Below are 115343 nucleotides of genomic sequence, written 5' to 3'. Positions count from 1 at the left end.
GAAGAAAAAATATGCCACAAAAAATGAGAGTCAGTAACTGCCATGAATATAACAAATTTCTCCAAGAAAGAGGAAGCATTTTTTGTTATATCAATGACGCCATAGAAAATTGGTACGAGAATTGTCCAAAAATGCAGGGCGGCAACTATATTTATAGTGATAAAGTTGTGATTTTGGTGCATATAATCGTCAGTTTCTTTAGAATTGGTTTAAGACAAACAGTCGGGTTTATAAAAGGGTATTTGTAACAAATAGGAAGAGATTTGGCAGTTATCAGCTATTCACAAGCATCAAGAAGGTTTAAGAAACTTAATATTAAGATAAATGATTGCAGAAAATAATATGGAAGATATCGAAATTGCTATAGACAGTACAGGAATTAGTATATACAACAACATACAGCAAGGAAAATAGCACTGACAGAAAATATCGTGGCTATGAGCAAACGAGAAAATTGCACGTAATGTTGAATATAAACAACAAAAAAGCCATAGCTGTAAAATACAGTAACGGTGTCTACTCTGATCACTATGGAGCTTGTGATTTGCTAAAAGAAGTTGATTTTCAGCATGCCATAAAAGCACTATATGCAGATAGAGCATGTGATAGGCACAAGTTTTATAAGTTGTGTAACGAATATGATATAAAGACAAAAATTCCACCAATAAACAATGCGGCAGAACATCCAGAAATAGATTATATGTCTAACAGGAATGCTGCTATTAGGTTAATAAAATTATACGGTGAAGATGGCATGAAAGAATGGAAAAAAGAAGTAAATTATGGGAAAAGATCTTATATTGAAGGGTTTTTCTCAAGATTAAAGCAAATATTCGGATTTAGTTTTAGGAATAAATCTGAGATAAATCGAGAAAAAGAACTAAATGCTATTTGCTTAATAAATTCACTGATATTGGTATGGCTAAATTTGAGATAGTTACATGAATTTACCATAAATCACCATCTCATAAAGTGTGATGCAACAAAGCCATCCCAGTGTCTGGGCACTGGGATGACACCCTTTTGGATGGAAACCAGTGTCAGGTACTCGGATGACACCATTTACAACCACTCTCCTACCCTTTCTAGCTGTTTATAGCTGTTAAATCTCAGGAATTTATCAAAATATGGAGAGGCAATAAAGGGTGTGGAATTACTTAAATAGTTAGATAAAAAACCAGGCAGATCATTTTTTAATTCTTGCATTTTGTATCTATAATTTTGTATAGAAATAACTTTTATTTTATCATAATCAAGTTTCCAATAAGCAAGTTCTGAGACTTCTCTTTTTGTTATATGTTCTACCGCTAAGGCTTGTAAAATTAATTGCGGAAAAAATCCCGACATTACTTCTTCATTGGAAGGTGGTGTACCAAGCTTATAGTCTATAATTGCCACTTGCCCACTTGGTAGATACTCAACTCTATCACATCTTGCTATCAGTGAAATTTCTTGTGGCTTATTTGTCATCCAAGCAGTTTCATACTGATCACAAGAACCAGTGTCACGCGCTGGAATATGAAATATCGGACAGGAAAAGTTCTTTTCCAACTCAACATAATTGCTTCGAGTTTCATCAAATTCGACAAAAGATTGAATTATCTTTTGTAGTCTTACCCACCACATATTTGAAAAATTAAACTGACTAGTCGAGAATGCTTCTCGTGCAATGCTCATTGGAGATTTTTTGTTGCGTAAATATCTTGCAAGAATGTTGTGTACCATAGTGCCAAATTCCAATATCGATGGCTTAAAATTCAAGTCTCTTAATTGTTTAAGGCCCAGTATATATTCAACGTAAAATGAATAAGGATTACGAATTAGCTTTTCTATTGCACTGCAAGACATCACCTGCATTTTTTCTTTTCTAACTTCGGTTTGAGGTTTTGGCATAGGCTGAGTACATGGAACAGTACATTCAGGCGTATTTAATATCCTTAGCCAATCACGATACGGCTGCTTCCCCTCCTTGAGTAGAATTTCCAAACGCTGCAATAGAATTGGTTTTCTATGGCTTAGCGATCTTGTAATATAAACCTTACTTGCACAAAACAAATTGTGTAAAGTATAAAAAAAATACCCCTGCTCTTCTTGCACGGAAGGAAGATTAAATTTTTCTCTCGTAAATGCATTCAAAAGCGGATTTTGAAAGCTTGGCGCTTCATTAAATCCAGCAAGTATTACAACTTTGTTGTGATATAAGCTGAATTTATTCAAGTCACTTGCTACAGAGAAAAACTCTTTCTCTAAAAATAAGGTCAGAATTTGGCTATATAACTCTAAGGAGCATTTAATTCCTACACCCTCACATGCATTTGAGAAATTACAGGTAAAATTACCTATTTCACTATTTAGCTCTGAAAAATTTATACCAGATAATATATTAATACACTGCAAATGAGTTGCTACCACATCAAAAATAGAGCAATTTATAGAACGAAGTAAAGGATTAAATATAACCTCTAACTTACTGATAATAAGTAATATATCTTCTTTGTATTTTAGCTTTTTATGGGCATTGATAGCATTTATAATATCGCTCAGGCCATTTGTACTAAAGTTGCGTAATATCTCTATTTCAAATTCAGATAAAATCCGAGTGTACTCTTCTTGAGTGTAACCAAAAGTCACTAGCCTATGTTTAAGGAGCGAAAGTAATGATACACTGCTCCAATTTGAGGTCAAAACTTCGATACTATAAAGCAGAAGCGTTATATAAGGGTAATTTTCCGGTATGGCACTGTGTTGCCTTGATAAACATGCTATACGAGCTGCAAGTAATTTATCAAAGACGACCAAAGAAATGTTTTCATAACCTTCATTTTCTATAATTAATGATGTCACTTGTGCTTCTTCCTCTCTGGAATCACAAGTGATGACTTCAATATTGCCAACATGTCCACTACTAACTTTGCTTAGATCGGCAGTTGTATCAAAGACGTAATCTAGATATTCCTCAGGACTTCCTGTTATCCCAGCCCTTTCTTCTGTCATCCCAGTGCTTGACACTGGGATCCAGTTTTCATTATACAGCCACCTGGTGCGCTCATTTAAAGTTAAGTTTTCTGGATCCCAGTGTCTGGGCACTGGAGAACACGCTTCTGGCAGAAAACTTACATCCTCTCTGCCTATACTTAAATAACCTAGCAGATCTTTCAGACAATATTGATAGTGTTTTTTATCAAGCAATTTCCAGTCTTTCTCTTTAATTTTCAAATTCAGGTTAGGCAAAATTATTTTTCCAAATGGCAGATCATATATAGCCTTAATTAACGACTTATCCTTTCCAATTCCAACAAAGATTATATATTGGTCTTTTTGTAAAGAGGTTATCATACTGTTTATGTAATCACTCTTATGTTCTAATATATCTACTACTCCTAAATCTTTTAAAATTTTATTCCATGTTTCAATAAGTAAATTTATGAAACTTTCTATTTTTTTTGAATGTTCATCGAACTCTGCCATTTGGGTATACTGAATTTTATCAAGCAATGATGGCAGGCTATAAGCTAAATCAATTGGAAAATTATCATTATTTTTTCTATTCCACTCCAATATGAATTGAATGAGTAGCAGCGTCCTTTTTGTTGGCTTGATAACTTTGACTCTATCAAGATTTAATATTAAATCCTCCTCATCGATGTTCTCTAGCGAAACTATCTCTGGCAAAATTATGCATTTTTTAGCGTTATAATTCTTGAATGCACTCAGCAGCGCTATCACATCCCTCTTGCAAGGAAGTATGATCTTTACTTCAGGGATTTTTTCTCTTTCATATTCAGAAAATATATGCTGAACCAGCACATCAAAAAGAGATTCATCCACATTAACGGTAAAAGCTCTTCCCACTAACAGTAACAATTAATACAATACTTTTATTGTATAGAAATTATTCAAAATATAAACGTGCTTGTATGCTATTATATATTAAAATCTTTTATAACATTACATGACAAACATCAGAATAGAAATTTTAAATAAATGTGAGCAAGTTGGCCGCAGATGGTTAGTCAACGTTTACTCGATTTATATACACAAAGAATTACCACCAAAATTATATGAAGAAATTTGTGGGCTATTTTATAATAAAGTCATACAAGACTGCCGTTATTATTCCTACAACGAAAACCTTGAAGAAGTTCAATATGACTTCATAGAACCACAAGCTGAGTGGGGCTTGGAGATAAGCTTCTTACCTGGCATGACCGATAATGTAGGCAACACAGCAAAACAAATTGTTAGAGAGTATTTAATTAGCAAGGGCCACATTGATGAAGGCGTTCATATCAAAGCAAGAAGTTCAAAACTTATTTTGGGTAAAGGAAGCATGCCAACCGAAGATTATATAAAGCAAGAATTCAACCCTATCACTGAGTATTGCACGCTTGTTTATAAAAAAAACGGCAATTGCTATTGGAGGCATTACGGTAAATATAAAAAGTTTACTCAGTATCAGTCCGTGAAAAAGGATGCTAAGCCTGTTAACCTAAATGTAAGTGACCAAGAGCTTGAAAAGATCAGCAGAGATGGAATCAATGGTAACGGCACTTTAGGGCTCTCTCTGGCAGCAATGAAAGCTATAAAGGATTACTTTAAAAAACTTAATAGAAATCCATATGATATTGAACTTGAGTCCCTAGCACAAACTTGGTCTGAACATTGTAAGCACAATATCTTTTGCTCTCCTATTGATGAAATAAAAGATGGCCTATACGCACATTATATTAAGCGTGCAACGCGTGAGATAAATTCTGACATATGTGTGTCAGTTTTCTCCGACAATGCCGGAGGAATAATTTTTAATGACGATTACTTAATCGTAGATAAAGTTGAAACTCACAATAGCCCTTCGGCGCTTGATCCGTTTGGTGGAGCAATGACCGGAGTGCTTGGAGTTAATCGCGATATAGTGGGTTTCGGGAAAGGCGCGGAGCCTATAATGAATACCTATTACTTTTGCTTTGCCAAAGAAGCAAAAGGCAAGTTTTATAGGGACAAAGAGCGCACTGATGAGATCTTACCGCCAAAATATATAATGAAAGAAGTGATCCACGGTGTTAATGTTGCTGGTAATTGCTCTGGTATTCCAACGCAACTTGGATCGGTATATTTTGACGATAGATTTTGTGGCAAGCCGTTAGTTTTTGTTGGCAGTGTCGGAATTATTCCGCGCAACATAAATAACGCACCTTCACATATCAAAGGGCCTAAAAACAGCGATAAAATCGTAATTATTGGCGGAAGAGTTGGAAGAGACGGAATTCACGGTGCAACGTTTTCTTCAGAGGCTTTGTCGGGAAACAGCCCTTCAACGATTGTGCAAATTGGTGACCCTATAACACAAAAAAAACTATCCAATGCCGTCATAAAAGCAAGAGATCTTGGTCTTTATAATGCAATAACGGACAATGGAGCAGGTGGGCTGTCGTCGTCTATTGGTGAAATGGGAAAAGACGGATTTGAAGTTGATTTGAGCAAGGTTCTCCTTAAAAACGATGGTATGGCTCCGTGGGAAATATGGATATCAGAATCACAAGAGAGAATGACCTTAGCAGTGCCAGAAGAAAATCTCCCTATGTTTAAGCAAATCATGAAAAAACATGATGTGGAGGTTTGTGTGATTGGAGAGTTTAATGAGAGTGGTAAAGCCGTTGTTAAATGTCCTAAAGGGACAGTAATAATGGATATCGGAACTGAATTTCTGCATGATGGTAATCCTAAAATGCATTTACAGACAAAGCCGTGGTCTAAGGGGCTTCCAGCGCCACGCGCTGGAATGACAACAAGTTCGCCTTCTTTAGAAATTGAATTAAAAGAAATGTTAAGCAGACCAAACATTTGCAGTAAAGAGTTCATAGTGGTGCAATATGATCATGAGGTTCAAGGGTCGTCAGTGCTGAAACCACTGCAGGGCAAGGGAAGAGTGTGCAGTGAAGCTATTGTTTCAAGACCAATCCTTTCTTCAAATAAAGGTGTTGTAAAATCGCAAGGATTTGGCTCAAGTTATGGAGAAATTGACACCTACCACATGGCAGCATGTGCAATTGACACCGCGATACGCAACTATGTAGCCGCAGGAGGAAATATAAATCATCTAGCGTTGCTCGACAATTTTTGTTGGTGTGATGCTTATAATCCAGAAAGGTTGTGGCAACTAAAGAGAGCTGCAGAGGCTTGTTACGACTTTGCAACTGCATTTAAAACACCATTCATATCCGGAAAAGATAGTATGTTTAACGACTTTAAGGGATATGATGAAAATGGCGAGAAAGTGATGATATCTGCACCACCTTCATTACTCATCTCAGCAATTGGAATTATAGAAGATATTGAAAATGCGGTATCGCTTGATGTAAAAATGCCAGGAGACTTAATATACGTGCTTGGAGAAACACTTGATGAACTTGGTAGATCTGAATATCAGTTATATAGTGGAATAGGTAATAACAACGTACCAAAAGTTGATGCAAAGAGCCCTAGGAAGTTGTATGAGCGTTACAACCAGGCAATAAAAGATGGCATAATTGCCTCTGCAATTGCACCAAACTTAGGCGGATTAGTTATTGCTCTGGCAAAATCGCTAATTGCAGGAGATCTCGGTGCTGAAATCGATCTTTCACTAGTGCCAATAGGAAAAATACAAAATACAGACATAATAAACAAGATAATAATGTTTTCTGAATCGCAAAGTAGAATTTTGGTTACTATTGCACCACACAATCAGAAGAGGTTTGAAGAATTGTTTGAAGGTGCAGTTTATTCATGTATTGGCAAAGTAACAGAGAAAAAGGTGCTAAACATAAAGGATGTTTTAAAAGTAGATCTGAAAGATGTGGCATGCTAATATAAAATATTTTTCTTATTATGCTAAATAACTCTTTTACTATATGTAATGTTTATTTAGAATGAATGTATGTTATTAATTTTGGGTAGGTAATTATGTCTATTTTATCGATACTCCTGTTTATCAGTCTTTCTTTACTCAACACTTCAAATAAATTGATGATATGTGCTGCCTTATTTGTGGGAGCTGCTTTAGTTGTAAATTCAATGGTTGAATTTTATGGCAGAAGCAAAGCTACGTACAACTTAATAGTGTGTACAGCGCTATGTTGTGTTTTTAAATGGCAAAGTTTTAATTTGATGATATTGATTTCATATACTGCAATTTTAGTATCTCTTCTCTCAAGCATAATTATTTTTGAAAAATTGAAGTCCAAGTTGAATTTTCATATGGCAAATTTCATTACTTTAATTATAGCATCAGTGGTTGATAGTGCCGTTGTATGTGTTGGATTACTATACAAATTTTCTGCAGGTAAATGCTTATCAATATACATTAGAGATTTAATTTTTAAGTTTTCTTATGTGTCAGTATTGAGCATCTGCTTGTTTGTAGGAATGTATTTATTTTGCTTGGCGAACAAGAAGTATTTTAAGATTTCCACATAACCTGTTTTCTGATATAGCTAAACTGACTTTGGGTCCTGGGGGTGTATTTGGTGGTCCTAATACGTAACAACAGTTTAGAATTTATAGGTAGCCTAAACCCACAACTGTACAAACACTATGATTTGAGCCTATCAGGGGGGTGTCATTCCAGTGCCCAGACACTGGAATCCAGAAAAAAGAATGGTGTCATCCCAGTGCTTGACACATAGCTGTACGAACATTCATTTTTGAAGGTAAATTGCACAGCAAATGGTGTCATTCCAGTCTGGAATCCAGAAATTTTGCTTATAACTGAGCTGATGAGCTAAAGGTAGTTGTCTTACGCTAAAACAAACGTTTTTAATTAAGTTGCATAGAACCAGTGTCTGGGCACTGGCCCACTGGTGGGAATTGCTCCTAAACTACAACGTTCGTACAGCCATACGCGTCAAGTTAAGAGATTGTGAGCAAATTTAGAGAGGTTAAAGTGGATACTCTAGCCCTTCTACGTTTGTCTTTTAATGAAAATCGCGACCAAGTTATAGTGAGTTTTTTAAGAAATGCTTTTAAACTATTAATTTTGGTTAATACTAAAAATAACTCTCTAACCCGCCTTTTTAGCTCAATAAATGCCTTTGTTAAGCTAAGTTCTGTATTCTTTTTCACTTCTGTGCAACCAACTATGCCGTGAAATATAAGAATTGCGCACAATTTAGCATATAGTTCACATAATACTCTGCATGGCTTTCCTTTTAGCTTATCAAGCCTGATATGGCTTTTATACAATTTAAATAATAACTCAATTTGCCACCTTACTCTGTAAATCGTTAATACTTGCTCAGCACTAATTTTATTTTCTGGAACATTAGTTATAAATATTGACCAGTTCAACAATTTTTGATTTCTTTTAGAGGATCTGCGATCTTGCTAATCTATTAGCTTTCCTTCTTCTGCCCATAGACTGTTCTTCAGTTAGTTTCTGACATATAATTCTTACTCTAATTTTTGCTTCTTTTCCTAACAATACCTCGTTTTCTAAAAATAACTTATCCTCTCAACATTCTAATAACTCCATTTTTTGATTTGTTTCTACATCATATATGTTGGTATCGACGACTTATGAAATAAGCTCCTATTTCATTGATTTGTTTAAAAGAACTTGGCACAAAATAACCGAGATCAGATATTAGCAAATCATTGCTTAATATATTACTTAAATGTTTCCTATATCCCTGGTCTGATCTTACCCCCTCCGTTAAATTAAGTTGGTCTATTATCTGATTCATGTAGTCGAAAACTAATTGTAACTTTATTCCAGACTTAGTATTGCTTTCATAGCCACTGTAGCTAGTACCATAACCTTTATACATCTCTTCCATACTGTTAGGTAGAGTAATATAGCTACTGTCCAATAATTTAACACTATTAAATTGCTGTAAGATTTTGCAATCAACTTGCAAGATATTTTTAAAGAGAATCACAGATTCATTATACATCCTTTTCATAAATTCCACTGCTTCTTCAGTAAATCTAAAATCCAAACCTTGTTTTGTTATATCTATCGAGTCCTCGTTTAGTAATTGACACATTGTTTCTACGCTACAATTATCAACTCCTATATTACCCAAGACCATGGCTTTTACGAATGATGAACCTTTTAGCTTTCTCTTTCTTTTTATAAACCTTGTTGTAATTGAGATTTTCTCTGCTTTTTCATTAAAAAATTCTTTGAGCTTTTTTGATAAGCAAGTTATTTTATTCATTGGTTCTCTCACTAAAAGTATATCTGGGAGAACTTATACCTTATTATTCTATCTCTTTCATACCTTTATTTCCTTAACTTGACGCGTATGGTTCGTACAGCTATGTGCTTGACACTGGGATGACATCATAGGGGCACTGGCCTACTTAACCGTCATACCGTCGCGGTATCTCAGCCGCTAACAAGTAGCGGAATGACGATTTATCAAACGCTGCTTAATTTTCCGTAACAGTTGAAAAAATCAATAGAAAATCAATATATCACTATAAATTCACGTATTTTGAGGCTATAATGGTTAATACGCTATATGGTATAATATGGACGATTTTATCAGAGTTAAGGGCGCAAGGGAACATAATCTGCAAGGTGTAGACGTCAATATACCGAAAAATAAGCTAGTTGTTATAACTGGGCTAAGTGGTTCTGGCAAGTCTAGCCTTGCATTTGATACGATTTATGCAGAAGGCCAACGCCGGTACGTTGAAAGCCTGTCAGCTTACGCGCGTCAATTTCTCAACATTCAGGATAAACCAGATGTTGAGTCGATTACAGGTCTCTCTCCTGCAATATCTATCAACCAGAAATCGATCTCAAAAAATCCAAGGTCAACAGTTGGAACTGTTACCGAAATTTACGATTACTTGCGCTTAGTATATGCACGAATAGGAGTTCCTTATTCACCTGCAACTGGATTACCAATAACAAAACAAACGGTGTCTCAAATTGTAGATACTATAATTGCGTTACCTTTAGAAACTAAGATATATATACTTGCCCCTGTTGTGCGTGGTAGAAAGGGAGAACATCTTAAAGAGATATTGGAAATTAAAAGACAAGGTTACGTAAGGTTCAAAATAGATGGTGAAGTGTACAATGTAGATGACTTGCCTAAACTCGATAAGAACAAGAAACACGACATTTTTGTGGTTGCAGATAGAATATCAATATTGGGCGATATAGGAAATCGACTGCCAAGTAGTATAGAATCCGCACTAAAACTTGGTAATGGTCTAATGTATGTAGAAATAGTAAACCTACCTGACAACCATAATTCCGAGTATAAAAATGGTCAAATTCTGACTTTTTCAGAGAATTTTGCATGCCCCGAGTCTGGTTTCACTCTTGAGGAAATAGAACCAAGATTATTTTCTTTTAACAGCCCTTACGGTGCATGTGGTTCGTGTAATGGGCTTGGTAAAAAGCTGGCTATTGATGTGAAGCTGATAGTGCCAGATGAAACTCTTTCAATATCTGAAGGCGCTTTAAAGCCAGTGGGATCAATGTTCCGTCAAGTGCACACAGGTTATGGATTTTTAAAAAGTGCAATTCTATCACTGGCTGAAAATTGTAAATTTAGCCTTGATGTTCCGTGGAAGAACATAGATCAAGAAGTAAAAGATATGATACTCTTTGGCTTCGGTAAATTTCAAGGTTTGGTCAGTATCTTAGAAAACCAGATGGATTATGATGAAACGCTTGTTGAGCGATATTGCTCTGTTACTCACTGCAGAGAATGCACTGGCTATAGATTGAGAAAAGAAGCGCTTACAGTAAAAATTGATAGCAAACATATAGGTGAAATATCAGGGCTCAGCATCGATGAATCCCTTAAATGGTTTGAAAATTTGCCAGACAAGCTCACAGAACAACAGAAGCAAATCTCAAGTAAAATATTAAATGAAATAATCAAGAGGCTAGCATTTTTAAAGAATGTAGGGTTGAATTACCTAACGCTTGATCGAGAATCTAGCACTCTCTCTGGCGGTGAGAGTCAGAGGATCAGACTTGCTTCACAAATTGGCTCTGGTTTAACAGGAGTGCTGTACGTGCTTGATGAACCCTCGATAGGCCTTCATCAATGTGATAATGATCGGTTAATTGCCACACTAAAAAACTTAAGAGACATGGGTAACACTGTAATCGTTGTTGAGCATGATGAAGATACAATAATGGCTGCTGATTATGCGATTGATATTGGTCCTGGAGCTGGCGTAAATGGTGGAAAAGTTGTTGCAGAAGGAACACCAGACCAGGTGCAAAGAAATTCGGGGAGCATAACAGGGCAATATTTGAGTGGAGAGAAAAAAATTTTAATTCCAAGGAGAAGAAAGCAAGCAACTCAGTTCATAAAAGTAATAAATGCATGTGAAAATAACTTAAAAAATGTGAACGTTAAATTTCCTATAGGGAATCTTATTTGTGTTACTGGAATATCAGGAGGGGGAAAATCAAGTTTAGTCATAGAAACGTTATATAAATATTCAGCACATAAGATACATCATTCGTCTGCAAGGTATGGTCAGTGTGATAGAATAGAAGGCCTTGAATATATAGATAAAGTTATAGAAGTTGATCAGTCGCCAATTGGTAGAACTCCTGCGTCAAATCCAGCAACATATGTTGGTATGTTCACTCATATAAGAAATTGGTTTGCAGGTCTTTCGGAGTCAAAAGCAAGGGGATATAATATAGGCCGGTTTTCATTTAATACCAGAGGGGGAAGGTGTGAGGCTTGTAAAGGTGATGGGCACTTAAAGATAGAGATGCATTTTCTACCGGACGTTTATGTGAAGTGTGAGCAATGTAAAGGGCGAAGGTATAATCGGGAAACATTGGAAGTTACTTATAAAGAAAAATCAATCTCTGATGTCCTTGATATGACGATAGATCAAGCTTGTGATTTTTTTGAAAACCTTCCAATGGTAAAAGAAAAGTTGATTTCTTTGCAGGAAGTGGGGCTTGGCTATATAAAACTCGGACAGTCGTCAACAACGTTGTCTGGGGGTGAAGCACAACGAATAAAGCTGTCCAAGGAGCTATCAAAACGATTTACCGGAAGAACATTGTATATTCTTGATGAGCCAACAACTGGATTACACTTTGAAGATATAAATAACTTACTAAAAATACTCCATAGATTAGTCGATCTGGGAAACACTGTTATAGTTATCGAGCACAATTTGCACGTTATAAAAACTGCAGATTATATAATAGACATCGGACCAGAGGGCGGAATAAAAGGCGGAGAAGTGATTGCTACTGGAACTCCAGAAGAAGTGGTAAAAATTCCAGAAAGTGTTACAGGCAGGTATCTTAAAACGTATTTATTATAAACTATTTCTTAATTATATTAGGCTAGGTTGCATATTTATGATTTGGAGATAAGAATGTCAGTATATCGATACTTTAGAAGGTACGTTGAATATGGAGTTGTACCTGCTAAGAAAGCAGAAGATAACACACTAGTTCCAGAAAATAGTTTCTATAAATCTGTACGTTACGTTGATAATGTGCTAGGACCTGTGAAAGATGTAATTTGTGGAGTTGAGAGTAAAGACAATTATAACAAGTATTATCAAGATAATGATAAATGTGAATACGTGGGCCACAGAGCAGAGGGAGTGTATTCATTGTGTACACTGGGTGCTGTTTTAGCAGCCAACATAATATTGCAACCTTTATTTTTGATAGTGGCATGTTTGTCATACCATACGCGTCAAGTTAAGGAAATAAAGGTATGAAAGAGATAGAATAATAAGGTATAAGTTCTCCCAGATATACTTTTAGTGAGAGAACCAATGAATAAAATAACTTGCTTATCAAAAAAGCTCAAAGAATTTTTTAATGAAAAAGCAGAGAAAATCTCAATTACAACAAGGTTTATAAAAAGAAAGAGAAAGCTAAAAGGTTCATCATTCGTAAAAGCCATGGTCTTGGGTAATATAGGAGTTGATAATTGTAGCGTAGAAACAATGTGTCAATTACTAAACGAGGACTCGATAGATATAACAAAACAAGGTTTGGATTTTAGATTTACTGAAGAAGCAGTGGAATTTATGAAAAGGATGTATAATGAATCTGTGATTCTCTTTAAAAATATCTTGCAAGTTGATTGCAAAATCTTACAGCAATTTAATAGTGTTAAATTATTGGACAGTAGCTATATTACTCTACCTAACAGTATGGAAGAGATGTATAAAGGTTATGGTACTAGCTACAGTGGCTATGAAAGCAATACTAAGTCTGGAATAAAGTTACAATTAGTTTTCGACTACATGAATCAGATAATAGACCAACTTAATTTAACGGAGGGGGTAAGATCAGACCAGGGATATAGGAAACATTTAAGTAATATATTAAGCAATGATTTGCTAATATCTGATCTCGGTTATTTTGTGCCAAGTTCTTTTAAACAAATCAATGAAATAGGAGCTTATTTCATAAGTCGTCGATACCAACATATATGATGTAGAAACAAATCAAAAAATGGAGTTATTAGAATGTTGAGAGGATAAGTTATTTTTAGAAAACGAGGTATTGTTAGGAAAAGAAGCAAAAATTAGAGTAAGAATTATATGTCAGAAACTAACTGAAGAACAGTCTATGGGCAGAAGAAGGAAAGCTAATAGATTAGCAAGATCGCAGATCCTCTAAAAGAAATCAAAAATTGTTGAACTGGTCAATATTTATAACTAATGTTCCAGAAAATAAAATTAGTGCTGAGCAAGTATTAACGATTTACAGAGTAAGGTGGCAAATTGAGTTATTATTTAAATTGTATAAAAGCCATATCAGGCTTGATAAGCTAAAAGGAAAGCCATGCAGAGTATTATAGCTCTTTTTACAATAATCCGAACAGACCGTAATATGCTACTGGCCTGCTATAGCCATAAACACATATCTTATCGCATTCGGACTATTATAAGAAAGGCTATATGTGAACTATAGCTCTTTTTACAATAATCCGAACAGACCGTAATATGCTACTGGCCTGCTATAGCCATAAACACATATCTTATCGCATTCGGACTATTATAAGAAAGGCTATATATGCTAAATTGTGCGCAACTCTTATATTTCACGGCATAGTTGGTTGCACAGAAGTGAAAAAGAATACAGAACTTAGCTTAACAAAGGCATTTATTGAGCTAAAAAGGCGGGTTAGAGAGTTATTTTTAGTATTAACCAAAATTAATAGTTTAAAAGCATTTCTTAAAAAACTCACTATAACTTGGTCGCGATTTTCATTAAAAGACAAACGTAGAAGGGCTAGAGCATCCACTTTAACCTCTCTAAATTTGCTCACAATCTCTTAACTTGACGCGTATGGTTTGTCATACTTTCCAGTCAAGTTATTGTCAAAAATAACAGGGGACTATTGTTTTAAAACAGATACAAAATCATTCGTTAATTATTCAAACATATTTTTAGAAATGGGGCAAGATTGTGCTAATGCAGTAGCTAGAGTATTTAACAAGATTGTAAGTTATGCTTGCGCTGCTATCATTTGGGCTGCCGCGTCAATCATAACGCCACTTGTGTGGGCTTGTGACAAAGTGCAAAGTAAGTTGAGTGAAGTACAGAAGCCAGAAAAACATCAATTTTTATCTAAGGATAATTCAAAGACTACTTCAGTCAATGGTATACCACAAACTGAGTTATAAGTTCTGCTTTTCAGCAGCATGAACTATATTGAAATGGAATAAAAAGTGAAAGAGTGTAAGCTTAAGTTACTTTAGCTATACTATATAAATTATTTTATAATATATTTAATGAGTTGTGAACCTTCTCTTACTAAAAAAAGCTACAAATCTCATATTTCCAAGCGTATGCGTAAGTTGCGAATGTATCATTGATGAAAATCTTAATCTGTGTAGTGAATGCAACAAAAAAATCAATTTTCTAACTAAGCATTACTGCAATGTTTGTGGCGTAGTAATCTCAGACAATATTTATACGTGTGGTAAGTGCATCATCAATCCTCCACCGTTTAAAGTATTAAGATCAGTTTTTGCTTATGATCAACATAGTAGAAACATGATTATAAATTTCAAATTTTTTGATAATTTGAATTACGTAAAAATCTATGCAAAGTGGATACACCAAGCTAATCAGGATACATTTCAGAACGCAGAGATCATAATTCCTATACCGTTACATAAAATGCGCTTGTTTAAACGTAAATATAATCAAGCAGCACTGCTTGCAAAAGAATTGAGTAAGTTGTCCAATTTATCCTATACGCCATTTGCAATAAAACGCCTTCGCCATACTGCGCCTCAAGCTGGTCTTTCACTTAAACAGCGTGAAAAAAATTTAAAGAAGGCTTTTAAAACAAGCAACAAGAAAATTATCGAAAATAAAATCGTGATATTAGTTGATGATGTGGTAACAACCGGAGCAACTGTAAGATCTTGCTCTCAGGAAATTTTAAACTCCGGTGCAAAAGAAGTGAGAGTGCTATCACTTGCAAGAACGGTGAATGATTGGACCTCTTGCATAAAAAATTAGCAGTCAGTATCATCCAAGTAGCTTGACTACTTGGATCTATTTTTTTCTAGATTCCAGCGCCAGCGTCACGCACATAGCTGTACGAACATTGTTTGCCAAGGAGGGTGTCATCCCAGTGCTTGACACTGGGATGGCTTTGTTGCATCGCTCTTCGGATAGTAGGTAACGCACAATAAATTTATGAAGCTATCTCAAATTTAGCCATACCAATATCAGTGAACTTATTGAGCAAATAGCATTTAACAAGTAGTTCCTTCTCTCTATTTGTCTCAGATTTATTCCTAAAACTAAACCCGAATGTTTGTTTCAGTCGCGAGAAAAAACTTTCTATATAAGATCTTTTTCCATAATTCATCTCTTTTTTCCACTTCTTTATACCATCTTCATCATATGACTTTATGAGCTTGACTGCAGAATTTCTCTCAGCCATATAGTCTAACTTTGGATGCTCTGCTGCGTTGTTTTTCGGAGGAATTTTCGTTTTTATACCATATTGATTACACAGCTTATAGAGCTTTTCTCTGTCATATGCCCTATCTGCATATAGTACTTTTATGACATACTGAAAATCGACTTCTTTTAGCAAATCACAAGCTCCATAGTGATCAGCCGTTACTGTATTTTACAGCTATGGCTTTTTTGCTGTTTGTATTCAACATTACATGCAATTTTCTTGTCTGTTCATAGCTGCGATACTTTCTATCTTCGCTATTTTCTTTGCTATGACCAGGAGTGTTGTTGTATATACTAATTCCTGTACTGTCTATAGCAATTTCGATATCTTCCATATTATTTTCTGCAATCATTGATCTTAATATTGAGTTTCTTAAACCTTCTTGATGATTGTGAATAGCTGATAACTTGCAAATTTTTCCCAATTTGCTCAAGGTATCCTGCTATAAACCCAACTGTTTGCCTCAGGCCTATTCTAAATAAACAAGTTATTATGTGCACCAAAATTACAACTTTATCGCTATAAATATTGTTGCCACCTGGTATTTTTGGACCATTCTCGTACCACTTTTCTATGGCTTCGTTGATATAATGAAAAATATTTCCTCTTTTTTCTAGAAATTTGTTATATTCGCTATGGTTACTGACCCTCATTTTTTGTGGCATATTTTTTCTTTCAAGGTTAAATGGCTATTTTATAATGAATTTTGTCAGTAGCCACCAGATTTTTTCAGTTGCTATGCAACAAAGCCCACTGGGATCCAGGAAAAAGAATGATGTCATGAAAGTAGCTTTCCATCCAAGAGAGTGTCATCCCAGTGTCACGCACTGGGATGGCTTTGTTGCATCGCTACTTATGAAAGGCTAACTATAGTTAGGATTATAAGTAACCTATTGAAAATCTTGTTTTTTTGCAATCAATCTGATCAAATTTAAGAATAGTAATTTATTATTTACATTAATAAATTTAATTCTATTGAAAATAGCTAAAGCATTGAAATTCTTGAATTTTAGCCGGATTAGTGAGTGGTAGTGAAATTTCTTTTACTCAAATTTAGGTATTCACTGACCGTTCTTGTTATAAATACCAGAATAATAAGCTACTGATATTCTCCATCTTTTTTATCTTTAATCCATCATAGCTAGCGATGCAACAAAGCCATCCCAGTGTCAAGCACTGGGATGACAAAAAAAGGAGCACTGGAATGACATCATCCTTTTTTTGGGATTCCAGCGTCACGCGCTGGAATGACACCTCTCTTGGGCTCTCTTAGCTATAAATATTAAGGAATTTACCAAACGAAAAAAAAGGCAAAAGAAGCCCCGTGGTTGGCTAATTACTTACATTATACTTTCAAGTATGGCGTTTTTTTATTCTAAACGCTTAATAACCGCGATTTAGTTGCTTTTAAGCCGCAACTAATCTAAATTATAAACATTAAGAAATTTACTAAACAGAAAAAAAGGCAAAAGAAACCCTAGGGTAGCTAGTTATTCACTATCCATTTTTTAAATCGGCGTTTTTTAATGTTTTAAATAGCGCATTTCAGCTTATATTAGGTAAAAACCTAGAAATTTTATAAAGACATAAGGTGCACATAGTGCAAAAAATTAAGCATGATTTACGCCAAATACATTAAGTTTTTTGTCATTAATCCACTGCAGAGATTGCGAAGATAAATAAATAGCTTCAGTGTTATAATAAGGGGGCTGGCGAAGCTTGTCAAGGAAGTTTTTATGATTTATCTAACGAACTTTACACTTGCTAAAGTTGTACCATCTTGGTAACTTTAACTGAAAGAAGTTATTTTTTATCCAATATGAAAAAAGCCTTTATATTCACATCCTTAATAGCAATTATATTGATAGTTATTACTTATTTATACAGAAACGACGGAACTAATGACTCACAAGTGGTAAATGTTTATTCATCGCGCAAAGAAGAATTAGTACGTACTTTGTTTGATGAATTCACGAAAAATACAGGTATTAAAGTACGTTACATCATTGATGATTATTCTCAGCTACTTTCACGAATGGAAAACGGTGGTGAAGCTGACTTATTTTTGACTGCTGATGCAATCAACTTAATTCTAGCAAAAAAAAGAGGACTTTTATCTCAAGTAGATTCAGAGGTTTTAAAAAGTGTTATACCTGCAAGATTTAGAGACAGTGAAGATTATTGGTTTGGTCTTACAAAAAGAGCTAGGATATTGGTTTACAATAAAGAGTCAGTAGACCCTAAGGACTTAAGTACTTATGAAGATTTAGCAAATGAAAAATGGAAAGGAAAAATATTAGTGCGTTCTTCTACAAGTCCATATAACAGATCGTTAATTGCTTTTATGATTGCAAATAATGGTTTTGAAAAGACGAAAGAATGGGTAAGCGGAATTGTGAGCAATATGGCAAGAAAACCAAGTGGTGGTGATACTGATCAAATTTACGCCGTAGCAGCGGGTGAGGGAGATGTTGCAATAGTAAACAGCTACTACTTTGCGAGAATTCTTTCATCAGAAAATAAAAAGAATGTTGCAGACAAGCTAGGGGCTTTTTTTCCTAATCGCAACGATCACGGTGTAATGGTAAACATCAGTGGTGCAGCAGTAACAAAAAACGCAAAAAACAGGGAAAATGCTATAGTCTTATTGGAATTTTTAGTAAGCAAGCAGGCTCAAGAGTTATACGCTAAAAAAAACCAAGAATATCCTATTATTGAAGGCGTTGAAACTTCCGATATACTAAAATCTTGGGGAAATTATTCACAAAGTGATTTGCCTCTAAGTGAACTTGAGAAGCATCTTTTTGAGGCTGTTATGATAGCGGATGAGTGTAAGTGGAAGTAATCCCCAGCGCCACTAAACATTGGGATGAAAGATTTATGCTAATATACCTTACTCTTGACTCGCTGAACTTTTTCTTCCTTCTAACTTAATTTTGACTTTACTATCTTTTTCCGTTCTTTCACCAAAACAATTGCTGCACAAGAAGTCTATTGAAAAAAGGTAATAAGAAAGTAGAATAGGTTCAAGTAGTTGAAAAGGAAACTATGAACAAGAGAAGGAATTTGTTAAACATCTCAGACCTTACAGTCGATGATGTAGAAAATATAACTAAGTTGGCCAACCAGTACCTTAAAAAAGAAGTTGCAAATAGTCATATCTTGGAAAATAAGACAGTAATAAATTTATTCTTTGAAGATTCAACGCGTACACTTGCGTCTTTTGAAATAGCAGCAAAAAGCCTTGGAGCAAATGTTGTAACTTTGCCAATAAGATCTTCTTCTATTAACAAGGGAGAAGATCTAAAAGACATGATCAAAACATTAAATGCAATGAATCCTGATTACATAATAATCAGGCATAAAAGTAGTGGTATCATTAATACACTGGCAAAGTATGTTAACTGCTCGCTAATCAATGCAGGCGATGGAAGTAGTGAACATCCAACTCAAGCTCTTGCAGACTATCTTGTAATCAGCAATCACAAAAAGCAAATAAAGGACCTCAAAGTTGTGATATGTGGAGATATTCTGCACAGTAGAGTTGCAAGATCAAATATAAGATTGCTAAAAATGTTTGGAGCAGAGATAAACTTGGTCGCACCACCAACTTTGATTTGTAAGCATTTTCCTGAAGTAGATTCAGTCCATTATTCATTAATTGAAGGTATAAAGGATGCTGACGTAATTATGCTTTTGAGATTGCAGAAAGAGCGCATGAATAATAGTTCTTCAGAGAAAGAATATTTTTATTTGTATGGACTTGATTCACAAAAGCTATCATACGCAAAACCAGATGCGATTGTTATGCACCCAGGGCCAATAAACAGAGGGATTGAGATTAGCAGCGATGTAGCAGATTGTGTTATTTTACAGCAAGTAGAATTTGGATTGGCAATACGTAAGGCAGTGTTGCACTATTATAGGCCTTGCTAATATTAAAAGATGCTACACAACTAATGCAAAAAGGGGGGGCATGAAATGACAAGGCTTGTAAATGGTTTGAGAATGGCCATTAAGATGTTAAGGCCGAGGATATGGTGTGGAAGTTTTTACGAAAGCCTGAAGTCAATCAACAACCTTGCAGAACGGCAAATTAGACGGCTATCGTAAAAACAGCTTTTTCACCTGGTCGGAACATGGAGAAAGATTTGTGGAAAGAATGTTGTCGATATTTTTGACATCACGTCTCAATGGCCAAAATCCCTTCCAAAAGTTACGACTGCTTAGTTCTTTATTCATTCTCACAATCCGTGAACGGTTACAACCTGGATTCCAGTGGGCTTTGTTGCATCGCTAGCTATGATGGATTAAAGATAAAAAAGATAGGGAATATCAGTAGCTTATTATTCTGGTATTTATAACAAGAAAGCAACAAGGACAACATTGCAAATTTAGAGTTCAAAAGGGTTATTCCTCGAGAACTACTGCGTCAGAAAGCTGGCGTTGAATTTGTATATAATGTTGACCTTGGAGGTTTTTATGAATAATAGTGAGAGAAAAGAAAAATTGGAAACTCGCATTTTATCAAGTAGAGGCAGGTCTTTACTTGACCATGAGCTACTGGAACGTACTCTATCTGAATGTGAAGAAGGAAGAGAAGTGGCCAAAAAGCTAATAGAGCTCTTTAGTAGTTTAGGAAGGGTAATTAACGCTGACTTTCATGAGCTAAAAAATGTTACAGGAATGAATGATGGAGCAATAGCAAGTATCTTTTGTCTGAAAGAGATTTTCGATAGGATACTGAAAGGTAAGTTAAAAAAGCTGTCGATTCTTGATAACAGAGAAGAGCTACTAAAATACTTTAAAACAGCAATAGGGCAGTCACGAAAGGAAAGCTTGCGAGTAATATACTTAGATAGGGGTGGTCACTTGATATATGAGTATATTCAAGACTGTGGAACTATAGACAGAGTACCTCTGTATGTGAGGGAAATAATAAAACATGGATTACTGATTGATGCAGCATCTGTTGCAATTTCACATAATCATCCAAGCGGAGATATAGAGCCATCAAAGGAGGATGAGGATAACACACTTACATTAGCTGCAACTTGTGAAAATGTAGGAATGAAATTAATAGATCATATAATCGTAACACAGAAGAGCCATTTTAGTTTTTATGACAGTGGTTTATTGTAATCTGTAGACTGGAAGGAAAGTTCTCTAGCTTTCCTTCTTTTTTTCCACTTCATAAATTAAAAAATTCAATATAAGCTTGAACAGCTAAAATTAGTAATAAAAAGTGGAATTAGGCAAAAAAATAAAGGAACTTAGGTTATACTGTGGTTTGACACAAACTGAGTTAGGAAAAAGAATAGGTGTTTCATACAGACAGATACAAAGATACGAAAATGGTTCAAATCACATTTTGGCCAGTAGACTACATGACTTAGCAAAAGCTCTATCGATTAATGTGGCTGATTTTTTTACTGATGTGCATGTCGACTCACATGAAACTTATGATGAAGAAATACTAAAATTAGTCAAAGGATATAATGAAATTAAAAGCAAAAGGTTACGTAGCGTAGTTTATATATTGGTAAAATCTTTTTCTCAAAGTTACAATGAGAGTTAGTATTGCTTTAATGTATGAATCAAGACGTTGATAAATGACTGTGAAGGAACATCCTATTGATAAACAAATAGGTGAAAGAATAAGGAAGAGAAGGTTAATATGCGGTTTTAGCCAAAGAGACTTAGGAAGAAAGCTTGGAATTTCATTTCAGCATATACAAGGATATGAAACTGGAGAGGTAAGGCTTGTAGTTGATAGATTGTATAATTTGGCAGAAGCTTTGTCCGTTGATATGTCATATTTTTTTACCAAAGCTTCTGAAGACTTACACGATAAGGCCTTTCGTAGCAATGTGGGCAGTGAAGAAATCTCAAGGCTAGTAAGAGAATACAGGAAAATTAAGGATGGAACGTTGCGTGATATTGTGCATTCAGTGATAAAAGCACTTGCCAATAAGTGATTCAGTTATAGATGCCTAACAACCCACTTTTACAAATAATGGTAGTTATCGGCTTAAGTGAATTATTTATGATAAAATTGATTGAGAGTAGCTGCCTGCTTTATATAAATTTTTTTAATACACAAGCAGCTAGATTAATTGCCTCCAATTAAGAACGTTGGAAACTCTCTACAGATGTTGTTTTGTTGTCTTTTAATTTATTCACCCAAGAAAAAGTCTCACTGCTTTTAGAGCTTTGGTCGTTCCACCTTCCACATCTAGTAAAGCTGCCTTTTTCTACTGCTTCTTTAACAGACATTCCACCAAATAAACAACCTTGTCCTACGATTTCTCCTATTTTTTGCAACTCATTCCACATTTCTTCATCTTCTACCTCAATTTGTACTTGATGATAGTCTTCTGTGTCATGATATACCATTAAATTTAGCTCTCCTAGGCTAGTGCAAAGTGTTACTGTAAAAGCGCTGTTATCGGATATATCTACGTAATTTCTTTTACCGTCTTTCCCAGTTTTGACCTCAACTTCACCATCACCTATTTTTATGATACTACCGCCAAGGTTTAAGTCTCCTTTACTTAAGCCCAAATTTTTTGCACCTTCTACAACTTTGGCAACATCAACTATGCAGCTATGTGAAAATTCAATATAGAAGGTCTTATTATCGATTTCTACATCTTCAACAGTTCCTTCTATAGTAGCGTCTTCTCCAACTTCCCTAAGTTTCTTGAGCCTACTATATATTTGTGGCTCAATTTCTTTTTGCACTTTTTGATACATTTCAGCTATTTTCTTATCAACTTGTACATTAAAATCTGCTCCATGTAAGGCTAACTTTCTGATTATATCTTCTTGTTTATTTTCTTTGAATTCATCACGATACATCTTAAACATTGTAACGTTAGTGAAGCTAAAGCCATCTTCGTTGCGAGCGTTTACTCTTATTCCTAAATCCAAAGCTTCATCGACGATTTTACTTAATTTGTCTAGATTTTCAGCTGCAATAGCTTTTTCCAAGAATTCATTTAATTTCACATTTTCATATTCACTTAGCCTTATCTTGCATAAAGCTGATCGAAATGGATTGAGCTCCTCAGGATATGTTAAGACAGGTAATTTACTAATCTTTTTATTTGCTGTTGGAGCAGCTTTTATAAAATTAGGTAATAACCCTTCTTTTGCTATTCGCTCTACCGCTTTTAACATTTTACTAGACAATTTTTTACCATTTATTTTTTTCATTGTAACCCTCACTTAATTTCATTACTATTCGATCATATCGTGATAAATATTATTTAATTGTTAATATTATACGACTTATTGATTTACTGTATATTATAATAACAAGTTTTGCGAGCATCTACACTAGAAAAACACATCCTATAAAAATTATTTCAGTTTCAACAAAAATGGGGTATCGTAATCGTAAAATTGAAAAAAATGGATATCCTATCTTACTCTACTGAAAAGCTGAAAAAGCATTGTCAGCTACTTGATGATGAAGAAAAAATAGTTCTATATGAGCAGCTGCTAGACAAGGCTAAAGATATACTTGAAAACTCAAGAGATGATATTGCAAAGTTGAAAGAGGTAAGCAAAGCAGTTGTAGCAATAGAGGAAACTACCGATAAGCAGTTACTAGAAAAGTTTAATGATGATCACCCGCTAAGAGAAGTGGACATTTTAATCTACTCTCCTCAAGGAAATACTGAATATCTATTCAGCATAGATAACTCATCAGAGCTTTATGATTTAAAAGAAGATAAAGAAAAAGCTCTTTATAATGCAGTAAAGTTAAATGATGTTGAGCTTGTAAAAAAGCTGCTAATGATCCTTTCACCTACAGAAGTAAGTAATTTTGACACGAAATACTTGGAAGAATTGAAAATATTGCTGTCAGGAATTCACAAAGAATTGCAATTATCACAAGATATGAAAAATTATCTTGAGAAGACGATAAAGTTCTATAGTTTTTTATGTAGTAATTTTAACTTACTAGTTACAAATCCTACTGACGTAAAAGCCATAATTGATCTATTTGCTGCTCAACCAAATATTGATTACCAAATAGATAAGCTTCTACTTTCTTTTATTGTAAGAGATGTTGAGGAAAAAAAGCTAAACTCTGAAATTAGTCATATGATAGAACTTCTTGAGCAACACGAAAGATTTGCTGAGCTCGAATACAAGGTTAGAAGATTAAGATCAGAGTTTGCAAGTGGCAAAAGCAGATACTCGGCTGAAGTAATACGAAATAGCATTGCAGAACGAGAAAAAGAGATGAGGGAAATTGAGAAAAAATACGTAAGGCCAAACGATTTAATTAGCGAGAGGCAGAAATTATTAAAGCAATTACTTTGCTAGCTTTTTTTCCACTTCATAAAATTTGTTGTAAATTTGAATAAGAGGTGAAAAGTGCAATTAGGTAAAAAAATAAAACAACTTAGGTTAGATCGTGCTTTGACACAGACCGAATTGGGAAAGAGAATAGGTGTTTCGTATAGACAGATACAAAAGTACGAAAATGGTTCAAATTGTGTTTTGGCCAGTAGATTATATGATTTAGCAAAAGCACTATCGATAGATGTTGCTAACTTTTTTACTGATATGCACACTGACTCACATGAAGCTTATGATGAAGAAATACTAAAGTTAGTCAAAGGATATAACGAAATTAAGAGCAAAAGGTTACGTAGTGCAGTTTATATATTGGTAAAATCTTTTTCTCAAAGTGATAATACATAGTTAATATTACCTGATACGTAAAATGACTATACAACATCCTATCGATAAACAAATAGGTGAAAGAATAAGGAAAAGAAGGCTAATGTGTGGTTTTAGTCAAAGAGACTTAGGAAAAAAGCTTGAAATTTCATTTCAGCATGTACAAGGATATGAAAGCGGAGAGATTAGGCTTGTAGTTGATAGGTTATATAAATTAGCAGAAGTACTATCGGTTGATATGTCGTATTTTTTTACCAAAGCCTCTGAAGAATTACATGATAAGGCCTTCCATAGCGATGTAGGCAGCGAAGAAATATCAAGGCTAGTGAGGGAATATAGAAAAATTGAGGATGAAACTCTGCGTGACATTGTTCATTTAGTGATTAAGGCTCTTGCTAATACCATACGCGTCAAGTTAAGGGAAAATGAGCAAATTTAGGGAGGTTAAAGTGGATACTCTAGCCCTTCTACGTTTGTCTTTTAATGAAAATCGCGACCAAGTTATAGTGAGTTTTTTAAGAAATGCTTTTAAACTATTAATTTTGGTTAATACTAAAAATAACTCTCTAACCCGCCTTTTTAGCTCAATAAATGCCTTTGTTAAGCTAAGTTCTGTATTCTTTTTCACTTCTGTGCAACCAACTATGCCGTGAAATATAAGAATTGCGCACAATTTAGCATATAGTTCACATAATACTCTGCATGGCTTTCCTTTTAGCTTATCAAGCCTGATATGGCTTTTATACAATTTAAATAATAACTCAATTTGCCACCTTACTCTGTAAATCGTTAATACTTGCTCAGCACTAATTTTATTTTCTGGAACATTAGTTATAAATATTGACCAGTTCAACAATTTTTGATTTCTTTTAGAGGATCTGCGATCTTGCTAATCTATTAGCTTTCCTTCTTCTGCCCATAGACTGTTCTTCAGTTAGTTTCTGACATATAATTCTTACTCTAATTTTTGCTTCTTTTCCTAACAATACCTCGTTTTCTAAAAATAACTTATCCTCTCAACATTCTAATAACTCCATTTTTTGATTTGTTTCTACATCATATATGTTGGTATCGACGACTTATGAAATAAGCTCCTATTTCATTGATTTGTTTAAAAGAACTTGGCACAAAATAACCGAGATCAGATATTAGCAAATCATTGCTTAATATATTACTTAAATGTTTCCTATATCCCTGGTCTGATCTTACCCCCTCCGTTAAATTAAGTTGGTCTATTATCTGATTCATGTAGTCGAAAACTAATTGTAACTTTATTCCAGACTTAGTATTGCTTTCATAGCCACTGTAGCTAGTACCATAACCTTTATACATCTCTTCCATACTGTTAGGTAGAGTAATATAGCTACTGTCCAATAATTTAACACTATTAAATTGCTGTAAGATTTTGCAATCAACTTGCAAGATATTTTTAAAGAGAATCACAGATTCATTATACATCCTTTTCATAAATTCCACTGCTTCTTCAGTAAATCTAAAATCCAAACCTTGTTTTGTTATATCTATCGAGTCCTCGTTTAGTAATTGACACATTGTTTCTACGCTACAATTATCAACTCCTATATTACCCAAGACCATGGCTTTTACGAATGATGAACCTTTTAGCTTTCTCTTTCTTTTTATAAACCTTGTTGTAATTGAGATTTTCTCTGCTTTTTCATTAAAAAATTCTTTGAGCTTTTTTGATAAGCAAGTTATTTTATTCATTGGTTCTCTCACTAAAAGTATATCTGGGAGAACTTATACCTTATTATTCTATCTCTTTCATACCTTTATTTCCTTAACTTGACGCGTATGGTCAAGAATGACAGTCTGTCCAGGTTCCAAGATCGGTGTCAAAAATTGCTCAAACCATCCATTAAAAACATCCATATTACAGTGGCCTTCAAAGGTTAACGGAACAACTATCTTTCTTCCACTTAAGGCTGCAACCATACTGATTCGTTGAGTTTTCTTTCCAGATTTTAAGGCATAAAACCGCTGTCCTTTCTGGCAATATCCGTAGGGGTAGTCTTCGGTGTTATCAATGCCAGACTCATCTATATACACTAAGTTTTTAGGTTCTTTTGTCGCTATAATTTTCAAAAATTCAGCACGTTTTTCTTCGTTTCTTTCCTTGTATCCATATGTCTTTTTTTGCGCGTAAATCCAATTTTTTTAAGGGCTCGATAGATCGTTTGGATACTAACGTTGTTCCAAAGTTTAGCCATTTCCGATAGAGTCTTTCCTCCGTGTTCTCTGGCAAATTTGGCAAAGGTATCCCAGTCGGTAATTTTGTGATTGTAACCCCCATTTCCAAGTTTTTTTGATTGAAAGTCTCCTGTTTCTTTTCTTCTTTGCTGCCACTCCCATAAAGTAGTTCGTCCAATCTTAAATCTTGCTGCCACTGTTTCTCTGCTTTCTCCTTCGTCTAGCGCTTCCATTGCTTTTTTTCTTAAATCATAACTATATGCTGCTGGCATTCAACCTCCTTATCATCATCTACCCTTATCCTATCACATCCGGACTTTTATGGAAAGAGCTATAATATACGCGATGAACCAGAAAGTAAACTTTTTATAGAAAGGATTTTGCAACCGTTCATTGAACTTTTTAGTGAGCTTAAGCAACATAATTAAAGTACACTAAGCTTTAAGCATAGAAACCACTTTATCGTAACTTGGCAATGATTCAATTTCTCCAATTGCAGCTAGAGTGGTTTTTTCATGCTGAGATAACAATTCTTCTGCTGCTTTTTTTACGTTAGCAGTGGTAACTGCACTAATTTTTTCTATTAATTCATTTTTACTGATGTACCTATTATAGTTACCGTAGTAGTGTCCCAATGTTTCAGCACGTGAGCTAACACTTTCGCGTGACATTAAAATTTGGGATTTTACTCGCTCTTTCACTCTATTTACTTCTTCTTCCTTCAGATCATCTGTAGACAACTTCTTCAACTCTGTCGTTATAGATTTTAAAAGCTTATCTAAGTTACTACTGTCTGTACCAGCAAAAATGGAAAACATTCCTGTATTAGTATAGCTGGAATTAAATGAATAAACAGAGTAAGCTAATCCCTGCTTTTCCCTTACTTCCTGGAATAAACGTGATGACATTCCGCTCCCTAATATAGAATCAAGCACTTGAAACGTGTGATATTTATCGTCATGGCGAGAAACACTAGGTAGACCAATTAGCAAGTGTACCTGATCTAATTTACGATGTTCTAAATACTCACCACCAGTACAGCTTGCATTTTGGCTTTTTTTCAGCTTTTTAGAATGAATCTTTGAGAGAAAATCTTTGGTTAATGCAACAACTTCTTCATGTTCAACATTTCCTGCAACGGCAAATAGCATATTCTCACCAAAGTAATGCTCATTTATGTAATTATCTAGATCTCCTCGAGTAAAAGATTTTACAGTATTTTGCGTGCCTAAGATTGACCTACCAAATGGTTGGTCTTTATAAGCTGCCTCAAAATATTTGTCGAAAATAATGTCACTTGGTGAATCATTAGTTTGAAAAATCTCTTGTATTACAACACCCTTCTCACGTTCCAATTCATCTTCTGGAAACGTGGAATTCATCAATATATCTATTAATATATCAATACCAGTTTTTATGTCTTTCTTGAGGACTTTTGCATAATAGGTGGTGCTTTCCCTACCGGTGCTAGCGTTGAAAACTCCACCTATGTCATCAAAAGCTTTTGCAATTTCAAAGGCAGTTCTTGTCTTCGTCCCTTTGAAAGCCATGTGTTCTAAAAAATGGGATATTCCATTTTGCTTTGCACTTTCTGCTCTACTGCCAACACCAACTCGTATGCTTAAAGCTACGGAATCAATATCACGCACCTGCTCAGTTATTATGCGCAGACCATTATCTAATTTTGTTACCCGGGGTATATTCATCTCATATATTCTTCTAAGTTCTCTTCTGCAAAATCCCAATTAATCAAATGATCAAGGAAAACTTTTATGTAGTCAATTCTACGGTTTTGACAATCTAAATAATAGGCGTGCTCCCACACATCCATAGTGAGTAGTGGCACTTGGCCATAAATTATTGGCAAATCTGCATTTGGAGTCTTGGTGATTTTGAGCTTTCCTAACCTACCTTTTTCGAGCACTAACCATACCCATCCACTGCCAAACTGGCTTACTCCATGACTCGAAAATTCTTCATAAAATTTATCAAAGCCACCGATATCGTCTTGAATTTTTTTTGCTAGAAGACTACCATCTTTAGGCTTACCACCACCATTTTTTTTCATTGAATTCCAATAAAAAGTATGGTTCCAAACTTGTGCTGCATTATTAAATATAGGCAAGTTGCCGCTATTACCATGCACTTTTGTTATTAATTCCTCAATTTTTACATGTTGATAATCTGTATTTTCAACTAGCTCGTTGAGTTTATTTAAATATCCTTTATGGTGCTTATCATAATGAAAATCTAAGGTTTTTGCAGATATATAAGGCTCCAAAGCTGTTTTATCGTATGGTAATTCAGGTAAAGTAAAACTCATAAAAACCTCTTTATTTCTAACCTACTTGGATGGTAGGGCAATATATGCTTTTGTGCAACATATAATTAATAGCTAAAACATTTAGGTATCTATTGCATTATTCTAAATTATACTACAATAACGATTATTATATAAGCCATAGAAATGGATTAAATGCAAAAGTTACTTGACACCCTTCGCCAACCCCCTTATCATGAAACTGAAGCTATTTATTTATCTTCTCTGTACAGATTAAATGACAAAAAAACTCACGTATCTGGCGTCTCATGCTTAATTTTTTGCACTATGTGCACCTTATGTCTTATAAAATTTCTACCTACATAAGCTGAAACGCGCTTATAAAGCGTTTAAAACATAAAAAAACGCCAACTTAAAAAATGGATAGTGAATAACTAGCTACCCTAGGGTTTCTTTTGCCTTTTTTTCTGTTTAGTAAATTTCTTAACGTTTATAATTTAGATTAGTTGCGGTTTAAAAGTAGCTGAATCGCGGTTATTAAACGTTTAGAATAAAAAAACGCCATACTTGAAAGTATAATGTAAGTAATTAGCCAACCACGGGGCTTCTTTTGCCTTTTTCTCCGCTTGGTAAATTTCTTAATGTTTATACGGAAGGTGTCATTCCAGCGCGTGACGCTGGAATCCCAAAAAAAGGATGAGGAGAGTAGACCGGCGGAACTTCCCCACCAGTCTCTCGCAGAACTGCACGGAAACCTCTCGGTTTATGCAGCTCCCATTATTTAGCCTTTTGATCCTAACCCAAGTGTCCAGTGATAGAAAATATTTGGAGACCTCTTTCTCACTTTTCCTAGAAATTGCTTTGCTAGTCTTCCGTGATCACGAAGTTTCTTATATTTTGTCCTGACCCATCTTATGAGGTATCTCTCTATATTTCTGAGAGATGGATACATCTCTGATTTATAAAACCTGCCATAGTACTGAAACCAGCCTCTGACTATTGGATCTATTTTCTTCGATATTTCCTCTAGTGTGGTCCATGTAATCCGATGTATTCTCCATGACTTTATGGTTTTCTTGATCTTCTTCTTGGCTTTGTTACTAATTGCTGGTAGAAATGAGACGAAATAATTCCTCATCTTATTCTTTGCTACTCTAGGTCTAAAAGTATAACCTAGAAAATCAAAGTTCTGTGTAGGAAATTCCTCTCTTCTATCATCATCCTTACAGTACACTATCTGTGTCTTTTCAGGATGTAATTTCAACTTATACTCAGCCAATCTTTCTTCGATCATTACTTTCATAAATTCTGCCTGTTTCTTAGTTCTGCAGTGCACTATCGCATCATCCACATACCTCTCAAATAGTACTGTCGGGTAGTTCTTTTTCATCCATATATCAAACACATGATGCATGAATATATTAGAGATGATTGGGCTAACTGAACCTCCTTGTGGAACTCCTTTATCCCTAACTACCTTACTGCCATCTGCAAGTTGTATAGGGGATTTCATCCACCTTTCAACGTATAGTATGACCCATTTGCAGTCTGTGTGTTTCTTGATAGCCTGCAGTGCTAAATCGTGGTCCAGATTGTCGAAAAATCCAGATATATCAAGATCTACCGTCCAATCATTTTTCCAACATCTCTTCCGTGCTGTGTATACCGCATCCAATGCAGACTTATTTGCTCTATAACCATATGAATCTTCATGAAATTTCGGTTCTACTAACGGTTCAAGATACATTGTAGCGGCTGTTTGCGCTATCCTATCTGATACTGAGGGAACGCATAAAATTCTTTGCCCTCCTCCAGTATTTTTTGGTATTGCTACAGCTTTTACAGGCTCTGGAAAATAACTTCCGGATGACATCCGATTCCATAGTTTGTATAGATTGTCTTTTAGATTTTCCTCAAACTTTGTTATCGAGACCTCATCTACACCTGCTGCACCTTTATTTTTCGATACTTGTTTATAAGCTCTCCAAATAAGTTGCTTCGGTATATCAAAAGACTTTGTTTTATTCATTAACTCCTCCCTTTCGGTTGATAAATAATTAAAACTAAATAACTCAGCCCCTTCGCTCCATTTCCATTACAGAAACTTCTTCGCTACTACGAGCTAATCCGCCCCTGTTTTTCGCATCGGTACTCTCATCCTCAGAGATCAGCTCTTTGGACTTCTCCCTTTTCATCAAAACGACAGGTTCCCGTAGTTCCATGCAATAGCCTAAAATAGATTCACGCCACTTTTATGCCGGACGCCACCCACCCAGTAAACAAGCTCCCGGTAGATTTATCCCAGATTAACGACTACCCCCTGGTTTTGACGTCGTCTCTACGCTTTCGACACTTCATCAGTGGTTCACTTGCGTTCGTCTCTCTATTTCACACATGACACATAATTGTGCCTTTTCCATAACGCTCACTACCTTAGCTCTTTACCAAAGCAGCTTATGGCTGTTTGAAGTCTGCTCTTGCAAACCGGCTCCGAGGGGCCCACCCTCATCTATTGCACAGCTTCAACACTTCCCGTGTTTCTACGGCGCACTGTCATCCGAGTAGCTGACACTGGGATGACAAAAAAAGGAGCACTGGGATGACATCATAGGGGCGCTGGCCTGACAATCGTCATTCCGCTACGTGTTAGCGGGATCTAGAGATACCGTGACGGTATGACAAGGAAGAACAGTTGTATTCCTGCACAATTTATTCTCATGACAAAAACGTCTTAACTTTCTCTCTACTTTTTCTGGGTAAGGTCAATTTTGTGAAAAAATGGATTGAATTATAGGCAGATTTGGCTATTATTTGTAATACATGGGTATTAGGTAAAATGTTTAAATTTGATCCTTTATTATTAGCTCGAATTCAGTTTGCCTTCACAATAGGCTTTCACATTATATTTCCTGCTTTCACGATCGGGCTTGCAAGTTTTCTAGCCTTTTTGGAATGGTGTTGGCTTAAGACTGGTGATACACGTTTCCGTGATGTTTATAAATTCTGGATCAAGATTTTTGCCGTTGCTTTTGGCATGGGAGTGGTATCTGGAGTTGTAATGTCATATCAACTTGGTACCAATTGGTCGATTTTTTCTGACCGCATAGCCAATGTTCTCGGCCCTCTATTTTCCTTTGAGGTTTTAACAGCCTTTTTTCTGGAGGCATCTTTTTTGAGTATTATGCTATTTGGATGGAATAGAGTAAGTTCTCGTATGCACTTTGCTTCTACTTGTATTGTTGCAGTGGGAACGCTTATTTCAGCTTTTTGGATTATTGCGGCCAACAGTTGGATGCAAACACCCGCTGGATTCACGATTGGTGAGAATGGTCTCCTATATCCAACCAATTGGTTAGAGATTATTTTTAATCCTTCTTTCCCTTATCGCTTTATTCATATGGTAACAGCAGCCTATCTTACAACAGCTTTTGTGGTTGGTGGTGTAGGAGCATTTTATCTTTGGAGAAAACGACATGCTCCTCAAGCAAGAATTATGCTTGGTATGGCAACCATTATGGTAGCTTTAGCTGCACCATTTCAGCTGTTCATGGGAGATAGGCATGGATTAAATACACTAAAGCATCAACCTGCTAAGATTGCTGCAATGGAAGGTATATGGGAAACCGAAAAAGGGGCTGGCTTACTTTTATTTGCTTATCCGGATCAGCAAAATGAAATTAATCACTACGAGATAAAAATTCCTAATCTTGCCAGCTTGATCTTAACACATGATTTTTTAGGAGAAGTAAAAGGATTAAAGGAATGGAAAAAAGAAGATAGACCACCTGTAGTATGGGTATTCTGGTCCTTCCGTATAATGGTTGGAGTTGGAATTTTAATGATCATAATTGGGTCAGTAAGTGTTATACAGTATCTTCGTGGCAAATTATTCCAAAGTTGTTTCTTACATGGATGGTGGATATCAATGATGCCGTCTGGGTTCATAGCGTTACTTGCAGGTTGGTTTACTACTGAAATTGGCCGTCAACCTTACACTGTATATGGAATTATGCGCACAATTGAATCATTTTCATCTGCGATTACCGGTCCTCAGGTTGCATGGTCTTTGATTGCATTTATCGTTATGTATACCCTTATATTTGGAGCAGGTAGTTACTATATTCTGAAACTTATATACAAAGGAATTCCTGTCATTAAAGAAGAAGAGCAATTTTATAAACACGGTATTGGAGCTTCAGTGATTGATGCTGGTACATCTGGAAAGGACAACAATCATGTTTGATTTTTCTTCCTTAATTAATTTACCCCTAATCTGGGGATTACTAATTGCCATAGCTGTTTTACTGTATATTTTAATGGATGGGTTTGATTTAGGTATTGGTATTTTACTTCCTTTTGCACCGTCAGATAAATGCCGTGATCACATGATAAGCTCAATTGCACCATTTTGGGATGGAAACGAAACATGGTTGGTATTGGGTGGTGGAGGGTTGTTTGCTGCTTTTCCTCTTGCATATTCAATATTAATGCCTGCTTTTTATATTCCAATCATTATTATGCTGCTTGGCCTTATAGTGCGCGGAGTATCCTTTGAGTTTCGTTTTAAGGCAGAAGGAAAATACAGGCGATTATGGGATTATGCCTTTCATTTTGGGTCACTTGGTGCTGCATTTTGCCAAGGCATGATTTTAGGTGCATTTATACATGGTGTAGAAGTAAACGGACGCAACTTTTCTGGTGGCCAATTTGATTGGGCAAGTGCTTTTAGTGTAATGACAGGCATTGCTGTGATATTTGGATATGCACTTTTAGGTTCTACATGGCTCATAATGAAGACAGAAAATATAACACAAGAATGGGCACGCAAGGTTGCTTCTTATACGCTTGGTTTTGTAGGTATTTTCATGGGACTAGTGAGTGTAGTGACACCATTTTTAAATGAACGTATTAAAAACTTTTGGTTTAGCATGCCAAATTTTTATTATTTATTTTCTATTCCATTACTCACATCTTGGCTATTTTTCATGCTGTGGTTTGATCTTCAGAATACTAAACAGGAGTACCGTCCATTCTTTCTCAGTATTGCTATTTTTTTTATGGGATATTTAGGTTTAGGAATTAGTATCTACCCATGGATTATACCTTTTCAATATACCATTCTGGATGCAGCCGCTTCTGGGCCAAGTTTATCTTTAATGCTCATTGTTATAATACCGCTTTTACCAATCATTTTAACTTACACTGGTTATTGCTATTATGTCTTTCGTGGAAAATCAAATTATGAACACACATATTAAGGAGTTAGTGACCTTATGGTTAAAACGTTACCCTTAAATCAAGCAGTCGTTCAGGCAATGGCGTCAACTCAAGAACCTTCATTAGCAAACCCTCCTATGGATTTTCTGAAAAGTTTTTGAGTATATTGTATTTTTAATTTGTAGAATAAGTTTTTTTCCTTTTTGCATGCTAACCAAAAAGGGTTCTGTCATCCTTCTTGTCATATAAGTAGCTTGACGCGGGCATTCAGTTTTCTTTATAATTTTCTTTGTGAAAGAACAAAAATGCTTATTTGTAACCATAGCTGGCTTACCAAATGCTGGGAAGTCTACATTAATTAACAGCATCATAGGCAAGAAAATTGCAATTGTCACCCCTAAAGTGCAAACAACAAGGACGCAAATAAGGGGTGTTGCAACATGCAACAACACACAAATTGTCTTTACTGACTCCCCAGGAATTTTCTCAGCAGAAACAAAACTTGAAAAAGCTTTAGTCAAATCTGCATGGTCGGCAGTTAAGGATAGTGACATCACTTTGTTGCTTGTTGATGTAAGCAATTATTTGAAAAATATAGAAAGAATTAAGACTATATTTATGCGGCTGCAGCGCACAAAAGGCAGATGCATTTTGGTTATCAATAAAACTGATTTGGTAAAAAGGCCTGAATTAAAGATGGCGCATGAGCATCTGAATTTGCTTTATAAATTTGAAAAGGTTTTTATGATATCAGCATTAAAGAATGATGGACTTTCTGATTTGATGAATTACTTGTCTGAAGTTGCATCGGTGAGCCCCTGGTTTTATGAAGAAGATCAAATAACCGATTCCTCGACAAATTTTTTATCAGCAGAAATTACGAGAGAAAAATTATTCTTGAACTTGCGTGAAGAATTGCCATACTCTACAGCTGTTATAACTGAACAATTTGAGGAAAAAAAAGATAAGAGTTTAGTCATCAAACAGATCATATTTGTGTTGAAAGATAGTCATAAAAAAATAGTACTAGGAAAAGATGGCAGTAATATTAAAAAAATTAATATCGAAGCGCGTGCTGAACTAGAAAAATTATTTGAGTGCAAGGTACACCTCTTTTTATTTGTGAAAGTGCGACCTTGGATCGACCGTCCGGAGGAGTATATAGGCAATGCTTAATTCTTTATTGGTATTTGATATTGAAACTATACCAGATGTACATTCCTGCAAAAATTTACTCAATATTAGTGATGATAGTAGTGTAGAAGAGAAGAGGGATGCATTAACAAAATATCATCTTGAAATAACAAACGGGCAAAACTCTTTTCTGCGTCAGCCTTTTCACCTTGTTGTAGTTATTAGTTTTTTACTTTGCAATATAAGCTACCAGAGTGGTTATGAGGTGTTCACACTGCAAGAAATAAGATCTGGAGGCACACTAAATTCCAGTGAAAAGGAGCTAGTGAAAGGATTTTTTAACTACATATCAGAGAAAAAGCCAAGATTAGTTTCGTTCAACGGACGCACTTTTGATATACCAGTGCTGAAGTATCGTGCTATGGTCCATGGCATTCAAGCAGAATATTTTCATAAAGCTGGCGATAAGTGGAATAGTTACAATCAGAGATATAGCAGTGATTGGCATTGTGATTTGCTTGAATCCCTCTCTGATTTTGGAGCTTCTGCGAGAGTAAAAATGAACGAAGTTTGTGCAGCATTTAATCTTCCTGGTAAGATTGGAGTTGATGGGTCACAAGTTATGGACTTATACGATAGCGGCAAGATACAAGAGATTCGAGATTATTGTGAAACAGATGTAATTAACACTTATTTGATTTACTTAAGGTTCATGCATCATCAGGGAAGGATTACTACTGAAAGCTACAACAAAAGTGTGGAAGAGCTGCTTTTAGAGTGCGAAAAAAAAGAATACCTAAAGAAATTTAAAGAAGAATGGCAAATAACTTGTGGTGGAAAAATTTTACTTCCATAGAATAAATAGTCGAGTTATAATGCACTAACAAGCGAACCTCTGTACTAAATTTTGGTTAATATACACGTTGAGCATATTAAGAAAGTTGCTTTTAAGGTATTGCATTTTACTTTTATTTTCGTTATAAGGTTGCTTTAAGTTGAATTTTCAACATTTTTATACTATTTACATTTAAGATATGATTTCGAAATTTTTTGGGGGCACTTCATGAAAAAGTCTATGTATACTAGAACTGCTCTAGTTTCTTTATTAACTTTATGTTCTTTCAGCAGTTTTGCAGCTGACTTTCCTGATGAGAGTATGAAGGAAATAAAAAAGCAAGAGAGCACAAAAACTTCTGGAAAAGTGGAAGTTATGAAAACATCAAATAAAAAACTGAAAGAAAAGATGGACAGAATATGTAATGCTGATCCAAGAAAAAAAGCTGAAGAGCTTAAGAAAAAAGAGGAGCTAAGATTAGCAGCCGAGCAGAAGAAAAAAGAGGAGATCAGGCTAGCAAATGAGAAAAAAGCAAAGCTTATAGAGGATTCAAAAGCGAAAGCTCTAAACGCTAAGAATTCTAATATAGAAAAAGGTAAAGTTTCAAAAACTAAGCGTTCTAAAACTAAGAATGCTAAAGTTGAAGCTAAAGATGTAAAGAAGGATATAAAAGTTGTTAACAAAAATACAGAGGAAAAAGGTAAGGCAAGTCCTGTTGTTTCAGTTGGTGGAGTTGATATTATCGATACCAATCAAGGGCAAAGTAATTTAAGAATAACTTTTGGTGGTGTTGTTGATGCTCAAGGTTATGGCAAAGCTGGACCAAGTGGCGCAGATTATAAACGTTATAACGTTATGCCAAACAGATCTACAGAGTATTATAATGCCACTCCAGATATAACAAGAGGAGCAAATCCAATATTCTATGAAGGAATAGGAAATATTGGTGATTACAGCAACGATATGGGTATGATTGCTGACGCGATATTGCACCTCAGAGCAGAAAATAAGAATGAAGATTTAGGTCTTCTTTATGGTGCTGACGTGCAGTTTCATGTTCCAGTGACCGAAGGTAAGGGAGCTTCACAGGGTGTTTATGCTGCAAAAGGCAGAAGTGCGCATGTGTTTGTTAACTCAAAATATGGTGACGTGAAGCTTGGTTACCAATTTGGTCCTGAGGCTCTGATGAGGCTTGATGCAACAAGAATTGCGACTGTTGACGGAGCTGCAGATAGTGACTGGTTCAGAAAAGTGAACTTAGAAGGAAGCGCTGCTAGCTTTCCATTTTATGTAACACCACGTCTTTACACTGAAAGTTTTTCGAGTGAAAGTGAAAAATTCTCTTTCCGCATGGCAGGGAAATATAACAAAGGCGTTATGACTACACTGCCATTTAGAGTTGCCTACTACTCACCAAATTATATGGGCGCAAGGTTTGGCATCAGTTATGCACCTCGTTATGATAGTAGCTTGTTTATTGTGAAAGAAAAAGAAGAGAAAAACGGTAAGGTAAAAGATAAGATAAGGCATGTCGGTCCAGACTATGAGCACATAGTAAGTGCTGGTGCATCATATGAATATGACTTTGATAAATATAATGTAAAAGTTAAAACTTCTGCAGTTGGTGAGTATGGCTTTCCAAAGCAACCAAGTAAAGATAAGCATCTTTATAAGGAATTTGTAGAGTATAATGACCTGATGGGTGTTAATTTTGGTGTAAGCGCTGATTATAAGATTAATGAAGATCAAGGCGTAAAGTTTGCTGCCTCTTTTGCATACTTGGGCAAATCTGGTCAACCGAAGGGTATTAAAAAATTAATTGGTGATACCTATACGGAAATTGATAGTAAAGATGCTACTGATGGCAAAAGAGTGGAAGGGCTGAAAGCTCAATTTGGTAAAGATAGTATAGATACCATGTATTGGACTGTAGGAGCTGGGTATCAACATGAGAATATCTACACAAGTTTGACGTATTTTGGCAGCAGAATGAATGACAAAGATATGCTTCATGATGGTGCACTTGGCGTTCAATATGATCTGTCTCCTGCATGCAGTAAGAACAAATTTGTTCCTTACGCAGCTCTCCATTATTTTATGACTAACGAAACAGGTAAGCTGAAAGATGAGTCTGATGCTGATGTACCTTCTAACCAAGGAATTCTCCTTCTTACTGGTGTGAAGTTTTCTTTCTAACCAGCCAGTACACACCACAGTTAACTGTGGTGTATTCTTGTCTGTTAGTGTTTATTTGTCGATCAAATAAACATATGGTGTCCTCTCTCCTGTCATCCCAGTGCGTGACACACAACTGTACGAACATTGTGATTTGAGGACACTCCACCAAGAAGGATGTCATCCCAGTGCCCAGACACTGGGATCCAGATTTCCATGCAACTTCATCAAAAGCGTTTATTCAGCATAAGATCAGCCACTTTTTATGCTCACCAAATCAGTTTGCTTACTTACAAGCAAAATTTCCTGGATTCCAGTGTCAAGCACTGGAATGACACCCTATGGTCACCGGAATGACGCTTTATGGCTACTTAGATGATGAGAAAAGAACACACTGCCCTTATTCTACTGGCCGTATAGCTACTTTCAAATTTAATCAATTAAGCAGGAGGCCCCTATGCAAACCACACTAAAAAATCATTTAGCTGGAGAATTATAGCTCTTTTTACAATAATCCGAACAGATCATAATATGCTACTGCTCTACCATAGCCATAAGCACATATCTTATCCTATTCGGACTATTGCGAGAAGTGCTATACTTACCACCGCTACGTGCTGGAAATTAAAGCTCGCAGGTGGAGAAGTAATGGGATTCACTGACTATGATGAAGATTTAAATATTGATAATATACTCTATAAATCTTCAAGTGGATTTACAGCCAGTAGTATAATATTAAACAGCGATTTAAAAACTGATAATCTAGAAATTGAAGGGATATTAAATAGTGCTGATATTAAAGAAGAAGATGTTTTATCAGGAAAGTACGACTTTGCAAATATTGAAATATTTCTTGTGAATTATAAAGACTTGACCCAGGGAACAATGAATCTACATTCAGGAATTTTTGGTAAAGTGACATTAAGTAGTGGAAGATTTATTGTTGAAATTAGAGGGCTTTCAGCAAAGCTTGAGAGAAGCATAGCAGAATTATACTCTCCTGCATGCAGAGCACAATTTTGCGATGATAAATGTAAAGCCGATACTAAAAAATTTAGTAAAATAAGTACAATCACTAAAGTAATAGACGAAAGAAGATTTGAAGACACGAATTTAACTGAGAGTGATGAATATTATAAGCACGGAGTAGTAAAATTCTTTGGCTCAATAGCGTTTGAAGGTGTAGTAAAAGAATATAAAAATAAAGTAGTTACGTTGTTTACTTCGCCTCCATACCAAATTTTTGCTGGAGATAAATATTCAATACTCGCAGGTTGCGATAAAACATTTCCAACTTGCAGAAGCAAGTTTAACAATACTGTGAATTTTCGTGGTGAACCCTATATACCAGGTTTTTATATTGTTTAGCAGTACAATTTTCAATATTATGAATAAGCATGGAAAGGTGGCTGAGTGGTCTAAAGCACACGCTTGGAAAGCGTGCACATATGAAAATATGTCGGGGGTTCGAATCCCCCCTTTTCCGTATGTTACTTCTAGAATAGTATAAAACCCCCGGTCGCGCACACAACTGTACGAACCATACGCGTCAAGTTAAGAGATTGTGAGCAAATTTAGAGAGGTTAAAGTGGATACTCTAGCCCTTCTACGTTTGTCTTTTAATGAAAATCGCGACCAAGTTATAGTGAGTTTTTTAAGAAATGCTTTTAAACTATTAATTTTGGTTAATACTAAAAATAACTCTCTAACCCGCCTTTTTAGCTCAATAAATGCCTTTGTTAAGCTAAGTTCTGTATTCTTTTTCACTTCTGTGCAACCAACTATGCCGTGAAATATAAGAATTGCGCACAATTTAGCATATAGTTCACATAATACTCTGCATGGCTTTCCTTTTAGCTTATCAAGCCTGATATGGCTTTTATACAATTTAAATAATAACTCAATTTGCCACCTTACTCTGTAAATCGTTAATACTTGCTCAGCACTAATTTTATTTTCTGGAACATTAGTTATAAATATTGACCAGTTCAACAATTTTTGATTTCTTTTAGAGGATCTGCGATCTTGCTAATCTATTAGCTTTCCTTCTTCTGCCCATAGACTGTTCTTCAGTTAGTTTCTGACATATAATTCTTACTCTAATTTTTGCTTCTTTTCCTAACAATACCTCGTTTTCTAAAAATAACTTATCCTCTCAACATTCTAATAACTCCATTTTTTGATTTGTTTCTACATCATATATGTTGGTATCGACGACTTATGAAATAAGCTCCTATTTCATTGATTTGTTTAAAAGAACTTGGCACAAAATAACCGAGATCAGATATTAGCAAATCATTGCTTAATATATTACTTAAATGTTTCCTATATCCCTGGTCTGATCTTACCCCCTCCGTTAAATTAAGTTGGTCTATTATCTGATTCATGTAGTCGAAAACTAATTGTAACTTTATTCCAGACTTAGTATTGCTTTCATAGCCACTGTAGCTAGTACCATAACCTTTATACATCTCTTCCATACTGTTAGGTAGAGTAATATAGCTACTGTCCAATAATTTAACACTATTAAATTGCTGTAAGATTTTGCAATCAACTTGCAAGATATTTTTAAAGAGAATCACAGATTCATTATACATCCTTTTCATAAATTCCACTGCTTCTTCAGTAAATCTAAAATCCAAACCTTGTTTTGTTATATCTATCGAGTCCTCGTTTAGTAATTGACACATTGTTTCTACGCTACAATTATCAACTCCTATATTACCCAAGACCATGGCTTTTACGAATGATGAACCTTTTAGCTTTCTCTTTCTTTTTATAAACCTTGTTGTAATTGAGATTTTCTCTGCTTTTTCATTAAAAAATTCTTTGAGCTTTTTTGATAAGCAAGTTATTTTATTCATTGGTTCTCTCACTAAAAGTATATCTGGGAGAACTTATACCTTATTATTCTATCTCTTTCATACCTTTATTTCCTTAACTTGACGCGTATGATATAGCTATATAGGGTCACAACAATAGCTTTTTAAGATCGTTTACGGCCTTCTTAATATCTTCAGCCTTGAATATCGCCGATCCCGCAACTAAAATATCAGCACCTGCTTTTATTATATCAGCTGCGTTAGAAAAGTTAATTCCACCATCTACTGAAATTTGTGTTTTAAGATTACGCTCCTGTATCATTTTTTTTATAGTAGATATCTTGTTCAACTGTGAATGAATAAATTCCTGCCCTCCAAAGCCAGGGTTGACTGTCATAATCAGCACAATATCTAGCTCATGTATTATATATTCAAGCACACTTGGGGAAGTTGAAGGAACAATTGAAACTCCAACTTGAATCGGTTTTTTTTCGTCGTTTACATTTTTGTATGACTTTATCTTTCTTATCAACCTCTCAAGGTGTATCTCTGCTTCTGCATGTACAGTGATAATATCAGCACCAGCATTTATAAAGCTTTCAATGTGGTTACCAGGAGATTTGACCATTAAATGCACATCAAAAGGAAGATTGCTATATTTACGTATTGCAGAAACAACGCTAGGACCAATTGTAATATTTGGAACGAAATTCCCATCCATAACGTCTATGTGTATGTAATCTACACCTAAATCGCTAATTTTTCTTACTTCTTCCCCTAATTTTGCAAAATCTGCTGAAAGTATAGAAGGTGCAATTTTAATACTCATGAGCTGCCTTTTTTGCTAAAAAATAACTTATTTTTAAAACTCTGTCACCCTAAGCACCATCTGAGTAGCTAGAGACCGATATCGGTATGCCTATTTAACTAGATCTTAAATTAGATAAAAAAAGGTAGTCTTGATAAAACTTATTTACAGCAAGTTTTTTTACATTTGGACTTTCTGTTTGTTCTTTTTTGTACCCTAATTTATAGCTTATTGAATCCTTGTATAAACTGATCGTTTTGTATGCTTTGTTCATCTCTCTAGGAAAGATGCCGTTAGCAATTATGACGCATAACCCTGTAGCTGTTGCAAAAGCTAGAGTGGTAAATGCTAGATTTTGTAAAAAATTCCTTCCACTAACTTTTTTTTCCTGTATATTAGCAGAGTGCGATTTGTTTGACACTTCTTCTAGATATTCATGCCATATGTGATTGCAGTTCGTACATTTTACCTTTCTTCCAGATGCACCTATTTGCTTAGGAGATACTAAGTAAGTTTTAGTACAACTATTACATTGTATTTTCATAGCACTTACATATAAGTAGTAACAAGCCCAAATGATACGAGCTACAAATTTAATATCAATATATATATAACAAATGGAAGGTTTGCAACTAAAAAAAACACAGAGTGAGATAAAAGATATTTGGAAAAATAGAGAAAAATTTAATGACTGTAATCTAAAGAAAACAGCAAGAATAGCAATTAAAGAGGTAATTGAGCTCCTTGATAGTGGCAAAATTAGAGTAGCAGAAAAGCTATCAAGTGGAGAATGGGTAGTACATAAGTGGATAAAGCAAGCAATATTATTACATTTTCTCACTGAAGAAAGCAAAATAATAGACAATACCAATTGCTGGTTTGATAAGATCGGTAACAAGTTTAGTGAATGGAATGAGGAGAAATTTCGCCGGTTAAAAATTAGAGCAGTTCCTGGGTGTTTTGTTCGCCGATCTGCTTATATAGGTACAAATGTTGTTCTAATGCCAAGTTTTATCAACGTTGGTGCATATGTTGATTCAGGAACAATGATAGATACCTGGTCAACGATTGGTAGCTGTGCGCAAATAGGAAAAAACTGTCATATTTCCGGTGGAGTGGGAATAGGTGGAGTTCTTGAGCCTATTCAAGCTTCACCTGTCATTATAGAAGATAATTGCTTTATTGGAGCACGTAGCGAAGTGGCCGAGGGTGTGGTAGTGAGAGAAGGATCAGTCCTTGGCATAGGCGTGTTTATTGGGGCATCAACAAAGATTATTGATAGAGAAACTAGCAAGGTATTTTACGGCGAAGTGCCACCTTATTCTGTAGTGGTACCAGGGTCTATTCCATCTAAAAATAATATTTCAACCTATTGTGCAGTCATAGTAAAAAAAGTGGATGAAAAGACGAGATCGAAAATCTCTATAAATGAAATATTGAGGGATTAAACTATCTTACTCCTTGTCGTCACTTTTTTTATCATTATTACTAACCACAGTAATGGCATACGCGCATAACTCTGAGAAAGAGACTCCATTTTCTTGAGATAGTTTATATAATTTTTGTAGACTTTCTTTTACTTTATTAGGAATATTCCCTCCACGTTCTTTTACAAGCCAGGAATCTTGATGATGAATTGGATGAGCATCACTTTTTGGATTTCCTATATATATTGCAAAAGGTGAACTTTGCCCTTTGAAGTCACATTGTACAGTAAATTTTTTTATAGATTCAGCCATCTAAAGACCTCTACTTTTCTTTTTGGTCGATTTTATAGCAGGTGGAAGAGGTGGTTTCTTTATAAAATCTTGTCTATTGACAACACTTTCTCTACCTTCCAAAGCTCGGCGAACATCAGCTCTGCTTAATTGCGACTCTTTTGCTACCTTCATTCTATGCTTTGCCATAATATTAGCACATGCTAGTACTTTTTTTACCAATTCTAGATCACCATTTAGCATTTGAACTAGCACTTGAAACACTTCCGCTAAAGTTAGCCCATCAGCATTTATAACCTTGTTTTCTATAAAATTGACAGCTTCTTCAAATTTGTATTCAATACTATCATCTTGAGCTATAAGGGCAACATAATCGGTGTTTTTGTCGTCCATAACTGAAGCACTATTACTCACAAACTTAAGTGTATACTATATATATAAATACTCTACTATTTTATATTATGGCACGCTATAGTTAAACATTTATTAATAACATGCTCACTTATATACACGAATTAATTGACAAAAGTCAAGGATCAATATCCATCAGTGATTTCATGAATGCCGTTTTGTACCATGAAAAATACGGCTATTATACAAGTAAATTACCGCTTGGTAAGGATGGTGATTTTACTACCGCACCTGAGATCAGCCAATTATTTGGTGAAGTAATTGCAGTTTGGATAATGCATGCATGGGAAAAATTAGGAAAGCCATCAAAATTTTCTCTAGTTGAACTTGGGCCAGGCAAAGGAACACTCATTCACGATATAATAAGAGTCACTAAAAAATACAGCAGCTTTTTTAATTCAATGTTGATCCACTTAGTTGAAATAAGCCCTACTTTACGGAAGATACAAAAGGAAAAATTAAAAAGCTTAGATGTTAATTGGCACAAAAATATTGACAACCTACCAGAACAACCAACCATTTTTTTAGCAAATGAGTTCTTTGACGCTCTTCCGATAGATCAGTTTGTATATCATGATGAGGGGTGGTATGAAAATATGGTGACAAAACAAGATGATGGCAGTCTCTTGGTGTCATGCCAGTGCGTGACACTGGAATCCAGAAAAAAAGAATCATGGATTCCAGTGTCAGCTACTCAGATGACAAATGGAAAATTTTTTAATGGTGCAGTGGTGGAAATATGTTCAGTTGGGGTTGAAATATTAAAAAAACTTGAGAAGAAGATATATAATAATAAAGGAGCTGCTTTGATTGTAGATTACGGTTATGTATACCCCGCATATAAGAGCACTTTGCAATCGATAAAACAACATAAGTATGCTAATTTTCTTGAGAATGTTGGTAATAGTGATATTACCGCACTTGTAAACTTTCAAGCATTAAAAGATTCATTAAAACACGTAGATTGCGAGATTTTAACTCAAAGGGAATTTTTATATCTTTTTGGCATAAAAGAAAGAACCCAGGCTTTAATGAAAAGCGCAAGTGATGAACAAAAGAATAGGATCTTTAGTGAATTCTTAAGGTTGACTGAAAATATGGGCACTCTTTTTAAAGCAATGCTATTGATATAGCTAACCCAAGAAAGGTTTCCCTACGTCATACCGCCGCGATATCTCAGCATAGATTCCGCTAACGAGTAGCGGAATGACGAGCTTATTGTCATGCCGCCGCGAACCGTCATACCGCGATTCATTCGCGGTATCTCATCAGCTAACAAGCAGCAGTTCTACGTCATACCGCCGTGGTATCTTTTAGCATAGATCCCGCTAACACGTAGCGGGATGACGAGCTTATCGTCATGCTGCCGCGAACCGTCATACCGCCACGAACTGTCATACCACCACGAACCGTCATACCGCGATTCATTCGCGGTATCTCTAGATCCCGCTAATAAGTAGCGGGATAACGGTTGTCTCCTAGCTGTCATCCCAGTACTGGTAGACTCAAATCACAATGCTCGTATAGCTGCAACCCTGGAGGTACTGTTTCTCACCCACTGGAGATATTGCACGGTACTATCTACTTGATCATCGTGTCGAGTTTCAGGAAACATTAAAATCTCATACTCAAAATCGTTCAGCCATACTGCTTGATGTGGCAGAAAAACCTTGCCAGACTCTATAATCGGAACAATTTGATGAAATCGAGTGAGCTTGTCATCATGTGGCACTATTTCAATAATCGGTAAATCACTGTTTGTCTTTAGCTCTTGCACCAATTGTTGACCACTTGTTTTTGCTTCGATTAAAATTGCGTGTGGCGTCCATCTTGCAGCTAGTGACAAAACCTGTTCTTTAAGCTTTGGATACTCAAGCTTTGCGCGATATACGTCGAGTAAATAGAATTTATTATCTATTTTTGCCCAGGTGATGCAGACACTAAAGTTGCTCATGTTACTTGTTGAAACCGCAGTATCCCAACTTTGTGTTATATGCGAGAGATTATCAGGAAATTTTTTATAGCGTTTCAACCACTCTGGTTTAATTATACCACTTGAAAGCGGCAGAGGGTTTTGTTGATATTGAGCAGCAAAAGCGTAACTCCCAAGTTCAGCTTTTATTATCTCAACTTCTTCTTTTCCTCCATCGAGGGGATATAACAACTGACCTTCTTCTCTTGAATATAATATCCTTACAGGTGACGCTGGTTTATTATATAATCGCCTGGTCGCACAGTGCTGAGCTACTCGGATGATAGGAACGGGAGGTATTGGCTTTTTGATTGAATAAATAACCTGCTTATTTTCAGAAATCATTGGCAAACAAATATGATGCCATATGTTTTTTGGCTTGGAGAGAAGGTGTCCAGTTAAGTCCTCCTGGTGTAGCCTGTGCATTACAAGAACGATGACTCCTTTTTTTCTATCGCTCAGCCTGGTTACTAAAGTCTGATCAAACCAGTTTGTGGCACGCTTTCTAAGCGTTTCACTCAAAGCTTGAGCAGAACTGAGCGGATCGTCCACAATGATAAAATCACCACCTTCACCAGTTATAGCTCTTTTTACAATAATCCGAACAGATCATAATATGCTACTGCTCTACCATAGCCATAAGCACATATCTTATCCTATTCGGACTATTGCGAGAAGTGCTATAGTGTTCCACCAACTGATGTTGCGATTCTGTATCCTCTCTGCACTGTTTGAAATTTATATTTTGTATTCTGGTCTTTGGATAGTTCTATCTCTGGAAATAGCGCTCTATACCAACTAGACTGCATCACGCACCTGGTGTCGAGCGAGTGCTTTTCGCTGAGCCGCTGAGAATAACTTGCAACTATTATTCTCGCAGTTGGTTGGTTTCCCAGTATCCATGCGGGCCACGCAACGCTTATGCACATGGACTTCATCGAGCGCGGAGGCATATTGAATATTATTCGTTTCACTTCACCAGCGCTCGCCGCTTCCAGCCTATCTGCTATGACTTTTATATACTGATAATCGTTATACTCACACCCCGGCACTACCGTTTGAAAGCACAGTTCAATGAATTTTAGAAAGTTCATGATATAATGTTGAAACCAACGCGTGACGCTGGGATGACAAAAAAAGGAGCACTGAAGGCTATAGGTGAGACGTCGCGGTATCTCTAGATCCCGCTAACAAGCAGCGGGATGACGAATTACTTAACCATCATTACACCGTCATACCGCGATTCATTCGCGGTATCTCTTAACATAGATCCCCTACTATACCTTAACATAGATCCAGCTAACAAGCAGCGGGATGACGAGCTTATCTTCATGCCGCCACGAACCGTCATGCCGCCGCGAACCGTCATCCCGCTGCGGTATCTCAGCCGCTAACAAGTAGCGGAATGACAACAATCCTACGTCATACCACCGCGGCGCTAACAAGAGATCCCGCTAACAAGCAGCGGGATACTTAGGGATGACGGTTGTTGTTTAGCTATAAATATTAAGAAATTTACCAAATGAAAAAAAGGCAAAAGAAACCCTGGGGTTATTATCCGCTTTAAAATATTGGCGTTTTTTATGTTTTAAACGCTTGACAAGCGAGATTCAGCCGCTTTTAATTGCAACTAACCTACGCTGCAAATGTTTAAGAAATTTACTAAGCAGAAAAAAAGACAAAGAATCCCCGAGTTAGCTAGTCTTTTACTATCTCTGTCGAGTATTGGCATTTTTTGATGTCTTGTAACGCTTTATAAGCGCGTTCAGCTTATTTAGATAAAAATCTAGATGTAGATGAAGTTTTGTAAAGACATACAGTATCTATATACTGCAAAAAATTGAACATAAGACGCCGATATATTAAGTAATCCTTACCTTTTAATCTGCAGATTGGCGAAAGCAAATACAATAGCTTCAGTTTCATGATAAGGGGGCTGGCGAAGGGTGTCAAGTAAGTTTTTTCGTTTCTATTCCCAATAAAAGTTTGTTATATGGTTATGCAAGAAGTTTAATACTCATAGTTTCAAGCATATACTGAAATATCTCATTAGCAATTGCAACATCTTGGCGTGGGGCTTTGCCGTGTTCTATAAACACAGAGATTGCATAGCGCGGGTTATGGTAAGGGCCATAGGCGATAAATAACTTATGACTTTCGCCCTTAGAGTTTATTTCTGGTGTACCGGTTTTGCCAGCAATTTGTATACCGCTTAGCCCTTTCTTATAGGTTCCAGTTTTAGAATTCACCACATCAAACATAGCTTTTCGAACTATGCTAAGATGCTCACAATCCACATCAATATCGGGAAAATCTTGTATCGTTTCATTCATCTTAATGCGGGGAATTACCTCTTTTCCTGTTGCAATCCTCGCTGCAAGAACTGCAAGCTGTAGTGGTGTTGTAAGCATATACCCTTGTCCTATAACTAAGTTGATAGTGTCACCTAAATACCACTGCGAATATAGCTTTCGTGTACGCCAATCTCTATCTGGCAACAACCCTGGAGCTTCTTCTTTAAACGTTCCAATCAGTGGCCCACTTCCAATACCAAATTTTCTGGCCATTTCTACTAGAGAGTCTACACTTATTTTTTTCCCTATATTATAAAAGTAAGTGTTGCATGATAATGCCATTGCTTCATTTAAAGATACATATCCATGGACTTTGCTTTTCAGGCAACGAAATTTCCGCTCACCTATTTTCATATAGCCCTTACACGAGAATTTTTCTTCTGGTGTGATTATTCCGTCTTTTAAACCCGCAAGCGCAACTATTACTTTAAATATTGAACCAGGTGGAATTTGATATGATAACGCACGATTCACGAGCGGCAATGAAGGAGCATTCAAGCTCTCCCAAGTCTCATTTGATAGCCTGCTAGCAAAAAGATTATTATCGTAAGAAGGTGAATTATATAATGCTAAAATTTCTCCATTATTTACATCAATTACCACTGCGGAGCCTTGGTGATCTTTAAATACCTCTGCGGTTTTCTCTTGCAGATTAATATCAATTGTCAGTTGTACATCTTGTCCGTCTTGTTGTGGTATGCTTGATAATTCTTTTATGACGCGTTTTTTAGAATTTATTTCCTGCTCAGATTTTCCTGACTTGCCTTTCAATATATGATCATATGTATATTCAATACCGCTGATTCCTACTTCGCTTATGCCTTGCTGTCTTTTTGTATATCCGATTACATGAGAACACATTGAACCAAACGGGTAATAACGTTTATAAAGAGCAGTTATTTTTTCTGACGATTTTGCTATTTTAGACTCGACTTCTGATAATGTCTGCAAATCAACTTCCTTACCAGAACCATCAAACAAAACAACATACGAAATTTTGTTTACCGCAAGTTCAATGCTATTCCTATCTAAAATTTTGCCCCGCTTAGGCATAATAGTAGCAACTCTTATTCTATTACTATTAGATAGTGCTTCGTACTTTTGTCTGTTTCGTATTTGTAAATTATATAACCTGCAACTAAAAACCGCAGAAATGGTAAGCTGAATACCACCTAATATGAATGCTCTGCGGTTAAAGACTTTGTTTTTTGTCCACATAACATTCCTTCAAAACACACTTTTTTCCCCTCTTTTATTGTTACACTTCTGGCTTTTACCGTATTACAAACCCTTTTTTCCCACTTACTTAAGGTCACAAACTTATAACCTGATTTTTTTAGTATTTTAATAATATGAGGTAAAGCTTCAATTGTGTTTGACCTGTTATTGTGATCATGAAACAGTATAACTGCTCCATTATGTACATTACTTAAAACTCTTTCAACTAAAGTTTCTGGCTTATCACCTTGCCAATCTAGCGAATCAACTGTCCATAATATTGAATACATATTTAATTGATCAGTATTTTCAATCAGATTATCGTCATAACATCCATATGGCGGACGAAACCATTTTACATCTTGTTTTATTGCATTTTTAATTGCTGTATTTGTCTTTTCCAATTCTTGCAATTGTTCCTCACTTGAAAGTGATGTCAACTTCCTATGCGACCAAGAGTGATTGCCTAACTCATGACCTGATTCATGAATTTTCTTTACTATTTCAGACGTTTTTTCATTTATACGTTCACCAAGCACAAAAAATGTTGCTTTTGCTTCATAGCTTTCCAGAACATTAATAATATCGTTTACTCTATTGTTAGACGGTCCATCATCAAACGTAAGCGCAACAAACTTATCGTCGTTATTCAATAATTTTTTTATATTACTTAAATTTCTATATGATAGATCTAGATTACAACTGAGCCCACAGTATGGTAAATTAAAATTACAATCACTACAAAAAGCCGTACTTGAATATAGTAAGAAAAAAGTGATTATCCTTATAAACATTTGTAATCAGCAAAGTGATAGAATACTACACTTTTTTGCTAAGTTAAGCCATCTTTAATTGCTGTAGCCTTTACTTCATCGCTTCTTTAATATATTGTATTAACAATTTTATATAATATATTATGATTGCAAATATAAATACCGTTGCGCTTCAGGGAATTAGCACAGTAAATGTCAATGCACAAATTCATATGGCAAATGGTATTCCAGCTTTTAATATTGTTGGCTTGCCGGATAAAACTGTTGCAGAATCCAGAGAGCGCATCAGAGCAGCGTTAAATTCAATCAATCTACTACTACCTCCAAAAAGAATTACAGTTAATCTCTCCCCTGCGGATTTGCTGAAAGAAGGCAGTCATTATGACTTGGCTATTGCTATTGGACTACTTGTTGTAATGAATGTGATACCAGTTGAAAAAGTTCAGTCTTATATCATTATGGGTGAGCTTGCCCTTGATGGCAGAGTTATTCCAGTTTCAGGTGTGCTGCCAACAGCAATTAATGCAAAAAAGGACAATAAAGGAGTAATTTGCCCGAGAGGAAATGGTGTAGAAGCTGTATGGGTGAAGAATGTTTCAATTCTGGCTATAGAGAAATTATAGCACTTCTCGCAATAGTCCGAATAGGATAAGATATGTGCTTATGGCTATGGTAGAGCAGTAGCATATTATGATCTGTTCGGATTATTGTAAAAAGAGCTATAACTGATATTATCAGACACTTTAAGGGTGAGCAATTAATTCAGCCAGTAATTTTTAATTATAGTGATGCACCCAAAGAAAAAAGATTGGTTCCCGATATGAAGGATATCAAAGGCCAAGTTGTTGCAAAAAGAGCAGCTGAAATTGCAGCAGCAGGTGGGCATAATATGCTTCTTGTTGGCCCTCCTGGTACTGGAAAATCAATGCTTGCTAAGCGCTTTATAGGATTGCTGCCTGATTTAACCGAACAGGAGATGATTGATGTTAATATTATTTCCAGCATAACAAAAACTGGTAATGAAATATTCAAAGTATAGCATTTCTCATAATAGTCCGAACAGGTCATAGGAAGGCAGAATCAACAGCACGACGAAAGGATTCGAATAGAGGAATGTTTTTCCTGGCTCTGTTTTTTATAGCAAACCAATGATGCTCAATTTTGTTGAAATCTGGAGAATAAGGCGGCAGATACAAAATTTCTGCACCAACCCCTTTAGCAAGCTCGATAATCTTATCAGACTTATGAAAAGTAGCATTGTCAAGAATGACAGTCTGTCCAGGTTCCAAGATCGGTGTCAAAAATTGCTCAAACCATCCATTAAAAACATCCATATTACAGTGGCCTTCAAAGGTTAACGGAACAACTATCTTTCTTCCACTTAAGGCTGCAACCATACTGATTCGTTGAGTTTTCTTTCCAGATTTTAAGGCATAAAACCGCTGTCCTTTCTGGCAATATCCGTAGGGGTAGTCTTCGGTGTTATCAATGCCAGACTCATCTATATACACTAAGTTTTTAGGTTCTTTTGTCGCTATAATTTTCAAAAATTCAGCACGTTTTTCTTCGTTTCTTTCCTTGTATCCATATGTCTTTTTTTGCGCGTAAATCCAATTTTTTTAAGGGCTCGATAGATCGTTTGGATACTAACGTTGTTCCAAAGTTTAGCCATTTCCGATAGAGTCTTTCCTCCGTGTTCTCTGGCAAATTTGGCAAAGGTATCCCAGTCGGTAATTTTGTGATTGTAACCCCCATTTCCAAGTTTTTTTGATTGAAAGTCTCCTGTTTCTTTTCTTCTTTGCTGCCACTCCCATAAAGTAGTTCGTCCAATCTTAAATCTTGCTGCCACTGTTTCTCTGCTTTCTCCTTCGTCTAGCGCTTCCATTGCTTTTTTTCTTAAATCATAACTATATGCTGCTGGCATTCAACCTCCTTATCATCATCTACCCTTATCCTATCACATCCGGACTTTTATGGAAAGAGCTATAACTCGTCCCTTTCGTGAACCTCATCATTCATGCTCTATGCCAGCGATGATAGGGGGAGGAAAGAATGCAAAACCTGGAGAAATTACCATGGCTCACAATGGCGTGTTATTTCTTGATGAGTTGCCAGAATTTCCAAGACTTGTGCTTGATTTTCTGCGCCAACCACTTGAAGATAGAAAAGTTACCGTTGCAAGGGCAAATGCTCACATAACCTACCCTGCAAATTTTCAACTGATTGCTGCAATGAACCCTTGCAGGTGCGGTTATTTAGGTGATGCAAGCAGATCGTGCAACAAAGCTCCAAAGTGTGGCACAGATTACAAAAACAAAATATCAGGCCCATTGCTTGATAGAATAGACATATGCATTGAAATGCCAAACGTTAGCATACTCTCTCCTGAAATCTCTGTGGAGGGAGAAAGTACTAAAATCATAAGAGAAAGAGTGATAGCAGCAAGAAAAGTTCAAACTGAGCGCTATAGTGAATTAAATATTCGTTGCAATTCAGAAGTAAGCGGTGAAGCATTTAATAAATTTACTGAACCAGATCAGGCAGGGTTAGAATTGCTAAAATACGTACTGAAAGAAAATTACATTTCCAATCGAGGCTACACACGCGTATTAAAAGTTGCAAGAACTATTGCAGATCTTGCAAAAAGTGAAGAAGTAAAAAGAGCACACATTGCTGAAGCGCCCAATTACAGAATAAAGGTATATTAAAAAATTAGTTTACTTGACAGGCAATTTTTTTTACTATATGCTTCCTTAATGAAATTTTAACATTCTATTTAAGGAGTAGAGTTATGGCATTAACAAATTATAAGTATAGAAAAGGGGATGGCATTTTTCATGCTATTTCAGAAGGATATATACGAGCTGAAAAATACTGGGGAATTCCTGGTGCTGCTGGTGGAGCTGGTCAGTACGCTATGCATAATAAAGGGAGAACAGCATTATTTCCGCTTGCAGTTGCAAGTGTTGTCTTTACAGCAATGCATATGAAAGCAGGCTTTGTTAGTGCAGCAGAAGCTTCTGGGTTTCTTGCTAAGACTGCCAGTTACTTTGTTGGAACAAATCAAGCAATAGCTGCTTCATTACCTGGATTTATCGGAACAGGTGTTGCTGGTCAGATAGTTGCGGGTGCCATAATGGCAATTGCTGCAGCTGCTGTTCTTTATGGAACATATCAAATTGCCTCAAAATTAAAAGATGTTGCGGTTGAAGCATTGAAAGGGGAAGAGAAAGATAAGGAAGCTAATAATCTTTAACAAAATAAAAAGGGATAGGTTTCTGTCCCTTTTTATAAACGTTTTCTATTTTTTGCATCGGTTAAGTGATGTCATCTAAGAATCTAGTTATTATAATTAACGGCACTTATTAGTATAAATGTTAAGAATAAGTAAATCCCGTTTACTGTTTACGCCTATAGAAGTGAAAAGTATTTGCATATTATTAAAAAAGCGGTAACTTATTATCAAGTGAATTCGCTAAATTTGAGTAATTTAAATGTCTATTGATCTTAGTCTGCCGGAGTTACCTATATTGCACCCAAGGATTACCGTTGTGGGAGTGGGTGGTGCTGGTGGAAATGCTGTGAATAACATGATCCAATCTAATTTGCAAGGAGTGAATTTTGTTGTCGCAAATACCGATGCTCAAGCACTAGAAAAGTCGTTATGTGATAAAAAAATTCAGCTTGGCATTAATTTAACTAAGGGGCTTGGTGCTGGTGCTTTGCCTGATGTTGGCAAAGGTGCAGCAGAAGAGTCAATTGATGAGATTATGGAGCATATAAAAGATAGTCATATGCTTTTCATCACAGCAGGAATGGGCGGTGGTACTGGAACCGGTGCAGCACCGGTAATTGCAAAAGCAGCCAGAGAAGCAAGAGCCGCAGTTAAGGATAGAGCGCCAAAAGAAAAAAAGATATTGACTGTTGGAGTTGTAACTAAACCGTTCGGTTTTGAAGGTGTGCGCCGTATGCGCATTGCAGAGCTTGGACTTGAAGAACTGCAAAAATACGTGGATACACTTATTGTCATTCCAAATCAGAATTTATTTAGAATTGCAAATGAAAAAACTACATTTTCTGATGCATTTAAACTTGCTGATAATGTTCTGCACATTGGCATCAGAGGAGTAACTGACTTGATGGTCATGCCAGGGCTTATCAATCTTGACTTCGCTGATATAGAAACAGTAATGAGCGAGATGGGCAAAGCGATGATCGGCACCGGAGAGGCAGAAGGAGAAGATAGAGCAATTAGTGCTGCAGAGGCTGCAATATCTAATCCATTGCTTGATAATGTATCAATGAAAGGTGCGCAAGGAATATTAATTAACATTACTGGTGGCGGAGATATGACTCTGTTTGAAGTTGATGCTGCAGCCAATAGAGTGCGTGAAGAAGTAGATGAAAATGCAAATATAATATTTGGTGCTACTTTTGATCAAGCGATGGAGGGAAGAGTTAGAGTTTCTGTTCTTGCAACTGGCATTGATGGTCGCAATAATAAATCAGAAACTTCACCTATAAGTCAGAGCGAAGACTCAGAGAAAGAGAAATTTAAGTGGCCATATAGTCAAAGTGAAAGTACACAAGACAAAACACTGGAAACAAAACCAGCTGAACAGGTAAGCGAAGGAGCTAAGTGGGGCAGCAATATCTATGATATACCAGCTTACTTAAGAAGAAAAAAATAATGCAATTTTGGCTACTTAAGTCAGAGCCAAGTGAATACTCATGGCAAAAAATGGAAAAGGAGCAGGTAGTTGAGTGGGATGGTGTGCGCAATTATCAAGCTCAAAATTACATGAAAATTATGAAAGCAAGCGATCTTGCGTTTTTTTATCATACAGGTAAAGAGAAAGCAATACTTGGAATCGTTGAAGTATTTAAAGAGTATTATCATGTTAATGATCCCAAGTTCGGATTAGTGAATGTAAAGTTTTTGAAACCTTTAAATAACCAAGTAACGTTAAATAATATAAAACAAAACCCACTTTTGAAAAATATGACTATATTAAAACAACCACGTTTATCAATTGCCCCAGTTTCGGAAATTGAATGGAATGAAATAATAAGGATGAGTGATGTGTAATACCTGTCATTTCAGTTCCTAAATGATGTCATCTCAGCACACAACGCACAGCTGTATGAATATTTGTCTCGAAGGCAGTGCATTAAACGTTATAGCCGATTTTGCATCAAACACAAAGGTGTCATTCCAGTGCTTGACACTGGAATCCAGCCTTAATGCAACCACATTAAAGCCGTTGTGTTTTAATATAAGACTAGCTACTTTTATATTCACTAACTTGATGTCTAATCAAAATTCCTGGATCCCAGTGCCTAGACACTGGGATGACATCCTTCTAGTGTACAATATTCGTACAGTTGTGTACATGACACAAGGGTCTATAACTCTTCTTTTTTGGATTCCAGTGTCAGCTATTTGCATGACACCCTTACTGATGTGTCACTCATGTTAGAAGTAAATATTCTTGACAAGAAATGGTGCAGCATTATAGAAAATCCTAAAAATTTTGTATTAGGTGTCATCAATGCTTCTCTAAAAGAATTAAAAATAGACCACTATAAACCAAATATATCAATAGCTCTGGCTGATGATGACTTGCTACATCAACTTAATTTAAAATTTAGAGAAATGGATAAGCCAACTAACGTACTATCATTTCCGTATGAACAATTGTCTAATGAGTGCGATTTAGGAGACATAGCAATTTCAATAGACACAATAAAAAGAGAATCGCATGAGTATTATATACCCATTCTTGCTCACATTGCACACATGTTAGTGCATGGATTACTGCATTTACTTGGTTATGATCACCAAAAAAAAGATGAAGAAATTATAATGAAAAATCTAGAAAGAGAGATTTTAGCTTCGCTTGGCTACAATATGTGTGCGATTTAAAAGGAATTTAATAAAAATATAGTAGATGATAATAAAATATGTTATCTACAAAGGGTTTTAGCTATAAACAATAAAAGGTAAGTGATATGGTTCAGTTTTCTTTGCCAAAGAATTCTAAAATTAATCAAAAGGGCAAAATTTATCCTATTCCTGCTAGAGCAAAAAACATCAGAAGATTTCAAATTTACCGTTGGTCTGCTGATGACGAGAAAAACCCTAGAATAGACACATTTTTTATTGATATGGATAGTTGTGGCCCTATGGTACTTGATGCATTAATAAAAATAAAGGATGAAATAGATTCGACTTTAACTTTCAGACGTTCTTGTAGAGAAGGCATATGTGGATCTTGTGCCATGAATATTGACGGAACCAATACTCTTGCATGTACTAGATCTATACATGATATAAAAGGTGACGTAAAAATATATCCATTACCTCACATGTATGTAATAAAGGACCTAGTCTCGGATTTGAGCCAATTTTATGAGCAATACAAATCAATTAAACCTTGGTTACAAGCAGATAAGCCTGCCCTACCAAATAAAGAATACTCTCAATCTTCTGAAGATAGAAAAAAATTAGATGGCTTGTCCGACTGTATATTATGTGCTTGCTGTTCGACTGGTTGCCCAAGCTACTGGTGGAATAGTGATAAATTTTTAGGACCAGCAATACTATTACAAGCTTACAGATGGATTGCTGACAGCCGTGATAATAAGACAGGTGAAAGACTTGATGTTTTAAACGACCCATTCAAGTTGTATCGTTGTCATACAATAATGAATTGCACAAAAACTTGTCCTAAAGGACTTAATCCAGCAAGAGCAATAGCGAAAGTAAAACAGCTCATGGTAGAGAGAGAAGGAGTTTAAGTATTATCTTTTGCATTCTTCGTAAGAGAACAGCAAACCTTCCGAAGCGTAGGGTATTGTTAATACCCTGAACGCTTTTCCGTTTGTGAAGTGCATCGTATCATCGTACGATTCAAATAATTTTTTGAACAACTCATGTCTTTGGTTACTAATAGTTTGAAAATCCTCTTTTTCTAAAAGCTTTTTAGATTCGAAGAGGTAAAGCATAACTTCGTGATAAGTTGGGTAAGATGCCAAAAATTTTGGGTCAAATTGAAAGGTTTTTATAAAAGCATTATTATAAAATTTTAGCTTTTGATTCTTACTATATATTACTATAGCAACCGGTAACCTCTCAAGCAAATTTTTCTGTGTAGCTAAATAACTGTTTAATTCAGTATATAATTTCTCTGCATCACTAACATCTTTCCCATACATTACTATGCTACCAGAACCTTGTATTGGAATTTTAACAAAATCGAAAACCTTAGGTTCGTTCTTATAAGTTATGACATGTCTTCCTGGTTTTGTGCTATGAGCGCTACCGGTAATAGCAAATTTCTTAGAACCATCTACATATTTATCATAAAACAAGTTATAAAATTCCACCTTTCTACTCTTGTTATATCTTAGTATTGGAAATGGTAAAGAGTTGAAAACGTTTTTATAGCTCTCCACTTCCTGTGTAAGCTTACTATTTTCTAACTCAAGTCCGTTAGCCTTTATCTTACAGTCTGAGACATTCCTTATCCATAACAGCACACCTATCACATTGTTAGAATCATCTATTATGCTTCTACCGTAACATATGCAATAAACCTCACTGTCTTTTGACTTTAAATCTAGAGTAAAAGATTTATTTATTTCCTTTGCCTCAACAAAATTTTTGATTAAGCTTTCTGATTGCTCAAAAAAATTCACAAACTCATTAAATGAGTAAAAAACAGTATTAAGCAAAATTAGTAAATTGGGAGAGAACTTTTCTATACGTTTTTTTGCATCCCAAATATAAAACCCATCATTCACAGTATCAATTAAATTATTTATGATAACATTTTGATGCTGTAAGTTCTTAATCTTATTACTAATTTTTAATTTAGAATAAGAGAGAAAGAATAATATTAGAATCAATATTAAAACCACTTCATACAAAAAAAACATAGCACTTTTAAAACAAATGTAAAAATTTGTAACCGCTCAGAATTATGCTGAAGAGGTATATAAGTAAAGATTGCCTAACATTTGAAAGCCCAATCTCTTATAAAGGTTCACAGAAGATTTCATACAATGTGCTACTATATATTTGCATTCAAGCTGTTTAGCTATCTTTATTCTTTCTAAAACCATTTGGGTACCTATTCCACGATTCCTGTAAATTGGTAAAACTCCATCACTATAAAAACCAGCTACGCTATCTTGAACATAAAGACCGCATGTCCCAATAATTTCATTATTTAGTGTTACAAGAAAAAATCTTAATCTTGAGTTCTTATCATCATAATTTGATAATCCGCGAAAAAATGTGCTGACAATTCCAACGCCATGATAAAAAATTTTAGAAGTGTGTAGATCTAACTGTTCTAAGAGGTTGCTACCATTCACAGCATTTAACCTCAAGTTTGGAATAACATCAGCAGGTAAAAAGTAATTTTTCATATTAAGTAAAGCTTTTTTTGGTGTGCTAACGTGTTTTATTTCACACTTTTCTAAAATATCTCTTATTTTCATATGTGAATTTATTACCCATGTTGCTTCTATATCTCTTGTTCTGAGATAATCTAGAGTTTTTTGTATAGAAAGCTCGGTACATTGATCTCCACAGAACACAAAATTAAATAATGACTCCCTGGTACCATTTATTGTAAATATGATGTTATCAAATTCATCGTGTACTTCCCACTCAGATAAATTCGCTGTGTACAGTATATAATCCTTTAGATTTTGAACAATTAAGCTTGAATAATAAATTTTTTTATCCTGCATACACCAACAATAAACAATAAAAGGCTCCTATAAGAACACAGGCTAAAATTGCAGCTATAACGTCATCTAGCATAATACCTAAAGGACCTTTGGTATTTTTATCGATTAAATTTATAGGCCACGTTTTTATTATATCAAAAAACCTAAAAGAAAAAAAGCACAACAACAATGAAGAACAATTCATCTCTTGGCTTAACAATATCGAAACTAAAAGTATCGTCAGCAATTGACCAACCACTTCGTCAATTACTACCTCTTTTGGATCACATGAAGTCTTGTAATGTTTTATATAATTACCTGTAGACCATAATCCAATTAAGAATAAAAAAGAAATAATTGCTGCACCTAAAATTTTGTTGCTCAGGATTACAGGAACAAGCGGAAAAGAAGCCAAACTACCCACAGTACCTGGCATTTTTTTTACTGTTCCAGACAGCCACCACGTTGATATTAATTTATATAAAAATTTCACAATATATCCAAATACAAAATTAACTTATAAGAACAGAAAGAGTATCCTCTATAGAGGCGCTTTCATACAATAATCTATAGACCGCTTCACATATAGGCATTTTTATCTTTAGCTTTCCTGCTAAATTAAATATGGACTCAGCAGTGCTAAAACCTTCAATCACTGACTTGCCTTCTGACAAAATCTGCTGAACATTAAAGCCATTGTCACTATTACCTATTTTAAACCCAAAAGATAAGTTTCTTGAATTCAAGGATGTGCATGTCATAATTAGGTCACCCAGACATGCTGGCCCAAGTAGTGTATTTATATCCACACTACCGTCACCAATTTTTGCTGAGTATAAAGCCTTAATTTCGCTCATACTTTTCGTAATCAATGCTGCATGAGCATTAAACCCAAGTTTACTACCTAGAACAATCCCACACGCTATAGCAAAAACGTTCTTTAACGCTGCACAAATCTGTACTCCTATAATGTCGTTACTAAACTCCAATTTAACATTTTCTTGTTGCAGCTCTGATACTAGCTTTGAACCTAATGTGTTATTTTGGCATGCAAGAACCATTGAATAGGGTAATTTTCTTGCAACTTCTACAGCAAAGCTAGGACCTGAAAAAATAGCAATAGGATTGTTAGGTAAAATTTCATTTACTATTTCACTAGGTAATTTTAATGTAGACTTTTCTATTCCCTTACAAGCTAAAATTATTGCTACATCTTTTTTCAGATTATAATTATGCAATTGCTGACATACCTTCCTCAGAGACTGAGTGGGAACAGCGAGGATTGTTACTGAAGCATTAATTGTGTCTTCAATAGCCAATTTTACTGACACATTATCAGAAATTCGACAACCGGGTAGCTTGTCACTTTCTCTTTTCCCGTTGATTGATTCAAATGTAGTTTCATTGTGAGTCCACAAAATCACATCTTTCTTACTACCTAATGAAATTGCGATTGCTGTACCCCATGCACCAGCACCTAAAATTGATATTGCCACACAATATTCCTGAAAATATTACTTATACTTTAAAATAGTAGGATAAGTAAATTAAAAATATAACACAGACATATAGAATAGTTAAATATTTATTAACCGAAGTATTCTTTTAATAATAGTAACTTTAATTCAATATTTACTAAAAATATTATTACTATCATGGTATGTCTATTATATTTTAGATCTATTTATATAACTTTGGAACAATATATTTACTATTAATTAATAAGTGTAATTTTGATCATTTGTTAATAAAAATTTGATTTATTACTTTCCTTAGTTATATATATTACTAAAATTATAAATTATTTATGGGGTGTAAAATATGCGTATATTATTAATTGAAGATGATCAAGTAAGTGCAAAGACTGTGGTTAACGCCTTAACTTCTGATGGACACTTCTGTAACGTTGTTACTTCTGCACAAGATTATAACAATAATATGGTTTCCTCAAACGGAGATTACTATGACCTAGTTATTTTAGATATACACTTACCTGGTGATATTGACGGATATGATATATTGTTAAGACTAAGAAGTGCAAAAATCAAAGTTCCTGTCTTAATACTTTCATGCATATCCGCTGTCAATCACAAAGCTAAAGGACTCGGGTATGGTGCCGATGATTACTTAACCAAGCCATTTCATAAAAGCGAGTTATTAGCTCGAATTAAGGCCATAGTGCGTCGTACTAAAGGCCATCCTGAATCGGTGATAAAGATTGGTAATATAAATATCAATTTTGATCACAGGGTTGTTGAGGTGAAAGGTAAAACGGTTCACCTTACTAATAAAGAGTATTCTATGATAGAATTGCTAGCACTGCGTAAAGGAACAGTACTAACAAAAGAAATGTTCTTAAATCATCTTTACAATGGCTTGGATGAACCTTCAGATAACAAGATAGTTGATGTTTTTATGTGCAAATTACGTAAGAAACTTGAAAGTGCAAATGATGGAAAAAGCCACATAGAAACCGTTTGGGGCAGAGGGTATGTTCTGAAAGAGTATATTGATGATGATGAATATTCTAATGTTAATGTAGGCGAAAGTAGTGATGGCTATCAAGCAGAACAAGTGAAGGACAACGCATGAAATGCCTACACATTTAAATATAGCATGGCTTATATCGCACGTATCATGTGAACGCCTAGGTGAAATATAAGCCGAGTTCTGTTTATGTAGCTATTTATCTGGAGTAAATGTTACCATTTACCGCATGCGATTTACCCGAGTAGATATGAGGAAAACATAAAATCTACTTCTATTTAATCTTGCTCCTAGTGTTGGTTACTCGACTACCAATGTTGCCATTGCCATGGTGTGCTCTTACCACACCTTTTCACCCTTACCTAAAAATATTTTAGGCGGTAATTTTCTGTAGCCCTATAACTGGAGTTACCTCCGGCGGGCATTACCCGTCACTATTTTTCCTTGGAGCCCGGACTTTCCTCTGCTATGTTTATCACACAACAGCAGCTACTTATTTCACCTAGGAATTATACTTTAACATGAAAATCACAAAAGCAAAAGACAATTTCCTAACAGTCTACATATTAAAAACATTTAGACAAATAGCTAAAGGTGATATTCCGGCACATCATCACTATCCCAAGATAAGCTTTTTTCACTTTTAGACTCCGCTTCAGTTAGTCAAGAGCCTGGTCCACCGCTTGAAGACGATGAGCTACTTCTTGATCGACTACTACTTTCTACTGATATACTATTTAGCACTGTTTCAGATTGATATATAGTTCGCATTCTGTTACCAGTGGTAAAAATTTCTTCATCGCTACTTGAAGATGATCGCCTTCTATAACCCAAATCAGTTAGTTCTAATACAGGAGCAGCATTACGACCCTTAACATATCTATATGCTATGAATCCTATAATTCCAACAATACCTATTGCTCCAACCAAAGATCCCCCTATCATTCCTGCCTTATTAGACCCTATAGCAAGTTGAGTAGGTTGTGGTGAAGAAGTAGACTGAGGAAGTAAAGTCGTGGTGAATATAGGAGTTGTTGACTCTTTTGTTCTAGTACTTGGTATACTAAATACTGTTTGTGTAGTTTTCTCTGAGCTTGTTGTTGGCGCAGTTGGTTCCACTGTTACTGTGCTTGTTTGAGTCGTTGACTCTGTTGAAGGTTTATTCGTTGTAGAAGTAGGTGCAACGGCTTCTGTTGTTGGCTTCACTGTTACTGTACTTGTTTGAGTCGTTGACTCTGTTGAAGGTTTACTCATCGTAGAAGTCGACGCACCAGTCGCTGCTGTAGGTTTTACAGTACTTGTCTCAGTCCCTGAAGTTACTATCGGCACACTAGTTGACGTTGTAGCAACCGTGGTCGCTTGTGAAGTAGTAGTTGTTTTTGCTACTGTCGTTGACTCCGTTGAAGGTTTACTTATTGTAGAAGTAGGTGCAACGGCTTCCGTTGTCAATTTAGTAGTCTTCACAGCGTCGGTTTCTGCTGTGCTAGTAATTGCAGCAGTCGGCGTTTTCTTAGAAGTCACAACCGTTTCTGCAACAGTTATAGGAGCCACGGTACTACTAGAAATAATATCTGGCGTTAATCGACCGTTAATGATATTAACAAAATCACTGAGAGTTTTGATGCTATTTGCCGGTATTATTGTTGCTTCAGAAGATTTTCCAGAGCCGTTTTGATTAAAAGTTACAATATTTTCTCCACTTACCGCAGTTACGATAAAACCACCCTGACCGTTGCCTTTAATATATAATTGCTCTATAGGATCTGTAAATTGATAGATAGGAAAATCTGACACTGATCCATTTTTAAGTAGAGTTGCTATATGTAACCTCTGCTCATTAGCTGATTGGTCATTTTCAAGAAAAGCAACTAGATCATTTCCTTCCGTTTGTTCAACATACTGCAAAAAGCTTATTTCATGTTCTCTAGAAAGAGATAGTGCTTTATTATCTATTTGACCTTTTCGATTACCAAGTAAAAAGCCATTAACTCCATCCTTCAGACCCTGAATCACTTTAGCCATATCAAATTTAAAAATACGTGTTTTTCTCACCTCTTGATTTTCCTTAATAATCCTTTTGCTCACTTGCGAATAAAGCATCGTGTTTCCATTTAATGCCAATTGCCCCTGATTATCAAAATTGAACAATTTTCTTTCTGTAACACCTTTTTCTCCAGTCAATACCTTAAATTTTCCGCTCTCGCTTGACTTTAAGTACCAAGAAACTAAAGTTTGATCCTTTAAGTTATGGGCGATTACAATTACGTCACCATTACCAACTTTCACTGCTCTTGGTTGAAAGTAACTATTGCCCACATTTGCAAGACTATTATTATCAATATTCTTTTGTAATTTTCTTTTATCTAAATGTTCAACTGAAGGAGTATTAACTGATTGTTTAATTCCGTAAGTGTTAAAAGATAAGCCTTTAACGCATTTTTCTCCTTCTTCGCTAATTCCTTCTTCAGGAAAGATAACTCCAACTTTATCTATTTCAGCTGAATCTTCTATTAATGTGAGAGATAATTGATCTTTGAATTCATTTGCTACGCTGATATTTGTACCACATTCGTATGTTTTTGATTGATATAATGGACTAATAAGTAATTTTACTTTACTGCTCCCATTACCATTATCTTGATAGCTGAGTCCGTAAGCAACTCCATTCCCCTCAATTAATTCTACGTTTGTTGGATTAAAACCTATCGCTTCTTTAATTTCCGGTGTATTTGAGTTGATCCCGAGCAATCTTCTTAATATAGACATAATTTTATTTAAAATATTAATAAAATGCTATTATGATTACTCCTGTGTGTTAATGTCAATGAAAATTTTAACTAAAATTAAAAAATTAATATAATATTTTATACTAAAAGGTAAATATAAGCTTGAAGAGGGCTAAGAAGCTTTATGCTATTTCTCAAAAAACCAACAATTGCAATCATTGGTTCTACAGGTATAATCTGTTAAAGTTTACACGAGTCTCATGAATGATAGAAAAAGAAGAGCAGTTTAGTTTTACATCAGAAAACCTCAAGAAAGCGGGAAAGTTTATAGAGATGTATCCCAAAGGTAGAGAAGGTAGTGCTGTTATGCCTTTACTATATCTGGTTCAAGAGCAATGCGGATGGGTTTCTGAATCTGCTATGCGTTATGTTGCTGATATGCTGCATATTCCACATATTCGTGTATATGAAGTGGCAAATTTTTACACCATGTATAATTTAAAACCAGTAGGCAAATATCTAATACAAATTTGTAGAACAACTCCTTGCTGGTTGTGCAATAGTGAAGAAGTTTTAAATACCTTTAAAAAAAAACTTGGAATCAATATCGGTGAGACTACTAAAGATAATTTGTTCACTTTAAAAGAAGTTGAATGCCTAGGTGCATGCGTTAATGCTCCCGTTGTGCAGATCAATAATGACTTCTATGAAAATCTTACTCCTGAGAAAGTAGAAAACATCATAACAGAACTTTCAGGCAAATAGATGAAAGAAGAATTTTCATTCAAGAGAATCAAGCAATCAGGTTCTGCAAGAGTTGGAACAATTAAAACTCCAAATGGAAGCGTAGAAACCCCCGCTTTTATATTCTGCGCAACAAAAGCTGCAATTAAAGCTGCAGATATTGAAAGAATAAGTGAAGCTGGTACCCAAATCATACTTTCCAACACCTATCACCTAATGCTTCAACCAGGAGAGAATACTGTTGCAAAACTTGGTGGTTTGCGCAAGATGATAGGATGGAATGGGCCAATGCTAACTGACTCAGGTGGATATCAGATATTTAGCTTAGGCCACGGATCAGTTTCGGAAGAGATAAAAGGAATAAGAAAAAAACAAAAAACTTTGATCAAAATTAATGAGGATGGGGCAATTTTTCGTTCTTACATTAATGGTAAAATTTATTGCTTAACTCCTGAAAAATCTGTACAAATTCAACAGAAATTAGGTGCAGATTTAATCCTAGTTTTAGATGAATGCACTCCATTTCACGTAAGCAAAGAATACACAGCAAAATCAATGCTCATGAGCCACAGATGGGCTGAACGTTCTTTAAATGAATTTGAAAAAAACAATAATGGCAAGCAGGCACTGTATGGAATTAGTCAAGGCGGAGTGTATCAAGATTTACGTAGAGAAAGTTGTGATTTTATCAACGATTTGCCATTTTTTGGTCAAGCAATAGGTGGATCACTTGGTCAAAGTAAAGAGCAGATGCATGATGTAGTTTCTTTCACTATGGACCACCTGAAAAAAGACAGGCCTACTCATTTGCTTGGTATTGGTGGAATTGTGGACATCTTTCGCGGAGTAGAGCTTGGAATTGACACGTTTGATTGCGTGCATCCAACCCGCTTAGCAAGGCATGGTGGCGCACTTGTTAAAGTAAAAAACAGAAATTCTATTTCTTCAAAGTGCAAAGAGCATATTAATTTGCGGAATCAACGATTTGAGCTGGACAACAACCCAATTGAAAGTGACTGTTTATGCTTTACCTGCAGAAAACATTCAAGAGCTTATATACACCATTTACTGAAAGCTAAAGAGCTCCTGGCTTACACGCTCGTTACCATTCATAATATTTTCTTTATGAATAAGTTAATGGCATCAATAAGGCAGGCTATATTAGATGATAGGCTAGATCGGGAGAAAAATAATTGGATTAGTGAGATACCACTACCATACGCGTCAAGTTAAGAGATTGTGAGCAAATTTAGAGAGGTTAAAGTGGATACTCTAGCCCTTCTACGTTTGTCTTTTAATGAAAATCGCGACCAAGTTATAGTGAGTTTTTTAAGAAATGCTTTTAAACTATTAATTTTGGTTAATACTAAAAATAACTCTCTAACCCGCCTTTTTAGCTCAATAAATGCCTTTGTTAAGCTAAGTTCTGTATTCTTTTTCACTTCTGTGCAACCAACTATGCCGTGAAATATAAGAATTGCGCACAATTTAGCATATAGTTCACATAATACTCTGCATGGCTTTCCTTTTAGCTTATCAAGCCTGATATGGCTTTTATACAATTTAAATAATAACTCAATTTGCCACCTTACTCTGTAAATCGTTAATACTTGCTCAGCACTAATTTTATTTTCTGGAACATTAGTTATAAATATTGACCAGTTCAACAATTTTTGATTTCTTTTAGAGGATCTGCGATCTTGCTAATCTATTAGCTTTCCTTCTTCTGCCCATAGACTGTTCTTCAGTTAGTTTCTGACATATAATTCTTACTCTAATTTTTGCTTCTTTTCCTAACAATACCTCGTTTTCTAAAAATAACTTATCCTCTCAACATTCTAATAACTCCATTTTTTGATTTGTTTCTACATCATATATGTTGGTATCGACGACTTATGAAATAAGCTCCTATTTCATTGATTTGTTTAAAAGAACTTGGCACAAAATAACCGAGATCAGATATTAGCAAATCATTGCTTAATATATTACTTAAATGTTTCCTATATCCCTGGTCTGATCTTACCCCCTCCGTTAAATTAAGTTGGTCTATTATCTGATTCATGTAGTCGAAAACTAATTGTAACTTTATTCCAGACTTAGTATTGCTTTCATAGCCACTGTAGCTAGTACCATAACCTTTATACATCTCTTCCATACTGTTAGGTAGAGTAATATAGCTACTGTCCAATAATTTAACACTATTAAATTGCTGTAAGATTTTGCAATCAACTTGCAAGATATTTTTAAAGAGAATCACAGATTCATTATACATCCTTTTCATAAATTCCACTGCTTCTTCAGTAAATCTAAAATCCAAACCTTGTTTTGTTATATCTATCGAGTCCTCGTTTAGTAATTGACACATTGTTTCTACGCTACAATTATCAACTCCTATATTACCCAAGACCATGGCTTTTACGAATGATGAACCTTTTAGCTTTCTCTTTCTTTTTATAAACCTTGTTGTAATTGAGATTTTCTCTGCTTTTTCATTAAAAAATTCTTTGAGCTTTTTTGATAAGCAAGTTATTTTATTCATTGGTTCTCTCACTAAAAGTATATCTGGGAGAACTTATACCTTATTATTCTATCTCTTTCATACCTTTATTTCCTTAACTTGACGCGTATGATATAGCTAAAGTGGCTTAGGTTTACCTACAATTTGAAAAACAACAAATGCGTCATTCCGCTACTCGTTAGCGGAATCTATGCTGAGATACCGCGGCGGTATGACGTAGAAAAACCTTTCTTGGGTTGTATCCGTTCAGCTAAGCGGTGTGAGAGATGATAGATAAGAGGTTTTGGAAAGCCCATTTGTTTCCATGTCAAGTATAATGAAATTATCCGTTCAAGTTCCCCGCTTCGATTGGGTAAAATATGAATTTTTGCGATAAACGACATAATGCCGTATTTGCCGTTCAGCATGGTTATTTGTCAGCGGAATATTTTCTGGGTCATCTAAAAATTTCCACATCATTCTTTCAGATTTCAAAATATTTTTTGCAACTCGAGAAGCTCCAATTGCTTCAGGTAAACGGCTTCAAGTAATACCTTGTACGTTTTCGCAATTTTCTGGCACGTCTGGTAAATCTAAAAACATCTATCTCATTTTTTAGCAAGGCCTTTTTTAGTGCAAATAATTCAGTGGCTACGTTTCTTAAGTAACAGCCCAGAACTTTAACTTCAACTATGTGCTAATCTTTCAAAATCTCTTGATAAATGTGCCCAACAGATTTGCCTGTTCTTATCGGCAAAGTAGTTGTATGCTGCGTACCTGTCGTAAGCTATTGCGATTGCAGAACTTACTATTTTGTAAAACCTTCATTCCTCTTGACTCTGTCAATTTTATAAAACTTGCTGTATTACTGGCAAACATCCAGCACCAACCAAGTTTACCTTTGTTATAATGGCTCGTTTCATCGATATGCAGAACTTCACTTTTACTTACTTCTTGCTCGATTTGCTCATATGCTTCTTGGCATTTTTCTGCAACTCTAGCCTCGCTATTTGACACGCTACCAACACTGATGTCCAGGTTGAAAATATTTTTTATAATATTTGCTACTTCTCTTTTCGAGTTCTTGTAAAATCCGCTCAGCGCCGCAATTGTTGACTTAACTTTTGGACCAAATGTATCCGCAGTAACACCTTCTGGTAGCCTGCTACTTTTTCTTTTTCCACACTTGCAACAGCGGCCATTGGTATTCCACAACATAAGCTGGCAAATCAACTTTTTGATGAATGTATGGCTCTTTCGATATCGCAATTTCTCCTCCGCACTCGCAAGAACTCTATTTTCACCACTTCATCTGCTTCCATTTTAGGGCGATACTTTCCTTCATGCCCAATCTGTGCCCCTATTTTCCTGTCACTTTTTTTCTTTTTCTTCTTTAGCTTGTATAACTCTTTTGAGCTCGGTATCGATGAATTTTGTGAATTCAGACCTAGTCTTTCTTTCAATTCAGCATTTTCGATTCTTAGCGCCTTATTCTCAGATCTAAAATTTTCGTTTTCTATCTCTAACCTCTTTATCTCTGCTTTTAGTTACTCTATCTCTATTTTAAAGCTTTCACAGAGCTTGAGAAGACTAGCTAGTAGATCAGACATATTTACCACACATACTACTTGTGATATTATGTTTTTAGCACTCCTTGTCTACTTTTTATTTTACCGCTCCGCTGAACGGATACCTTTTTTTTACTGTTTGAGTATGTAAGGATTATGACGACCTATCCCAAACCTCAACTATATCCTCACTAAACTCTATTATCTTTGTTTTTTTAAACTGATAACAGTTGTTAATGAATTGAATCCCTAAATCTCCTACAAAAGGAGTGGCATCATTGCCTAAAATTTTACCACTGCGGCATATTATCAACCTGTCGATTAAATTACACTTTAATAGTTCTGTGATTAACACTCCTCCACCTTCAACTAATAATCTTGTTATACCAATTTCTGAAACAAGTTTTAATGCCATGTCCTTTAGGCAAACCTTACCTGCGTTGCTTGAATTAACTACTAAGTAGTTAATGTTTTTTATTTTTTTCTCTACTTCTTTATTTGTGATGACCCAAGTTATTACTTTGTCTGCAGTCTTTGCAATGTTATGCTCTTCCTTTAATCTCCCTTGACTATCTATAATTAGCCTTATTGGCGATCTACTTCCGAGTCCTGGTAATCTGCAAGTTAAGAGTGGATCATCATTAATAAGAGTATTGCTGCCAATCATAATTGCATCATATTTCGTTCTGAGCTCATGCACCCAGTTTCTCGTATTTTCACTTGTTATCCATTTGCTATCGCCTGTAAATGTTGCGATTTTTCCGTCAAGAGTTGTTGCGACTTTGCAAGCTATAAATGGTCTATGTAATTCTTTAGTGGTGAAAAAACCGACATTCAGTTCTTTTGCCTCTTTTTGCATAATACCTTGCTCAACTTCAATTCCTGCTTCTTTCAGAGCTTTCATGCCTCTGCCTGAAACTCTACTATCTGGGTCAATAGTTGCAATTACTACTCTTTTTATGCTAGCTTTTATGATTTTTGCAGTGCAAGGCCCCGTGACTCCGTGATGACAACATGGCTCAAGAGTGATATATATAGTTGCGCCATGAGTTGAATCTTTAGCGTTTTGCAAAGCGACTACCTCCGCATGCGGACGCCCACCAATCCCTGTGTATCCCTCACTAACAATTGTACCATCCTTTACAATAACACACCCGACAGCAGGATTTGGTGCAACATTTCCAAGATTTTTTTCTGCAAGCCTTAATGCAATTGACATGAAATGATCATCAGTCATTAGAAAGAAGTCATTTCGTATGAGGTATCAAAAATTCTTCTGTGCTCGTGTATAGCAAATCTATCTGTCATACCTGAGATATAGTCACATATTATTACTGAACGCTGAGATTCACAAGCGAGTTTGCTCCACTCTGTGGGAAGTAATCCTGGGTTTTCATAAAAACATTGAAAGAGTTCCTGTATTATGCGTTTTGCTTTGTTCATCGTTCTACTCAGTTTATAGCTTCTGTATATTTTCTCCATGTTGAATCTTTTCATTTCTTTTGTAGCATTCGCAACTTCTGGTGAAAATGTGACTAGCATTTTATTTAGACTTCTTACGTCTTCTACGCTTTTTATTTTGTGATCTTCAATATTTCTTTCAGTCTGAGAAACAACATCACTTATCATAGTTCCTATAGTTCCACTCAGTGATTCATGTATGAGTTTGCTCTGAGGCAATTCTGAATATCTGCTCCTTATGTCTTTAAACATTTTTTCAATTAAAGGAACATTCAGCAAATCTTCGATGGTTACTAAATTCGCCCTGAGTGCATCATCAAGATCGTGAACACTGTAAGCAATATCATCGGCAATTGAAGCAACTTGCGCTTCAATGCTTGAAAATTCTTCAAGTTTTAGATCATATTTTTTGTTGTATTCTAATAACAGCTGATTACTTGTAGAAGACTCCGCGTTTTGACCAAGCAAGGGACCGTTATGTTTTGCAACTCCTTCAATCACCTCCCAACTTAGATTCATACCATCAAAATCAGCATGTTTTTGTTCAAGATAAGTTAAAATCCTTATAGCTTGAACATTATGATCAAACTCATACTTCTCGTTATCAAGATTCAAATCTTGAATTGATTTCTTTAGAGCATCTTCACCTGCATGACCAAATGGAGGATGACCAAGGTCATGTGCAAGCGCTATGCATTCAGTGATATCCTCATTTAAGCCAAGTCTACGCGCAATGGACCTTGCAATTTGTGCAACTTCAAGGCTATGAGTAAGCCGAGTGCGATAGTAGTCGTGCTCATAATTGATAAAAACTTGTGTTTTGTACTCCAATTTTCTAAACGCATTAGAGTGAATGATACGGTCCCTATCACGCTGAAAGCAGCTGCGATTCTCATCTTCTGGCTCTTTGAAGTATCTCCCTTTTGTTTTGCTTGGAAAACATGCATAATTTAATAGAAAATTATTGTTTGACATGTAAAATTTCTACTATAATAAGTTATCAATAATAAACGGTGGTTACTATGTCAACAAATTACAACATCAACTTAACTGATAATGCACTAAAAAAAATCCACTCTCTTGCAGAGCAGGAAGGAGATAAGAGTTCCGTTTTACGGGTTGCAGTTTCAGGCGGTGGATGTTCTGGCTTCAAATACAATTTTCTTATGGATCAAATGAATAAAAATCTATCTTTGGATGATGAAGATGATGATTACGATGATGAGTTTGATGACGAAGACGAAGATGATGATTATGAAGAAAGCGAGGACTATAGAAGCCATTCCAGTTTTAGCGAAAAAGGTAAAGATATAGTAATTAATGATGAAAATGGTAATCCTGTATTAATGGTTGATAATTGTTCAGCAAAATTTTTAAATAACTCAGTTATAGATTATACTGAGGATCTCAGTGGTTCTGGTTTTCAAATAAAGAATGCCTTTGCTAAGTCTCAATGTGGTTGTGGTAACAGTTTTTCGGTTTAATTATTACTAAAACTTAGATGCCTTCTGGATCTTTTAAACATGGGTGGTAATGTAGCACTAGAACTAACTTCCGTAGATAAAAGCTTCAAGAACAATTCTGCTGTTGTAAAGGATATCAACTTAAGTGTCACAAGAGGGCAAGTAGTAGCGCTGATTGGCGATTCAGGTGCAGGGAAAACAACTATATTGCAAATCGCAGGCTTGTTGGACAAGCCAACTTCAGGTATAGTTACGATAGATGGAATAAATTGCACACAAGCCAGTAATAAGCATAAAACTCATGTAAGAAGAAATTTTCTTAGTTTTGTTTATCAATTTCACTATTTGTTACAAGAGTTATCGGTGTTGGAAAATATTATGCTTCCTCAACTCATTGCAGGAAAAAGCAAAGCTGAAGCAAAAAAAAATTCGCAAGCAATGTTGGAAAAATTTGGTCTGGAAAACAAAGCAAGTAGCATGGTATCTGAAGTTTCGGGTGGGGAAAGGCAGAGAGTTGCAATTGCAAGAAGCATTGTAAATTCTCCAAAGCTTTTACTTGCAGATGAGCCAACAGGAAATTTAGATCCAACAAATTCTTTTAACGTGTTTTTACTGCTACATTCATACGTAAAGGAAAATAACAGCTCTATGCTTATAGTAACACACAATCATCTCCTTGCAGAAAAGGCAGACTGCATTTTCCAATTGAGAGATCGATCATTAGTGAAGTTGTGAATAGGAAAAATAGCACAATTTCTATGCCTTATACTTATCTAACCAATGATCATTAACAGAGTACAACTCGCATGAAATGCTTTCATTGCTTTTTATACACGGACTTTTTAACTTACGCTGTTTACTTAGGGAACACCCCGATAACATAAACACAGCTAAAACAAAAAATAATAGCTTTTTAAACATAACAAAACCTTTTCATTTATATTACTACACTCATTTCTCTTGTTTGTAAAGATTAGGCATATTCTTTTACCCTTACCTCTTTTTTGACCTTTTGAAAAGAAATAGTTGCACTATTCAAGCGCAGTTTTATATAATTGTCCACGATTTGAGTCACTTCCTCTTCTTTATCCTTTAGAAAGTGATTAGTATCATCTATTATATGGTATTTCATGTGATCACTTCTTACTGAATTTATCAACCTTTTTGCTAATTCTGTTACATCGCTTTCTTCTGAGATTGTATCATTACTGCTTTGTATTATAAGCCCAGAAACTGGACAGGGAGAAAGAAAAGAAAAATCGTACTTAGTTACCGGAAGAGAAAGAGCAATAAAACCCACTATCTCAGGGCGGCGCATTGTTAGCTGCATAGCCACCCATGCTCCAAAAGAAAAACCAGCGATCCAAATTCGAACATTGCTAGGATTATGTTCCTGAAGCCAATCAATGGCTACCGCAGCGTCAGTTAATTCTCCTATACCCTTATCAAAAGTTCCGGTAGATTTTCCCACACCACGAAAGTTAATCTTCAATGCAGAAAAATTGTTATCGATAAAAGACGTATATGTACTATGTACAATTTTACTATCCATATTACCACCATATTGAGGATGATGATGTAAAACCAGCACAACCGGCGCGTTGGCATCTTTGCTTTGGTGGTATTCACCTTCTATCTTTCTTGTTGCATTATTCAAAAAAACTTCAACCATGGTAACCCCTAATAAGAACCCGCTTGACAGGTATTAATGACGTGAGTTATTAATTATGTATTAATTTCGCTGTTTTTGCAATAAATTTTTTATCGTGTTAAAGCTAACGTACATAGTTATGGCTATAGTTGATGGTAAACTTATTTAAGTGACAGATGAGTCCATTCTCTTTAGAAAATAGTGGTTGCGTATATGCTGATTACAATGCAACTGCTCCAATTAGTGAAAATGTAAAAAAAAGTATATTTGAGGTCTTGTTAAAACAAACGCTCAATCCATCATCACTACATAAAAGAGGACAAGAAGCGAGGAAGATTCTTCAGGATGCAAGAGATAACGTACGTGGTGCTATTGGCGTCTCAAGTGATAAAGAAATAGTTTTTACGTCTGGTGCAACTGAAGCGAATAACCTTGTTATGAGAGGAATAGCAGGCTACCTGCATATAATTTCAGCTATAGAGCATCCTTCAATTCTTAATTCTGCATGTAATCCATATATAATACCTGTTAATCAGGAGGGCATTGTTGACTTTTTAGAGCTAGAAAAAATTCTAAGCGAACTTAAAGGAAACAAAGCAATAGTTTCAGTTATGATGGCAAATAACGAAACCGGAGTTATTCAACCTATTGAGGAAATAGCTAAAATAGTACACAAGTTTGGAGCAATTTGCCACACTGACACTGCTCAAAGTGTTGGGAAAATTAAAGTTAATATGGAAGATTTAGGAGTGGATTTACTCACTTTATCCGCCCATAAATTTGGCGGTGTAGCAGGCAGTGGAGTTTTAATATTCAATAAAGAACTTGCGATAGAACCTATTATAATAGGTGGTGGACAAGAGAAGGGATTTCGTGGTGGTACGGAAAATATTGTTGCGATTGCAGGCCTTTCTGCTGCACTGCAAAATATTCCAGACCTTCTATCAAAAATGGATGAAGTAAAGGAGCTACGTGATCAATTAGAGTGTGAATTATTAAATCTTGCCAGTGACATAAGAATCTTCGGTAAAAACTCTAAGAGGCTGCCAAACACAAGTTTTATTTATATGCCAGGAGTAAAGAGTGATGTGCAGCTTATGCATTTTGACTTGAATCATATTGCAGTTAGTAATGGCTCCGCATGTTCTTCTGGAAAAGTTGAGCCTTCCCATGTTTTGCTTGCAATGGGGGCAATAAAAGAGCAAGCAGAGTGTTCAATTAGAATCAGTATAGGTCCAGAAACTAAACCACAAGACATAAAAAAAATAGTGGATTGTTGGTATAATATCTACAAGCAGAACTCCTTGGTATAGATAATACGTGATATCATGCAGGGAGCTATAAATTAGATGTAAAAAATTCCTTTACAAGTTTCGCCAGCCCCCTTATCATAACCATACGCGTCAAGTTAAGAGATTGTGAGCAAATTTAGAGAGGTTAAAGTGGATACTCTAGCCCTTCTACGTTTGTCTTTTAATGAAAATCGCGACCAAGTTATAGTGAGTTTTTTAAGAAATGCTTTTAAACTATTAATTTTGGTTAATACTAAAAATAACTCTCTAACCCGCCTTTTTAGCTCAATAAATGCCTTTGTTAAGCTAAGTTCTGTATTCTTTTTCACTTCTGTGCAACCAACTATGCCGTGAAATATAAGAATTGCGCACAATTTAGCATATAGTTCACATAATACTCTGCATGGCTTTCCTTTTAGCTTATCAAGCCTGATATGGCTTTTATACAATTTAAATAATAACTCAATTTGCCACCTTACTCTGTAAATCGTTAATACTTGCTCAGCACTAATTTTATTTTCTGGAACATTAGTTATAAATATTGACCAGTTCAACAATTTTTGATTTCTTTTAGAGGATCTGCGATCTTGCTAATCTATTAGCTTTCCTTCTTCTGCCCATAGACTGTTCTTCAGTTAGTTTCTGACATATAATTCTTACTCTAATTTTTGCTTCTTTTCCTAACAATACCTCGTTTTCTAAAAATAACTTATCCTCTCAACATTCTAATAACTCCATTTTTTGATTTGTTTCTACATCATATATGTTGGTATCGACGACTTATGAAATAAGCTCCTATTTCATTGATTTGTTTAAAAGAACTTGGCACAAAATAACCGAGATCAGATATTAGCAAATCATTGCTTAATATATTACTTAAATGTTTCCTATATCCCTGGTCTGATCTTACCCCCTCCGTTAAATTAAGTTGGTCTATTATCTGATTCATGTAGTCGAAAACTAATTGTAACTTTATTCCAGACTTAGTATTGCTTTCATAGCCACTGTAGCTAGTACCATAACCTTTATACATCTCTTCCATACTGTTAGGTAGAGTAATATAGCTACTGTCCAATAATTTAACACTATTAAATTGCTGTAAGATTTTGCAATCAACTTGCAAGATATTTTTAAAGAGAATCACAGATTCATTATACATCCTTTTCATAAATTCCACTGCTTCTTCAGTAAATCTAAAATCCAAACCTTGTTTTGTTATATCTATCGAGTCCTCGTTTAGTAATTGACACATTGTTTCTACGCTACAATTATCAACTCCTATATTACCCAAGACCATGGCTTTTACGAATGATGAACCTTTTAGCTTTCTCTTTCTTTTTATAAACCTTGTTGTAATTGAGATTTTCTCTGCTTTTTCATTAAAAAATTCTTTGAGCTTTTTTGATAAGCAAGTTATTTTATTCATTGGTTCTCTCACTAAAAGTATATCTGGGAGAACTTATACCTTATTATTCTATCTCTTTCATACCTTTATTTCCTTAACTTGACGCGTATGATCCATCATAACTGGCTTACTTTTAGTGATTCATGGAGTTAAAAAAGTCAGCATTGCTCTTTGTTAAAAGTAGTTTGTCACGTAAAAATTCCATTGCTTCAACGGGTCCCATAGGATTGAGTATCCTACGCACCACCCATATTTTATTTAGTATAGCCTTATCAACTAATAGCTCTTCCTTCCTTGTTCCGGATTTTGTAATATCAATAGCTGGAAATATACGTTTATCAGAAAGTTTTCTATCAAGTATGATCTCAGCATTTCCTGTACCTTTAAACTCTTCAAAAATAACTTCATCCATTTTTGAACCAGTCTCTATAAGAGCTGTGGCGATTATAGTTAAAGAACCCCCATTCTCAATATTACGAGCTGCTCCAAAAAAGCGTTTTGGTCTCTGCAGTGCGTTTGAATCTACACCACCAGTTAGAACTTTCCCAGACGAAGGAATAACCGCATTATAAGCACGTGCAAGTCTAGTAATATTGTCAAGTAGAATTACCACATCTTTTTTATGCTCAACCATTCTTTTAGCTTTTTCTATTACTATTTCAGCAAGCTGTACGTGACGGTAAGCAGGCTCATCGAATGTAGAACTTACTACCTCACCTTTTACAGAACGTATCATATCTGTTACTTCTTCAGGTCTTTCATCTATAAGTAACACTATTAATTCTACTTCAGGGTGATTTATAGCTATAGAGTTAGCCATTTGCTGAAGCAATACTGTTTTTCCTGTGCGAGGTGGAGCAACTACTAACGCTCTTTGCCCTTTTCCAAGAGGAGCTACTATATCTATAGCACGCATGCTTAAGCCTTTTTTATCATCACCATTATTACACTCAAGTACTATGCTTTCCTCAGGATAAAGAGGAAGCAAATTATCAAAATGGACGTACTTTCTTAATTCACTTACTTCAGTAGAGTTTATACTTTGAACCTTAGTTAAAGTAAAATATCTCTCTTTATCACCAGGTGGCCTTATTTCTCCATATGCCATATCTCCTGTACGTAAATTAAACTTCTTTATTTGCCCGTTAGAAATATAAACATCATCGGTACTTGGGGCATAATTTGCACTTGCTGAACGTAAGAAACCAAAACCATCAGGCAATATTTCCACTATTCCACTCCCTGTGGTTATGCCTCCTTCTTCACTCATTTTTTTCATTAAGCTGAATATTATTTCCTGCTTTAGCATTCTACCATTGCTTTTACCGTTAGTTGAAATTTTTCTTTCTTCAGCTAACTCTAACAATTCTTCTGCTGTTTTCTCTTTTAATTCGCTCAGATCTAATGTTTTTCTGTTTTTCTCAGTACCTTCATTGACCATCTGTTTTACTGTATCGTTATTGTAAATTTGCTCACTTTTTTCAGGTTGAGCTGTAACCTTTCCTTTTGCCAAAACATCTTCATTGATTGTTGTCATAATCCTCCAAAAATTTTAATTGATGCTTACTAACCTAAAATGTGACTATAAGATAATAAATTAGGCTGAGTTAGTTTCAGTGCGTATTAAGCTTAATTATCATTAAACCCCGTACTTTACTTACATTATACTAATAAACACTAGCAAGTCAAGTTAATTTAATGTTAACAAAACACAAAAATTTGAGGATTTTCAATAGCTATTCTTTATATTTTTTTAACCTTTCTTGCTTCTCCTCTTCTACTTTTGCTTTTTCCACTTCTGCTTCTAAATTTTCTTGACTACATAAGCCGAGTAGTACAGGATCTTGGGGTTTTATATTTTGCATGTTATGATGAGATCCATCTCTTACCTGCTCAACTGTGTAATTTGTTGTACTAATTAATTTAGCTATAACGTTATTGTCCAAGATAGGAAATTTTTTTACTAAATAATAAATCGCATCAGGTTTATCTCTACGTCTTGCCGTAGAGGCAAAGCCAAGAATGCTACCAATCGCTTTACTCCTTTTTTTTATATTTTTTATAATCAAATTTGGTACACGATTTGGATTTTTTTTGCAATCATCGATTTCTTTTTCAGTAATTATTCCAGAAATAATAGGGTTATATTTTTCTACTTCTATTTCCTCATCAGCTATGTCTTGTACTTCTTCAAGGGCCAATCTGCAACATTGTGCTATTTGATTAAAAGTTAAACCAGTGTTGTCTACTAACCAAGCAGCTATTTGCACTAGAAACTGTTTATTTCTATCGTTATTGCCCTTAGAAGATTCCATTGACATCAAAAAAGCATCTCCCATTTAAAGTATCCCTTACTGTTATACAGAGCTAAAATATAAACTATTAAAACTAAAAAAGCATTAATTTTGTCATTCAATAACTTTTTGTTTGTCACTTCCCACCTCTTAAGTTAATTAAATGCGCTTACCTTTAAGCATATTTCAAACAAAATATTTCCCCTTTCTAAGGTATAGTATAACTCAGTTAAACATATGTTCCTATTTAAGATTAGAGAGTTAAATTTTAAGTTAATATATTATATATATTATCTAATAAAGCAACAGGTTTACAAGTATTAAATTATCACTATTCTATAATTAACCATTAATTAACTGAGTTTAAAATGAATGTTAAAAATTTTTTCACTAAAATAACCGTTGTCCTTTTAGCTTGCTTGTTAATCTTTGTGGGAGTTGGCAACCTTTTATCAGGTGATGATGAAAAAGAAGAGGTAGCTAGGGTTGGAAAAGAAGTTATAACGTCAGATGAGTATAAGTCGCTATATCAAAATTATGGAAAACAAATTTCTGGATCTGATGCGAGTAGAGAACAAGTAAAAAAGCTGAAATATGATTTGCTTAACGCACTTATAGAGCAAAAACTATTGTTTAACCTAACTAGTGAGCTGGGGTTGACAGTTGGAGAAGAATCTATAAAAAACCATATTAAAAACACCAAATACTTTCAAAATGATAAAGGTGAATTTGACAAAAATAAATTCTATGAAACGCTAAATGACCTGCATATGACAGAGAAAGAGTATATAGCAAAGCTAGAGAAAGTCCTGCCTGCAATGATGTTCATGACTTCATTATTTAAAGATAATTATCCAGTAACTTTTGGCGAGAAAATTGATGAGCAGATATACAAAAGTCGCTACCAAACTAGAGTAGTTGATATTGTTAAAATAACTGAAGATGCAGTTACAAACATTCCTGAACCAGATGATCAAGCCTTACTTGATTTGTACGAAAGAAATAAATCCCATTTTTATTATCCTGAGTATCGAACTGCGCAATATATTTCCCTAGGCCAAAAGTATTTTGAAGATCAAATCAAGATCTCAGATGAAGAAGTTGATGGTATAATAGAACAACAAGAACTTAAAAATCAAAGAGATATATTCAATGCAATATTTTCTACCAAAGAAGAAGCTGAGACAGCAAGAAGAGCATTTGAGGAGGGTAAAACAAGCTTTGAACAGATAGTAGAAGAGTTTGGCAAAGCAAAACTTGAGGAAACTAGAGTAAATAATATAACTAAGGATTTTTTACCAGAAGACGTGAGAGAGAAGGTGTTTGCTCTTAAAGTAGGTGAAGTAAGTGAAGTTTTAGCAAGCAGTTTTGGTTGGCACATAGTAAAAGTGGAAAGTGCGCATCAAATCTCTGATGAAGACTTAGTTGATTTAAAAAAAGACATAAAGTCAGTTCTAACTAACCAAAAGTCTTTTGAAAGAGTCAATGATTTCATAAACCAAGTGAACTATAAGATATACAATGGTTCAGAAATTGAAGAAATATTGAGTGAATATAATTTACCTATACAAACTATTGGTCCAGTAGATGCGAGTGGAAAAGATCAAAGCGGTAATAACGTAGGAGATTCTGGTGATTTGATTTCTTTCATTTTTTCGCGAGAAAAGGATCAGAAAGGTTATTTTAAGGGCGTTGGGGACGCTGTTGTTAGTGTAAAAATCATCGATATCGTTCCACCTAAATCACAAAGTTTTGAAGAAGGCAGGGCATTAGCGGTAGAGCTTTGGCGTAGTGAGTTTATAAAAGAAAGAATGTTTAAATTCGGGCAAGAGGTTGCAGTTCAACTAAGAGAAAAAACAGATTTGGAAGAAATTCAAGGTGTGGAATTAGTTAAAGGTCAGCAGATGCACCGCAATAAAGTGGATCAACAAAACTACCCCTTTTCTTTTGTAGAAGAGATTTTCAATATGAAAACAACTGGTTCAGTGACAGATCCTATTCAATACAATAATGAAATTATAATAGGTGTTCTAAAAGAAATGCATTCATCAAATGGCAAATTAAACATGCTTGACACTGGAAAACGTGTGATGATATCGCTAAAAGAGCAATTAATTAGCTATCTGGAATCAAAGTATAAAGTCGAAGTTAATCACGCTATACTTGATGATATATAGTCAAAAATCTTATAAGTTGCTTCAAACGCATCCAGTGCCCAGACACACAACTGTACGAACATTGCGATTTGAGAGCAATCTTCACTAGAAAGGATGTCATCCCAGTGCCCAGACACTGGGATCCAGGAATTTTATTAAGTTGGTAAGCATAAAAGTAGCCGTTTTATGTTAAAATACAACGTTTTAATGATTAAAAAAAGGCTGGATTCCAGTGGGCTTTGTTGCATAGCAACTGAAAAAATCTGGTGGCTACTGACAAAATTCATTATAAAATAGCCATTTAACCTTGAAAGAAAAAATATGCCACAAAAAATGAGGGTCAGTAACCATAGCGAATATAACAAATTTCTAGAAAAAAGAGGAAATATTTTTCATTATATCAACGAAGCCATAGAAAAGTGGTACGAGAATGGTCCAAAAATACCAGGTGGCAACAATATTTATAGCGATAAAGTTGTAATTTTGGTGCACATAATAACTTGTTTATTTAGAATAGGCCTGAGGCAAACAGTTGGGTTTATAGCAGGATACCTTGAGCAAATTGGGAAAAATTTGCAAGTTATCAGCTATTCACAATCATCAAGAAGGTTTAAGAAACTCAATATTAAGATCAATGATTGCAGAAAATAATATGGAAGATATCGAAATTGCTATAGACAGTACAGGAATTAGTATATACAACAACACTCCTGGTCATAGCAAAGAAAATAGCGAAGATAGAAAGTATCGCAGCTATGAACAGACAAGAAAATTGCATGTAATGTTGAATACAAACAGCAAAAAAGCCATAGCTGTAAAATACAGTAACGGCTGATCACTATGGAGCTTGTGATTTGCTAAAAGAAGTCGATTTTCAGTATGTCATAAAAGTACTATATGCAGATAGGGCATATGACAGAGAAAAGCTCTATAAGCTGTGTAATCAATATGGTATAAAAACGAAAATTCCTCCGAAAAACAACGCAGCAGAGCATCCAAAGTTAGACTATATGGCTGAGAGAAATGCTGCAATTAGACTAATAAAATCATGCAGCGAAGATGGAATGAAGAGGTGGAAAAGGCAAACAAACTACGGAAAAAGATCTTATATAGAAAGTTTTTTCTCGCGACTGAAACAAACATTCGGGTTTAGTTTTAGGAATAAATCTGAGACAAATAGAGAGAAGGAACTACTTGTTAAATGCTATTTGCTCAATAAGTTCACTGATATTGGTATGGCTAAATTTGAGATAGCTTCATAAATTTATTGTGCGTTACCTACTATCCGAAGAGCGATGCAACAAAGCCATTCCAGTGTCAAGCACTGGAATGACACCATTTGCTGTGCAATTTACCTTCAAAAATGAATGTTCGTATAGCTGTGCGCCCGGCACTGCCCTACATTATTGGTAATTATATTATAAGGTGCAAAAGTTGTATAATTCATTTGACTTAAAACGGCTCATTGTATAAAATTGTGGCTAATATATGAATAAAGGTTAACATGGCAGTTAAAATAAGGTTGGCGAGGTTTGGCGCAAAGAAACGCCCTTTTTATAGGATAGTTGTAGCTGATTCACGAGCACCAAGAGATGGGCGTTTTATTGAGAAAATAGGACAATATGATCCAATGTTACCAAAAGACAATAAAAATCGTGTTGTGGTGAAGGCTGATAGATTAAAACATTGGCTAAGCGTAGGCGCGCAAGCAACTGAAAGAGTACTGTGGTTTATCAAAAAAGGCATAGTAACTTTAGAAACAGAACCAAAGAAAACAGAAAAGAAGAAAGTAGAGAACGAGAAAGCACAAGGGCAAGAGGCATAAGTCTCTTAAAATGCTAATAACAAACAGCGATAAATTAGACGATATTGTATCTTCTGATTTGTCAGCTATGAATGACTTTGTCTTCAAAAATGTCAATGATGAAGATGCTAAGCTTGCTACTGATATTATATCTCATCTTGTTAGGTCAGGTGGAAAAAAAATAAGGCCTAAACTAGTTTTTATTATATGTAAAATGCTAAACTATTCTGGGGAGAATAGGATCAATGTTGCTGCATCGGTAGAGTTTATACACAATGCTACTTTACTTCATGATGATGTGCTCGATGAAAGTGAGGCACGCCATGGAGTTAAAACAGCGAATAAGATTTGGGGAAATAAATCAAGCATTTTAGTTGGTGATCTATTGTTGACACTAGCATTTAGATGGCTTATAGAGTGTGGAAATTTAAATATTCTCTCTATTTTATCTAAAGCATCGTATTTACTTGTGAAGGGTGAAATAAAGCAGATGACAACACGTTTTGACCCCCACACAATCAGGGAAAATTATTTTGATATCATTGGAGAAAAGACAGCGTCTTTATTTTCTGCATGCTGTGAAGCTGCATCTACAGTATCTGGTGCAACAGATGACGAAACAGAGAGGCTAAAGAATTTTGGTTTTAATTTTGGTATGGCATTTCAAATAGTTGATGATATGCTCGATTATACTGCTAGTCAAGGCACTTCTGGAAAGCAAATCGGAAAAGACTTTTTCGAAGGTAAAGTCACCTTACCTGCTATTATAGCATACGAAAAGGGCAGTCCAGCAGAGCAAAAATTCTGGGAAAAATGCTTTTCTTCAGCTAGACACAATTTTGACCAAGCATTACACTATATTAATCACCATAATGCCATTCAGCTTTCTATGGAAAAAGCTAGACACTACATTAATATGGCACAAAATGATATTAGTACTTTTTCTGATTCTTTTTATAAAACTACTTTAATTAACTTTTTAAATGCGAGCATAGAAAGACGAATGTAGCTGGCGCTTGATATTTTCAGATTAATTGTTATATATTTATTAGATTCTTAAGGGTAATGATATGTCAGATAGCAGTAAGGAGAAAAAGAAGAAGTTTGCTGATATGGTAAGTAGGCAGAAAGGTGACGACCAACAAAGTGATAACCATAAGCAAACTGATGATTTAAATGAAGATCTCAATACATTAAGAGAACGTGCAGCTCAGCTTGAAGATCATTTACGCCGTGCTGTTGCAGATAATGAAAACGTCAAACGTATAATGCAAAAGCAAATTAGCGATGCAAGTGACTACGCAGTCACAAAACTTGCACGTGATATGATCGACTCGTGCGACAATTTAAAAAGAGTAATGGAAATTTTGAAAGACGGTGATCCTGTTCATGAGGGGATTAAAGTAGCTTATCAAAAAATTATAAATGATCTAAAAAAACATGGAATAGAGGAAGTAGATCCACTTGGTGAGCTTTTTGATAGTAATTTACACCAAGCTGTTGTGGAAAGAGAAGACAATGAAAAAAAGCCTGGCACCATTGTAGAAGTACTACAAACTGGTTATACTATCAAAAATAGGTTGCTCCGTCCTGCAATGGTTATTCTTTCTAAGAAATCTGCTGATTGTGGAAGCGATTAGCATGAGGTAAATGTATAATGACAAGTATTGTCTTTTCAGGTATCCAGCCAAGTGGCGTACTACATTTAGGTAATTATCTTGGTGCAATCAAACAGTGGATAGACTTACAGGATAAATACAAATCTCTTTTTTGTATTGTCGACCTACACGCAATCACAGCAAATAAGCTTCCCGCAAGTGAATTAAAAAGTAATATTTTCAAAACAGCAGCAGCTTATATTGCATGCGGAATAGATACAGAAAAGTCCATTATTTTTAGTCAGTCCACAGTTAGTGGTCATGCAGAACTGGGCTGGCTGCTTGGATGCTATACACCAATTGGTTGGCTTAATCGCATGACTCAATTTAAAGATAAAGCTGGCAGCGATAAACAAAAAGCCTCTCTTGGATTATATAGTTATCCAGTACTTATGGCTGCAGATATATTGTTGTATCAAACTAAATACGTTCCTGTTGGTGATGATCAAAAACAGCATTTGGAGCTTGCACGTGATATTGCATCAGCTTTTAACAATCATTATAAGCTGGATTATTTCATCGTACCTGAAATCTTAACTTTGGATTGCACATCAAGGATAATGAGCTTAAGGGATGGCACAAGCAAGATGAGTAAATCTGATCCTTCAGAACATTCGTGCATTAACCTTGATGATACGGATGACTTAATTGTCAAAAAAATAGAAAAAGCAAAAACAGATTCAATTCTAGGCTTTGCTACTTTAAAGTGCCGACCAGAAATAAGCAATTTGATAAACATTTATTCAGTGCTTAGTAATGTAAATGCAGAAAAAGTATGTGAAGAAGTGAACAAATATGACATGAAGCACTTCAAAAAAGAGTTAGCTGATTTAATTATCAGTGTTATATCACCCATACGTGAGAAAATGAATGATCTTTTAAAAGACCAATTCCATTTACATGAAATATTAAAAAAAGGCACAAAGAAAGCAGCAGAAATTGCAACCCATAATATAAAAGAAATCAAGGATATTATTGGATTTGCTCAATATCTGTAAGGTTCCAAAGTGTGATGGTGCGAACCGTCATACCGCCGCGGTATCTCAGCCGCTAACACGTAGCGGGATGACGGTTTTTCAAATTGTCGGTAAATCTAAGTCAGTTTAGCTATAGGCAGCAATTTTCTGTATTTATTTTAAGTTGAAGAAAGCTCAAATGAAAAATCGTGTTTTGCTAAAAATCACAGAATGCATTCTGGTTACAAAATTCTCTAATGGTCTTAAATAAAACTTCCAGTGAATGATTGTCAGACATATTGTGCTCTGCTGATTTTATTAAGTGTACTTCAACATCGGTTGACTTAATTTTTTCAGCTAAATTCAATGAAGTTTGATAAGGAACATCTTTATCATTAATGCTATGCAGCAAGCGCACAGGACAGTTTATATCTATTGTCTTTTTGTTTAAAAGAAGGTTCTTTCTGCCATCTTCGATCAAATTTTTAGTTATTTTGTATGTACAATGCTCTGAAGTAAAATCTATTACACCTTTAGAATCTAGTTCTTCTTTTTGCTTGCCTGACAATTGCTTGAATATCAAATCTTCAGTAAAATCGGGAGCAGACGATATACCAATTAGTGCTGCAATTTTTTCTGGAAATTGAAGGGCAGTGAGCAACATCAGCCATCCTCCCATACTTGAACCTATAATTATTTGTTTATCGCTAGTTAATTCACTCATTACTTTAGCACAATTTTTTTGCCAATCACTTATCGTGTAATCAATAAAATTACCACTTGAATGACCGTGACCAAAATAATCAAATAGCACAAGTGCTACGTCATTTTCTTGGCAAAATTTGTAAATAGCAGTTGCTTTAGTTCCATCCATATTGGATGCAAATCCACCGAAAAAAACTACAGAAGCTTTCTTTCCTTGTAGCTTTCGATATGCTATGTGACCATTATTTCCATCAAACAATTTACAATAATCCATACTACTTTGGCAAAGCAACCGGGCTATCACTCAATTGATGCAAATAACTAACTAGATCTGCAATTTCTTGTGGATTGGAAATACCTGCAAATGCCATACGTGTACCTTTTATATAGGCTTTTGGGTTCTTTAAAAAGGCAAATAGCTCCTCATACCCCCATTTTCCACCTCTTTCAAGCACTGCTTTTGAGTAATTGAATGAGTTACCAAGATGGGCCTTTTTATTTCCAACTATGTTCCATAAGTTTGGTCCTACTTTATTCATTCCACCTTTCTCAAAACTATGGCAGGCTATACATTTTTTTGCTGCTGATTTACCTTTCTCAAAGCTAGCATTCTGCATGAGCGCTCCAATATCAAGCGCCACTTGCTCGATTTTTTGCTGGAACTCATTGCTGCCAGCAGCTACTATCGTTTGGTGTTCAATCTTATATTCTTCTGGACTGTAAAGCATATCAACTACATTACTAACTATCATAATGATTAGCCCAGAAAGTAAAATCGATGCTGCAATCTTATTAAGCTCCATAGTTAATTTTTATTAAGTAATGTTACTTAAATTATGCGAATATTTTCGCAAATAGCAACCAATTACCTTGAAGCTCGCTAAAGATGAGCATACGCGTCAAGTTAAGAGATTGTGAGCAAATTTAGAGAGGTTAAAGTGGATACTCTAGCCCTTCTACGTTTGTCTTTTAATGAAAATCGCGACCAAGTTATAGTGAGTTTTTTAAGAAATGCTTTTAAACTATTAATTTTGGTTAATACTAAAAATAACTCTCTAACCCGCCTTTTTAGCTCAATAAATGCCTTTGTTAAGCTAAGTTCTGTATTCTTTTTCACTTCTGTGCAACCAACTATGCCGTGAAATATAAGAATTGCGCACAATTTAGCATATAGTTCACATAATACTCTGCATGGCTTTCCTTTTAGCTTATCAAGCCTGATATGGCTTTTATACAATTTAAATAATAACTCAATTTGCCACCTTACTCTGTAAATCGTTAATACTTGCTCAGCACTAATTTTATTTTCTGGAACATTAGTTATAAATATTGACCAGTTCAACAATTTTTGATTTCTTTTAGAGGATCTGCGATCTTGCTAATCTATTAGCTTTCCTTCTTCTGCCCATAGACTGTTCTTCAGTTAGTTTCTGACATATAATTCTTACTCTAATTTTTGCTTCTTTTCCTAACAATACCTCGTTTTCTAAAAATAACTTATCCTCTCAACATTCTAATAACTCCATTTTTTGATTTGTTTCTACATCATATATGTTGGTATCGACGACTTATGAAATAAGCTCCTATTTCATTGATTTGTTTAAAAGAACTTGGCACAAAATAACCGAGATCAGATATTAGCAAATCATTGCTTAATATATTACTTAAATGTTTCCTATATCCCTGGTCTGATCTTACCCCCTCCGTTAAATTAAGTTGGTCTATTATCTGATTCATGTAGTCGAAAACTAATTGTAACTTTATTCCAGACTTAGTATTGCTTTCATAGCCACTGTAGCTAGTACCATAACCTTTATACATCTCTTCCATACTGTTAGGTAGAGTAATATAGCTACTGTCCAATAATTTAACACTATTAAATTGCTGTAAGATTTTGCAATCAACTTGCAAGATATTTTTAAAGAGAATCACAGATTCATTATACATCCTTTTCATAAATTCCACTGCTTCTTCAGTAAATCTAAAATCCAAACCTTGTTTTGTTATATCTATCGAGTCCTCGTTTAGTAATTGACACATTGTTTCTACGCTACAATTATCAACTCCTATATTACCCAAGACCATGGCTTTTACGAATGATGAACCTTTTAGCTTTCTCTTTCTTTTTATAAACCTTGTTGTAATTGAGATTTTCTCTGCTTTTTCATTAAAAAATTCTTTGAGCTTTTTTGATAAGCAAGTTATTTTATTCATTGGTTCTCTCACTAAAAGTATATCTGGGAGAACTTATACCTTATTATTCTATCTCTTTCATACCTTTATTTCCTTAACTTGACGCGTATGGCTAAAGATGAGAGTCTCTATAGCTGACCCAAGAAAGGTTTTCCTACGTCCATACCGCCGCGAACCGTCATACCGCGATTCATTCGCGGTATCTCAGCCGCTAACAAGAGATCCCGCTAACAAGTAGCGGGATGACGAGGTTCACTGCCATTAAGTTAAGGAAAGAATGGTTAAAAACTGAACTAAAAAGTCAGAAATAATTAAGGATTTATGACAAATGCTGAAACAGAATAGAGTAAACTTTAAAGCAGATAAACTCTGAAGTGTAAATTACTTAAGAAACAGTTTGTTTAGAAGTCATTTTACAGGAGCTATGGCAATAAGCTACCCAGTTATTATCAGAAGATATGAATACTACCTCTAGTCAAAATATGTGTTTTCTAACCCTTTTTTGGTAATTGAACGAACGAAGATAAGGTACCTTATGACGATCAACTTTCCTTCCCTTTCTTACCGCCAAAGTGTTCATCAAAAATAGCTTTGATAATTGATCCATAATGCAGTCAGTATCTGATTCCGTAGCAAAAATGTCGAAAGCCAAGTTTTTGATCGCGTTAAATGAGACAGATTTGTTAATGCTCCTCTTAAGCTTATCATCGGTTAAGTCCATATTCAACGCTTCTTCTACATCTTCTGTCATAACACTTTCTAGGTTGCTAATAATGATAGCTGACCAAAAATCCTGTTTAACAGACTCAACACTTTTTCCTGTAAAATTTTCTAGACTTAGTCTTCCTTTGAGTTTTGCAAAAAATGTCTCAACTCCCCAGCGTAAAAAATATAACTCCTTAAATCCTCCAGTTTGAAACTTTTGTTCATCCATTAATGATGTAGCTAACACTTCAATTTCACCAGATGGCAGTACCACTTTGAAGCGTTATTCCACTATTTTCTTGTTTTATCTTACGCTGAGCACATATGGTAACCTCAACACTAGATGGGCTTTTTTCTTCAAACATAGCATTCACTTCATTAAAAGATGATCTGGGACATCGAATGACATAAGCAATTTTTCTTTTTGTAAGGCTAGAAAGAAATTTATAAGATAAATATACAAATCAGTAAGTCATTAGTATTTACAACTTTAAGCATTTCATCTGCTAAGTTAATTTCATGAGTGTTACCTCTATCTAACACTGACCTTATGGCAACATTATTTAGCACATCTTAACAAACCGCAAAGGTTGCACTTGCATAATCACCTAAATCTTTTGGTTTTTGGTTACGTATTTTTCTTGAGCCAAATTCATTTTTTATTTCAACGCTTGTTGGTAAAATGATTTTGGAGGCATCAAGAGCTAACACTCTAAAGCCAAAACAAGTTTTAAATTTTTGGTCTTGGTAGTACAAGGAAACCACACCTTCGTTAATTTCTGAAAATGCACTGTGTTTCATTTTTTTTCTTGCTTGACTAAAAGCACTAGCAGTAACGGTATAGTCTTTTTTCCTATATAAAATAAATTCGTTTAGTATTACTTGCAGCGACTTTACACTTTTTCTTAAAATTAAGATAAATATGTCAATAAAAGATAACTTCCTCTTTCTCATAAAATCTTTTGAAGATGATTTATGGGATTCTATAAATTCTAGACTTGCCAATTCATTTTGAATAAATTTTATTACTGCCTTTTTTACTCATACTACCTTTAAACTTATTGGTATACATCATTATCCCATAAAATCTATCTTTTTTCCTTAACTTAATGGCAGTGAGACGAGGTTATCGTCATGCCGCCACGAACCGTCATACCGCGATTCATTCGCGGTATCTCTTAGCCGCTAACAAGTAGCTGGATGACGATTGTCAGGGTGTAATCCCAGTGTCCCTATGATGTCATCCCAGTGCCCAGACACTGGGATGGCTTTGTTGCATAGCAACTGAAAAAATCTGGTGGCTACTGACAAAATTCATTATAAAATAGCCATTTAACCTTGAAAGAAAAAATATGCCACAAAAAATGAGGGTCAGTAACCATAGCGAATATAACAAATTTCTAGAAAAAAGAGGAAATATTTTTCATTATATCAACGAAGCCATAGAAAAGTGGTACGAGAATGGTCCAAAAATACCAGGTGGCAACAATATTTATAGCGATAAAGTTGTAATTTTGGTGCACATAATAACTTGTTTATTTAGAATAGGCCTGAGGCAAACAGTTGGGTTTATAGCAGGATACCTTGAGCAAATTGGGAAAAATTTGCAAGTTATCAGCTATTCACAATCATCAAGAAGGTTTAAGAAACTCAATATTAAGATCAATGATTGCAGAAAATAATATGGAAGATATCGAAATTGCTATAGACAGTACAGGAATTAGTATATACAACAACACTCCTGGTCATAGCAAAGAAAATAGCGAAGATAGAAAGTATCGCAGCTATGAACAGACAAGAAAATTGCATGTAATGTTGAATACAAACAGCAAAAAAGCCATAGCTGTAAAATACAGTAACGGCTGATCACTATGGAGCTTGTGATTTGCTAAAAGAAGTCGATTTTCAGTATGTCATAAAAGTACTATATGCAGATAGGGCATATGACAGAGAAAAGCTCTATAAGCTGTGTAATCAATATGGTATAAAAACGAAAATTCCTCCGAAAAACAACGCAGCAGAGCATCCAAAGTTAGACTATATGGCTGAGAGAAATGCTGCAATTAGACTAATAAAATCATGCAGCGAAGATGGAATGAAGAGGTGGAAAAGGCAAACAAACTACGGAAAAAGATCTTATATAGAAAGTTTTTTCTCGCGACTGAAACAAACATTCGGGTTTAGTTTTAGGAATAAATCTGAGACAAATAGAGAGAAGGAACTACTTGTTAAATGCTATTTGCTCAATAAGTTCACTGATATTGGTATGGCTAAATTTGAGATAGCTTCATAAATTTATTGTGCGTTACCTACTATCCGAAGAGCGATGCAACAAAGCCATCCCAGTGTCAAGCACTGGGATGACAAAAAAAGGAGCACTGGAATGGCACCATTTGTTATGTTTAACAAAGTTCGTACTTAGCTTCATGTTAGCCATAAATATTTAAGAAATTTACCAAATGGAAAAAAAGGCAAAAGAAGCCCCATGGTTAACTAGTTCTGACACTGGTTTCCATCCAAGACGGCAGTAGCCCCTTCGGTGTCATTCCAGTGTCAAGCACTGGAATGACAAAGGAGAGCAGTGTCAGCTACTTGGATGACACCTTTTTTCTACTTAGTGTGGGTTATACAAGAAGTCTATTGTATGGCTATTGCTGGTCGTATATTATAGCATTTCTCATAATAGTCCGAACAGGTCATAGGAAGGCAGAATCAACAGCACGACGAAAGGATTCGAATAGAGGAATGTTTTTCCTGGCTCTGTTTTTTATAGCAAACCAATGATGCTCAATTTTGTTGAAATCTGGAGAATAAGGCGGCAGATACAAAATTTCTGCACCAACCCCTTTAGCAAGCTCGATAATCTTATCAGACTTATGAAAAGTAGCATTGTCAAGAATGACAGTCTGTCCAGGTTCCAAGATCGGTGTCAAAAATTGCTCAAACCATCCATTAAAAACATCCATATTACAGTGGCCTTCAAAGGTTAACGGAACAACTATCTTTCTTCCACTTAAGGCTGCAACCATACTGATTCGTTGAGTTTTCTTTCCAGATTTTAAGGCATAAAACCGCTGTCCTTTCTGGCAATATCCGTAGGGGTAGTCTTCGGTGTTATCAATGCCAGACTCATCTATATACACTAAGTTTTTAGGTTCTTTTGTCGCTATAATTTTCAAAAATTCAGCACGTTTTTCTTCGTTTCTTTCCTTGTATCCATATGTCTTTTTTTGCGCGTAAATCCAATTTTTTTAAGGGCTCGATAGATCGTTTGGATACTAACGTTGTTCCAAAGTTTAGCCATTTCCGATAGAGTCTTTCCTCCGTGTTCTCTGGCAAATTTGGCAAAGGTATCCCAGTCGGTAATTTTGTGATTGTAACCCCCATTTCCAAGTTTTTTTGATTGAAAGTCTCCTGTTTCTTTTCTTCTTTGCTGCCACTCCCATAAAGTAGTTCGTCCAATCTTAAATCTTGCTGCCACTGTTTCTCTGCTTTCTCCTTCGTCTAGCGCTTCCATTGCTTTTTTTCTTAAATCATAACTATATGCTGCTGGCATTCAACCTCCTTATCATCATCTACCCTTATCCTATCACATCCGGACTTTTATGGAAAGAGCTATACTTATAGCTTATCTATTCAAATTGCAACTTTGTTTTTCATAATTAATTATTGACAGAAATTATTAATTGGGTTATTATTAAATTATCGTTAACAAGTGAGGCAAAGAAATGATGATATCCAATAATTCTTCATTGCTAAAAGATAGTCAGGAGCTTACTAAAACTAAGCAGACTATATGGAAACCTTTAATTGCTGTTTCATTATTATCTATATTTAGTTTCATATCTGGTCAATATCTTCCTTATGTTATTATAGCAGTTTCTGGTTCTGGTCCTATTGCAGCAGTTCCTTTAGCAATTTTTGCTGTTTCTACGGTTGTTGCACTTATTTCAGTGACATATCTTGTTAAACTGGCTATTTCTAGAGATGATAATAAGAAAGAAGTAGGTCTTAATGGACAGAAATTCGGCCATACTCCATCTCAAGAACCACAAAAATTTGTGTGTAAAAATTGTACTAATCTGGAGAATAAATCAAATGTACCTACTCCTCAATCACCTCCAGTAACATTGGGTACACAACCAAATCCAAGTGTCAGTGTACCACCGCCACCACCTCCTCCATTGCCACAAGATGCTGCACTACCACCTCCGCCTCCGCATTTTTTTACAGCTTCCAAGCGTACGGAGCAACCTAAGAATGATGCACCGAAGAAGGCTGGTAAACCTGAGAATAATAATCATTCTACTCTGTTTGAACAGATAAGAGGAGGTACTACGTTAAAAAGAGTGAGCAGCAACAAGAGTGGGCAGCAACAAAATTTTACAAATGAATTGAAAGCAAAATTAGAAAGTAGTGGGGGCACTGACAAAAAAGAAACACCAGAAGAGTTTGCTGCAAGAATAGATAGGGAGCAAGCAGAGAGAAAGAAGTCGGATGATAATGATTCAGATTGGACAAAGAGACTTAAGGAGAGAGCAGCAGTCATGCAACTCTCAGATAGTGAAAGTGAGCATTCTGATTCTATTAGCGATTCAGATTGGACTACAGATGAAAGCAAAGACACACAGAAAGAGATAGAGCAGGAAAAAGAGGAGCAGACAAAACACACAAATTCCCCATCAAGCAAGGAAGAAGGAAGCGGGGGTCTTGACAGTGGTATAGGATCTAGAGCCACATCTCCGATACATCCTGAACAAGAAACAGAGGAGTCACCGGTACCGCCAAGTTCGTGTGTTGATTCACCACAAGTAAATAATGTTGACTCAGTGGATAATGAGGTGCAAGATTCACCTCCTCTTTCTGTTGAGGATCGCATAGCACAGTTTGGTGGAAAAGCGTTGCGATGCCAAAAGGAAAATGTTGTACAAGGACTATGATAACTATGAAATGGTCAGCCATGCACTTCCCTTCCTTTTCAAAATAAGTTTACCTACAGGTCTGATTGTATTAAGATTACTTAATACAATCAGATCTATTATATGCGCTTATCCAAATATTACCTGCCAACTCTAAAGGAAAAGCCTGCCCATGCTAAAATTATCTCCCATCAATATTCTTTGCGTGCAGGTTTAATAAAGCAGATAGCATCTGGCATCTATACGTGGTTACCACTTGGTCTCTTAGTGCTTAAGAATATTGAAGATATTATCAGAGATGAAATGAACAAATCCGGTGCTATTGAAGCATTAATGCCTTGTGTGCAACCAGCAAGTCTTTGGCGAGAATCAGGGCGTTACGATGATTACGGTAAGGAAATGCTACGCATAAAGGATAGGCATGAGGAAGATATGCTTTTTGGTCCAACGCATGAGGAGATAGCAACTGATTTAATTAGAGATGTGGTAAAAAGTTACAAAGATTTGCCACTTTGTTTATACCAAATTCAATGGAAATTCCGTGATGAGGTAAGACCACGTTATGGTGTTATGAGGGGCAGGGAATTTTTGATGAAGGATGCATACAGTTTTGATGTAGATTACGAAGGTGCACTGAATTCATATAATTTGATGTACAAAACTTACATAAAAATCTTCAAACGCATGGGATTTACTCCAATTGGAGTTCGAGCTGATACGGGGCCAATTGGAGGAAATTTGAGCCACGAGTTTCATATATTGGCAAACACTGGTGAGAGCACTTTATATTATGACAATAAATTTTCTGAACTACTAGAGAGTGAAGATATTGAAAGTTTAAAGAGTATATACGCAGTTGCAGATGATATGCATGATCCTGAGACTTGCCCTATATCACAAGAGCAGTTAAATGTTAGTAAAGGTATTGAAATAGGGCATATTTTTTATTTTGGCGACAAATATTCAAAGCCTATGAAGGCAAGTGTTACTTCTCAAGATGGAAAAAATGTCAATATACATATGGGTTCGTATGGCATTGGGGTTTCAAGGCTTGTTGGTGCAATAATAGAAGCTTTTCATGATGATAAAGGAATTATCTGGCCAGAATCGGTGGCTCCTTTCAGAATTGGTTTAATCAATTTACAAACGAAAGTAACGGAGGCTGCAGATAAAATATACAAAGCTTTGAAAAGCGATGAAGTGCTTTACGATGATACGGAAGGGAGTGTAGGAGTAAAATTTTCTAGAATGGATCTGATAGGCTTGCCGTGGCAAATAATTGTCGGAAAGAAAGCAGTAAGTGAAAATATAGTTGAAGTAAAAAATAGAGCAACTGGAGAGGTAAAGGAAATGCAGATTGAGGAAGCAATAAATCACTTTAGCGCAAAATGATACACGGTATCGGCACTGACATAGTATATATACCAAGAATATTGAGAATATTACAAAAATACGGGGAAAAATTTCTCAATAGAATCTACACTGAAAAGGAAATAGAGCTAAGTAGAAAGTATAATAGTCAAGAAATGCGAGCAAGGTATTTTGCTAAACGCTTTGCAGCAAAAGAAGCTTTTGTTAAAGCACGAGGTAGTGGTCAGGGTATTACAATGAAAGATATAGAAATATACAATGATGTAAGAGGCAAGCCATATCTTACCGTTAGCAAGGATTTTATCTCCAAAATTCATCTTTCTTTAAGTGACGATGGAGATTACGCTACTGCATTTGTTGTAATTTGCGTCTAGCAGATATTTTCAATTTATGCAGTTGACTTTGTGCTATCTATATAGCTAAACTGACTTACGACAATTTGAAAAACCGTCATTCCGCTACTAGTTAGCGGAATCTATGCTGAGATACCGCGGCGGTATGACGGTTCGCGGTGGCATGACGATAAGCTCGTCATCCCGCTACTAGTTAGCGGATGAGATACCGCGAATGAATCGCGGTATGACGGTTCGTGGTGGTATGACGTAGATTGCTGTCATTCCAGTGCTTGGCACTGGAATCCAGCCTTTATTATGCAGCCACTTAGTTGAAATTAAGTTTTCTGGATCCAAGTAGTCAGGGCACTGGGATGACATCTTTGTTGTGTTTAACAAAAACAAATGTTCGTACAGTTGTGGAATGAATCGCAGTATAGCTATAGCATACACAAACGACTAGTTTGCCAAAAAAACATAGCGGTTTTTCTATGATTTTAGTATAATTCTAGCTTTACCTAAACAAAAAGATGAATTATTTAATGGACTGTGTTTTAACGTCTCTTTCCTTACCATTTTCAATTACTGAGAATTATTTATTAATTACTGCGTTGATTCCACTTTTAAGTGCGTTAGTTATTTTTTTTACTGGTAAATGGCCCGGAGTGAACAATAGTATTACTGTCACTTCTTCTGTACTTCTGTTTACGTATACGTGTCTGTGCACTTTATATTGGGTATATGGTGATCATTCTCAATTTATTCTCATGGATTTTGGTAATAATTTGCACATTAGTTTAAAGCTAGAGTCTACCGGAGTAATATTCAGTTTATTAATATCGTTTTTATGGGTGCTGACCAGTATATATGCAATATGTTATATGCAGAATAACTATGCTGATAGCAATCACTCAAGTTTTCTATGCTTTTTTTCAATATCGATTAGCTGTGCAATGTTTATTGCTTTTTCTGGAGATTTGCTCACTACATTTGTCTTTTATGAGCTTCTAACTATTAGTACATACCCTCTGGTTACTTACAACTCAACAAATGAATCAATGATTGCAGGACGCTATTACTTTGGCGTGCTATTTTTCTCTTCTTTGGTATTATTTTTTCCTGCAATAGGCCTTTTATATAATGAATTTCATACTTTAGACTTTGTAAGTGGTGGAATATTCAAATTTGATACTTCACTCATCACTTTTATTGCAGTGTGTTTTGCTATGCTAATTTACGGAATAGGAAAAGCTGCATTAATGCCAATGCATTTTTGGTTACCAAAAGCAATGGTTGCACCAACTCCTGTGAGTGCACTACTGCATGCTGTTGCTGTTGTGAAATCCGGAGTTTTCATCATCATAAAAGTTATATTATACACTTTTGGCGTCGATAACATGCAACGTTTTGTGCAGCAAAATTGGTTTGCTGGAGGGTGGCTTCCGTACGCTGCTGGATTTACTATTATTACTGCATCATTGATTGCACTAAAGCAAAAAGAATTAAAGAAATTGCTTGCTTACTCTACCATCTCTCAATTGTCATATATTATATTGTTCGCTTCAATTTTTAGTGAGCTCAGCATGAGGGTTGCAATTTTTCAATTAGTTTGCCACGCATTTGCAAAAATCACTTTGTTTTTCGTTGCCGGAGCAATAATAACGAGAGCAGGTGAGAAATATATAGATAAGATTTACGGTATAGGACGCAGTATGCCAATTAGCATGACAGCATTTGCTATAGGTGCGTTGTCTATGATAGGGGTGCCGCCTGCTCCAACTTTTTGGGGTAAATTTCTCATTTTTCAAGCTGTTTTCAACTCTGGCAATGTAATACTTTCTGTGTTTGTAACTCTAGTGTTAATTGTTAGTACTATACTCAACGCTCTGTACTTTTTACCGATAATTTACAACGCCTTTTTCTTAAAACCTTCTCAGAATTACTTTATTAAAAAAACACCAATTCTTCTAGTTTTACCTCCAGTTATTACTGCTATGTGCACTTTGGTTATTTTTTTTAGCTACCAAGTAATATTTTAAAATCTGTATTTATAACCATTAACAATAAATTTAAATGGTATTATACCAGCCAGAGTTGCTTTTATATTCGACAAAGTGAAGCTAATCTCAACAGCCTGATTTTTCACCTCCTTATTTTGCTCGGTTGCAAAAACTACAGTAGCATTTCCAGCAAATGTAACTAAGTCCTTGGTCGATCGATCAATAGATAATGTTATTACATTTATGTTGGCAATTTTTCTTTTGGATGAAACAGCTTCATTGTTTGTTTTTTCCTGAAAGCCTTGATAGATTTTATGTATAGAATTGTTTCTTATAAAATTTTCTTGGTACTTCGGTTCAACGGTCTTAATGGACTCATATATTTCGATGTATTTACTTATTAAGTACCTCGCTGTGGAAGTGTATTCATCTTCCTTTTTACTGAAACTAAGCTTATGCATTGCGGAGAACTCATCTTCTGTGTGGTTCATATACTTCACAAAATTTAAATCTTTTTTAATAGGAAATAACAGGTATATGTTTAATGTTAATAAACATAAGCATACTAGGAGAAGCGATACTATTAATGCCATCCAAGATCTTTCTGCTACACAAAACAGATACCTATGGCAGTACCATTCGACTGCTTTACTGAAATAACTTTTGTTTTTTACTGATTCAAGTAATTTATCTTCCATAACACAATACTACCAGACCTAATCGGATCATTATAATAACAATAAGCTTAGATACTCTAAAAAAAACTTTAAAATATGTCTAAATTTTCCCAAATAGGATGAATGATTATATCACCTTGTTCTGCAATGAGGTAGAATTTATCGATTTTGCTCACATCTATATTTATCATTTTTACACTGAAATTTTCAGGATCATAAGTATTACTTTCTGCACTTTTGTGATAATTATAATAATGCAATTTATTTTGATCATCAAAATAACCAAATTCATCAGCAAAGGCTCCCACTTTTCTACCTTTACCACTTTTGACTAGCTCAAATAGATCAATTGCATGGTTTTGGGATCCAGGCTCAATAGGCCCTTCTGCAGCAAAAAATTTAGGTGCATGACCAACGTATTCCTTAAATTTTAGATTATGAGTCTTTTTTACACTACCAAAATTCACAAATTTATATTCATCTGAAATACCAGAATATTGTGGATCATACTTTTTATATTCAAAAAACTCGTTACCTAAAAAATTACAAAACGTTAATTTATAATCATCATGATCAGATTTAACGACTTTAAGGTAATGAAAATCTCTAGGAATCTTTACTTCCTCTTCTGTAATATGATTACGTACAACAAGCTCGCCATTTAGCATATGATAGCCAATTTTTGGCAAAGTGGCTATATTGATTGCCTTGTTTAGCTTAAAATTTGCTTCATAAATGCCACTTAACAACTCCTTTCCTTTTTCTAGGGTTATGTCTTGATCTGAAGCTATATTCTTAATTAAGCTTAATTTTTTCTGCATGTTCAATATGGCTTTCGTCAAAACTTCTATTGATTGCCATACAGTTAATTTATTATCAGTCAAATTATATACTTCGAGTATTAAATTAACAGAATTTTATCATGAATTTATGTTAAAAGTATTATACTTTGTAAACTTATGTCATGATATTAACTACATTAGCTAAAACATGCTTTTTATCTAAGTGGAGTTGCTTTGCGGCAACGAAAAGTTCATCTATTTTTTTCCACTGACTTAGCAGAATTTCAACATCATTTACCTCTCTCTTTATGCTTTCTAAAATGAAGGCCTGAATTATATATGATGCTAGTTCTAGTTCGATTTCGCTATTAATTACTTTATTAATCATATTGGGATTCTTTAAATCATGAAGAAATTTATAAAAGCATTTGTATGCTTCATAAGCATCACTACTTATTGCATTTATTATCATTCCTGGCATTCCAGGAAATAAAGTAATCATTTCGTCAAACGTTTGATCATCAAATTTACATTGAGATGAAGCAACTTGCTTTGTTTCATCATAAGTTAATGGAAGTAAATTTAGCTGAAAGCACCTACACAAGATAGTGGTTTGTATATCATATGGCTTATGGCTAATTATAAATATCTTAGAATTTTTTGGCGGCTCTTCTAATATTTTCAATATTGCGTTTTTAGCGTTATTAGTCATTGCCTCTAAGCTATCTATTATAGCTATTTTGTGTTCTGATTGAATGGGACTTAAGTGTAGAAAGTTTTTCATTTCTCTGACTTTTTCTATTCCGATAGTATCACCTTCAACAATGTGTAAGTCCAATGCTACTTCATTATAGCTTTTTATGAGTAACCAATTGGAGAAGGATTTTGCAAGCGTTGCTTTTCCTATACCTTTTTTACCACAGATCAGCCAAGACTGAACAGATAAGTTGTTCATTAATTTTTTTTTGGCCTGGTTGTGACCTATTACTCTTTTCATTTTTTCTCCTATAGATCTTAGTTTGAAAATGCGTTGTTTACTGTTTGTAATGAAATTGCACCTTCCCTTAAAACCTTAATCTTATCTTCGGTTAAGTCAATAATAGTAGATTCTGTACCAGAAACTAGTTCATCATCTTCAATCACTACAGATAAATGTTGCTTAATGGATTGTGGTATATCGTCTGCCTTACATACACTTTTTTCTCCTGAAATATTTATACTAGTTGCAACTATTGGAACTTTCAGTTTATTTAATATTGAAATTGCAATAGGATGCTTAGGGATTCTGATGCCTATACTATCTTTAAAGAATTCGTTTGGCAATATATTGTTGTTTTTAAGTGGTAAAATATAGGTAATTGGTCCAGGAGAAAAGTGGTTTATTAAATCAATATATCTTTCCTTTACCTTTGCTATTTTTGTCAAATTGTAAATATCACTAACAAATATAGACAGTGGTTTATTTTGAGAGCGTTTCTTTATCTGATATATTTTTCCTATAGATTCATTATCTAGTGCATTACAAGCAAGAGCATACACTGTTTCTGTTGGAAAACACACTAACAAGTTGTTCTGTATTGCATTTATTATTTTAGATACCATATAGCTCAAAACTTATTTATAACAACTAGATCAGTTTTGTTGCATTGTATCTTATATAGTAACTGCTAGTTTGTATCCGTTCAGGATAGCGGCAAGACCATAGAGTAAAAGTGAGTTTACAACAAATGGTGTCATCCCAGTGCTTGACACTGGGATGGCTTTGTTGCATAGCAACTGAAAAAATCTGGTGGCTACTGACAAAATTCATTATAAAATAGCCATTTAACCTTGAAAGAAAAAATATGCCACAAAAAATGAGGGTCAGTAACCATAGCGAATATAACAAATTTCTAGAAAAAAGAGGAAATATTTTTCATTATATCAACGAAGCCATAGAAAAGTGGTACGAGAATGGTCCAAAAATACCAGGTGGCAACAATATTTATAGCGATAAAGTTGTAATTTTGGTGCACATAATAACTTGTTTATTTAGAATAGGCCTGAGGCAAACAGTTGGGTTTATAGCAGGATACCTTGAGCAAATTGGGAAAAATTTGCAAGTTATCAGCTATTCACAATCATCAAGAAGGTTTAAGAAACTCAATATTAAGATCAATGATTGCAGAAAATAATATGGAAGATATCGAAATTGCTATAGACAGTACAGGAATTAGTATATACAACAACACTCCTGGTCATAGCAAAGAAAATAGCGAAGATAGAAAGTATCGCAGCTATGAACAGACAAGAAAATTGCATGTAATGTTGAATACAAACAGCAAAAAAGCCATAGCTGTAAAATACAGTAACGGCTGATCACTATGGAGCTTGTGATTTGCTAAAAGAAGTCGATTTTCAGTATGTCATAAAAGTACTATATGCAGATAGGGCATATGACAGAGAAAAGCTCTATAAGCTGTGTAATCAATATGGTATAAAAACGAAAATTCCTCCGAAAAACAACGCAGCAGAGCATCCAAAGTTAGACTATATGGCTGAGAGAAATGCTGCAATTAGACTAATAAAATCATGCAGCGAAGATGGAATGAAGAGGTGGAAAAGGCAAACAAACTACGGAAAAAGATCTTATATAGAAAGTTTTTTCTCGCGACTGAAACAAACATTCGGGTTTAGTTTTAGGAATAAATCTGAGACAAATAGAGAGAAGGAACTACTTGTTAAATGCTATTTGCTCAATAAGTTCACTGATATTGGTATGGCTAAATTTGAGATAGCTTCATAAATTTATTGTGCGTTACCTACTATCTGACGGTTCTGAAAATTTTATGTCTTCTCCTGGGTCTAAAAGCTGCATTGTTCCTGGCTCTAAACCTGATAGTGCCACTCCTTGCTCATTACTTTCACTTTCTCCCATGATATTTGCTTCTGGATCGAGTCTCGTAATAAATCCAGCAAACATTGCTGCAGTTTTCTTTCTCACCAGCTCTGCATCATCATATTGATCAAGCTCATAAAGCTTCAGCAGTATATTAGAAAGCCAAGGCTCCCCTCTGATTTGCCCAGGTCTTAATGGTCTATAAATATGTAAAACATCATTTGCTGGCACTCTCACTGATTCTCCAAACATACTTTCACCAGGGTGTTCTTTAAATAGGTAGTATGCTTCTCTTTGCCCAAGCCTGTTAAACTCAATCCCGTTTCTTATTACATTACCATTTCCTAAAGTTTGATTTGTTTTATTATCTAAATGTTCAGACTCAAGTACTTGTAGTTGTAATGGTACAGAAAATCTATCTTCCAGCTTTCTCGTTCTTAAACGTACAAAACATTCTCCTCCCTCTATCATACTTCTGCACACTAGAGCTTGTAATCCATAAAAATCACTTACTCCGTTACTGTCTGCTTCATCTGTCCATTTTAGCCATAATTCTTGCACCTTCTTTCGAAATTCTCCATCTCTTGCTTTTGATTGTGGTTTTATTCCTGTTCCAATAGAGTTACTTACTATCGTATCAATTATATTTGCAGCGTAAGGATTTTTTCTCACCATATCACGTGATCTACTACGTAAAGTTTCAAGGCTTTGAGACAGCAAATTGTTTATACTTCCTAACTCTGGTTGAAAGTGAAAAAATCTTCTTCCTGATCCTGCTGCATCCCAGGCTGAGCTTTTGATTTTTGGCTTACTAAATAGTTGTTTGAATGATTTGAGTAGCATTACTTCTCTTTATCTGAAACTTTAGATAACTCAGCTTCTAATTCCTCTATCGTTGGTAAAGCTGTCTTTATATTCTCTGGTAGACTTTCAGTTATTCGATATTCTGCTAGTCCTATTGGTTTTGTCATATCTTTTAGAGTGTATTTTGCTAGTACATCATTTTTAGATTTACATAAAATCAACCCTACAGATGGTTGATCTGTCTCGTGTTTTAGCAAGTCATCTACTGCTGAAAGGTAGAAATTCATTTTACCGGCGTATTCTGGTTTAAACTTATTATCTTTCAATTCAATTACTATAAAACAACGTAATTTTAGATGGTAGAATAATAGATCGACAAAGAAGTCTTCATCACCAACATCTAAATGAAATTGTCTACCTACAAATGCAAAGCCTTCACCAAGTTCTAACAAAAACTTCTCCATATGTCCTACAAGACCTTTTTCTACTTCTCTTTCATGAGCATCCTTTCCTATACTTAAAAAATCAAAAATATATGGATCTTTTAACGTGTAATGCGCTAGATCTGATTGAGGTGAAGGTAACTTCTCTTTAAAATTAGTGATAGCCTTTCCTTGACGTTTATGTAACCCAAGTTCAATCTGCATTACCATGATGTTTCTTGACCAGCCATGTTCTATAGCTTCTTTTATGTAGAATAGCCTCGCTTCTTTGTCCCGAACTAAGTCCATCAGAAATACATTATGTCCCCATGGCAATTGGGCAACAAGTTGTTGCACAAATTCAATATCTTGATATTCCCCTGCAAACTGCCTCATATATTTTAGATTTCTTGTGCTAAAACCTTTCATTTCTGGAAACTCAGCCTTTAAGTCTCTACTTAACTGCTCAATTACTTTGGATCCCCAACCTTGGCTCTTTTGTTTTTCTAGAATCTGTGTTCCAATATAATGATAAAGTAGTAGTAGCTCTTTATTTACTGTTCTTGCTGCTTTATAACGACTAATAGCAATCTGTTCTTTCAGCTGCTCTAAAAATTCTGTATATTCTTTTGCTATAATTTTTGTCATACGGTTCCTTTCAACGATTTTCATCATTATATGATCCCCTTACTCGTTGAAAAAACAATTTTCCTCTTTGGCCTCATGCCTGCAACTTTTAACCCCGCTTTTATTCGTTGCCTGAGCTCCAATAAATCCTTTATTTGAACTTCCCCGTACCGCACAACATGGTCACCATATGCAATTGATACTACTCGCTCTCCGCTTTGCAGTTTTTTTATCGCTTCTTCGACTTGACTTAAATATTCCTGATTGTACATTTTACTTCTCATTCAACCATTTACTTTGTCTCACTTTTTTAGGCTTTTTACTTTCCATTTTTCCACTCAAACTATTCCACTTACTCTCTGGCCATCTGTCTATTCCCAGTGCTATCGATGCTGCTCTTGCATAAATCCTACAGTCTAATACTTCATTTCTTTCTCTTACCTTTTGCCACTCCTGTTTGGTGTATCCTTTTACTACCTTGCTGACTAATTGCTCTGCCGTTAACTGCTTAAAATATTCAGGCGCATACTCGGGAAAATGACAGTATCCTGCTGGAGCTTCTTCACCGTCCTTTAAAACATTAAGTAATTGAAAAAGTTCTGACTTTAAAATCGATACTCCCACTGGCCAGAGCTTTATTCCTCTTTTTAGCTTTTGACCACCAACTGTTATATCTACTCTACTTGGGCTGCTAAGTGGTACTAGAGCTTTATTTACACCTTTCACTGCCATTACTCTTCCAGAGCCTTGATGACCTCTTACCCAATTGTATACTTCTTGTGTCGCATACCCAGCATCAACCGCCATCATGCTTATCATATATTCAAGCCCATTTTCACCAATAAAATGATGATTTAAAAGCTCAGAGAGTTTTCCCCATACTTCCCTACCTACTGCATCTCCTTCAAATACTCGGTAGTCTATTGACCAACTTTCTCTGCCTTTTCCCCAGGCTACAACTTCTACTTCTAAACGATCTTTTTGGACATCTACTCCTGCAGTAAGCACCACTTCTCTCCTAGGTACTGTGCCTACGGGAAAAAATTCTCTCCTGTTAAATAATTGCTTCCAATCTGGTACTTCTCCTTTGTCTACCCAGGTTTCTCCAAGCGTAGTATTTATCCATACTTTTAGTAATTGTTCACTTTCTTTTGCATGAAGAAAATCTTCTACTGCTTGAGTCCAGCTATACCAGCCTACTGGACTATAAAGACTTGAAAGATGAAATCCTTTTTTCTCACCTTTTACTCTATTAGTAGGCCTCCATTCTCCACGCTCAAGCATCTCTGTCTTTTGATGATTTTCTATTTTGCCGCTACATTCAGTGCAGACATAATGTGCTGTTTTCGAATCGTTATTTTCCCATTTTATTTGTGACCATTTTAGAACTTGATAGTAATTACAATGCGGACATGGTACAAAAAAATATCTCTTATCTGTTGCTTCAAATTCTTTCTCAATTCTGCTTATTCCATGAATCGTTGGTGTTGATACTAAAAAAATCTTTCGTCGTGCAAATGTATTAGTTCGAGCAATACTGAGCAGCACTGGATCTCCTTCACCACCTGAATCTCCTGGATAGGCATCTATTTCATCAAGAAAGAGATATTTTACTGGCATGGACCTGAGACCTACACTGCTATTTGCTCCGGTTATTACTACTATTCCACCTGGAAATTCCTTGCTTTGTACAGTATTCCCTGAATCTCTTGATCTTGGGTCTTTTACTTTACTTTTTAAACATGGTGTACTTTCAATCAGTGGCGCAAATCTTCCTTTTGACCAACGTTTTCCCATTTCAACTGTTGGCTGTACTACTAGCATTGGCCCTGGTGTTTGATCGATGATATAGCCTATCCAATTGTTACCAGCTTCTGTTCCCCCAATCTGCGCTCCTTTCATGAATACTACTTTTTCTGCAGGTGAAGAAGGAGAAAGTGAATCCATTATTTCTTTTAAATAAGGAGTTCTTTCTGTTCTCCATTTCCCTGGCTCTGATGCTGCAGTTGGCGCTAAAACTCGATACTCATTTGCCCACTCTGATACTTTAAGCTCTGGATCTGGTTTTAAACCTTCAGAAAAAGATGTGGCGTATATCATTGTCTGCATCTACTCATAATTGGTTCTATCTGAATATCATTAACAGTAGAACTACACTCCTCCATAAACATCTTTTTCTGAAATTCCTTTTCTATATATCTTTTGCTCATCTCACTTAGCATTATTGCTATAACAAGCGCAAATACCCCTGTTATTGTTGCAAAAATGATCGCACTGCTTATTGTTGTTGCTGTTAAACCTATATATGCTGCCATTACTACTGCGCTAACTGTAATACAGATGCAGATAATATTATTATGTTTTTTCATCCTTTTATCTGCTATTTCTCTCTGTGCTATATATTTATTATGAAGGGTTGGAAAATTAACAACGGTATCTCTGCAGAGCAATGACCCATTTTTTTCAGTAAATAAAACTTTAAGTAACTCCAAATTATTTGATTTGATTGCTAAGTGCAAAACAGGTGTATAATTTGCTCCTTTTTTCAGTAGTAATTTTACTACATGTAAATGTCCTTTTTCTGCAGCAAGGTAAATCGGTGATAGACCTTTATTATTTACAATATCAATATCGATTTCTTCCTTTAAAATAGATTCTACAATCTCAATTTCTCCTCTTTGTGCAGCTAAATGGAGTAGACTATTCTTTTCAGAACCATACTTATTGTTCATCAAAGTCTTCTTTATCTCAGGTTTAGCATAATCAAATGGTGTCTTGCCGCTATCGTCTTTTACCAGAGGGTCTATATCTTCTCGCGTTAGTAAAACTTCTATTGTTTTAAGTCTTTCAGCGTAATGTAGTGGTGTTTTATTTTCATAGTCTTGCAAATTGACTTGAGCATTAGGCTCCTTTATTAAGCATTTGAGGATATCAAGACATAAGTCTCTTTCATCGTAATTAGTATTACTTACAGCTATATGAACAGGTGATAATTTCATCGAGTTTTGTCCTACACGTGCGCTATTTACATCTGCTCCTAGCTCCAGTAATAACTTTACTATCTCCAATTTTTTGTTGTTAACTGCATAGTGCATCGGTGTCTGATTTCGTGCATCAAAAACCTCGATTTCAGCTTTTCCTTCTCTTATCAAAATCTTTACAACTTCTGCATGTCCTATTCCTGCTGCTAGATGTAATGGAGTATGATGCAGAGCATTTCGTACATTAACGTCAACACCTTTTCCTATCAAATATCTAACTGCATTAACTTCACCTATCATTGCAGCTAAATGAAGTAAGTTATCTTGTTCTGATCCGTATTTGTTATTAATTAGCGCTTGTAATATTTCTGCTTTTTTACCTTCTTTGGCATAATCTAAGGAGGTTTTGCCTTCATTGTCCTCAACAAAAGGATTAATGTTCTTCTTCGTGAGTAATAAATCCACCATGCTTAACTCGTCAAACTCTATAGCGCAATGTAGTGGTGTCTTTCCATTTAATCCTCTAACATTAACATCTAATCCAGGTTGATTGATGAGACACTTTATTAACTCTAAACTTAAGTTATCAGTCATTTTATATTCAAAATCTTTTTTATATTTGAAATTTAGTATTAGATAATTCTTGTAATGAGTTTGTAATCTCTTCAGTTAGCGCCATATGAATCTTTTCAGTGTCACTCAGTGATGCAAGCAGCGCTGAAACTCTATTTGGAATATTAAGCAAATTATTACGGACAACTCTTGCTACATTAAACGCATCGCGCTTTACTTCTTCTACTGCTACAAGTTCTCCTATCTCAGCCTTAGCTTTCGCCTCAAGAAGTTTACCTCGCTCCATTTCATTTTTTATTCGCGTTTTAAGCAACATCGTGGAAAGTTTTTCTCCGCTTTCTGAATAGTTTTTTCTTCTCAGTGGTTGACTTGGATCTCTGATTGTTTCTATAGCCCTGTTTGCTTGTTCTCGGTCAATGAGTCCATCCTCCAACTCAACTATTCCTTTTTTTACTAAATAACAGACATATTGCTTTGATACTCCTATCTCTCTTGCCCATTCTGTTTGCGTGATTTTCACTTTTTTTTTGCCTATTTTTTACGAGTTTTCTTCTTGAGTCTCTGAAAAGGTTTTGCCAGTATCAGCAATTCCCTACCTGTTTATACTTGCCAATATTTCAGAGATATTTTACTAACACAAAGCGAAGTACTCCGGTTTATAGCTGCTTTCTTTTTACATAGTGAAATTTGGCTATTTTCAACTAATACTATAAATTACATCTTTGTAGTTATGAGATTCAACCACTACTTGCTCTAGCGTTAAACTGCTGCATTTAGCATCTTTACTATGGTTTTCTTCAAGCACTTTTGTCCTTGCTTCCTTTATTTCCTCAATGAACTTTCCATTAACTTTTTCTGGTTCAATTCTTTCCTCACAATATACAAGATTTGTGCAATTTGTTTTTCTGTAGTAATGTACTCCAAGGAATATCACTGATAGTGCAAGTATACTCGAGCCTATAAGTAGTGATAACCCTACGTTATTAATCAAAGCGTTCTGGTAAAACTTCTGTACACTATTAATACCACCTTCTACATACAGTAATAAAGGCCATACTATATTTGCAGCAACCAAACTGCTTAATAATGCTGTAAATAATGGCCTATCTTTGATTACTGATTCTACTTTATTTCTTCTACTAATGACTTTGTCGTCAATATTAATGAAGTTGTTCTTACCCTTCCAAGCGTTAAGTGTAAAATGTGAATGAGTACCATTGCTGTATTCAAGTTTGAATGATTTTATTACTTTATCTTTTGGTTGATACTTTAGCACCTGATTCAAAGTTTCATTCGCATTCTTTCCTCCTATTTGACACTCTTCAGTATCTCTAAATTGCTTTATTCCACAAAATATTGTGCTAATTGCAAGCAATGAAGTAATTGCTATCATTGGCATAGTAATATAGAGAGGGCTGTTTGCAAAAAATGCAATAAATTGTCCTTTATCCTGTAGATATACCAAAGCTGCAGAAGCGCTAAGTGCAACAGCAGCTATACCGAAAATTACAAATTCCTTCTGCTGCACTGCATATTTTACTCTTGGCAAAATTCTATTTGTTTTCTTTTCTTTTTTAATTAACGGGGTTTCTTCATTATCACTTTTTTCTGATGAGCTAGTTGAAAGTGTAACTGGACTATCATGATTTAATGACATATTCTCCCATCCTTGACTGCCACAAAACTCACTCATTTCTGTTACTTGAGAATTTGATCTTGTCATCTCTGCACTTCTATTGTCTATTCCACTATCACTTCCTTCCAAACTCTTTTTTAAAAATTTTGTATTCAGATCTACAGGTTCACCAATTGATCCTTTCTTAATTGATGTTTCTTCAGAATTTGACTTTTCCATCTCCGGACTTTGATCGTTTATTTCACCATCTAACCCTCTTTTCGAGAATTTTTTATTTTTGTCTATAGTTGCATACATAGGTTCTCCTATAGCTTCTTGCTCATCACATTTTTCTCCATTTAATTGGAAAGAAGAATGTGGTAGCTTTGGTGGTGCAATATCCTGAATAATACTCAACCGATGATTTTCTGCTGTTCTAGGTGAAGGTGGAGCTACATTTCTAATATTGTCCTTCTCCAACATTCCATTCCTAGGTAACGGCTTTGGTTTATCTCCTAATTCTTTATCCTCTTCCTCTTTTTGCATTTCTTTTGTATTGTCTATTTTGGGGTTGGAAGATGTGTTGGATGCTGCCTCAAACTGATCAAGAGAATACGGACGGTTATATTCTATTCCATTTGCCTCACAAACTGCATTAAATTCGTCCTCTATGTCTTTACCATCATCAAATACTAAAGAAGAACAACTCACTGAAAAATCAGCACCTGCTTCGTCTATTTTTGCTGTAATACTGCTATCGCTACTATTGCTAATCACATTTAAAGAAGCTAGTTTGCATTCAGTGTTCAGGTCAGGTTCTTGCTTCGTACCTTTTTCAAACAATTCAATTCTCTCCTTAACAGATAGTGTAGAATTTGAAACATTATTTTCTACTTCTTCAGAAAACGATGCTTCATTATTTGTTTGCGACGTTACTACTCCAGCTAACGTCTTTTCTTGATTCATTGAGTACACCACATTTAATCCAAAGTTATTTGTTACGCTAAACTCATTAAAATACGGTATATACCAGTAAATTAATATTACAACTACCAAGGCTTACTATAGCTCTTTTTACAATAATCCGAACAGACCGTAATATGCTACTGGCCTGCTATAGCCATAAACACATATCTTATCGCATTCGGACTATTATAAGAAAGGCTATAATTGCTAATGCAAGACTTAAAGAAGCAATTAATTTGCATACTCTCACAATGGTAACTGAAATTGGCTAATGAATATGTGCGTCCGCACAGACTTAAAGCACATATTCATTAGCTAAGCAGAAATTGTTATGGCAGTTGTTTGATATAAAATTTTATTTCTACGACACATAGGTTTTTATTGTCAACATGATTGAACAAAGTTACATAATTACACAAATAAAAAATTTTTAAAAAACATAGTTGATGAACTATTATGTGTATTAAAATTACAACTTTATCACTATAAGTGTTATTGCCACCTGCAACTTTTGGACTATTTTCATACCAATTTTCTATGGCTTGATTAACAAAATGAAAAACATTTCCTCTTTTTTTGAGAAACTCGTTATATTCTCTTTGGTTACTTACTCTCATTTTTTGTGGCATAAGTTGTACTTGTTTGAAAAATGCCTATTTTACAACAAAATGCGTTAGTAGCCATATATTAAAAAGCTTTTCTTCTTACAATAACCTCAACCAACACTAGCTATGCAACAAAGCCATCCAGAGTTATTTGCAGAAGCTAAACTTAATCTTATAGGTTTCAATCAAGCAGTAGATGGTGTATGGATAGTTAATAGAGCGGAGCATACTTTAAATAGCTCAGGTTACCTTACTATGTTGTCAGCATCTTTGAGTAAGTGATGTTAATAAAAAATGAGTAAATGATCTATTTAATATTAAAAAGATGTTGAATATGGATAAATTGGGTCAAGATACAAAAAACAAGCTGCATTTTTGGTGGCTTATAACAGTAATAGTATGTATTATTGCTACCTATTCCTACATGAAGGCAAAAGCTGTAGATAATTATAAAACGATATTACGCATTGCTTCTCAAAATTGTAACTTAGAGACTGTAAAATTCTCAGTAAAAAATTTATTAGATATTGATACACACATGCCTAAGTTAACTGCGTTACATTACGCTGCAGAAGGGGGATGTTTAGAGATAGTCAGGTTTTTAATAGATGAGGGAGTTAACGTAAACATTATTAACAAGTATGGAAGCACAGCACTACATAATGCTGCATATTATGGTGATTTAAGGATTATCAAATTTTTGCTAGAAAAAGGCGCTAATCCTAACATTATAAACGATGATGGAAAAAAACCTAGAAATGTAGCTGTGTTAAGGTCAAGGCACAACAAAGACAAGCCCTACGATCAAATAATAAAGTTACTTGCAGAAGCAGAAGATAGATACGAATCAACAAAGTAATCACTAAAGTAGCTATCCATAATAAACTCACATTTTAAATCATTATGCAAAATCAAAAAATCCCAATTACAGTAATTATTACCATATTAATCCAAACCGTAGCAATCATATGGTGGTTATCCAAGCTAGACTCAAGGGTACAATTTCACGATAAACTTATTGAATATGGTTTAATGGAAAAAGTATTAGTACTTGAGGAAAGGGTAAAAAATCTTTCTGAGGAATTGGATGAGCTTAAAGCTGATTTAAAGTAATTATTCTTCTACTTTTGGTGTATAAGGATCAGATTGAGATTGACGATCCTTCCAGTTTTCGATGTATTGCTCAACTAATGTAGGGTCTCCTGTTATAATCAGTAGATTCTCAGCGTTTTTTTTCTGCGCGGCGTCAGAGAAATTGAAAGATCCAGTTATGATTTTTTGCTCATCAATAATCATAATTTTACTGTGTGAAATTGCAGACGCCGTCTTGTCAGTCAACAAAAAAATTATAAAAATTGTCTCATTGCCTAGGCTGTATTGTAAAACTAAAAAATACTTCCAACTCACATCCTGTATAGCGGATACAGATTATAGTTATGTTGATAAGTAAATTTCTGCTGTCTTGTATATATAAAACTAATTTACTTATCAACATACTAATTACATTCAATGAATTTGTGTAAGATGCCATTTTACGTAAGATAGAATGGAAGCATTTTTTGATTTTAAAGTACTAAACCTTCAGTTAACCTCCTGGCCCTGTAGTTTTTGATATGGTCAGGATCAAAAGCCTTTTTTGATCTTAAAATACCAAAAACAATATGAAGTAACTTACGCATTGCAGACCCAACTATGGCCATATTATGCTTACCCTTTTCCTTTAATCTCTGGCAAAAGCTCATAATAATAGGATTGTGATTCTTAGCTACTATGGCAGGAAAGAAAAGTGCCTTACGTAATGGTTGTGAACCGGATTTACTTAATCTGGGTTTGGCATATACAGATGAACCTGATGTTATATTTCTCGGTATAACTCCTGCATATGCTGCCAATTGTCTGGCATTTCTAAAAACTTCTATGTCAGGAACCTCAGCTAAAATAGCTACTGCTGATTCCTCTCCTATTCCTGGAATAGTCAGTAGAAGTTGAAAATTTTCCAACAACTCTTTGTGTTGCTTTAATAGTTCACGTACGGAGTTTTTTATTGTTTCTATTTTTTGAGCTATATTCATTGCAAGGTCTTCCCAAGCATTTGCAACTTCTTTGGGCAGTCTCTCTTTTTTTTCTAAGTGGTTATTTACTAATATCAATTCATCTTTTAACGCAACCGAGCAACGATAAAGATGTTTTAATTTTTTCAGTTCAGGAGAAGGTGGTGTCCAACGAGTAGGTTCCTGTCTTTGGCAACAATCAGCAATAATTTCTGCATCAGTCTGATCATTTTTTTGCCGTGTAAGCTTACTTCTTGCGTAGGATTTTATGCAATAAGGATTTACAACACTAACAAAATGTCCAGTATTGTGTAGAAATTCAGCCAAAGCTTCACTATAACAACCGGTAGCTTCCATGCAGGCTTTTACTTGTTCTACATTATGTTTTTGTAGAAAGCTCAGTAAACCTTGAAACCCATGATCATCGTTCTTAAAGCTCCTTTTCCTAGTTTCACGTTTTCCTTTTTTACTTATAAATGAGAGAAAAACATCAAAGCGATCTTTTGATACATCTATGCCAAGAAAGTTGTTGATCATATATAACCCCATACGTTACCATTAAAAATGAAAAGTAAGGCTAACCTTGTTAATACAGAATTAGAACCATTTAGGTCTTTCTAAGACGCCGTCCAGCCTATACTTTTGAGAGGGAGCTCTTATCTGCAAAACAGATTTTATATCTAAGGTTTATATCAGAGTTCCTCCCTTCTCCAACTAATGCTTAAGCTTAAAACATTAGATGCTTTTTTCAAGATACAAGGTTAATACTACCAAATAAAGATATACAAAAGGGATGCTTCTTTCTATGTTTGAATTTTAGTTGAATATTTCTTCACAATTGTGTATAATTACTAATGCTTTTTAGGTTAATTCGTCATGGCTCTTTCGAAATTTCTTGATCCCAAAAATGACTTGAGCTTTAAAAAGATCTTTGGCTCTGAAAAGAATAAAAATATCTTAATTCACTTCCTCAACGATATCTTAGGTTTTTCTACTTCTGATCAAATAATGGAAATTGAATTCCTTAGTACCATTATGGATCCTGAAATTGCCTCTGACAAACAAAGCATTGTTGATGTTCTTTGCAAAGACTCTATTGGTAATAGATTTGTTATCGAAATGCAACTCGCTCGTGATAAAGGCTTTGAGAAACGTGCTCAACTTTATGCTGCTAAAGCTTACTCTCGGCAATTAGATAAATCTGGTAATTACATTCATCTTCAGAAAGTCTTCTTTATTGCTATTTCCAATTGTAACCTTCTGCCTGAAGAAGTTGACTATATTTCTACTCATAATATACGCGATATCAAAACCAATGGGCATTACTTGAAAGATTTACAATTTGTCTTTATTGAGTTGCCTAAATTTACAAAAAATAAGGTAGAGCAATTAGAGAATACTACAGAGAGATGGTGTTTCTTTTTTAAATACGCAGAAGATACAACTGAAGAAGATCTAAAAAAGATAGCAGCAGAAGCTCCGATAATAAAGCTAGCATATGATGAATTAGACAGGTTTCGCTGGAATGAAAAGGATTTGATCGCATATGAAGAAAGAATATTGAGCGTGCAGAAAGAAAACGCTATCCTTGCTCAAAAACTCGATGATGCTAAACATGAAGGAATCCAAATTGGAGAAGAGAAAGGCAGGAAAGAAGGCATCCAAATCGGCCATGAAAAAGGTAAAATTGAAGGTAAAATTGAAGTTGCAAAAAATTCACTCAAGGCCGATGTCCCTATAGATGTTATAGCTCAAATTACCGGTCTCTCTCATTCTGAAATTTTACAACTCAGGGAAAAAACATAAATACTACAACTTATTCACTTCAACATTTATGAAAATCTTCTTTAAGTTAGATATATTCCCTAATTAAGAATCTAATGAACTGTCTAAAATAGCTATAAGGATTGCACATAGAATTATATAAATTACTATCATAACGTTACTCAAACTTCTATATCAAAGCTACGTGCTGTAAGTTCAATATGGAAAACACATTAACCACTTAGTATTTAATGTCTACTTCATCCATTTTAGTATTAGGACCATCAAACTTGCTACTGGTTTCCCTAATTATTTTGGCTAATTTTGCTACCTTCACTTTAAAATTTTCACTACTTGGCATTTTATAGCTGCACCTCTTATATTATAACCTACCTATTGATATTACCTCCAAGCTTGGTTACTCCTATCTCAGAAAGACAAGTTGATACTTCTGAATGGCTGTGAACTGAAGCATTACTTAAATAACTTTGAGGCTCTAAACTTATCTGCTGTTTTTTTGTACCATCAACTTCTAATCTACCATCTCTGTTGTGTAATATCTGCTCTATTGATTGATTTAGCAGACCCTTATTAAATTGAGCTATAAACTTTTCAAATTTCTTCGGACTTAATTTACCAGCTTCTTTACCAGAACATGCTTTCTCTACATATGAGTTGAAAATCCCCGAAATCTCATCAAATTTACCACTCATGATTTTTCCTGTAACTTCTTTCTGTATTTCCACAAAATCAATATTTAATCGATGCATTGACACACCACTTTTTAATCCAGCTTGCTCTACTACTTTCTCAAATCCCTTTGTAATATTGAGTGTATATTCCTGTGCCTCTAGTGGAGATATAGACTGATCTATTGTAGAAATATACTTTTGACCTGTAAC

The 115343-nt window shown here is 35.1% G+C and carries 105 protein-coding genes, 1 tRNA gene, 1 other RNA gene and 16 pseudogenes (1 of these 123 cut by a window edge); 66 read left to right on the top strand and 57 right to left on the bottom strand.

The features are described 5' to 3' along the window. Positions 1-11 precede the first annotated feature (11 nt). Positions 12-248, top strand: a complete 237-nt coding sequence (locus AAGD87_RS02955; RefSeq protein ID WP_264339149.1) for a transposase — start codon at positions 12-14, stop codon at positions 246-248. Positions 249-463: 215 nt separating this feature from the next. Next, positions 464-937 (top strand): transposase, encoded by a 474-nt coding sequence (locus AAGD87_RS02950; RefSeq protein ID WP_341817516.1) that lies wholly within the window; start codon positions 464-466, stop codon positions 935-937. A 125-nt stretch (positions 938-1062) separates the two neighbouring features. Here AAGD87_RS02950 and AAGD87_RS02945 read toward each other — a convergent pair whose 3' ends face one another. Next, a complete protein-coding gene (locus AAGD87_RS02945) occupies positions 1063-3852 on the bottom strand; it encodes a WPE palindromic element domain-containing protein (protein WP_341817795.1) in 2790 nt (929 codons plus the stop codon). 100 nt (positions 3853-3952) lie between these two features. On the opposite strand from AAGD87_RS02945, the gene AAGD87_RS02940 reads away from it, so the two are divergent. Then, positions 3953-6847 carry a phosphoribosylformylglycinamidine synthase subunit PurL gene (locus AAGD87_RS02940; protein WP_341817740.1) on the top strand — a complete coding sequence of 965 codons (2895 nt, stop codon included), beginning with the start codon at positions 3953-3955 and terminating at the stop codon, positions 6845-6847. 1040 nt (positions 6848-7887) lie between these two features. Here AAGD87_RS02940 and AAGD87_RS02935 read toward each other — a convergent pair. Beyond that, positions 7888-9197, bottom strand: a pseudogene (locus AAGD87_RS02935) (IS4 family transposase). Between the two features lie 316 nt (positions 9198-9513). Here AAGD87_RS02935 and uvrA point away from each other — a divergent pair. The 7 genes and pseudogenes from uvrA to AAGD87_RS02900 all read left to right on the top strand — a co-directional run bounded on the left by uvrA (position 9514) and on the right by AAGD87_RS02900 (position 15487). Next, positions 9514-12309: an excinuclease ABC subunit UvrA gene (gene uvrA / locus AAGD87_RS02930; protein ID WP_155969437.1), complete on the top strand. Its 2796-nt coding sequence runs from the start codon at positions 9514-9516 to the stop codon at positions 12307-12309. Positions 12310-12363: 54 nt separating this feature from the next. Next, positions 12364-12717: a hypothetical protein gene (locus AAGD87_RS02925; RefSeq protein ID WP_341817739.1), complete on the top strand. Its 354-nt coding sequence runs from the start codon at positions 12364-12366 to the stop codon at positions 12715-12717. Between the two features lie 57 nt (positions 12718-12774). Then, positions 12775-13808, top strand: a pseudogene (locus tag AAGD87_RS02920) (IS4 family transposase); the annotation flags it as partial. Beyond that, the gene (locus AAGD87_RS02915; RefSeq protein ID WP_341817738.1) at positions 13796-13924 is read left to right on the top strand and encodes a hypothetical protein; all 129 of its coding nucleotides are present in this window, start codon (positions 13796-13798) and stop codon (positions 13922-13924) included. The pseudogene AAGD87_RS02920 and the gene AAGD87_RS02915, both read left to right, overlap by 13 nt. A gap of 101 nt (positions 13925-14025) precedes the next feature. After that, positions 14026-14292 (top strand): annotated as a pseudogene (locus AAGD87_RS02910) (IS4 family transposase); the annotation flags it as partial. A gap of 39 nt (positions 14293-14331) precedes the next feature. Further along, positions 14332-14640: a hypothetical protein gene (locus AAGD87_RS02905; RefSeq protein ID WP_341810039.1), complete on the top strand. Its 309-nt coding sequence runs from the start codon at positions 14332-14334 to the stop codon at positions 14638-14640. Positions 14641-14755: 115 nt separating this feature from the next. Then, a complete protein-coding gene (locus tag AAGD87_RS02900) occupies positions 14756-15487 on the top strand; it encodes a ComF family protein (protein ID WP_155969427.1) in 732 nt (243 codons plus the stop codon). A gap of 178 nt (positions 15488-15665) precedes the next feature. On the opposite strand, the gene AAGD87_RS02895 is transcribed toward AAGD87_RS02900, so the two are convergent. Genes AAGD87_RS02895 through AAGD87_RS02885 form a run of 3 tightly spaced genes read right to left on the bottom strand, consistent with a single transcriptional unit; the run spans position 15666 to position 16606 of the window. Next, on the bottom strand, positions 15666-16073 hold the full coding sequence (locus AAGD87_RS02895; RefSeq protein WP_341817737.1) for a transposase: 408 nt from the start codon (positions 16071-16073) through the stop codon (positions 15666-15668). A 19-nt stretch (positions 16074-16092) separates the two neighbouring features. Beyond that, on the bottom strand, positions 16093-16293 hold the full coding sequence (locus tag AAGD87_RS02890) for a hypothetical protein (protein WP_010082383.1): 201 nt from the start codon (positions 16291-16293) through the stop codon (positions 16093-16095). Then, complete coding sequence (locus tag AAGD87_RS02885; protein WP_007548762.1) at positions 16277-16606, bottom strand: transposase; 330 nt, start codon at positions 16604-16606, stop codon at positions 16277-16279. Before AAGD87_RS02885 ends, AAGD87_RS02890 begins: the two co-directional genes overlap by 17 nt. Positions 16607-16679: 73 nt before the next feature. Here AAGD87_RS02885 and AAGD87_RS02880 point away from each other — a divergent pair, with 73 nt between their 5' ends. From AAGD87_RS02880 to AAGD87_RS02850, 7 genes are all read left to right on the top strand, one after another. Beyond that, positions 16680-16808, top strand: a complete 129-nt coding sequence (locus AAGD87_RS02880) for a hypothetical protein (RefSeq protein WP_264339626.1) — start codon at positions 16680-16682, stop codon at positions 16806-16808. Positions 16809-17088: 280 nt separating this feature from the next. Next, entirely contained in the window at positions 17089-17214 is a 126-nt protein-coding gene (locus AAGD87_RS02875; RefSeq protein WP_264339627.1) for a hypothetical protein, read from the top strand. A gap of 546 nt (positions 17215-17760) precedes the next feature. Next, the gene (locus AAGD87_RS02870; protein WP_010082338.1) at positions 17761-18786 is read left to right on the top strand and encodes a Fe(3+) ABC transporter substrate-binding protein; all 1026 of its coding nucleotides are present in this window, start codon (positions 17761-17763) and stop codon (positions 18784-18786) included. Positions 18787-18989: 203 nt separating this feature from the next. Beyond that, complete coding sequence (locus AAGD87_RS02865) at positions 18990-19877, top strand: aspartate carbamoyltransferase catalytic subunit (protein WP_006280416.1); 888 nt, start codon at positions 18990-18992, stop codon at positions 19875-19877. Positions 19878-20423: 546 nt separating this feature from the next. Then, positions 20424-21083 carry a RadC family protein gene (locus tag AAGD87_RS02860; protein WP_341817736.1) on the top strand — a complete coding sequence of 220 codons (660 nt, stop codon included), beginning with the start codon at positions 20424-20426 and terminating at the stop codon, positions 21081-21083. Between the two features lie 148 nt (positions 21084-21231). Then, on the top strand, positions 21232-21519 hold the full coding sequence (locus AAGD87_RS02855) for a helix-turn-helix transcriptional regulator (protein WP_341817735.1): 288 nt from the start codon (positions 21232-21234) through the stop codon (positions 21517-21519). A 34-nt stretch (positions 21520-21553) separates the two neighbouring features. Next, a complete protein-coding gene (locus tag AAGD87_RS02850) occupies positions 21554-21919 on the top strand; it encodes a helix-turn-helix transcriptional regulator (RefSeq protein ID WP_341817734.1) in 366 nt (121 codons plus the stop codon). A gap of 148 nt (positions 21920-22067) precedes the next feature. On the opposite strand, the gene AAGD87_RS02845 is transcribed toward AAGD87_RS02850, so the two are convergent. Further along, positions 22068-23159 (bottom strand): hypothetical protein, encoded by a 1092-nt coding sequence (locus tag AAGD87_RS02845; protein ID WP_341817733.1) that lies wholly within the window; start codon positions 23157-23159, stop codon positions 22068-22070. 198 nt (positions 23160-23357) lie between these two features. Here AAGD87_RS02845 and AAGD87_RS02840 point away from each other — a divergent pair, with 198 nt between their 5' ends. From AAGD87_RS02840 to AAGD87_RS02830, 3 genes are read left to right on the top strand one after another with little or no spacing between them, the layout of a single operon-like run. Beyond that, positions 23358-24281, top strand: a complete 924-nt coding sequence (locus tag AAGD87_RS02840) for a hypothetical protein (RefSeq protein WP_012673225.1) — start codon at positions 23358-23360, stop codon at positions 24279-24281. A 51-nt stretch (positions 24282-24332) separates the two neighbouring features. Then, positions 24333-24662, top strand: a complete 330-nt coding sequence (locus AAGD87_RS02835; RefSeq protein WP_007549995.1) for a helix-turn-helix domain-containing protein — start codon at positions 24333-24335, stop codon at positions 24660-24662. A 22-nt stretch (positions 24663-24684) separates the two neighbouring features. Next, entirely contained in the window at positions 24685-25080 is a 396-nt protein-coding gene (locus AAGD87_RS02830; protein WP_341817732.1) for a helix-turn-helix transcriptional regulator, read from the top strand. On the opposite strand, the pseudogene AAGD87_RS02825 reads toward AAGD87_RS02830, so the two are convergent. The 6 genes and pseudogenes from AAGD87_RS02825 to AAGD87_RS02800 form a co-directional block, all read right to left on the bottom strand. Beyond that, positions 25057-26366: pseudogene (locus AAGD87_RS02825) on the bottom strand (IS4 family transposase). The gene AAGD87_RS02830 and the pseudogene AAGD87_RS02825 sit on opposite strands and share 24 nt — an antisense overlap. A gap of 60 nt (positions 26367-26426) precedes the next feature. Further along, positions 26427-27121: pseudogene (locus AAGD87_RS02820) on the bottom strand (IS630 family transposase); the annotation flags it as partial. 162 nt (positions 27122-27283) lie between these two features. Beyond that, positions 27284-28555 carry a M16 family metallopeptidase gene (locus AAGD87_RS02815; protein WP_010962800.1) on the bottom strand — a complete coding sequence of 424 codons (1272 nt, stop codon included), beginning with the start codon at positions 28553-28555 and terminating at the stop codon, positions 27284-27286. After that, a complete protein-coding gene (locus AAGD87_RS02810; RefSeq protein WP_010082437.1) occupies positions 28552-29172 on the bottom strand; it encodes a superoxide dismutase in 621 nt (206 codons plus the stop codon). The genes AAGD87_RS02815 and AAGD87_RS02810 overlap by 4 nt, the downstream gene beginning before the upstream one ends. Before the next feature lie 739 nt (positions 29173-29911). Beyond that, positions 29912-31159 (bottom strand): group II intron reverse transcriptase/maturase, encoded by a 1248-nt coding sequence (ltrA, locus tag AAGD87_RS02805; protein ID WP_341817731.1) that lies wholly within the window; start codon positions 31157-31159, stop codon positions 29912-29914. A gap of 43 nt (positions 31160-31202) precedes the next feature. Next, positions 31203-31352, bottom strand: coding sequence for a hypothetical protein (locus AAGD87_RS02800; protein WP_341817640.1), 150 nt, complete (start codon positions 31350-31352; stop codon positions 31203-31205). A 614-nt stretch (positions 31353-31966) separates the two neighbouring features. Between AAGD87_RS02800 and AAGD87_RS02795 the strand changes: the two genes are divergently transcribed. From AAGD87_RS02795 to AAGD87_RS02765, 7 genes are all read left to right on the top strand, one after another. Beyond that, on the top strand, positions 31967-33373 hold the full coding sequence (locus AAGD87_RS02795) for a cytochrome ubiquinol oxidase subunit I (RefSeq protein WP_006280502.1): 1407 nt from the start codon (positions 31967-31969) through the stop codon (positions 33371-33373). After that, positions 33366-34388 (top strand): cytochrome d ubiquinol oxidase subunit II, encoded by a 1023-nt coding sequence (cydB, locus tag AAGD87_RS02790; RefSeq protein ID WP_341817730.1) that lies wholly within the window; start codon positions 33366-33368, stop codon positions 34386-34388. Before AAGD87_RS02795 ends, cydB begins: the two co-directional genes overlap by 8 nt. A 250-nt stretch (positions 34389-34638) precedes the next feature. Then, a complete protein-coding gene (gene era, locus AAGD87_RS02785) occupies positions 34639-35523 on the top strand; it encodes a GTPase Era (protein ID WP_010082484.1) in 885 nt (294 codons plus the stop codon). Further along, entirely contained in the window at positions 35516-36337 is an 822-nt protein-coding gene (locus tag AAGD87_RS02780; protein ID WP_341817729.1) for a 3'-5' exonuclease, read from the top strand. Before era ends, AAGD87_RS02780 begins: the two co-directional genes overlap by 8 nt. Before the next feature lie 207 nt (positions 36338-36544). Next, positions 36545-38512 carry a porin gene (locus AAGD87_RS02775; protein ID WP_338481664.1) on the top strand — a complete coding sequence of 656 codons (1968 nt, stop codon included), beginning with the start codon at positions 36545-36547 and terminating at the stop codon, positions 38510-38512. A 510-nt stretch (positions 38513-39022) separates the two neighbouring features. Next, complete coding sequence (locus AAGD87_RS02770; protein ID WP_341817728.1) at positions 39023-39859, top strand: DUF2163 domain-containing protein; 837 nt, start codon at positions 39023-39025, stop codon at positions 39857-39859. A 31-nt stretch (positions 39860-39890) separates the two neighbouring features. Then, a tRNA-Ser gene (locus AAGD87_RS02765) sits at positions 39891-39977 on the top strand. A gap of 68 nt (positions 39978-40045) precedes the next feature. On the opposite strand, the pseudogene AAGD87_RS02760 reads toward AAGD87_RS02765, so the two are convergent. The 3 genes and pseudogenes from AAGD87_RS02760 to AAGD87_RS02750 all read right to left on the bottom strand — a co-directional run bounded on the left by AAGD87_RS02760 (position 40046) and on the right by AAGD87_RS02750 (position 42665). Further along, a pseudogene (locus tag AAGD87_RS02760) lies at positions 40046-41355 on the bottom strand (IS4 family transposase). 106 nt (positions 41356-41461) lie between these two features. After that, positions 41462-42142, bottom strand: a complete 681-nt coding sequence (rpe, locus tag AAGD87_RS02755; RefSeq protein ID WP_341817727.1) for a ribulose-phosphate 3-epimerase — start codon at positions 42140-42142, stop codon at positions 41462-41464. A 94-nt stretch (positions 42143-42236) separates the two neighbouring features. Continuing rightward, positions 42237-42665 carry a zinc-ribbon domain-containing protein gene (locus tag AAGD87_RS02750; protein ID WP_341817726.1) on the bottom strand — a complete coding sequence of 143 codons (429 nt, stop codon included), beginning with the start codon at positions 42663-42665 and terminating at the stop codon, positions 42237-42239. 73 nt (positions 42666-42738) lie between these two features. On the opposite strand from AAGD87_RS02750, the gene dapD reads away from it, so the two are divergent. Continuing rightward, positions 42739-43569, top strand: coding sequence for a 2,3,4,5-tetrahydropyridine-2,6-dicarboxylate N-succinyltransferase (gene dapD, locus AAGD87_RS02745; RefSeq protein ID WP_264339475.1), 831 nt, complete (start codon positions 42739-42741; stop codon positions 43567-43569). A gap of 6 nt (positions 43570-43575) precedes the next feature. On the opposite strand, the gene AAGD87_RS02740 is transcribed toward dapD, so the two are convergent. Next, positions 43576-43860, bottom strand: coding sequence for a DUF2610 domain-containing protein (locus tag AAGD87_RS02740; RefSeq protein ID WP_010962783.1), 285 nt, complete (start codon positions 43858-43860; stop codon positions 43576-43578). Further along, on the bottom strand, positions 43861-44232 hold the full coding sequence (locus tag AAGD87_RS02735; protein WP_410541888.1) for a hypothetical protein: 372 nt from the start codon (positions 44230-44232) through the stop codon (positions 43861-43863). Positions 44233-44333: 101 nt separating this feature from the next. Between AAGD87_RS02735 and AAGD87_RS02730 the strand changes: the two genes are divergently transcribed. Continuing rightward, complete coding sequence (locus AAGD87_RS02730; protein WP_341817724.1) at positions 44334-45383, top strand: class I SAM-dependent methyltransferase; 1050 nt, start codon at positions 44334-44336, stop codon at positions 45381-45383. A gap of 377 nt (positions 45384-45760) precedes the next feature. Here the strand turns inward: AAGD87_RS02730 and terL are convergent. The 4 genes and pseudogenes from terL to AAGD87_RS02710 form a co-directional block, all read right to left on the bottom strand. Beyond that, positions 45761-46801, bottom strand: a pseudogene (terL, locus tag AAGD87_RS02725) (phage terminase large subunit); the annotation flags it as partial. 104 nt (positions 46802-46905) lie between these two features. After that, positions 46906-47316, bottom strand: a pseudogene (locus tag AAGD87_RS02720) (terminase); the annotation flags it as partial. Between the two features lie 903 nt (positions 47317-48219). Beyond that, on the bottom strand, positions 48220-49794 hold the full coding sequence (locus AAGD87_RS02715) for a penicillin-binding transpeptidase domain-containing protein (RefSeq protein WP_006280388.1): 1575 nt from the start codon (positions 49792-49794) through the stop codon (positions 48220-48222). Next, positions 49749-50588 carry a polysaccharide deacetylase family protein gene (locus tag AAGD87_RS02710; protein ID WP_264339479.1) on the bottom strand — a complete coding sequence of 280 codons (840 nt, stop codon included), beginning with the start codon at positions 50586-50588 and terminating at the stop codon, positions 49749-49751. The genes AAGD87_RS02715 and AAGD87_RS02710 overlap by 46 nt, the downstream gene beginning before the upstream one ends. 122 nt (positions 50589-50710) lie before the next feature. Between AAGD87_RS02710 and AAGD87_RS02705 the strand changes: the two are divergent. Both AAGD87_RS02705 and AAGD87_RS02700 read left to right on the top strand, forming a co-directional pair. After that, positions 50711-51187: pseudogene (locus AAGD87_RS02705) on the top strand (magnesium chelatase domain-containing protein); the annotation flags it as partial. Between the two features lie 104 nt (positions 51188-51291). After that, positions 51292-51603, top strand: a pseudogene (locus AAGD87_RS02700) (ATP-binding protein); the annotation flags it as partial. A gap of 28 nt (positions 51604-51631) precedes the next feature. On the opposite strand, the gene AAGD87_RS02695 reads toward AAGD87_RS02700, so the two are convergent. Continuing rightward, positions 51632-52491, bottom strand: a protein-coding gene (locus AAGD87_RS02695; protein WP_264705388.1) for an IS630 family transposase whose coding sequence is annotated in 2 segments (ribosomal slippage) — positions 51632-52167 and positions 52167-52491 — 861 coding nt in all. Because the reading frame shifts where the segments join, the coding sequence is not laid out codon by codon here. Between the two features lie 49 nt (positions 52492-52540). On the opposite strand from AAGD87_RS02695, the gene AAGD87_RS02690 reads away from it, so the two are divergent. From AAGD87_RS02690 to AAGD87_RS02665, 6 genes are all read left to right on the top strand, one after another. After that, positions 52541-53275 carry an ATP-binding protein gene (locus tag AAGD87_RS02690; RefSeq protein ID WP_341817723.1) on the top strand — a complete coding sequence of 245 codons (735 nt, stop codon included), beginning with the start codon at positions 52541-52543 and terminating at the stop codon, positions 53273-53275. An 83-nt stretch (positions 53276-53358) separates the two neighbouring features. Further along, positions 53359-53823 carry a hypothetical protein gene (locus AAGD87_RS02685; protein ID WP_341817722.1) on the top strand — a complete coding sequence of 155 codons (465 nt, stop codon included), beginning with the start codon at positions 53359-53361 and terminating at the stop codon, positions 53821-53823. A 238-nt stretch (positions 53824-54061) separates the two neighbouring features. Next, a complete protein-coding gene (gene ftsZ / locus AAGD87_RS02680; protein ID WP_010962790.1) occupies positions 54062-55258 on the top strand; it encodes a cell division protein FtsZ in 1197 nt (398 codons plus the stop codon). Further along, complete coding sequence (locus AAGD87_RS02675) at positions 55258-55656, top strand: EVE domain-containing protein (RefSeq protein WP_007549395.1); 399 nt, start codon at positions 55258-55260, stop codon at positions 55654-55656. The genes ftsZ and AAGD87_RS02675 overlap by 1 nt, the downstream gene beginning before the upstream one ends. Before the next feature lie 384 nt (positions 55657-56040). Beyond that, on the top strand, positions 56041-56493 hold the full coding sequence (ybeY, locus tag AAGD87_RS02670) for an rRNA maturation RNase YbeY (RefSeq protein WP_010082473.1): 453 nt from the start codon (positions 56041-56043) through the stop codon (positions 56491-56493). Between the two features lie 86 nt (positions 56494-56579). Next, complete coding sequence (locus AAGD87_RS02665) at positions 56580-57368, top strand: succinate dehydrogenase iron-sulfur subunit (protein WP_010082472.1); 789 nt, start codon at positions 56580-56582, stop codon at positions 57366-57368. A gap of 3 nt (positions 57369-57371) precedes the next feature. Here AAGD87_RS02665 and AAGD87_RS02660 read toward each other — a convergent pair whose 3' ends face one another. The 4 genes from AAGD87_RS02660 to AAGD87_RS02645 are packed head-to-tail and all read right to left on the bottom strand — an operon-like array spanning position 57372 to position 60805. Continuing rightward, positions 57372-58508: a hypothetical protein gene (locus AAGD87_RS02660; protein WP_010962793.1), complete on the bottom strand. Its 1137-nt coding sequence runs from the start codon at positions 58506-58508 to the stop codon at positions 57372-57374. 42 nt (positions 58509-58550) lie between these two features. After that, a complete protein-coding gene (locus AAGD87_RS02655) occupies positions 58551-59330 on the bottom strand; it encodes a GNAT family N-acetyltransferase (protein ID WP_006280097.1) in 780 nt (259 codons plus the stop codon). After that, positions 59320-59802 (bottom strand): phosphatidylglycerophosphatase A, encoded by a 483-nt coding sequence (locus AAGD87_RS02650; RefSeq protein ID WP_006279290.1) that lies wholly within the window; start codon positions 59800-59802, stop codon positions 59320-59322. The genes AAGD87_RS02655 and AAGD87_RS02650 overlap by 11 nt, the downstream gene beginning before the upstream one ends. Positions 59803-59821: 19 nt before the next feature. Continuing rightward, complete coding sequence (locus AAGD87_RS02645) at positions 59822-60805, bottom strand: NAD(P)H-dependent glycerol-3-phosphate dehydrogenase (protein WP_264339466.1); 984 nt, start codon at positions 60803-60805, stop codon at positions 59822-59824. Between the two features lie 325 nt (positions 60806-61130). Here AAGD87_RS02645 and AAGD87_RS02640 point away from each other — a divergent pair, with 325 nt between their 5' ends. After that, positions 61131-61901, top strand: a complete 771-nt coding sequence (locus AAGD87_RS02640) for a response regulator transcription factor (protein WP_341817721.1) — start codon at positions 61131-61133, stop codon at positions 61899-61901. Positions 61902-61952: 51 nt separating this feature from the next. Here the strand turns inward: AAGD87_RS02640 and rnpB are convergent. Together rnpB and AAGD87_RS02630 are read right to left on the bottom strand one after the other, a co-directional pair. Further along, positions 61953-62302: RNase P RNA component class A (gene rnpB / locus AAGD87_RS02635), an RNA gene on the bottom strand. 157 nt (positions 62303-62459) lie between these two features. After that, entirely contained in the window at positions 62460-64562 is a 2103-nt protein-coding gene (locus tag AAGD87_RS02630) for a hypothetical protein (RefSeq protein WP_341817720.1), read from the bottom strand. A 224-nt stretch (positions 64563-64786) separates the two neighbouring features. On the opposite strand from AAGD87_RS02630, the gene nuoE reads away from it, so the two are divergent. Next, positions 64787-65287 (top strand): NADH-quinone oxidoreductase subunit NuoE, encoded by a 501-nt coding sequence (nuoE, locus tag AAGD87_RS02625; RefSeq protein ID WP_010962799.1) that lies wholly within the window; start codon positions 64787-64789, stop codon positions 65285-65287. Next, positions 65288-66499, top strand: a complete 1212-nt coding sequence (gene tgt / locus AAGD87_RS02620) for a tRNA guanosine(34) transglycosylase Tgt (RefSeq protein ID WP_264339463.1) — start codon at positions 65288-65290, stop codon at positions 66497-66499. It begins immediately after the preceding gene. On the opposite strand, the pseudogene AAGD87_RS02615 reads toward tgt, so the two are convergent. The 4 genes and pseudogenes from AAGD87_RS02615 to AAGD87_RS02600 form a co-directional block, all read right to left on the bottom strand. Continuing rightward, positions 66496-67805, bottom strand: a pseudogene (locus AAGD87_RS02615) (IS4 family transposase). The gene tgt and the pseudogene AAGD87_RS02615 overlap by 4 nt on opposite strands. 229 nt (positions 67806-68034) lie before the next feature. Continuing rightward, positions 68035-69373 (bottom strand): annotated as a pseudogene (tnpC, locus tag AAGD87_RS02610) (IS66 family transposase). A 112-nt stretch (positions 69374-69485) separates the two neighbouring features. After that, positions 69486-70568 carry a bifunctional diaminohydroxyphosphoribosylaminopyrimidine deaminase/5-amino-6-(5-phosphoribosylamino)uracil reductase RibD gene (gene ribD, locus AAGD87_RS02605; RefSeq protein WP_007550419.1) on the bottom strand — a complete coding sequence of 361 codons (1083 nt, stop codon included), beginning with the start codon at positions 70566-70568 and terminating at the stop codon, positions 69486-69488. After that, positions 70568-71767, bottom strand: a complete 1200-nt coding sequence (locus tag AAGD87_RS02600) for a deoxyguanosinetriphosphate triphosphohydrolase (RefSeq protein ID WP_174515840.1) — start codon at positions 71765-71767, stop codon at positions 70568-70570. The genes ribD and AAGD87_RS02600 overlap by 1 nt, the downstream gene beginning before the upstream one ends. 47 nt (positions 71768-71814) lie before the next feature. Between AAGD87_RS02600 and AAGD87_RS02595 the strand changes: the two genes are divergently transcribed. Both AAGD87_RS02595 and AAGD87_RS02590 read left to right on the top strand, forming a co-directional pair. Beyond that, positions 71815-72276 (top strand): HesB/IscA family protein, encoded by a 462-nt coding sequence (locus tag AAGD87_RS02595; RefSeq protein ID WP_164224387.1) that lies wholly within the window; start codon positions 71815-71817, stop codon positions 72274-72276. Between the two features lie 39 nt (positions 72277-72315). Further along, on the top strand, positions 72316-72990 hold the full coding sequence (locus tag AAGD87_RS02590) for an ABC transporter ATP-binding protein (protein WP_010962776.1): 675 nt from the start codon (positions 72316-72318) through the stop codon (positions 72988-72990). A gap of 238 nt (positions 72991-73228) precedes the next feature. Here AAGD87_RS02590 and AAGD87_RS02580 read toward each other — a convergent pair whose 3' ends face one another. Next, the gene (locus AAGD87_RS02580) at positions 73229-73927 is read right to left on the bottom strand and encodes an alpha/beta hydrolase (protein ID WP_341817719.1); all 699 of its coding nucleotides are present in this window, start codon (positions 73925-73927) and stop codon (positions 73229-73231) included. A gap of 155 nt (positions 73928-74082) precedes the next feature. Between AAGD87_RS02580 and AAGD87_RS02575 the strand changes: the two genes are divergently transcribed. Then, positions 74083-75219: a cysteine desulfurase family protein gene (locus AAGD87_RS02575; protein ID WP_341817718.1), complete on the top strand. Its 1137-nt coding sequence runs from the start codon at positions 74083-74085 to the stop codon at positions 75217-75219. Positions 75220-75314: 95 nt separating this feature from the next. Here the strand turns inward: AAGD87_RS02575 and AAGD87_RS02570 are convergent. The 3 genes and pseudogenes from AAGD87_RS02570 to AAGD87_RS02560 form a co-directional block, all read right to left on the bottom strand. Further along, positions 75315-76624, bottom strand: a pseudogene (locus AAGD87_RS02570) (IS4 family transposase). Positions 76625-76736: 112 nt separating this feature from the next. Continuing rightward, complete coding sequence (rho, locus tag AAGD87_RS02565) at positions 76737-78140, bottom strand: transcription termination factor Rho (protein ID WP_007549497.1); 1404 nt, start codon at positions 78138-78140, stop codon at positions 76737-76739. A 199-nt stretch (positions 78141-78339) separates the two neighbouring features. Then, a complete protein-coding gene (locus AAGD87_RS02560; RefSeq protein WP_010082495.1) occupies positions 78340-78942 on the bottom strand; it encodes a cell cycle transcriptional regulator TrcR in 603 nt (200 codons plus the stop codon). Positions 78943-79265: 323 nt separating this feature from the next. Between AAGD87_RS02560 and AAGD87_RS02555 the strand changes: the two genes are divergently transcribed. The 8 genes from AAGD87_RS02555 (at position 79266) to trpS (ending at position 85513) form a co-directional block, all read left to right on the top strand. Beyond that, positions 79266-81074, top strand: coding sequence for a peptidylprolyl isomerase (locus tag AAGD87_RS02555; protein WP_264339500.1), 1809 nt, complete (start codon positions 79266-79268; stop codon positions 81072-81074). Between the two features lie 300 nt (positions 81075-81374). Further along, on the top strand, positions 81375-81704 hold the full coding sequence (locus AAGD87_RS02550) for a transposase (RefSeq protein WP_007548762.1): 330 nt from the start codon (positions 81375-81377) through the stop codon (positions 81702-81704). Then, on the top strand, positions 81688-81888 hold the full coding sequence (locus tag AAGD87_RS02545; RefSeq protein WP_010082383.1) for a hypothetical protein: 201 nt from the start codon (positions 81688-81690) through the stop codon (positions 81886-81888). The genes AAGD87_RS02550 and AAGD87_RS02545 overlap by 17 nt, the downstream gene beginning before the upstream one ends. 19 nt (positions 81889-81907) lie before the next feature. Further along, complete coding sequence (locus AAGD87_RS02540) at positions 81908-82315, top strand: transposase (protein WP_264339099.1); 408 nt, start codon at positions 81908-81910, stop codon at positions 82313-82315. 242 nt (positions 82316-82557) lie between these two features. Continuing rightward, the gene (rpsP, locus tag AAGD87_RS02535; protein ID WP_006279266.1) at positions 82558-82878 is read left to right on the top strand and encodes a 30S ribosomal protein S16; all 321 of its coding nucleotides are present in this window, start codon (positions 82558-82560) and stop codon (positions 82876-82878) included. Positions 82879-82888: 10 nt separating this feature from the next. Then, entirely contained in the window at positions 82889-83866 is a 978-nt protein-coding gene (locus tag AAGD87_RS02530; protein WP_264339502.1) for a polyprenyl synthetase family protein, read from the top strand. Positions 83867-83927: 61 nt separating this feature from the next. Then, entirely contained in the window at positions 83928-84497 is a 570-nt protein-coding gene (locus tag AAGD87_RS02525) for a nucleotide exchange factor GrpE (protein WP_155969407.1), read from the top strand. Positions 84498-84514: 17 nt separating this feature from the next. Continuing rightward, on the top strand, positions 84515-85513 hold the full coding sequence (gene trpS, locus AAGD87_RS02520) for a tryptophan--tRNA ligase (protein ID WP_341817717.1): 999 nt from the start codon (positions 84515-84517) through the stop codon (positions 85511-85513). A 175-nt stretch (positions 85514-85688) separates the two neighbouring features. Here trpS and AAGD87_RS02515 read toward each other — a convergent pair whose 3' ends face one another. The 4 genes and pseudogenes from AAGD87_RS02515 to AAGD87_RS02500 form a co-directional block, all read right to left on the bottom strand. After that, positions 85689-86450 (bottom strand): alpha/beta hydrolase, encoded by a 762-nt coding sequence (locus AAGD87_RS02515; protein ID WP_265024257.1) that lies wholly within the window; start codon positions 86448-86450, stop codon positions 85689-85691. Position 86451: 1 nt separating this feature from the next. After that, entirely contained in the window at positions 86452-86979 is a 528-nt protein-coding gene (locus AAGD87_RS02510) for a c-type cytochrome (RefSeq protein WP_010082469.1), read from the bottom strand. 101 nt (positions 86980-87080) lie between these two features. After that, a pseudogene (locus tag AAGD87_RS02505) lies at positions 87081-88390 on the bottom strand (IS4 family transposase). A 454-nt stretch (positions 88391-88844) separates the two neighbouring features. Then, positions 88845-90100: pseudogene (locus AAGD87_RS02500) on the bottom strand (IS4 family transposase). Positions 90101-90426: 326 nt separating this feature from the next. Here AAGD87_RS02500 and AAGD87_RS02495 point away from each other — a divergent pair. The 3 genes from AAGD87_RS02495 to AAGD87_RS02485 are packed head-to-tail and all read left to right on the top strand — an operon-like array spanning position 90427 to position 91367. Beyond that, positions 90427-90756 carry a transposase gene (locus AAGD87_RS02495; protein WP_007548762.1) on the top strand — a complete coding sequence of 110 codons (330 nt, stop codon included), beginning with the start codon at positions 90427-90429 and terminating at the stop codon, positions 90754-90756. After that, positions 90740-90940 carry a hypothetical protein gene (locus tag AAGD87_RS02490; RefSeq protein ID WP_010082383.1) on the top strand — a complete coding sequence of 67 codons (201 nt, stop codon included), beginning with the start codon at positions 90740-90742 and terminating at the stop codon, positions 90938-90940. The genes AAGD87_RS02495 and AAGD87_RS02490 overlap by 17 nt, the downstream gene beginning before the upstream one ends. 19 nt (positions 90941-90959) lie before the next feature. Further along, a complete protein-coding gene (locus tag AAGD87_RS02485; RefSeq protein ID WP_264339099.1) occupies positions 90960-91367 on the top strand; it encodes a transposase in 408 nt (135 codons plus the stop codon). A 403-nt stretch (positions 91368-91770) separates the two neighbouring features. Here AAGD87_RS02485 and AAGD87_RS02480 read toward each other — a convergent pair. Beyond that, positions 91771-92630 (bottom strand): IS630 family transposase gene (locus AAGD87_RS02480; protein WP_264705388.1). Its coding sequence is split into 2 segments (ribosomal slippage): positions 91771-92306 and positions 92306-92630, totalling 861 coding nucleotides; the frame shifts between segments, so codons are not numbered across the junction. Positions 92631-92802: 172 nt separating this feature from the next. On the opposite strand from AAGD87_RS02480, the gene AAGD87_RS02475 reads away from it, so the two are divergent. The 3 genes from AAGD87_RS02475 (at position 92803) to AAGD87_RS02465 (ending at position 95738) form a co-directional block, all read left to right on the top strand. Then, the gene (locus AAGD87_RS02475) at positions 92803-94014 is read left to right on the top strand and encodes a hypothetical protein (protein WP_341817716.1); all 1212 of its coding nucleotides are present in this window, start codon (positions 92803-92805) and stop codon (positions 94012-94014) included. Positions 94015-94116: 102 nt separating this feature from the next. Then, a complete protein-coding gene (proS, locus tag AAGD87_RS02470; protein ID WP_155969413.1) occupies positions 94117-95385 on the top strand; it encodes a proline--tRNA ligase in 1269 nt (422 codons plus the stop codon). Continuing rightward, entirely contained in the window at positions 95382-95738 is a 357-nt protein-coding gene (locus AAGD87_RS02465; RefSeq protein WP_151807997.1) for a holo-[acyl-carrier-protein] synthase, read from the top strand. The genes proS and AAGD87_RS02465 overlap by 4 nt, the downstream gene beginning before the upstream one ends. Positions 95739-95906: 168 nt before the next feature. Here AAGD87_RS02465 and AAGD87_RS02460 read toward each other — a convergent pair whose 3' ends face one another. After that, positions 95907-96095, bottom strand: coding sequence for a WPE palindromic element domain-containing protein (locus tag AAGD87_RS02460; RefSeq protein WP_155969415.1), 189 nt, complete (start codon positions 96093-96095; stop codon positions 95907-95909). A gap of 143 nt (positions 96096-96238) precedes the next feature. On the opposite strand from AAGD87_RS02460, the gene AAGD87_RS02455 reads away from it, so the two are divergent. Further along, on the top strand, positions 96239-97735 hold the full coding sequence (locus AAGD87_RS02455) for a proton-conducting transporter membrane subunit (protein WP_264339601.1): 1497 nt from the start codon (positions 96239-96241) through the stop codon (positions 97733-97735). Here AAGD87_RS02455 and AAGD87_RS02450 read toward each other — a convergent pair. The 4 genes from AAGD87_RS02450 to AAGD87_RS02435 all read right to left on the bottom strand — a co-directional run bounded on the left by AAGD87_RS02450 (position 97732) and on the right by AAGD87_RS02435 (position 100757). Then, a complete protein-coding gene (locus AAGD87_RS02450) occupies positions 97732-98394 on the bottom strand; it encodes a conjugal transfer protein TraJ (RefSeq protein WP_182309567.1) in 663 nt (220 codons plus the stop codon). The genes AAGD87_RS02455 and AAGD87_RS02450 overlap by 4 nt on opposite strands. A gap of 68 nt (positions 98395-98462) precedes the next feature. Beyond that, positions 98463-99257: a hypothetical protein gene (locus AAGD87_RS02445; protein ID WP_338481699.1), complete on the bottom strand. Its 795-nt coding sequence runs from the start codon at positions 99255-99257 to the stop codon at positions 98463-98465. 73 nt (positions 99258-99330) lie between these two features. Beyond that, positions 99331-100152 (bottom strand): AAA family ATPase, encoded by an 822-nt coding sequence (locus AAGD87_RS02440; protein WP_182309569.1) that lies wholly within the window; start codon positions 100150-100152, stop codon positions 99331-99333. Between the two features lie 17 nt (positions 100153-100169). Next, a complete protein-coding gene (locus tag AAGD87_RS02435) occupies positions 100170-100757 on the bottom strand; it encodes an L-threonylcarbamoyladenylate synthase (RefSeq protein WP_182309570.1) in 588 nt (195 codons plus the stop codon). 242 nt (positions 100758-100999) lie between these two features. On the opposite strand from AAGD87_RS02435, the gene AAGD87_RS02430 reads away from it, so the two are divergent. The 3 genes from AAGD87_RS02430 to AAGD87_RS02420 are packed head-to-tail and all read left to right on the top strand — an operon-like array spanning position 101000 to position 101940. Next, positions 101000-101329, top strand: coding sequence for a transposase (locus tag AAGD87_RS02430; protein WP_007548762.1), 330 nt, complete (start codon positions 101000-101002; stop codon positions 101327-101329). Continuing rightward, positions 101313-101513, top strand: coding sequence for a hypothetical protein (locus tag AAGD87_RS02425; protein WP_010082383.1), 201 nt, complete (start codon positions 101313-101315; stop codon positions 101511-101513). Before AAGD87_RS02430 ends, AAGD87_RS02425 begins: the two co-directional genes overlap by 17 nt. Positions 101514-101532: 19 nt before the next feature. Continuing rightward, positions 101533-101940 carry a transposase gene (locus AAGD87_RS02420; RefSeq protein ID WP_264339099.1) on the top strand — a complete coding sequence of 136 codons (408 nt, stop codon included), beginning with the start codon at positions 101533-101535 and terminating at the stop codon, positions 101938-101940. Positions 101941-101961: 21 nt separating this feature from the next. On the opposite strand, the pseudogene AAGD87_RS02415 reads toward AAGD87_RS02420, so the two are convergent. From AAGD87_RS02415 to AAGD87_RS02385, 7 genes and pseudogenes are all read right to left on the bottom strand, one after another. After that, a pseudogene (locus AAGD87_RS02415) lies at positions 101962-102876 on the bottom strand (phage portal protein); the annotation flags it as partial. Continuing rightward, positions 102876-103907 carry a YhcG family protein gene (locus tag AAGD87_RS02410; RefSeq protein WP_012482036.1) on the bottom strand — a complete coding sequence of 344 codons (1032 nt, stop codon included), beginning with the start codon at positions 103905-103907 and terminating at the stop codon, positions 102876-102878. The pseudogene AAGD87_RS02415 and the gene AAGD87_RS02410, both read right to left, overlap by 1 nt. Before the next feature lie 26 nt (positions 103908-103933). After that, positions 103934-104158, bottom strand: coding sequence for a gpW family protein (locus AAGD87_RS02405; protein WP_264688549.1), 225 nt, complete (start codon positions 104156-104158; stop codon positions 103934-103936). A gap of 1 nt (position 104159) precedes the next feature. Next, on the bottom strand, positions 104160-105986 hold the full coding sequence (locus AAGD87_RS02400) for a phage terminase large subunit family protein (RefSeq protein WP_341817715.1): 1827 nt from the start codon (positions 105984-105986) through the stop codon (positions 104160-104162). Next, positions 105983-107461: an ankyrin repeat domain-containing protein gene (locus AAGD87_RS02395; protein ID WP_341817714.1), complete on the bottom strand. Its 1479-nt coding sequence runs from the start codon at positions 107459-107461 to the stop codon at positions 105983-105985. Before AAGD87_RS02395 ends, AAGD87_RS02400 begins: the two co-directional genes overlap by 4 nt. 19 nt (positions 107462-107480) lie before the next feature. Beyond that, positions 107481-107960: a hypothetical protein gene (locus AAGD87_RS02390; RefSeq protein WP_264337193.1), complete on the bottom strand. Its 480-nt coding sequence runs from the start codon at positions 107958-107960 to the stop codon at positions 107481-107483. A 177-nt stretch (positions 107961-108137) separates the two neighbouring features. Continuing rightward, positions 108138-110021: a hypothetical protein gene (locus AAGD87_RS02385; RefSeq protein WP_265042190.1), complete on the bottom strand. Its 1884-nt coding sequence runs from the start codon at positions 110019-110021 to the stop codon at positions 108138-108140. Between the two features lie 134 nt (positions 110022-110155). Here AAGD87_RS02385 and AAGD87_RS02380 point away from each other — a divergent pair, with 134 nt between their 5' ends. Further along, entirely contained in the window at positions 110156-110293 is a 138-nt protein-coding gene (locus AAGD87_RS02380; protein WP_341817713.1) for a hypothetical protein, read from the top strand. A gap of 57 nt (positions 110294-110350) precedes the next feature. On the opposite strand, the gene AAGD87_RS02375 is transcribed toward AAGD87_RS02380, so the two are convergent. After that, positions 110351-110650, bottom strand: coding sequence for a hypothetical protein (locus tag AAGD87_RS02375; RefSeq protein WP_265041743.1), 300 nt, complete (start codon positions 110648-110650; stop codon positions 110351-110353). Between the two features lie 102 nt (positions 110651-110752). On the opposite strand from AAGD87_RS02375, the gene AAGD87_RS02370 reads away from it, so the two are divergent. The 3 genes from AAGD87_RS02370 to AAGD87_RS02360 are packed head-to-tail and all read left to right on the top strand — an operon-like array spanning position 110753 to position 111739. Then, positions 110753-110908, top strand: a complete 156-nt coding sequence (locus AAGD87_RS02370; RefSeq protein WP_265041407.1) for a hypothetical protein — start codon at positions 110753-110755, stop codon at positions 110906-110908. 52 nt (positions 110909-110960) lie between these two features. Continuing rightward, complete coding sequence (locus tag AAGD87_RS02365; RefSeq protein WP_265041408.1) at positions 110961-111485, top strand: ankyrin repeat domain-containing protein; 525 nt, start codon at positions 110961-110963, stop codon at positions 111483-111485. Between the two features lie 44 nt (positions 111486-111529). Next, complete coding sequence (locus tag AAGD87_RS02360) at positions 111530-111739, top strand: hypothetical protein (RefSeq protein WP_264954104.1); 210 nt, start codon at positions 111530-111532, stop codon at positions 111737-111739. On the opposite strand, the gene AAGD87_RS02355 is transcribed toward AAGD87_RS02360, so the two are convergent. Together AAGD87_RS02355 and AAGD87_RS02350 are read right to left on the bottom strand one after the other, a co-directional pair. Then, positions 111740-111964 (bottom strand): phospholipase D-like domain-containing protein, encoded by a 225-nt coding sequence (locus AAGD87_RS02355; RefSeq protein ID WP_410541798.1) that lies wholly within the window; start codon positions 111962-111964, stop codon positions 111740-111742. A 227-nt stretch (positions 111965-112191) separates the two neighbouring features. Next, a complete protein-coding gene (locus AAGD87_RS02350) occupies positions 112192-113214 on the bottom strand; it encodes an IS110 family transposase (RefSeq protein WP_114517465.1) in 1023 nt (340 codons plus the stop codon). A 339-nt stretch (positions 113215-113553) separates the two neighbouring features. Between AAGD87_RS02350 and AAGD87_RS02345 the strand changes: the two genes are divergently transcribed. Then, on the top strand, positions 113554-114483 hold the full coding sequence (locus tag AAGD87_RS02345) for an Rpn family recombination-promoting nuclease/putative transposase (RefSeq protein ID WP_262986565.1): 930 nt from the start codon (positions 113554-113556) through the stop codon (positions 114481-114483). A gap of 347 nt (positions 114484-114830) precedes the next feature. Here the strand turns inward: AAGD87_RS02345 and AAGD87_RS02340 are convergent, their stop codons facing one another. Continuing rightward, positions 114831-115343: the final stretch of an ankyrin repeat domain-containing protein gene (locus AAGD87_RS02340; RefSeq protein ID WP_341817711.1), read on the bottom strand. 7266 nt of this gene lie beyond the right edge of the window; the window shows 513 of its 7779 coding nt (coding positions 7267-7779); the start codon falls outside the window, past its right edge; it ends in the stop codon at positions 114831-114833.

Origin of the sequence: Wolbachia endosymbiont (group A) of Pherbina coryleti, assembly GCF_964026875.1 — a bacterium.
GTDB lineage: Bacteria > Pseudomonadota > Alphaproteobacteria > Rickettsiales > Anaplasmataceae > Wolbachia > Wolbachia pipientis.
The sequence above is the reverse complement of the archived record's forward strand: the minus strand, read 5'-3'. Positions and strand labels throughout refer to the sequence as shown.

What these genes read in the sequence shown, in the direction of transcription:
- AAGD87_RS02575 (WP_341817718.1), top strand. Translation starts at nt 74,083, where the DNA reads ATGAGTCCATTCTCTTTAGAAAATAGTGGTTGCGTATATGCTGATTAC.
- AAGD87_RS02865 (WP_006280416.1), top strand. Translation starts at nt 18,990, where the DNA reads ATGAACAAGAGAAGGAATTTGTTAAACATCTCAGACCTTACAGTCGAT.
- AAGD87_RS02400 (WP_341817715.1), bottom strand. Translation starts at nt 105,986, where the DNA reads ATGATATACGCCACATCTTTTTCTGAAGGTTTAAAACCAGATCCAGAG.
- AAGD87_RS02370 (WP_265041407.1), top strand. Translation starts at nt 110,753, where the DNA reads ATGCAACAAAGCCATCCAGAGTTATTTGCAGAAGCTAAACTTAATCTT.
- AAGD87_RS02950 (WP_341817516.1), top strand. Translation starts at nt 464, where the DNA reads ATGTTGAATATAAACAACAAAAAAGCCATAGCTGTAAAATACAGTAAC.
- AAGD87_RS02750 (WP_341817726.1), bottom strand. Translation starts at nt 42,665, where the DNA reads ATGAAAATACAATGTAATAGTTGTACTAAAACTTACTTAGTATCTCCT.
- AAGD87_RS02360 (WP_264954104.1), top strand. Translation starts at nt 111,530, where the DNA reads ATGCAAAATCAAAAAATCCCAATTACAGTAATTATTACCATATTAATC.
- AAGD87_RS02350 (WP_114517465.1), bottom strand. Translation starts at nt 113,214, where the DNA reads ATGATCAACAACTTTCTTGGCATAGATGTATCAAAAGATCGCTTTGAT.
- AAGD87_RS02380 (WP_341817713.1), top strand. Translation starts at nt 110,156, where the DNA reads ATGCTACTGGCCTGCTATAGCCATAAACACATATCTTATCGCATTCGG.
- AAGD87_RS02690 (WP_341817723.1), top strand. Translation starts at nt 52,541, where the DNA reads ATGGAAAGAGCTATAACTCGTCCCTTTCGTGAACCTCATCATTCATGC.
- AAGD87_RS02430 (WP_007548762.1), top strand. Translation starts at nt 101,000, where the DNA reads ATGCCACAAAAAATGAGGGTCAGTAACCATAGCGAATATAACAAATTT.
- AAGD87_RS02515 (WP_265024257.1), bottom strand. Translation starts at nt 86,450, where the DNA reads ATGGATTATTGTAAATTGTTTGATGGAAATAATGGTCACATAGCATAT.
- nuoE (WP_010962799.1), top strand. Translation starts at nt 64,787, where the DNA reads ATGATAGAAAAAGAAGAGCAGTTTAGTTTTACATCAGAAAACCTCAAG.
- AAGD87_RS02345 (WP_262986565.1), top strand. Translation starts at nt 113,554, where the DNA reads ATGGCTCTTTCGAAATTTCTTGATCCCAAAAATGACTTGAGCTTTAAA.
- rpe (WP_341817727.1), bottom strand. Translation starts at nt 42,142, where the DNA reads ATGAGTATTAAAATTGCACCTTCTATACTTTCAGCAGATTTTGCAAAA.
- cydB (WP_341817730.1), top strand. Translation starts at nt 33,366, where the DNA reads ATGTTTGATTTTTCTTCCTTAATTAATTTACCCCTAATCTGGGGATTA.
- AAGD87_RS02740 (WP_010962783.1), bottom strand. Translation starts at nt 43,860, where the DNA reads ATGGCTGAATCTATAAAAAAATTTACTGTACAATGTGACTTCAAAGGG.
- trpS (WP_341817717.1), top strand. Translation starts at nt 84,515, where the DNA reads ATGACAAGTATTGTCTTTTCAGGTATCCAGCCAAGTGGCGTACTACAT.
- AAGD87_RS02850 (WP_341817734.1), top strand. Translation starts at nt 21,554, where the DNA reads ATGACTGTGAAGGAACATCCTATTGATAAACAAATAGGTGAAAGAATA.
- rho (WP_007549497.1), bottom strand. Translation starts at nt 78,140, where the DNA reads ATGACAACAATCAATGAAGATGTTTTGGCAAAAGGAAAGGTTACAGCT.
- AAGD87_RS02915 (WP_341817738.1), top strand. Translation starts at nt 13,796, where the DNA reads ATGCAGAGTATTATAGCTCTTTTTACAATAATCCGAACAGACCGTAAT.
- AAGD87_RS02450 (WP_182309567.1), bottom strand. Translation starts at nt 98,394, where the DNA reads ATGGAAGATAAATTACTTGAATCAGTAAAAAACAAAAGTTATTTCAGT.
- AAGD87_RS02545 (WP_010082383.1), top strand. Translation starts at nt 81,688, where the DNA reads ATGATTGCAGAAAATAATATGGAAGATATCGAAATTGCTATAGACAGT.
- AAGD87_RS02675 (WP_007549395.1), top strand. Translation starts at nt 55,258, where the DNA reads ATGCAATTTTGGCTACTTAAGTCAGAGCCAAGTGAATACTCATGGCAA.
- AAGD87_RS02595 (WP_164224387.1), top strand. Translation starts at nt 71,815, where the DNA reads ATGTCAACAAATTACAACATCAACTTAACTGATAATGCACTAAAAAAA.
- AAGD87_RS02455 (WP_264339601.1), top strand. Translation starts at nt 96,239, where the DNA reads ATGGACTGTGTTTTAACGTCTCTTTCCTTACCATTTTCAATTACTGAG.
- AAGD87_RS02840 (WP_012673225.1), top strand. Translation starts at nt 23,358, where the DNA reads ATGGATATCCTATCTTACTCTACTGAAAAGCTGAAAAAGCATTGTCAG.
- AAGD87_RS02730 (WP_341817724.1), top strand. Translation starts at nt 44,334, where the DNA reads ATGCTCACTTATATACACGAATTAATTGACAAAAGTCAAGGATCAATA.
- AAGD87_RS02405 (WP_264688549.1), bottom strand. Translation starts at nt 104,158, where the DNA reads ATGTACAATCAGGAATATTTAAGTCAAGTCGAAGAAGCGATAAAAAAA.
- AAGD87_RS02795 (WP_006280502.1), top strand. Translation starts at nt 31,967, where the DNA reads ATGTTTAAATTTGATCCTTTATTATTAGCTCGAATTCAGTTTGCCTTC.
- AAGD87_RS02560 (WP_010082495.1), bottom strand. Translation starts at nt 78,942, where the DNA reads ATGGGAGATGCTTTTTTGATGTCAATGGAATCTTCTAAGGGCAATAAC.
- AAGD87_RS02845 (WP_341817733.1), bottom strand. Translation starts at nt 23,159, where the DNA reads ATGAAAAAAATAAATGGTAAAAAATTGTCTAGTAAAATGTTAAAAGCG.
- ltrA (WP_341817731.1), bottom strand. Translation starts at nt 31,159, where the DNA reads ATGAATAAAACAAAGTCTTTTGATATACCGAAGCAACTTATTTGGAGA.
- AAGD87_RS02495 (WP_007548762.1), top strand. Translation starts at nt 90,427, where the DNA reads ATGCCACAAAAAATGAGGGTCAGTAACCATAGCGAATATAACAAATTT.
- AAGD87_RS02440 (WP_182309569.1), bottom strand. Translation starts at nt 100,152, where the DNA reads ATGAAAAGAGTAATAGGTCACAACCAGGCCAAAAAAAAATTAATGAAC.
- AAGD87_RS02475 (WP_341817716.1), top strand. Translation starts at nt 92,803, where the DNA reads ATGATGATATCCAATAATTCTTCATTGCTAAAAGATAGTCAGGAGCTT.
- AAGD87_RS02775 (WP_338481664.1), top strand. Translation starts at nt 36,545, where the DNA reads ATGAAAAAGTCTATGTATACTAGAACTGCTCTAGTTTCTTTATTAACT.
- AAGD87_RS02385 (WP_265042190.1), bottom strand. Translation starts at nt 110,021, where the DNA reads ATGAATCAAGAAAAGACGTTAGCTGGAGTAGTAACGTCGCAAACAAAT.
- AAGD87_RS02525 (WP_155969407.1), top strand. Translation starts at nt 83,928, where the DNA reads ATGTCAGATAGCAGTAAGGAGAAAAAGAAGAAGTTTGCTGATATGGTA.
- AAGD87_RS02830 (WP_341817732.1), top strand. Translation starts at nt 24,685, where the DNA reads ATGACTATACAACATCCTATCGATAAACAAATAGGTGAAAGAATAAGG.
- AAGD87_RS02640 (WP_341817721.1), top strand. Translation starts at nt 61,131, where the DNA reads ATGCGTATATTATTAATTGAAGATGATCAAGTAAGTGCAAAGACTGTG.
- AAGD87_RS02875 (WP_264339627.1), top strand. Translation starts at nt 17,089, where the DNA reads ATGCAACAAAGCCATCCCAGTGTCAAGCACTGGGATGACAAAAAAAGG.
- AAGD87_RS02425 (WP_010082383.1), top strand. Translation starts at nt 101,313, where the DNA reads ATGATTGCAGAAAATAATATGGAAGATATCGAAATTGCTATAGACAGT.
- AAGD87_RS02490 (WP_010082383.1), top strand. Translation starts at nt 90,740, where the DNA reads ATGATTGCAGAAAATAATATGGAAGATATCGAAATTGCTATAGACAGT.
- AAGD87_RS02890 (WP_010082383.1), bottom strand. Translation starts at nt 16,293, where the DNA reads ATGATTGCAGAAAATAATATGGAAGATATCGAAATTGCTATAGACAGT.
- AAGD87_RS02530 (WP_264339502.1), top strand. Translation starts at nt 82,889, where the DNA reads ATGCTAATAACAAACAGCGATAAATTAGACGATATTGTATCTTCTGAT.
- AAGD87_RS02810 (WP_010082437.1), bottom strand. Translation starts at nt 29,172, where the DNA reads ATGAGTTTTACTTTACCTGAATTACCATACGATAAAACAGCTTTGGAG.
- AAGD87_RS02590 (WP_010962776.1), top strand. Translation starts at nt 72,316, where the DNA reads ATGGGTGGTAATGTAGCACTAGAACTAACTTCCGTAGATAAAAGCTTC.
- AAGD87_RS02880 (WP_264339626.1), top strand. Translation starts at nt 16,680, where the DNA reads ATGCAACAAAGCCCACTGGGATCCAGGAAAAAGAATGATGTCATGAAA.
- AAGD87_RS02655 (WP_006280097.1), bottom strand. Translation starts at nt 59,330, where the DNA reads ATGCAGGATAAAAAAATTTATTATTCAAGCTTAATTGTTCAAAATCTA.
- AAGD87_RS02660 (WP_010962793.1), bottom strand. Translation starts at nt 58,508, where the DNA reads ATGTTTTTTTTGTATGAAGTGGTTTTAATATTGATTCTAATATTATTC.
- dapD (WP_264339475.1), top strand. Translation starts at nt 42,739, where the DNA reads ATGGAAGGTTTGCAACTAAAAAAAACACAGAGTGAGATAAAAGATATT.
- AAGD87_RS02435 (WP_182309570.1), bottom strand. Translation starts at nt 100,757, where the DNA reads ATGGTATCTAAAATAATAAATGCAATACAGAACAACTTGTTAGTGTGT.
- AAGD87_RS02395 (WP_341817714.1), bottom strand. Translation starts at nt 107,461, where the DNA reads ATGACTGATAACTTAAGTTTAGAGTTAATAAAGTGTCTCATCAATCAA.
- AAGD87_RS02870 (WP_010082338.1), top strand. Translation starts at nt 17,761, where the DNA reads ATGAAAAAAGCCTTTATATTCACATCCTTAATAGCAATTATATTGATA.
- AAGD87_RS02375 (WP_265041743.1), bottom strand. Translation starts at nt 110,650, where the DNA reads ATGCCACAAAAAATGAGAGTAAGTAACCAAAGAGAATATAACGAGTTT.
- AAGD87_RS02630 (WP_341817720.1), bottom strand. Translation starts at nt 64,562, where the DNA reads ATGTCTATATTAAGAAGATTGCTCGGGATCAACTCAAATACACCGGAA.
- AAGD87_RS02550 (WP_007548762.1), top strand. Translation starts at nt 81,375, where the DNA reads ATGCCACAAAAAATGAGGGTCAGTAACCATAGCGAATATAACAAATTT.
- uvrA (WP_155969437.1), top strand. Translation starts at nt 9,514, where the DNA reads ATGGACGATTTTATCAGAGTTAAGGGCGCAAGGGAACATAATCTGCAA.
- proS (WP_155969413.1), top strand. Translation starts at nt 94,117, where the DNA reads ATGCGCTTATCCAAATATTACCTGCCAACTCTAAAGGAAAAGCCTGCC.
- rpsP (WP_006279266.1), top strand. Translation starts at nt 82,558, where the DNA reads ATGGCAGTTAAAATAAGGTTGGCGAGGTTTGGCGCAAAGAAACGCCCT.
- AAGD87_RS02955 (WP_264339149.1), top strand. Translation starts at nt 12, where the DNA reads ATGCCACAAAAAATGAGAGTCAGTAACTGCCATGAATATAACAAATTT.
- AAGD87_RS02580 (WP_341817719.1), bottom strand. Translation starts at nt 73,927, where the DNA reads ATGGTTGAAGTTTTTTTGAATAATGCAACAAGAAAGATAGAAGGTGAA.
- AAGD87_RS02780 (WP_341817729.1), top strand. Translation starts at nt 35,516, where the DNA reads ATGCTTAATTCTTTATTGGTATTTGATATTGAAACTATACCAGATGTA.
- AAGD87_RS02685 (WP_341817722.1), top strand. Translation starts at nt 53,359, where the DNA reads ATGGCATTAACAAATTATAAGTATAGAAAAGGGGATGGCATTTTTCAT.
- AAGD87_RS02365 (WP_265041408.1), top strand. Translation starts at nt 110,961, where the DNA reads ATGGATAAATTGGGTCAAGATACAAAAAACAAGCTGCATTTTTGGTGG.
- ftsZ (WP_010962790.1), top strand. Translation starts at nt 54,062, where the DNA reads ATGTCTATTGATCTTAGTCTGCCGGAGTTACCTATATTGCACCCAAGG.
- AAGD87_RS02860 (WP_341817736.1), top strand. Translation starts at nt 20,424, where the DNA reads ATGAATAATAGTGAGAGAAAAGAAAAATTGGAAACTCGCATTTTATCA.
- AAGD87_RS02510 (WP_010082469.1), bottom strand. Translation starts at nt 86,979, where the DNA reads ATGGAGCTTAATAAGATTGCAGCATCGATTTTACTTTCTGGGCTAATC.
- AAGD87_RS02555 (WP_264339500.1), top strand. Translation starts at nt 79,266, where the DNA reads ATGAATGTTAAAAATTTTTTCACTAAAATAACCGTTGTCCTTTTAGCT.
- AAGD87_RS02710 (WP_264339479.1), bottom strand. Translation starts at nt 50,588, where the DNA reads ATGTTTATAAGGATAATCACTTTTTTCTTACTATATTCAAGTACGGCT.
- AAGD87_RS02800 (WP_341817640.1), bottom strand. Translation starts at nt 31,352, where the DNA reads ATGGAACTACGGGAACCTGTCGTTTTGATGAAAAGGGAGAAGTCCAAA.
- AAGD87_RS02715 (WP_006280388.1), bottom strand. Translation starts at nt 49,794, where the DNA reads ATGTGGACAAAAAACAAAGTCTTTAACCGCAGAGCATTCATATTAGGT.
- AAGD87_RS02770 (WP_341817728.1), top strand. Translation starts at nt 39,023, where the DNA reads ATGCTACTGCTCTACCATAGCCATAAGCACATATCTTATCCTATTCGG.
- tgt (WP_264339463.1), top strand. Translation starts at nt 65,288, where the DNA reads ATGAAAGAAGAATTTTCATTCAAGAGAATCAAGCAATCAGGTTCTGCA.
- AAGD87_RS02735 (WP_410541888.1), bottom strand. Translation starts at nt 44,232, where the DNA reads ATGGACGACAAAAACACCGATTATGTTGCCCTTATAGCTCAAGATGAT.
- AAGD87_RS02940 (WP_341817740.1), top strand. Translation starts at nt 3,953, where the DNA reads ATGACAAACATCAGAATAGAAATTTTAAATAAATGTGAGCAAGTTGGC.
- ribD (WP_007550419.1), bottom strand. Translation starts at nt 70,568, where the DNA reads ATGACTGATGATCATTTCATGTCAATTGCATTAAGGCTTGCAGAAAAA.
- AAGD87_RS02815 (WP_010962800.1), bottom strand. Translation starts at nt 28,555, where the DNA reads ATGAATATACCCCGGGTAACAAAATTAGATAATGGTCTGCGCATAATA.
- AAGD87_RS02410 (WP_012482036.1), bottom strand. Translation starts at nt 103,907, where the DNA reads ATGACAAAAATTATAGCAAAAGAATATACAGAATTTTTAGAGCAGCTG.
- ybeY (WP_010082473.1), top strand. Translation starts at nt 56,041, where the DNA reads ATGTTAGAAGTAAATATTCTTGACAAGAAATGGTGCAGCATTATAGAA.
- AAGD87_RS02665 (WP_010082472.1), top strand. Translation starts at nt 56,580, where the DNA reads ATGGTTCAGTTTTCTTTGCCAAAGAATTCTAAAATTAATCAAAAGGGC.
- AAGD87_RS02925 (WP_341817739.1), top strand. Translation starts at nt 12,364, where the DNA reads ATGTCAGTATATCGATACTTTAGAAGGTACGTTGAATATGGAGTTGTA.
- AAGD87_RS02465 (WP_151807997.1), top strand. Translation starts at nt 95,382, where the DNA reads ATGATACACGGTATCGGCACTGACATAGTATATATACCAAGAATATTG.
- AAGD87_RS02885 (WP_007548762.1), bottom strand. Translation starts at nt 16,606, where the DNA reads ATGCCACAAAAAATGAGGGTCAGTAACCATAGCGAATATAACAAATTT.
- AAGD87_RS02600 (WP_174515840.1), bottom strand. Translation starts at nt 71,767, where the DNA reads ATGTCAAACAATAATTTTCTATTAAATTATGCATGTTTTCCAAGCAAA.